At 42.6% G+C, this 111,313-nt stretch carries 128 protein-coding genes, 1 tRNA gene, 6 pseudogenes and 2 riboswitches (2 of these 137 running past the window's edge); of the genes and pseudogenes, 85 read left to right on the forward strand and 50 right to left on the reverse strand.

The genetic code is table 11. The features are described from left to right. Nucleotides 1–688, forward strand: the 3' portion of a protein-coding gene (locus tag NSQ16_RS06150; protein ID WP_003232918.1) for an NAD kinase. 113 nt of this gene lie to the left of the window's left edge; 688 of the gene's 801 nt are visible here — the last part of the coding sequence; the start codon falls outside the window, past its left edge; it ends in the stop codon at nt 686–688. A gap of 14 nt (nt 689–702) precedes the next feature. Then, the gene (locus NSQ16_RS06155; protein ID WP_033883581.1) at nt 703–1,602 is read left to right on the forward strand and encodes an RluA family pseudouridine synthase; all 900 of its coding nucleotides are present in this window, start codon (nt 703–705) and stop codon (nt 1,600–1,602) included. 12 nt (nt 1,603–1,614) lie between these two features. Here NSQ16_RS06155 and prpE read toward each other — a convergent pair whose 3' ends face one another. After that, complete coding sequence (gene prpE, locus NSQ16_RS06160; protein ID WP_021479541.1) at nt 1,615–2,349, reverse strand: bis(5'-nucleosyl)-tetraphosphatase PrpE; 735 nt, start codon at nt 2,347–2,349, stop codon at nt 1,615–1,617. Nucleotides 2,350–2,580: 231 nt separating this feature from the next. Here prpE and NSQ16_RS06165 point away from each other — a divergent pair, with 231 nt between their 5' ends. From NSQ16_RS06165 to cotO, 10 genes are all read left to right on the forward strand, one after another. Further along, nucleotides 2,581–4,425, forward strand: a complete 1,845-nt coding sequence (locus NSQ16_RS06165; protein WP_230488459.1) for a monovalent cation:proton antiporter family protein — start codon at nt 2,581–2,583, stop codon at nt 4,423–4,425. Between the two features lie 61 nt (nt 4,426–4,486). After that, a riboswitch (TPP riboswitch) is annotated at nt 4,487–4,595 on the forward strand. A gap of 78 nt (nt 4,596–4,673) precedes the next feature. Beyond that, the gene (gene tenA, locus NSQ16_RS06170) at nt 4,674–5,384 is read left to right on the forward strand and encodes a thiaminase II (RefSeq protein ID WP_003232909.1); all 711 of its coding nucleotides are present in this window, start codon (nt 4,674–4,676) and stop codon (nt 5,382–5,384) included. After that, nucleotides 5,359–5,976: a thiazole tautomerase TenI gene (gene tenI / locus NSQ16_RS06175; protein WP_038428793.1), complete on the forward strand. Its 618-nt coding sequence runs from the start codon at nt 5,359–5,361 to the stop codon at nt 5,974–5,976. The genes tenA and tenI overlap by 26 nt, the downstream gene beginning before the upstream one ends. Continuing rightward, complete coding sequence (thiO, locus tag NSQ16_RS06180; protein ID WP_038428794.1) at nt 5,960–7,069, forward strand: glycine oxidase ThiO; 1,110 nt, start codon at nt 5,960–5,962, stop codon at nt 7,067–7,069. Before tenI ends, thiO begins: the two co-directional genes overlap by 17 nt. Further along, nucleotides 7,069–7,269 (forward strand): sulfur carrier protein ThiS, encoded by a 201-nt coding sequence (gene thiS / locus NSQ16_RS06185; RefSeq protein ID WP_015252345.1) that lies wholly within the window; start codon nt 7,069–7,071, stop codon nt 7,267–7,269. The genes thiO and thiS overlap by 1 nt, the downstream gene beginning before the upstream one ends. After that, nucleotides 7,266–8,036 (forward strand): thiazole synthase, encoded by a 771-nt coding sequence (thiG, locus tag NSQ16_RS06190; RefSeq protein WP_010886483.1) that lies wholly within the window; start codon nt 7,266–7,268, stop codon nt 8,034–8,036. The genes thiS and thiG overlap by 4 nt, the downstream gene beginning before the upstream one ends. Beyond that, complete coding sequence (gene thiF, locus NSQ16_RS06195) at nt 8,033–9,043, forward strand: thiazole biosynthesis adenylyltransferase ThiF (protein ID WP_230488461.1); 1,011 nt, start codon at nt 8,033–8,035, stop codon at nt 9,041–9,043. The genes thiG and thiF overlap by 4 nt, the downstream gene beginning before the upstream one ends. 18 nt (nt 9,044–9,061) lie before the next feature. Then, nucleotides 9,062–9,877 (forward strand): bifunctional hydroxymethylpyrimidine kinase/phosphomethylpyrimidine kinase, encoded by an 816-nt coding sequence (gene thiD / locus NSQ16_RS06200; protein WP_024572871.1) that lies wholly within the window; start codon nt 9,062–9,064, stop codon nt 9,875–9,877. A gap of 135 nt (nt 9,878–10,012) precedes the next feature. Continuing rightward, complete coding sequence (gene fabI, locus NSQ16_RS06205) at nt 10,013–10,789, forward strand: enoyl-ACP reductase FabI (protein ID WP_003232896.1); 777 nt, start codon at nt 10,013–10,015, stop codon at nt 10,787–10,789. Between the two features lie 100 nt (nt 10,790–10,889). Beyond that, the gene (cotO, locus tag NSQ16_RS06210; protein WP_080265338.1) at nt 10,890–11,573 is read left to right on the forward strand and encodes a spore coat protein CotO; all 684 of its coding nucleotides are present in this window, start codon (nt 10,890–10,892) and stop codon (nt 11,571–11,573) included. A 92-nt stretch (nt 11,574–11,665) separates the two neighbouring features. On the opposite strand, the gene cotZ is transcribed toward cotO, so the two are convergent. The 5 genes from cotZ to NSQ16_RS06235 all read right to left on the reverse strand — a co-directional run bounded on the left by cotZ (nt 11,666) and on the right by NSQ16_RS06235 (nt 14,239). Continuing rightward, nucleotides 11,666–12,115, reverse strand: coding sequence for a spore coat protein CotZ (gene cotZ, locus NSQ16_RS06215; protein WP_014479464.1), 450 nt, complete (start codon nt 12,113–12,115; stop codon nt 11,666–11,668). 127 nt (nt 12,116–12,242) lie between these two features. Continuing rightward, the gene (gene cotY / locus NSQ16_RS06220) at nt 12,243–12,731 is read right to left on the reverse strand and encodes a spore coat protein CotY (protein ID WP_014479465.1); all 489 of its coding nucleotides are present in this window, start codon (nt 12,729–12,731) and stop codon (nt 12,243–12,245) included. Nucleotides 12,732–12,882: 151 nt separating this feature from the next. After that, nucleotides 12,883–13,395 (reverse strand): spore coat protein CotX, encoded by a 513-nt coding sequence (cotX, locus tag NSQ16_RS06225; protein WP_015252341.1) that lies wholly within the window; start codon nt 13,393–13,395, stop codon nt 12,883–12,885. Between the two features lie 94 nt (nt 13,396–13,489). Further along, nucleotides 13,490–13,813 carry a hypothetical protein gene (locus tag NSQ16_RS06230; RefSeq protein WP_015252340.1) on the reverse strand — a complete coding sequence of 108 codons (324 nt, stop codon included), beginning with the start codon at nt 13,811–13,813 and terminating at the stop codon, nt 13,490–13,492. A 39-nt stretch (nt 13,814–13,852) separates the two neighbouring features. After that, complete coding sequence (locus NSQ16_RS06235) at nt 13,853–14,239, reverse strand: spore coat protein (protein ID WP_021479535.1); 387 nt, start codon at nt 14,237–14,239, stop codon at nt 13,853–13,855. A gap of 159 nt (nt 14,240–14,398) precedes the next feature. Here NSQ16_RS06235 and yjcA point away from each other — a divergent pair, with 159 nt between their 5' ends. The 4 genes from yjcA to spoVIF all read left to right on the forward strand — a co-directional run bounded on the left by yjcA (nt 14,399) and on the right by spoVIF (nt 15,857). Further along, nucleotides 14,399–14,755, forward strand: a complete 357-nt coding sequence (gene yjcA / locus NSQ16_RS06240; protein ID WP_230488462.1) for a sporulation protein YjcA — start codon at nt 14,399–14,401, stop codon at nt 14,753–14,755. A 280-nt stretch (nt 14,756–15,035) separates the two neighbouring features. Next, on the forward strand, nt 15,036–15,242 hold the full coding sequence (locus NSQ16_RS06245; protein WP_017695696.1) for a hypothetical protein: 207 nt from the start codon (nt 15,036–15,038) through the stop codon (nt 15,240–15,242). Nucleotides 15,243–15,323: 81 nt separating this feature from the next. Beyond that, nucleotides 15,324–15,470, forward strand: coding sequence for a sporulation protein YjcZ (gene yjcZ, locus NSQ16_RS06250; RefSeq protein WP_015252337.1), 147 nt, complete (start codon nt 15,324–15,326; stop codon nt 15,468–15,470). A 132-nt stretch (nt 15,471–15,602) separates the two neighbouring features. Next, nucleotides 15,603–15,857 carry a sporulation-specific transcription regulator SopVIF gene (gene spoVIF, locus NSQ16_RS06255; RefSeq protein WP_003232870.1) on the forward strand — a complete coding sequence of 85 codons (255 nt, stop codon included), beginning with the start codon at nt 15,603–15,605 and terminating at the stop codon, nt 15,855–15,857. 73 nt (nt 15,858–15,930) lie between these two features. Here the strand turns inward: spoVIF and NSQ16_RS06260 are convergent, their stop codons facing one another. Further along, complete coding sequence (locus tag NSQ16_RS06260; RefSeq protein WP_014479472.1) at nt 15,931–18,210, reverse strand: ATP-dependent helicase; 2,280 nt, start codon at nt 18,208–18,210, stop codon at nt 15,931–15,933. A 116-nt stretch (nt 18,211–18,326) separates the two neighbouring features. Between NSQ16_RS06260 and NSQ16_RS06265 the strand changes: the two genes are divergently transcribed. Beyond that, a complete protein-coding gene (locus NSQ16_RS06265; protein ID WP_003232866.1) occupies nt 18,327–18,581 on the forward strand; it encodes a hypothetical protein in 255 nt (84 codons plus the stop codon). Nucleotides 18,582–18,652: 71 nt separating this feature from the next. On the opposite strand, the gene NSQ16_RS06270 is transcribed toward NSQ16_RS06265, so the two are convergent. From NSQ16_RS06270 to NSQ16_RS06280, 3 genes are read right to left on the reverse strand one after another with little or no spacing between them, the layout of a single operon-like run. Continuing rightward, the gene (locus NSQ16_RS06270; protein ID WP_185184232.1) at nt 18,653–19,075 is read right to left on the reverse strand and encodes a GNAT family N-acetyltransferase; all 423 of its coding nucleotides are present in this window, start codon (nt 19,073–19,075) and stop codon (nt 18,653–18,655) included. Between the two features lie 3 nt (nt 19,076–19,078). Beyond that, nucleotides 19,079–19,594, reverse strand: a complete 516-nt coding sequence (locus NSQ16_RS06275) for a YjcG family protein (protein ID WP_003232861.1) — start codon at nt 19,592–19,594, stop codon at nt 19,079–19,081. A gap of 36 nt (nt 19,595–19,630) precedes the next feature. After that, nucleotides 19,631–20,353 carry an esterase family protein gene (locus tag NSQ16_RS06280; RefSeq protein WP_029726266.1) on the reverse strand — a complete coding sequence of 241 codons (723 nt, stop codon included), beginning with the start codon at nt 20,351–20,353 and terminating at the stop codon, nt 19,631–19,633. A 167-nt stretch (nt 20,354–20,520) separates the two neighbouring features. Next, nucleotides 20,521–20,641, forward strand: a riboswitch (SAM riboswitch). Nucleotides 20,642–20,708: 67 nt separating this feature from the next. Between NSQ16_RS06280 and metI the strand changes: the two genes are divergently transcribed. Both metI and metC read left to right on the forward strand, forming a co-directional pair. After that, a complete protein-coding gene (gene metI / locus NSQ16_RS06285; RefSeq protein ID WP_026113650.1) occupies nt 20,709–21,830 on the forward strand; it encodes a cystathionine gamma-synthase/O-acetylhomoserine thiolyase in 1,122 nt (373 codons plus the stop codon). Beyond that, nucleotides 21,823–22,995 (forward strand): cystathionine beta-lyase, encoded by a 1,173-nt coding sequence (metC, locus tag NSQ16_RS06290; protein WP_021479530.1) that lies wholly within the window; start codon nt 21,823–21,825, stop codon nt 22,993–22,995. The genes metI and metC overlap by 8 nt, the downstream gene beginning before the upstream one ends. A gap of 32 nt (nt 22,996–23,027) precedes the next feature. Here metC and NSQ16_RS06295 read toward each other — a convergent pair whose 3' ends face one another. Both NSQ16_RS06295 and NSQ16_RS06300 read right to left on the reverse strand, forming a co-directional pair. Continuing rightward, the gene (locus tag NSQ16_RS06295; protein WP_003232852.1) at nt 23,028–23,573 is read right to left on the reverse strand and encodes a GNAT family protein; all 546 of its coding nucleotides are present in this window, start codon (nt 23,571–23,573) and stop codon (nt 23,028–23,030) included. Between the two features lie 69 nt (nt 23,574–23,642). Then, entirely contained in the window at nt 23,643–24,833 is a 1,191-nt protein-coding gene (locus NSQ16_RS06300; protein WP_009967022.1) for a DUF819 domain-containing protein, read from the reverse strand. A gap of 171 nt (nt 24,834–25,004) precedes the next feature. Here NSQ16_RS06300 and NSQ16_RS06305 point away from each other — a divergent pair. Beyond that, nucleotides 25,005–25,077, forward strand: a tRNA-Val gene (locus NSQ16_RS06305). Nucleotides 25,078–25,304: 227 nt separating this feature from the next. Here NSQ16_RS06305 and NSQ16_RS06310 read toward each other — a convergent pair. The 7 genes and pseudogenes from NSQ16_RS06310 to NSQ16_RS06340 form a co-directional block, all read right to left on the reverse strand. Then, on the reverse strand, nt 25,305–25,661 hold the full coding sequence (locus NSQ16_RS06310; protein WP_329956614.1) for a tyrosine-type recombinase/integrase: 357 nt from the start codon (nt 25,659–25,661) through the stop codon (nt 25,305–25,307). After that, on the reverse strand, nt 25,558–25,917 hold the full coding sequence (locus NSQ16_RS06315) for a hypothetical protein (protein WP_230488482.1): 360 nt from the start codon (nt 25,915–25,917) through the stop codon (nt 25,558–25,560). The genes NSQ16_RS06310 and NSQ16_RS06315 overlap by 104 nt, the downstream gene beginning before the upstream one ends. Nucleotides 25,918–25,980: 63 nt before the next feature. Beyond that, on the reverse strand, nt 25,981–26,277 hold the full coding sequence (locus NSQ16_RS06320; RefSeq protein ID WP_014479478.1) for a hypothetical protein: 297 nt from the start codon (nt 26,275–26,277) through the stop codon (nt 25,981–25,983). 21 nt (nt 26,278–26,298) lie between these two features. After that, nucleotides 26,299–26,799: pseudogene (locus NSQ16_RS06325) on the reverse strand (ImmA/IrrE family metallo-endopeptidase). Nucleotides 26,800–26,870: 71 nt separating this feature from the next. Beyond that, the gene (locus NSQ16_RS06330) at nt 26,871–27,218 is read right to left on the reverse strand and encodes a DUF4064 domain-containing protein (RefSeq protein WP_163117517.1); all 348 of its coding nucleotides are present in this window, start codon (nt 27,216–27,218) and stop codon (nt 26,871–26,873) included. 12 nt (nt 27,219–27,230) lie between these two features. Continuing rightward, nucleotides 27,231–27,752: a hypothetical protein gene (locus tag NSQ16_RS06335; protein WP_230488463.1), complete on the reverse strand. Its 522-nt coding sequence runs from the start codon at nt 27,750–27,752 to the stop codon at nt 27,231–27,233. A 362-nt stretch (nt 27,753–28,114) separates the two neighbouring features. Further along, on the reverse strand, nt 28,115–28,486 hold the full coding sequence (locus NSQ16_RS06340; protein ID WP_076457849.1) for a helix-turn-helix domain-containing protein: 372 nt from the start codon (nt 28,484–28,486) through the stop codon (nt 28,115–28,117). A gap of 221 nt (nt 28,487–28,707) precedes the next feature. Here NSQ16_RS06340 and NSQ16_RS06345 point away from each other — a divergent pair, with 221 nt between their 5' ends. The 7 genes and pseudogenes from NSQ16_RS06345 to NSQ16_RS06375 all read left to right on the forward strand — a co-directional run. After that, on the forward strand, nt 28,708–28,926 hold the full coding sequence (locus NSQ16_RS06345) for a helix-turn-helix transcriptional regulator (RefSeq protein ID WP_230488481.1): 219 nt from the start codon (nt 28,708–28,710) through the stop codon (nt 28,924–28,926). Further along, nucleotides 28,889–29,080, forward strand: a pseudogene (locus NSQ16_RS06350) (helix-turn-helix domain-containing protein). The gene NSQ16_RS06345 and the pseudogene NSQ16_RS06350 overlap by 38 nt, the downstream one beginning before the upstream one ends. A gap of 118 nt (nt 29,081–29,198) precedes the next feature. Further along, nucleotides 29,199–29,426 (forward strand): annotated as a pseudogene (locus NSQ16_RS06355) (Bro-N domain-containing protein); the annotation flags it as partial. Between the two features lie 120 nt (nt 29,427–29,546). Then, nucleotides 29,547–29,732 carry a hypothetical protein gene (locus NSQ16_RS06360; protein ID WP_224588919.1) on the forward strand — a complete coding sequence of 62 codons (186 nt, stop codon included), beginning with the start codon at nt 29,547–29,549 and terminating at the stop codon, nt 29,730–29,732. A gap of 3 nt (nt 29,733–29,735) precedes the next feature. Further along, nucleotides 29,736–29,822 (forward strand): annotated as a pseudogene (locus NSQ16_RS06365) (hypothetical protein); the annotation flags it as partial. A gap of 34 nt (nt 29,823–29,856) precedes the next feature. Next, nucleotides 29,857–31,026 carry a hypothetical protein gene (locus NSQ16_RS06370; RefSeq protein WP_230488464.1) on the forward strand — a complete coding sequence of 390 codons (1,170 nt, stop codon included), beginning with the start codon at nt 29,857–29,859 and terminating at the stop codon, nt 31,024–31,026. Between the two features lie 408 nt (nt 31,027–31,434). Then, nucleotides 31,435–32,582 (forward strand): annotated as a pseudogene (locus tag NSQ16_RS06375) (IS3 family transposase); the annotation flags it as partial. Between the two features lie 146 nt (nt 32,583–32,728). Here NSQ16_RS06375 and NSQ16_RS06380 read toward each other — a convergent pair. Beyond that, entirely contained in the window at nt 32,729–34,246 is a 1,518-nt protein-coding gene (locus NSQ16_RS06380; protein WP_082090369.1) for a glycosyltransferase, read from the reverse strand. A gap of 65 nt (nt 34,247–34,311) precedes the next feature. Then, nucleotides 34,312–34,527: a helix-turn-helix transcriptional regulator gene (locus NSQ16_RS06385; protein WP_014479487.1), complete on the reverse strand. Its 216-nt coding sequence runs from the start codon at nt 34,525–34,527 to the stop codon at nt 34,312–34,314. Between the two features lie 133 nt (nt 34,528–34,660). On the opposite strand from NSQ16_RS06385, the gene NSQ16_RS06390 reads away from it, so the two are divergent. From NSQ16_RS06390 to NSQ16_RS06415, 6 genes and pseudogenes are all read left to right on the forward strand, one after another. Further along, nucleotides 34,661–35,032, forward strand: a complete 372-nt coding sequence (locus NSQ16_RS06390; protein WP_230488465.1) for a helix-turn-helix domain-containing protein — start codon at nt 34,661–34,663, stop codon at nt 35,030–35,032. Nucleotides 35,033–35,187: 155 nt separating this feature from the next. Beyond that, nucleotides 35,188–35,415: a hypothetical protein gene (locus NSQ16_RS06395; protein WP_230488466.1), complete on the forward strand. Its 228-nt coding sequence runs from the start codon at nt 35,188–35,190 to the stop codon at nt 35,413–35,415. 404 nt (nt 35,416–35,819) lie between these two features. Continuing rightward, nucleotides 35,820–36,768: pseudogene (locus NSQ16_RS06400) on the forward strand (phage tail tape measure protein); the annotation flags it as partial. Nucleotides 36,769–37,089: 321 nt separating this feature from the next. Then, complete coding sequence (locus NSQ16_RS06405; protein WP_230488467.1) at nt 37,090–37,674, forward strand: hypothetical protein; 585 nt, start codon at nt 37,090–37,092, stop codon at nt 37,672–37,674. A gap of 240 nt (nt 37,675–37,914) precedes the next feature. Then, nucleotides 37,915–38,559, forward strand: coding sequence for a hypothetical protein (locus tag NSQ16_RS06410; protein ID WP_069837432.1), 645 nt, complete (start codon nt 37,915–37,917; stop codon nt 38,557–38,559). Between the two features lie 186 nt (nt 38,560–38,745). Then, nucleotides 38,746–39,546 carry a hypothetical protein gene (locus tag NSQ16_RS06415; protein ID WP_069837433.1) on the forward strand — a complete coding sequence of 267 codons (801 nt, stop codon included), beginning with the start codon at nt 38,746–38,748 and terminating at the stop codon, nt 39,544–39,546. A gap of 39 nt (nt 39,547–39,585) precedes the next feature. On the opposite strand, the gene NSQ16_RS06420 is transcribed toward NSQ16_RS06415, so the two are convergent. Further along, the gene (locus tag NSQ16_RS06420; RefSeq protein WP_069837434.1) at nt 39,586–39,951 is read right to left on the reverse strand and encodes a DUF1433 domain-containing protein; all 366 of its coding nucleotides are present in this window, start codon (nt 39,949–39,951) and stop codon (nt 39,586–39,588) included. Nucleotides 39,952–40,001: 50 nt separating this feature from the next. Here NSQ16_RS06420 and NSQ16_RS06425 point away from each other — a divergent pair, with 50 nt between their 5' ends. Both NSQ16_RS06425 and NSQ16_RS06430 read left to right on the forward strand, forming a co-directional pair. After that, nucleotides 40,002–41,417 (forward strand): lipase, encoded by a 1,416-nt coding sequence (locus tag NSQ16_RS06425; protein WP_230488468.1) that lies wholly within the window; start codon nt 40,002–40,004, stop codon nt 41,415–41,417. Between the two features lie 12 nt (nt 41,418–41,429). Continuing rightward, a complete protein-coding gene (locus NSQ16_RS06430; protein WP_076457838.1) occupies nt 41,430–41,735 on the forward strand; it encodes a hypothetical protein in 306 nt (101 codons plus the stop codon). Between the two features lie 933 nt (nt 41,736–42,668). Here NSQ16_RS06430 and NSQ16_RS06435 read toward each other — a convergent pair. Both NSQ16_RS06435 and NSQ16_RS06440 read right to left on the reverse strand, forming a co-directional pair. Further along, the gene (locus NSQ16_RS06435) at nt 42,669–42,956 is read right to left on the reverse strand and encodes a DUF5316 family protein (protein ID WP_069837436.1); all 288 of its coding nucleotides are present in this window, start codon (nt 42,954–42,956) and stop codon (nt 42,669–42,671) included. A 253-nt stretch (nt 42,957–43,209) separates the two neighbouring features. Further along, complete coding sequence (locus NSQ16_RS06440; protein WP_041351654.1) at nt 43,210–43,437, reverse strand: helix-turn-helix domain-containing protein; 228 nt, start codon at nt 43,435–43,437, stop codon at nt 43,210–43,212. Nucleotides 43,438–43,618: 181 nt separating this feature from the next. Here NSQ16_RS06440 and NSQ16_RS06445 point away from each other — a divergent pair, with 181 nt between their 5' ends. Beyond that, nucleotides 43,619–43,930 carry a hypothetical protein gene (locus NSQ16_RS06445; RefSeq protein ID WP_095010696.1) on the forward strand — a complete coding sequence of 104 codons (312 nt, stop codon included), beginning with the start codon at nt 43,619–43,621 and terminating at the stop codon, nt 43,928–43,930. A 14-nt stretch (nt 43,931–43,944) separates the two neighbouring features. Then, entirely contained in the window at nt 43,945–44,337 is a 393-nt protein-coding gene (locus tag NSQ16_RS06450) for a hypothetical protein (RefSeq protein ID WP_230488469.1), read from the forward strand. A gap of 138 nt (nt 44,338–44,475) precedes the next feature. Here the strand turns inward: NSQ16_RS06450 and NSQ16_RS06455 are convergent, their stop codons facing one another. Together NSQ16_RS06455 and NSQ16_RS06460 are read right to left on the reverse strand one after the other, a co-directional pair. Further along, nucleotides 44,476–44,691 carry a hypothetical protein gene (locus NSQ16_RS06455; RefSeq protein ID WP_069837439.1) on the reverse strand — a complete coding sequence of 72 codons (216 nt, stop codon included), beginning with the start codon at nt 44,689–44,691 and terminating at the stop codon, nt 44,476–44,478. A 604-nt stretch (nt 44,692–45,295) separates the two neighbouring features. Continuing rightward, nucleotides 45,296–45,781: a hypothetical protein gene (locus NSQ16_RS06460; RefSeq protein ID WP_046160290.1), complete on the reverse strand. Its 486-nt coding sequence runs from the start codon at nt 45,779–45,781 to the stop codon at nt 45,296–45,298. 391 nt (nt 45,782–46,172) lie between these two features. Between NSQ16_RS06460 and NSQ16_RS06465 the strand changes: the two genes are divergently transcribed. After that, complete coding sequence (locus NSQ16_RS06465) at nt 46,173–46,676, forward strand: hypothetical protein (RefSeq protein WP_085187945.1); 504 nt, start codon at nt 46,173–46,175, stop codon at nt 46,674–46,676. 18 nt (nt 46,677–46,694) lie between these two features. Continuing rightward, nucleotides 46,695–47,114, forward strand: a complete 420-nt coding sequence (locus NSQ16_RS06470) for a hypothetical protein (protein WP_046160292.1) — start codon at nt 46,695–46,697, stop codon at nt 47,112–47,114. Nucleotides 47,115–47,697: 583 nt separating this feature from the next. Here the strand turns inward: NSQ16_RS06470 and NSQ16_RS06475 are convergent. After that, nucleotides 47,698–48,861, reverse strand: coding sequence for a tetratricopeptide repeat protein (locus tag NSQ16_RS06475; RefSeq protein ID WP_230488470.1), 1,164 nt, complete (start codon nt 48,859–48,861; stop codon nt 47,698–47,700). A 247-nt stretch (nt 48,862–49,108) separates the two neighbouring features. Between NSQ16_RS06475 and NSQ16_RS06480 the strand changes: the two genes are divergently transcribed. Both NSQ16_RS06480 and NSQ16_RS06485 read left to right on the forward strand, forming a co-directional pair. Further along, nucleotides 49,109–49,426, forward strand: coding sequence for a putative quinol monooxygenase (locus tag NSQ16_RS06480; RefSeq protein ID WP_015252322.1), 318 nt, complete (start codon nt 49,109–49,111; stop codon nt 49,424–49,426). A gap of 236 nt (nt 49,427–49,662) precedes the next feature. Next, nucleotides 49,663–50,418 (forward strand): SDR family oxidoreductase, encoded by a 756-nt coding sequence (locus tag NSQ16_RS06485; protein WP_217011483.1) that lies wholly within the window; start codon nt 49,663–49,665, stop codon nt 50,416–50,418. A gap of 148 nt (nt 50,419–50,566) precedes the next feature. Here the strand turns inward: NSQ16_RS06485 and NSQ16_RS06490 are convergent, their stop codons facing one another. Continuing rightward, nucleotides 50,567–50,914 (reverse strand): Ig-like domain-containing protein, encoded by a 348-nt coding sequence (locus tag NSQ16_RS06490; RefSeq protein ID WP_041335706.1) that lies wholly within the window; start codon nt 50,912–50,914, stop codon nt 50,567–50,569. 559 nt (nt 50,915–51,473) lie between these two features. Here NSQ16_RS06490 and manR point away from each other — a divergent pair. The 4 genes from manR (at nt 51,474) to NSQ16_RS06510 (ending at nt 57,134) form a co-directional block, all read left to right on the forward strand. Then, nucleotides 51,474–53,420, forward strand: coding sequence for a mannose transport/utilization transcriptional regulator ManR (manR, locus tag NSQ16_RS06495; protein ID WP_230488471.1), 1,947 nt, complete (start codon nt 51,474–51,476; stop codon nt 53,418–53,420). Between the two features lie 147 nt (nt 53,421–53,567). Then, nucleotides 53,568–55,520, forward strand: coding sequence for a PTS mannose transporter subunit IIABC (gene manP / locus NSQ16_RS06500; protein ID WP_230488472.1), 1,953 nt, complete (start codon nt 53,568–53,570; stop codon nt 55,518–55,520). Nucleotides 55,521–55,534: 14 nt separating this feature from the next. Next, nucleotides 55,535–56,482 (forward strand): mannose-6-phosphate isomerase, class I, encoded by a 948-nt coding sequence (manA, locus tag NSQ16_RS06505; RefSeq protein ID WP_230488473.1) that lies wholly within the window; start codon nt 55,535–55,537, stop codon nt 56,480–56,482. Nucleotides 56,483–56,651: 169 nt separating this feature from the next. Then, nucleotides 56,652–57,134, forward strand: a complete 483-nt coding sequence (locus NSQ16_RS06510; RefSeq protein WP_015252318.1) for a YjdF family protein — start codon at nt 56,652–56,654, stop codon at nt 57,132–57,134. Nucleotides 57,135–57,179: 45 nt separating this feature from the next. Here NSQ16_RS06510 and NSQ16_RS06515 read toward each other — a convergent pair whose 3' ends face one another. Together NSQ16_RS06515 and NSQ16_RS06520 are read right to left on the reverse strand one after the other, a co-directional pair. Beyond that, nucleotides 57,180–57,686 carry a GNAT family N-acetyltransferase gene (locus tag NSQ16_RS06515; protein ID WP_033884371.1) on the reverse strand — a complete coding sequence of 169 codons (507 nt, stop codon included), beginning with the start codon at nt 57,684–57,686 and terminating at the stop codon, nt 57,180–57,182. Between the two features lie 218 nt (nt 57,687–57,904). Next, the gene (locus NSQ16_RS06520; protein ID WP_009967031.1) at nt 57,905–58,300 is read right to left on the reverse strand and encodes a hypothetical protein; all 396 of its coding nucleotides are present in this window, start codon (nt 58,298–58,300) and stop codon (nt 57,905–57,907) included. A 228-nt stretch (nt 58,301–58,528) separates the two neighbouring features. Here NSQ16_RS06520 and ybaK point away from each other — a divergent pair, with 228 nt between their 5' ends. After that, nucleotides 58,529–59,008 (forward strand): Cys-tRNA(Pro) deacylase, encoded by a 480-nt coding sequence (gene ybaK, locus NSQ16_RS06525; RefSeq protein ID WP_080529203.1) that lies wholly within the window; start codon nt 58,529–58,531, stop codon nt 59,006–59,008. 39 nt (nt 59,009–59,047) lie between these two features. Here ybaK and NSQ16_RS06530 read toward each other — a convergent pair whose 3' ends face one another. The 4 genes from NSQ16_RS06530 to cotT form a co-directional block, all read right to left on the reverse strand. Further along, nucleotides 59,048–59,242, reverse strand: coding sequence for a DUF4177 domain-containing protein (locus tag NSQ16_RS06530; RefSeq protein ID WP_003232825.1), 195 nt, complete (start codon nt 59,240–59,242; stop codon nt 59,048–59,050). 131 nt (nt 59,243–59,373) lie between these two features. After that, entirely contained in the window at nt 59,374–59,703 is a 330-nt protein-coding gene (locus tag NSQ16_RS06535; RefSeq protein ID WP_230488474.1) for a YjdJ family protein, read from the reverse strand. A 618-nt stretch (nt 59,704–60,321) separates the two neighbouring features. Next, nucleotides 60,322–61,311 carry a heme o synthase gene (gene cyoE, locus NSQ16_RS06540; RefSeq protein ID WP_230488475.1) on the reverse strand — a complete coding sequence of 330 codons (990 nt, stop codon included), beginning with the start codon at nt 61,309–61,311 and terminating at the stop codon, nt 60,322–60,324. Between the two features lie 122 nt (nt 61,312–61,433). After that, nucleotides 61,434–61,682 carry a spore coat protein CotT gene (gene cotT, locus NSQ16_RS06545; protein ID WP_015715704.1) on the reverse strand — a complete coding sequence of 83 codons (249 nt, stop codon included), beginning with the start codon at nt 61,680–61,682 and terminating at the stop codon, nt 61,434–61,436. 253 nt (nt 61,683–61,935) lie between these two features. On the opposite strand from cotT, the gene pdaC reads away from it, so the two are divergent. Further along, nucleotides 61,936–63,339, forward strand: a complete 1,404-nt coding sequence (pdaC, locus tag NSQ16_RS06550) for a peptidoglycan-N-acetylmuramic acid deacetylase PdaC (RefSeq protein ID WP_230488476.1) — start codon at nt 61,936–61,938, stop codon at nt 63,337–63,339. A gap of 134 nt (nt 63,340–63,473) precedes the next feature. Here pdaC and NSQ16_RS06555 read toward each other — a convergent pair whose 3' ends face one another. The 3 genes from NSQ16_RS06555 to NSQ16_RS06565 all read right to left on the reverse strand — a co-directional run bounded on the left by NSQ16_RS06555 (nt 63,474) and on the right by NSQ16_RS06565 (nt 65,704). After that, nucleotides 63,474–64,826: an IS1182 family transposase gene (locus NSQ16_RS06555; protein WP_230488785.1), complete on the reverse strand. Its 1,353-nt coding sequence runs from the start codon at nt 64,824–64,826 to the stop codon at nt 63,474–63,476. 108 nt (nt 64,827–64,934) lie between these two features. Next, nucleotides 64,935–65,408 (reverse strand): YjfA family protein, encoded by a 474-nt coding sequence (locus NSQ16_RS06560; RefSeq protein WP_032678796.1) that lies wholly within the window; start codon nt 65,406–65,408, stop codon nt 64,935–64,937. Nucleotides 65,409–65,536: 128 nt separating this feature from the next. Beyond that, entirely contained in the window at nt 65,537–65,704 is a 168-nt protein-coding gene (locus NSQ16_RS06565; protein ID WP_014476499.1) for a YjfB family protein, read from the reverse strand. A gap of 126 nt (nt 65,705–65,830) precedes the next feature. Between NSQ16_RS06565 and NSQ16_RS06570 the strand changes: the two genes are divergently transcribed. Then, nucleotides 65,831–66,730: a DUF2268 domain-containing protein gene (locus NSQ16_RS06570; protein ID WP_230488582.1), complete on the forward strand. Its 900-nt coding sequence runs from the start codon at nt 65,831–65,833 to the stop codon at nt 66,728–66,730. 9 nt (nt 66,731–66,739) lie between these two features. Here NSQ16_RS06570 and NSQ16_RS06575 read toward each other — a convergent pair whose 3' ends face one another. Further along, entirely contained in the window at nt 66,740–67,138 is a 399-nt protein-coding gene (locus NSQ16_RS06575) for a DUF2809 domain-containing protein (protein WP_230488581.1), read from the reverse strand. Nucleotides 67,139–67,238: 100 nt separating this feature from the next. Beyond that, the gene (locus NSQ16_RS06580; RefSeq protein ID WP_230488580.1) at nt 67,239–67,814 is read right to left on the reverse strand and encodes a YjgB family protein; all 576 of its coding nucleotides are present in this window, start codon (nt 67,812–67,814) and stop codon (nt 67,239–67,241) included. A gap of 145 nt (nt 67,815–67,959) precedes the next feature. Here NSQ16_RS06580 and fdhF point away from each other — a divergent pair, with 145 nt between their 5' ends. The 4 genes from fdhF to NSQ16_RS06600 all read left to right on the forward strand — a co-directional run bounded on the left by fdhF (nt 67,960) and on the right by NSQ16_RS06600 (nt 73,013). Next, nucleotides 67,960–70,917: a formate dehydrogenase subunit alpha gene (gene fdhF, locus NSQ16_RS06585; RefSeq protein ID WP_339232624.1), complete on the forward strand. Its 2,958-nt coding sequence runs from the start codon at nt 67,960–67,962 to the stop codon at nt 70,915–70,917. Then, a complete protein-coding gene (locus NSQ16_RS06590; protein ID WP_029726254.1) occupies nt 70,910–71,470 on the forward strand; it encodes a DUF1641 domain-containing protein in 561 nt (186 codons plus the stop codon). The genes fdhF and NSQ16_RS06590 overlap by 8 nt, the downstream gene beginning before the upstream one ends. A gap of 196 nt (nt 71,471–71,666) precedes the next feature. After that, a complete protein-coding gene (locus tag NSQ16_RS06595; RefSeq protein ID WP_003244850.1) occupies nt 71,667–72,308 on the forward strand; it encodes a DUF4352 domain-containing protein in 642 nt (213 codons plus the stop codon). 78 nt (nt 72,309–72,386) lie between these two features. After that, entirely contained in the window at nt 72,387–73,013 is a 627-nt protein-coding gene (locus tag NSQ16_RS06600) for an NUDIX hydrolase (protein WP_072692632.1), read from the forward strand. Nucleotides 73,014–73,043: 30 nt separating this feature from the next. Here NSQ16_RS06600 and NSQ16_RS06605 read toward each other — a convergent pair whose 3' ends face one another. Continuing rightward, on the reverse strand, nt 73,044–73,322 hold the full coding sequence (locus NSQ16_RS06605) for a hypothetical protein (RefSeq protein ID WP_003232791.1): 279 nt from the start codon (nt 73,320–73,322) through the stop codon (nt 73,044–73,046). Nucleotides 73,323–73,712: 390 nt separating this feature from the next. Between NSQ16_RS06605 and yjiB the strand changes: the two genes are divergently transcribed. Together yjiB and NSQ16_RS06615 are read left to right on the forward strand one after the other, a co-directional pair. Further along, nucleotides 73,713–74,903 carry a monooxygenase YjiB gene (gene yjiB, locus NSQ16_RS06610; RefSeq protein ID WP_015715711.1) on the forward strand — a complete coding sequence of 397 codons (1,191 nt, stop codon included), beginning with the start codon at nt 73,713–73,715 and terminating at the stop codon, nt 74,901–74,903. Nucleotides 74,904–74,925: 22 nt separating this feature from the next. Further along, nucleotides 74,926–76,104: a glycosyltransferase gene (locus tag NSQ16_RS06615; protein ID WP_015715712.1), complete on the forward strand. Its 1,179-nt coding sequence runs from the start codon at nt 74,926–74,928 to the stop codon at nt 76,102–76,104. A gap of 40 nt (nt 76,105–76,144) precedes the next feature. On the opposite strand, the gene NSQ16_RS06620 is transcribed toward NSQ16_RS06615, so the two are convergent. Then, nucleotides 76,145–76,333, reverse strand: a complete 189-nt coding sequence (locus NSQ16_RS06620) for a hypothetical protein (RefSeq protein WP_003232781.1) — start codon at nt 76,331–76,333, stop codon at nt 76,145–76,147. A gap of 173 nt (nt 76,334–76,506) precedes the next feature. On the opposite strand from NSQ16_RS06620, the gene NSQ16_RS06625 reads away from it, so the two are divergent. After that, the gene (locus tag NSQ16_RS06625; RefSeq protein WP_015715713.1) at nt 76,507–77,319 is read left to right on the forward strand and encodes a uroporphyrinogen-III synthase; all 813 of its coding nucleotides are present in this window, start codon (nt 76,507–76,509) and stop codon (nt 77,317–77,319) included. Between the two features lie 45 nt (nt 77,320–77,364). Here NSQ16_RS06625 and fetB read toward each other — a convergent pair whose 3' ends face one another. From fetB to NSQ16_RS06640, 3 genes are all read right to left on the reverse strand, one after another. Continuing rightward, nucleotides 77,365–78,117 (reverse strand): iron export ABC transporter permease subunit FetB, encoded by a 753-nt coding sequence (gene fetB / locus NSQ16_RS06630; RefSeq protein WP_003232776.1) that lies wholly within the window; start codon nt 78,115–78,117, stop codon nt 77,365–77,367. Further along, on the reverse strand, nt 78,117–78,869 hold the full coding sequence (locus NSQ16_RS06635; RefSeq protein ID WP_015715714.1) for an ATP-binding cassette domain-containing protein: 753 nt from the start codon (nt 78,867–78,869) through the stop codon (nt 78,117–78,119). The genes fetB and NSQ16_RS06635 overlap by 1 nt, the downstream gene beginning before the upstream one ends. A gap of 119 nt (nt 78,870–78,988) precedes the next feature. Continuing rightward, on the reverse strand, nt 78,989–79,963 hold the full coding sequence (locus NSQ16_RS06640; protein WP_029726246.1) for a multidrug resistance efflux transporter family protein: 975 nt from the start codon (nt 79,961–79,963) through the stop codon (nt 78,989–78,991). A 131-nt stretch (nt 79,964–80,094) separates the two neighbouring features. Here NSQ16_RS06640 and NSQ16_RS06645 point away from each other — a divergent pair, with 131 nt between their 5' ends. The 13 genes from NSQ16_RS06645 (at nt 80,095) to NSQ16_RS06705 (ending at nt 95,182) form a co-directional block, all read left to right on the forward strand. After that, nucleotides 80,095–80,592: a cupin domain-containing protein gene (locus NSQ16_RS06645; RefSeq protein ID WP_339232625.1), complete on the forward strand. Its 498-nt coding sequence runs from the start codon at nt 80,095–80,097 to the stop codon at nt 80,590–80,592. Between the two features lie 388 nt (nt 80,593–80,980). Then, nucleotides 80,981–81,403, forward strand: coding sequence for a DUF1641 domain-containing protein (locus NSQ16_RS06650; protein WP_003220510.1), 423 nt, complete (start codon nt 80,981–80,983; stop codon nt 81,401–81,403). Between the two features lie 39 nt (nt 81,404–81,442). Next, the gene (locus tag NSQ16_RS06655; protein ID WP_015383407.1) at nt 81,443–82,621 is read left to right on the forward strand and encodes an NAD(P)/FAD-dependent oxidoreductase; all 1,179 of its coding nucleotides are present in this window, start codon (nt 81,443–81,445) and stop codon (nt 82,619–82,621) included. 199 nt (nt 82,622–82,820) lie between these two features. Further along, nucleotides 82,821–84,242 (forward strand): glucuronate isomerase, encoded by a 1,422-nt coding sequence (uxaC, locus tag NSQ16_RS06660; protein ID WP_339232626.1) that lies wholly within the window; start codon nt 82,821–82,823, stop codon nt 84,240–84,242. 67 nt (nt 84,243–84,309) lie between these two features. Then, the gene (locus NSQ16_RS06665; protein WP_326149945.1) at nt 84,310–85,689 is read left to right on the forward strand and encodes an MFS transporter; all 1,380 of its coding nucleotides are present in this window, start codon (nt 84,310–84,312) and stop codon (nt 85,687–85,689) included. Between the two features lie 104 nt (nt 85,690–85,793). Continuing rightward, nucleotides 85,794–86,807, forward strand: a complete 1,014-nt coding sequence (allD, locus tag NSQ16_RS06670) for an ureidoglycolate dehydrogenase (RefSeq protein ID WP_029726241.1) — start codon at nt 85,794–85,796, stop codon at nt 86,805–86,807. Nucleotides 86,808–86,812: 5 nt separating this feature from the next. Further along, nucleotides 86,813–87,832 carry a zinc-binding alcohol dehydrogenase family protein gene (locus NSQ16_RS06675; protein WP_029726240.1) on the forward strand — a complete coding sequence of 340 codons (1,020 nt, stop codon included), beginning with the start codon at nt 86,813–86,815 and terminating at the stop codon, nt 87,830–87,832. Between the two features lie 25 nt (nt 87,833–87,857). Then, nucleotides 87,858–88,937, forward strand: a complete 1,080-nt coding sequence (gene uxuA, locus NSQ16_RS06680) for a mannonate dehydratase (protein ID WP_230488575.1) — start codon at nt 87,858–87,860, stop codon at nt 88,935–88,937. Further along, the gene (locus NSQ16_RS06685) at nt 88,934–89,770 is read left to right on the forward strand and encodes an SDR family oxidoreductase (RefSeq protein ID WP_227057392.1); all 837 of its coding nucleotides are present in this window, start codon (nt 88,934–88,936) and stop codon (nt 89,768–89,770) included. Before uxuA ends, NSQ16_RS06685 begins: the two co-directional genes overlap by 4 nt. Before the next feature lie 47 nt (nt 89,771–89,817). After that, nucleotides 89,818–91,086 (forward strand): MFS transporter, encoded by a 1,269-nt coding sequence (locus tag NSQ16_RS06690; RefSeq protein ID WP_230488574.1) that lies wholly within the window; start codon nt 89,818–89,820, stop codon nt 91,084–91,086. 87 nt (nt 91,087–91,173) lie between these two features. Further along, complete coding sequence (locus NSQ16_RS06695; RefSeq protein WP_198878889.1) at nt 91,174–92,175, forward strand: LacI family DNA-binding transcriptional regulator; 1,002 nt, start codon at nt 91,174–91,176, stop codon at nt 92,173–92,175. A 74-nt stretch (nt 92,176–92,249) separates the two neighbouring features. Beyond that, nucleotides 92,250–93,692 carry a tagaturonate reductase gene (locus NSQ16_RS06700; protein WP_198878890.1) on the forward strand — a complete coding sequence of 481 codons (1,443 nt, stop codon included), beginning with the start codon at nt 92,250–92,252 and terminating at the stop codon, nt 93,690–93,692. Next, nucleotides 93,689–95,182, forward strand: coding sequence for an altronate dehydratase family protein (locus NSQ16_RS06705; RefSeq protein ID WP_198878891.1), 1,494 nt, complete (start codon nt 93,689–93,691; stop codon nt 95,180–95,182). The genes NSQ16_RS06700 and NSQ16_RS06705 overlap by 4 nt, the downstream gene beginning before the upstream one ends. Nucleotides 95,183–95,220: 38 nt before the next feature. Here the strand turns inward: NSQ16_RS06705 and NSQ16_RS06710 are convergent, their stop codons facing one another. Together NSQ16_RS06710 and NSQ16_RS06715 are read right to left on the reverse strand one after the other, a co-directional pair. Beyond that, complete coding sequence (locus NSQ16_RS06710; RefSeq protein WP_003245643.1) at nt 95,221–95,985, reverse strand: sulfite exporter TauE/SafE family protein; 765 nt, start codon at nt 95,983–95,985, stop codon at nt 95,221–95,223. A gap of 224 nt (nt 95,986–96,209) precedes the next feature. Next, nucleotides 96,210–96,674 (reverse strand): DinB family protein, encoded by a 465-nt coding sequence (locus NSQ16_RS06715; protein WP_339232629.1) that lies wholly within the window; start codon nt 96,672–96,674, stop codon nt 96,210–96,212. Between the two features lie 148 nt (nt 96,675–96,822). On the opposite strand from NSQ16_RS06715, the gene yjoB reads away from it, so the two are divergent. The 3 genes from yjoB to phrA all read left to right on the forward strand — a co-directional run bounded on the left by yjoB (nt 96,823) and on the right by phrA (nt 99,499). Further along, nucleotides 96,823–98,094: an ATPase YjoB gene (yjoB, locus tag NSQ16_RS06720; RefSeq protein ID WP_327836590.1), complete on the forward strand. Its 1,272-nt coding sequence runs from the start codon at nt 96,823–96,825 to the stop codon at nt 98,092–98,094. A gap of 144 nt (nt 98,095–98,238) precedes the next feature. Further along, the gene (gene rapA / locus NSQ16_RS06725) at nt 98,239–99,375 is read left to right on the forward strand and encodes a response regulator aspartate phosphatase RapA (protein WP_015252291.1); all 1,137 of its coding nucleotides are present in this window, start codon (nt 98,239–98,241) and stop codon (nt 99,373–99,375) included. Then, nucleotides 99,365–99,499 carry a phosphatase RapA inhibitor PhrA gene (gene phrA, locus NSQ16_RS06730; RefSeq protein WP_003245487.1) on the forward strand — a complete coding sequence of 45 codons (135 nt, stop codon included), beginning with the start codon at nt 99,365–99,367 and terminating at the stop codon, nt 99,497–99,499. The genes rapA and phrA overlap by 11 nt, the downstream gene beginning before the upstream one ends. A gap of 29 nt (nt 99,500–99,528) precedes the next feature. Here the strand turns inward: phrA and NSQ16_RS06735 are convergent, their stop codons facing one another. Then, nucleotides 99,529–99,786: a YciI family protein gene (locus tag NSQ16_RS06735; protein ID WP_024572656.1), complete on the reverse strand. Its 258-nt coding sequence runs from the start codon at nt 99,784–99,786 to the stop codon at nt 99,529–99,531. Nucleotides 99,787–99,906: 120 nt separating this feature from the next. Between NSQ16_RS06735 and NSQ16_RS06740 the strand changes: the two genes are divergently transcribed. After that, complete coding sequence (locus tag NSQ16_RS06740; protein WP_173614032.1) at nt 99,907–100,860, forward strand: N-acetylmuramoyl-L-alanine amidase; 954 nt, start codon at nt 99,907–99,909, stop codon at nt 100,858–100,860. A 39-nt stretch (nt 100,861–100,899) separates the two neighbouring features. On the opposite strand, the gene NSQ16_RS06745 is transcribed toward NSQ16_RS06740, so the two are convergent. Then, the gene (locus NSQ16_RS06745; RefSeq protein WP_014479546.1) at nt 100,900–101,277 is read right to left on the reverse strand and encodes a PH domain-containing protein; all 378 of its coding nucleotides are present in this window, start codon (nt 101,275–101,277) and stop codon (nt 100,900–100,902) included. Between the two features lie 104 nt (nt 101,278–101,381). Here NSQ16_RS06745 and NSQ16_RS06750 point away from each other — a divergent pair, with 104 nt between their 5' ends. Then, nucleotides 101,382–101,984: a poly-gamma-glutamate hydrolase family protein gene (locus NSQ16_RS06750; RefSeq protein WP_015252289.1), complete on the forward strand. Its 603-nt coding sequence runs from the start codon at nt 101,382–101,384 to the stop codon at nt 101,982–101,984. A gap of 76 nt (nt 101,985–102,060) precedes the next feature. Next, nucleotides 102,061–102,897: a manganese catalase family protein gene (locus NSQ16_RS06755; RefSeq protein ID WP_131227335.1), complete on the forward strand. Its 837-nt coding sequence runs from the start codon at nt 102,061–102,063 to the stop codon at nt 102,895–102,897. Nucleotides 102,898–102,940: 43 nt separating this feature from the next. Here NSQ16_RS06755 and NSQ16_RS06760 read toward each other — a convergent pair whose 3' ends face one another. After that, a complete protein-coding gene (locus NSQ16_RS06760; protein ID WP_230488569.1) occupies nt 102,941–103,537 on the reverse strand; it encodes an ImmA/IrrE family metallo-endopeptidase in 597 nt (198 codons plus the stop codon). A 162-nt stretch (nt 103,538–103,699) separates the two neighbouring features. Next, complete coding sequence (xre, locus tag NSQ16_RS06765; RefSeq protein WP_003232719.1) at nt 103,700–104,041, reverse strand: HTH-type transcriptional regulator Xre; 342 nt, start codon at nt 104,039–104,041, stop codon at nt 103,700–103,702. A gap of 177 nt (nt 104,042–104,218) precedes the next feature. On the opposite strand from xre, the gene NSQ16_RS06770 reads away from it, so the two are divergent. The 11 genes from NSQ16_RS06770 to NSQ16_RS06820 form a co-directional block, all read left to right on the forward strand. After that, nucleotides 104,219–104,398 carry a hypothetical protein gene (locus NSQ16_RS06770; protein ID WP_003232712.1) on the forward strand — a complete coding sequence of 60 codons (180 nt, stop codon included), beginning with the start codon at nt 104,219–104,221 and terminating at the stop codon, nt 104,396–104,398. Then, nucleotides 104,385–105,221 carry a phage portal protein gene (locus tag NSQ16_RS06775; RefSeq protein WP_339232631.1) on the forward strand — a complete coding sequence of 279 codons (837 nt, stop codon included), beginning with the start codon at nt 104,385–104,387 and terminating at the stop codon, nt 105,219–105,221. Before NSQ16_RS06770 ends, NSQ16_RS06775 begins: the two co-directional genes overlap by 14 nt. Continuing rightward, on the forward strand, nt 105,121–105,921 hold the full coding sequence (locus NSQ16_RS06780; protein ID WP_339232632.1) for an ATP-binding protein: 801 nt from the start codon (nt 105,121–105,123) through the stop codon (nt 105,919–105,921). Before NSQ16_RS06775 ends, NSQ16_RS06780 begins: the two co-directional genes overlap by 101 nt. Then, the gene (locus NSQ16_RS06785) at nt 105,921–106,088 is read left to right on the forward strand and encodes a hypothetical protein (protein ID WP_003245588.1); all 168 of its coding nucleotides are present in this window, start codon (nt 105,921–105,923) and stop codon (nt 106,086–106,088) included. Before NSQ16_RS06780 ends, NSQ16_RS06785 begins: the two co-directional genes overlap by 1 nt. 84 nt (nt 106,089–106,172) lie before the next feature. After that, nucleotides 106,173–106,523: a phage-like element PBSX protein XkdD gene (gene xkdD / locus NSQ16_RS06790; RefSeq protein WP_015252286.1), complete on the forward strand. Its 351-nt coding sequence runs from the start codon at nt 106,173–106,175 to the stop codon at nt 106,521–106,523. Beyond that, complete coding sequence (xtrA, locus tag NSQ16_RS06795; RefSeq protein ID WP_003244900.1) at nt 106,520–106,726, forward strand: phage-like element PBSX protein XtrA; 207 nt, start codon at nt 106,520–106,522, stop codon at nt 106,724–106,726. The genes xkdD and xtrA overlap by 4 nt, the downstream gene beginning before the upstream one ends. 115 nt (nt 106,727–106,841) lie before the next feature. Next, nucleotides 106,842–107,351 carry a sigma-70 family RNA polymerase sigma factor gene (locus tag NSQ16_RS06800; protein WP_003245797.1) on the forward strand — a complete coding sequence of 170 codons (510 nt, stop codon included), beginning with the start codon at nt 106,842–106,844 and terminating at the stop codon, nt 107,349–107,351. A 115-nt stretch (nt 107,352–107,466) separates the two neighbouring features. Then, nucleotides 107,467–108,264, forward strand: a complete 798-nt coding sequence (gene xtmA, locus NSQ16_RS06805; RefSeq protein WP_129137601.1) for a phage terminase small subunit — start codon at nt 107,467–107,469, stop codon at nt 108,262–108,264. Then, nucleotides 108,261–109,562 (forward strand): PBSX family phage terminase large subunit, encoded by a 1,302-nt coding sequence (locus NSQ16_RS06810; RefSeq protein WP_069703739.1) that lies wholly within the window; start codon nt 108,261–108,263, stop codon nt 109,560–109,562. The genes xtmA and NSQ16_RS06810 overlap by 4 nt, the downstream gene beginning before the upstream one ends. A gap of 3 nt (nt 109,563–109,565) precedes the next feature. Then, nucleotides 109,566–111,053 carry a phage portal protein gene (locus NSQ16_RS06815; RefSeq protein ID WP_041351208.1) on the forward strand — a complete coding sequence of 496 codons (1,488 nt, stop codon included), beginning with the start codon at nt 109,566–109,568 and terminating at the stop codon, nt 111,051–111,053. Between the two features lie 19 nt (nt 111,054–111,072). Next, on the forward strand, nt 111,073–111,313 hold the 5' portion of the coding sequence (locus tag NSQ16_RS06820; RefSeq protein ID WP_003245836.1) for an XkdF-like putative serine protease domain-containing protein. 587 nt of this gene lie beyond the right edge of the window; 241 of the gene's 828 nt are visible here — the first part of the coding sequence; its start codon is at nt 111,073–111,075; its stop codon lies beyond the right edge, outside the window.

Here is a 111,313-nt window from a genome sequence, read left to right on the forward strand (position 1 = left end):
CGTTATTTCAGTCGGAGGCGACGGAACGCTTTTGTATGCTTTTCACAGATACAGCGACCGCTTGGACAAAACAGCATTTGTCGGCGTTCACACAGGTCATCTGGGTTTTTATGCCGACTGGGTTCCTCATGAAATTGAAAAACTTGTTCTTGCCATCGCGAAAACGCCGTATCATACAGTCGAATATCCGCTTCTCGAAGTCATTGTGACCTATCACGAAAACGAGCGGGAAGAAAGATACTTAGCTTTGAATGAATGTACGATTAAAAGCATCGAAGGAAGCCTTGTTGCTGATGTGGAAATCAAAGGGCAGCTCTTTGAAACCTTCCGGGGCGACGGCCTCTGCCTGTCAACTCCATCAGGCAGCACAGCCTACAATAAGGCGCTGGGCGGAGCGATTATCCATCCGTCTATCAGGGCGATCCAGCTCGCGGAAATGGCTTCTATTAATAACCGCGTGTTCCGTACGGTCGGGTCACCTCTGCTTCTCCCATCCCATCATGATTGCATGATTAAGCCGAGAAACGAAGTTGACTTTCAAGTGACGATTGACCATTTAACCCTTCTCCATAAGGATGTAAAGTCGATCCGCTGCCAAGTTGCATCCGAAAAAGTGCGGTTTGCGAGATTCCGTCCGTTTCCATTTTGGAAAAGAGTCCAAGATTCGTTTATTGGAAAAGGTGAATAGAAAGAGGACATATCGTGGAGCATTTTTTTATCAGAAAGAACATTACTTCCGCTGAGGACGGGATGACTGTAAAAGAATATGCCGGTGAAATGGGAATTTCGAAACGTCTGCTGACCGATATTAAGTTTGGCGGGGGAGACCTGCAGATTAACGGTGAGCATGTGACGGTCAAATACGTTTTGAAAGAGGGAGATCTTCTTATCGTGAAGTTTCCTGAGGAACAGGTGAGCGAGACGCTGCTGGCAGAGCCTGTTCCGCTCGATATCCTTTATGAGGATGAACATGTGCTTGTGATAAACAAGCAGCCGTATGTGTCATCAATCCCTTCGAGAGAGCACCCCTCCGGCAGCATTGCCAATGGAATTATTGATCATTATCAAACAACCGGAGTGAGGGCGACAGTACATCTTGTCACCCGGCTAGACCGGGATACATCAGGTGTCATGCTTGTTGCCAAGCATCGATTTGCCCACTCCATTTTATCGTCTGCGCAAAAAAACGGCCTTGTGAAGCGCCGGTATGCGGCAGTGGTTCACGGGCGGATGGCACAGATGGAGGGAACAGTCGATGCTCCGATTGGCAGACATCCTGACAGTATTATTGAACGGACGGTAACGCCAGACGGCCAGAAGGCTGTTACGCATTTTTACGTCACATGTGCAAATGACGACATGACCTCGGTGGCATTGCAGCTTGAGACTGGACGAACCCATCAAATTCGTGTTCATATGAGTTATCTCGGGCACCCGTTGTGCGGCGATACACTGTACGGCGGAACGAGACAGGAAATTGGCCGGCAGGCTCTGCACAGCGAGCATCTTTCGTTTATCCATCCGCTGACACAGGAGAACATGACGTTTCATGCTCCACTGCCTCAGGATATGAGAAAACTGATAAAAGGAGAGAATCATTGATTCTCTCCTTTTTTATATGGGGCGAAATCTTGATTCGTCGTAAGGCAGGGAGCTTGGAACAGAGACGGTTTCTATTTCTGGAAAGCGAAAGCCTGTCAGTTGATTTCCGAACACGCAGCCTGTATCAATGTTGATGGTGCGCTTGACCTTCCGAGGCTCTTTCACAGGTGTATGACCGTATACCACCCAAGCCTTTCCGTTATAGGCTGCCGCCCAATCACGTCTGACGGGTCTGCCGTCCGGATATGTTTCACCCGTCACGTCACCGTAAAGCACAAAGTCCTTCACTCTCCGGGTATATTTGCCGATATCGTCAGCTCTTATGCCAGCATGGGCGACAACTAATTCTCCATTATGTAAGATGTCGTAAAGCGGCGCTGTTTCGTACAGCTTCATAAACTGTTCGCTGACTGATTTTCTCTCATCTTTAGAAAGTTCCTCAAGCTCTGCCGCTGTTGTTTCGAGACCATGCATCACTTTTACCGGATTTCCTTTTAAGTAACGATATAATTTATTGCAATGGTTTCCCGGGACATAACGCACAGCGCCTTTTTCGTAAGCGCCGGCTACAAATCGGATGACCTCTATCGATTTGGGCCCTCTGTCAGTTAAATCTCCGGCAAAAACAAGCACCCTGCCTTCTTCATGGACAGGTACTCCATTTTTGATTGTATAGCCAAGCTTTTGGATTAATGCAGTCATTTCGTCATAGCAGCCATGAATATCGCTGATGATATCGTAAGCCATGCGGTATCCTCCTTACCGATTGTTTTATTTATTATGAAGCAAAGTGTTGTGAGTCATCACAAGCTTTTATGTGCAAATTATAGAAGAATCATTTTCTAAACAGGATTAAGACCTTATCACTTTATTTTTCATCATCACCCTTGTTAAAATCGCGTTATGTTTTTTAAAAATGAGGTTTTGTTCTCTGAGTGAGAACTAGCATAACCCTGACTTAAAAAGGAGGTTCTGATTATGGCGCATACATCTGTCGCATCTTTAGTTGTTGTACTTATCGTTGCATTTTTGACACCCATCCTTTTGCATCGGTTTAAACTCAGCATCCCGGTTGTTGTTGCTGAAATCATTATGGGGCTGATAATTGGGAAAAGCGGCCTTAATTTAGTTGTGGAGGGTGACACCTGGCTCCAAACACTCTCTATGCTCGGATTTATCTTTTTGATGTTTTTAAGCGGGCTTGAAATTGATTTTTCGTCGTTTGAGAAAGGAAAGAAAAAGCAGTTCCTGCCGAATGGCAAGGAAGCGCCGAATACGTTTGCTGCGGCATCTGTTATTTTCGTCGGTATTTTTATTTTATCATTGCTCTTGTCCTATGGGTTCGTCTTGGCCGGATTTATCCAAAATGCATTTTTAATGACCCTTATTATTTCAACGATATCGTTAGGCGTTGTCGTTCCAACATTAAAAGAAGAACGGATAATGAATTCGAATATCGGGCAGATTATTTTGCTTGTTGCTGTTATTGCTGATTTGGCTACGATGATTCTTCTTGCTGTTTTTTCTTCTTTATACGGAGAGGACAGCGGAAACATGTGGCTCCTGATGATTCTGTTTGCAGCCGGAGTGGTGCTTTACTTTTTCGGCCGGGTCTTTAAACATCGCTCTTTTGTGCAGTCCATGTCAAAAGGGACGATCCAGATCGGGACGCGTGCCATTTTTACGTTAATCATTGTACTCGTTGCCCTGTCTGAATCACTTGGGGCGGAAAATATTCTCGGCGCTTTCTTAGCGGGGGTTCTTGTTTCCCTGCTTTCGCCAAACAAAGAACTTGTTCAGCAGCTGGACTCATTCGGTTATGGGTTCTTAATACCGATTTTCTTCGTGATGGTCGGTGTGAAGCTTGATATTTGGACTCTTTTCCAGGATAAAACAATTTTAATCATGATTCCGCTCCTGCTGCTGGCGCTGTTAGTCAGCAAAATCATTCCTGTCATGTACCTAAAGAAGTGGTATGATAACCGAACCATTTTCGCGTCCGGTTTCCTGCTGACATCAACGCTTTCGCTCGTGATTGCCGCTGCAACAATCGGCCAGCAGCTTCACGTGATCAGCGCAAATATGTCAGGAGCGCTAATTTTAGTAGCCGTCATTGCAAGTATTTTTACGCCGATCTGTTTTAAAAAGTTATACAAACGGGAAGAGCAGCCGGAGGAGAAAAAGACGATTACGTTCATTGGCGCCAATCAAATGACTTTGCCTGTTACACTTGAATTGCCAGAGGAAGAGTATGACGTGCGTGTTATACACGTCTACCAAGAGAATGCGGAGGAAAAGCTGTCAGAATCAGTGTTTGCTGTTGAAACAATTTCTGACTATGAGCACGAGACGCTTGAATCACTCGGCATTTTTGAAACGGATATCCTCGTTGTGGCGACAGGAAATGAAGATATGAATGCAGACATTGCATTACTTGCAAAAGAAAAAGGCACAGAAAGAGTCATTGCAAGCGTAGGATCACCGGAGCATGAAGCAGCTCTGAAGGAGCAGGGAATCAGCATCTTTTCTATTCTGCTGTCGACAAAAACGCTGCTTCGCGCACTGATAGAAGCGCCTGGCGTCATGAAGCTGCTCACGAACCAAGAGTCTTCGCTGTATCAAATTAATATGGAGAACAGTAAATATGATGGTGTCATTTTACGGGAATTCCCTTTAACAGGTGACGTCATCTTTGTCAGGATCTTCAGAGGTGTGGACAGCATCGTTCCTCATGGGGATACGAGGCTGAAATTGGGAGACCGTTTAATTGTCACCGGATCTCGGGGGTACGTAACGGATCTTAAGAAAACATTGGAAGGATAAATCTTGACCAAATAAGGATTCGTGTTAATATAGAGATGCAGAACAATTCAATATGTATTCGTTTAACCACTAGGGGTGTCCTTCATAAGGGCTGAGATAAAAGTGTGACTTTTAGACCCTCATAACTTGAACAGGTTCAGACCTGCGTAGGGAAGTGGAGCGGTATTTGTGTTATTTTACTATGCCAATTCCAAACCACTTTTCCTTGCGGGAAAGTGGTTTTTTTATTTTCAGAGGGGGAATGATTTGTGAAGTTTTCAGAAGAATGCCGCAGTGCAGCCGCAGAATGGTGGGAGGGGAGCTTTGTCCATCCGTTCGTTCAAGGAATCGGTGACGGAACGCTTCCGATTGACCGTTTTAAATACTACGTACTTCAGGATTCCTATTATTTAACGCATTTTGCAAAGGTGCAGTCATTTGGCGCCGCTTATGCGAAGGACCTTTATACAACGGGGCGGATGGCAAGCCATGCCCAAGGTACATATGAGGCGGAAATGGCGCTTCATCGGGAGTTTGCCGAGCTGTTGGAAATCAGCGAGGAAGAGCGTAAGGCGTTTAAGCCGTCTCCTACTGCGTACTCTTATACATCCCATATGTACCGTTCGGTTTTGAGCGGGAATTTCGCTGAAATCTTAGCGGCCCTGCTGCCATGCTATTGGCTCTATTACGAGGTTGGTGAGAAATTGCTGCATTGTGATCCGGGGCATCCAATTTATCAGAAGTGGATTGGCACATATGGCGGTGATTGGTTTAGACAACAGGTCGAGGAGCAAATCAACCGCTTTGATGAGCTGGCGGAAAACAGCACGGAGGAAGTACGTGCCAAGATGAAAGAGAATTTTGTCATCTCCAGCTACTATGAATATCAATTTTGGGGAATGGCCTATCGAAAAGAAGGCTGGTCTGACAGCGCCATAAAAGAGGTGGAGGAATGTGGAGCTTCACGCCATAACGGATGACAGCAAGCCGGTAAAAGAGCTAGCGAGAATCATCATTACGATTCAGAATGAAGTTGATTTTATTCATATTCGGGAACGTTCAAAATCGGCGGCGGATATTTTGAAACTGCTCGATCTTATTTTTGAAGGCGGTATAGATAAACGAAAACTGGTGATGAACGGGCGCGTGGATATTGCACTTTTCTCTACTATTCACCGCGTGCAGCTGCCAAGCGGCAGCTTTTCACCGAAGCAGGTCAGAGCCAGATTTCCACACCTTCATATCGGGAGGTCGGTGCATTCACTGGAGGAAGCGGTTCAAGCAGAAAAGGAAGACGCGGACTACGTGCTGTTCGGCCATGTGTTTGAAACGGATTGCAAAAAGGGTCTTGAAGGCAGAGGAGTATCTTTGCTGTCAGATATCAAACAGCGGATTTCCATCCCGGTTATAGCCATCGGGGGGATGACGCCGGACAGGTTAAGAGACGTAAAACAAGCAGGGGCAGACGGCATTGCTGTTATGTCAGGAATTTTCTCTTCCGCTGAACCTTTGGAAGCAGCCAGACGATATTCCCGCAAGCTAAAGGAGATGCGCTATGAAAAGGCATTATGAAGCAGTGGTGATTGGAGGCGGAATTATCGGTTCCGCAATTGCTTATTATTTGGCAAAGGAAAACAAAAACACCGCATTGTTTGAAAGCAGAACAATGGGCGGCAGAACGACAAGTGCCGCTGCCGGAATGCTGGGCGCCCATGCCGAATGCGAGGAACGTGACGCGTTTTTTGATTTCGCCATGCACAGCCAGCGTCTGTACAAAGGTCTTGGAGAAGAGCTTTATGCATTATCCGGTGTGGATATCAGGCAGCATAACGGCGGTATGTTTAAGCTTGCATTTTCTGAAGAAGATGTGCTGCAGCTGAGACAGATGGACGATTTGGACTCTGTCAGCTGGTATTCAAAAGAAGAGGTGTTAGAAAAAGAGCCGTATGCGTCTGGTGACATCTTTGGTGCATCTTTTATTCAGGATGATGTGCATGTGGAGCCTTATTTTGTTTGCAAGGCATATGTGAAAGCAGCAAAAATGCTTGGGGCGGAGATTTTTGAGCATACGCCCGTCCTGTATGTCGAACGTGACGGTGAAGCCCTGTTCATCAAGACCCCTAGCGGAGACGTATGGGCTAATCATGTTGTCGTTGCCAGCGGGGTGTGGAGCGGAATGTTTTTTAAACAGCTTGGACTTAACAATGCTTTTCTCCCTGTAAAAGGGGAGTGCCTGTCCGTTTGGAATGATGATATCCCGCTGACAAAAACGCTTTACCATGATCACTGCTATATCGTACCGAGAAAAAGCGGAAGACTGGTTGTCGGCGCGACAATGAAGCCGGGGGACTGGAGTGAAACACCGGATCTTGGCGGATTGGAATCGGTTATGAAAAAAGCAAAAACGATGCTGCCGGCTATACAGAATATGAAGGTGGATCGTTTTTGGGCGGGACTCCGGCCGGGAACAAAGGATGGAAAACCGTACATCGGCAGACATCCTGAGGACAGCCGTATTTTATTTGCGGCGGGCCATTTCAGAAACGGGATCCTGCTTGCTCCCGCAACGGGCGCTTTGATCAGTGATCTCATCATGAATAAAGAGGTCAACCAAGACTGGCTGCACGCATTCCGAATTGATCGCAAGGAGGCGGTTCAGATATGATGCTACAGCTGAACGGTAAAGACGTGAAGTGGGAAAAAGACGCAGGTACAATTCAAGACCTGCTGGCGTCGTATCAGCTTGAAAATAAAATTGTTATCGTGGAAAGAAATAAAGAAATAATCGGTAAAGAACGCTATCACGAGGTTGAGCTTTGTGATCGTGATGTCATTGAAATTGTCCATTTTGTAGGAGGCGGATGAGCATGTTAACAATTGGCGGAAAATCATTTCAATCAAGATTGCTGCTGGGCACGGGGAAATACCCATCGTTTGACATTCAAAAGGAAGCAGTAGCTGTTTCCGAGTCTGATATTTTAACCTTTGCTGTGCGGAGAATGAACATCTTTGAAGCATCTCAGCCGAATTTTCTGGAACAGCTTGATTTATCCAAATATACGCTTTTGCCGAATACAGCGGGCGCCAGCACTGCTGAAGAAGCGGTTCGGATTGCAAGGCTGGCAAAAGCGTCAGGCCTTTGTGACATGATTAAAGTTGAAGTCATCGGATGCAGCCGTTCCTTGCTGCCTGACCCTGTTGAGACATTAAAAGCGTCTGAACAGCTTCTTGAAGAAGGCTTTATTGTGCTCCCGTACACGTCGGATGACGTTGTGCTGGCGAGAAAGCTGGAAGAGCTCGGCGTTCATGCCATCATGCCGGGTGCATCTCCGATTGGATCAGGACAAGGAATTTTAAATCCTTTGAATCTGTCATTTATTATTGAACAGGCGAAAGTGCCGGTCATCGTGGATGCGGGAATCGGCTCGCCTAAAGATGCGGCATACGCAATGGAGCTTGGAGCGGATGGCGTACTGCTCAATACGGCTGTATCGGGCGCTGACGATCCTGTGAAAATGGCTCGTGCCATGAAGCTCGCGGTGGAAGCAGGACGCCTTTCTTATGAGGCGGGCCGCATCCCGCTTAAGCAATACGGAACGGCAAGCAGTCCGGGAGAAGGTCTTCCTGTATGACAGGCAGGTATTCAAGGCAGGAGTTGTTTGCTCCGATCGGCCCATCCGGCCAGAAAAAATTGAAAGAAGCGCGCGCCGTGATTATCGGCGCCGGCGCGCTCGGAACAGCCAGTGCAGAAATGCTGGTGAGAGCGGGAGTCGGCTCTGTGAAAATTGCCGACAGAGATTATGTTGAATGGAGCAACCTCCAGCGCCAGCAGCTTTATACAGAAGATGATGTCAAAAAAGAAATGCCGAAAGCAGCCGCTGCGGAGCGCCGTCTCCGTTCGATTAACAGCGATGTTGATGTGACCGGCCTTGTCATGGATGTGACAGCAGAAAATATCTTCGAGCTGATTAGGGATGCATCAATTATAGTGGATGCGGCTGATAATTTTGAAACCCGCCTGATCGTAAATGATGCTGCGGTAAAGGAAGGGATTCCTTTTCTTTACGGTGCCTGTGTAGGGAGCTACGGCCTCACCTTTACCGTGGTGCCGGGTTCTACTCCTTGCCTGCATTGCTTGCTCGATGCACTTCCGATTGGCGGAGCAACATGTGACACAGCTGGCATCATCAGTCCGGCTGTTTTGCAGGTAGCAGTCTTTCAGGTAACAGATGCACTGAAGCTGCTGACGGGAGAGGAGTGTGAGCCAGTGCTGCGCTCCTTTGACTTGTGGAAAAACGAGCGGTCAGAAGTGAGAGCGGCCAGTCTCAAACATGACGCATGCCCAAGCTGCGGCACAAAAGATTTTCCGTTTTTGTCATATGAAAATCAAACAAAAGCGGCTGTATTGTGCGGCAGGAACACGGTGCAGATCAGATCATCTATTACGAAAGAAGCGGATCTTGAAGCGCTTGCCGGTCAGCTGAGGCAGGCCGGGTTTGAAGTAGCTGCGAACCCGTATTTAATTTCCTGCCGCTCGGATGATATGAAAATGGTGTTGTTCCGGGACGGCAGAGCTTTGATCCATGGAACAAATGATATTGCCCGGGCAAAATCCATTTATCATAAATGGATTGGGTAATAAAAGGAGTGTAGTGTAATGAGTATATATAAAGCATTGACAATCGCCGGATCAGATTCAGGCGGCGGCGCAGGGATACAGGCTGATATTAAAACCTTTCAAGAGCTTGATGTATTCGGAATGTCTGCGATTACGGCGGTAACCGCTCAAAATACGCTTGGCGTTCACGGTGTGCATCCGCTGACTGTAGAGACGTTGAGACAGCAAATTGACGCTGTTGCTGAGGATTTGAGACCGGATGCAGTTAAGACGGGAATGCTCTGGAATGCCGACATGATTGAAGAAGTGGCAAGAAAAATTGACGAGTACGGATTCAATCGTGTAATTGTTGATCCGGTTATGATCGCAAAGGGCGGGGCATCCTTGCTGCGTGATGAGTCAGTTGCCACCTTAAAGGAGTTGCTCATTCCAAGAAGCTACGCGATTACGCCGAATGTCCCGGAAGCAGAAACGCTGACAGGAATGACAATCAGCTCGCTGGATGACCGGAAAAAAGCAGCGGAGCAGCTCGTCAAGATGGGTGCGCAGCATGTCATTATCAAAGGCGGGCACCAGCCTGAAGACAATCACATTACTGACCTTCTTTTTGATGGCAGCATGTTTATGCAAATCACCCATCCTTATATCAATACGAAGCATACGCATGGCACAGGCTGCACCTTTGCTGCGGCTTTAACGGCCCAAACGGCTAAAGGAGACAGCATCCATCAGGCATTTGAGATTGCGGCCAACTTTGTCCGCGAAGCGGTGGAAAATACGCTCGGCATCGGATCAGGACACGGGCCGACAAACCATTTCGCTTTTAAACGAAACAGCTTAAATACAAGCCGATGAGATCACCAGCTGATGGTGATCTCTTTTGCGTTTGCTACGGTATGCGCTTTTCATCTGGACAAGGTTATGATATGATAGGAATTAAGATCAGGTACTAATACTATGTCTTTATTAAATATAGGAGGCTTTATACATATGAATTTTTCACTTGAAGGCCGCAACATTGTTGTGATGGGGGTAGCCAACAAACGCAGCATCGCCTGGGGCATTGCGCGTTCTTTACATGAAGCGGGTGCACGTTTGATTTTCACATACGCTGGTGAACGCCTGGAGAAATCCGTTCACGAGCTTGCTGGAACATTAGACCGCAACGATTCCATCATCCTCCCTTGCGATGTTACAAACGACGCAGAAATCGAAACTTGCTTCGCAAGCATTAAGGAGCAGGTCGGTGTAATCCACGGTATCGCGCATTGTATCGCGTTTGCCAACAAAGAAGAGCTTGTCGGCGAATACTTAAACACAAATCGTGACGGCTTCCTTTTGGCTCATAACATCAGCTCATATTCTCTGACTGCTGTTGTCAAAGCGGCACGTCCGATGATGACTGAAGGCGGAAGCATTGTCACTTTGACGTACCTTGGCGGAGAGCTTGTGATGCCAAACTACAACGTTATGGGTGTAGCAAAAGCTTCTCTTGATGCAAGTGTGAAATATTTAGCTGCTGACTTAGGAAAAGAAAATATCCGCGTCAACAGCATTTCTGCCGGCCCGATCAGAACATTATCTGCTAAAGGTATCAGCGATTTCAACTCTATCTTAAAAGACATCGAAGAGCGTGCACCGCTTCGCCGCACGACAACACCTGAAGAAGTGGGCGATACAGCTGCGTTCTTGTTCAGCGATATGTCCCGCGGGATTACAGGTGAAAATCTTCACGTTGATTCTGGTTTCCATATCACTGCCCGCTAAGCAGGATCTATATCAAGCAATCCCGAATAGGGATTGCTTTTTTATTTCTTCTGATTTTCAGCTTTCTGTCATATAGATAGAATATGACACAATCGGAGGGATGAAGATGTCTAATAAGAAAAGAAACGCGGATAAAAAACCGCTCATGTATATTGTTCAGCCGGATTATGCAGAAACTACAAGGTCATCCATGCAGGAGATTGTCATCAAAAGAAAGGCCGACAAACCCGCTCCGCCAAAAGCTGAGGAAAAGCCGGCTTACCATGAGAAGCAGCAGGAGGAAGCCGTGGCACAGGATGTCCTGCAAGAAGACCAAAAGCCTGCAGCCGAACCAGTGAGTCAGCAAATACAAGAGGTGAGAGAGCCAGAGAACATAAAAAGCCAAGAGGAACAGAAAGCAGAGCCGCAGGCCGTAGAAGAAACCGTCGAACACGAGCCCCCGAAAGCAGAAAAAAAGGAAGAGCCTGCACTTGAGGCCCGGAAGCCTGAGAAAGAACCGGAAGCTGTCCATAGTGCTGATAAAGCGGAGGAAAAAGCACCGCCGGCACGAAAAGTGAAAAAACCGATGAGCAAGATGACGATCCACGAAAAAATTGATTTTTTAACAAAGCTGCCTCATAACATGCCGAGAGCGCTTTGTTTGATTGAAGCCAATGGAAGAACGTACAGGGGCGTGATTGTCGGAAGAAGAAATGATTCCGTCCTGCTTCGAACAACCGGAAACGGAGCCCCAACCGAACTGGCAATCGATGATATTACCTCTTTGCACCCGCTCGGTTTTTAACGAAAAAGAAAAAAGCTGCCCGGCTGATGTTGCCGGACAGCTTTTTTACATAGAGAAAAGCCTGCAGGCTTGCAAGCTTTTCCAGCTTATGATTAATGCTGATGATGTGTACGATTGATTAATCGAGGATTTAAGCAGTTGATTGCGCAGAAGCAGTCTAAGTCAACTTCAATACAGTAGTTCGTTTTTTCGAGTCGGAACACTTCACACACCGTATCTTTATCGGTGAAGTCCAAAATGTGTTTGTGTTCGTCAAATGCGATTAATAATGACAGTGTTGCGCAGCTTCCATGCACTCTTTCGACCCTGAAAAATACTGTATTAAAGCAAGGGCCGTTATCGAGTTCGCCGACATTTCCGAAGGCGACTAATGGCGTTGATTTTGATGTAAATATTGCAAAAGGCACTGTGTCGCCTAACGAATGGCTTACAGATAAAAGCTTAGAGTGGCAGCCGGTCGGGCAGTCTTCTTCAACAGCGTTTTGCAGATCTTCAATATTTTCTACAGCTTCACGCACGCAGCTTGATGTTTTCTGGCTCATATTATCCCTCCTGCCTTATAAATTTGAGACTGGCGAAATGATGGAGAGTCAGCTGCCTCACTCTGGAAGCAGCTGAATGATTTGCACCTGTAATAGAGTTTGGAAGGGGATTCCTCTTTACAAGTGTTTATCCATTGTGATGATGCTTTTTATCTTTATGAGGCGATGTTCTGTCAACTAGCTCTGGTGACAGGCACTGAATCGCGCAGAAGCATCCGAGATCCACTTCAATGCAGAAATCTGTTTTTTCTAGCCCGAAGAAATCCGGGTCGCAAGGATGGCAAACACTTAAGGTATCGCCTTTAACATCGACAGGGCGTAAAATAGACAGTGTTGCGCAGCAATCACATAATTTTTCAACGCGGAAGAAAATGGATTCAAAGCATTGCATATCATCCACAAATCCCCCCACGTTTCCGAATGTGGAGAACAATCCGCCTTTTTTATCAAACAAGAGAAACGGAATTGTGTCTTTACCTGCAATTGTCGGATTCAAAAGGTTTGTATAGCAGCCAGTCGGACACTGTTCCTCAACTGCCTCCTGCTCTGCTAAAATCTTTTCCACTGCATCGCATACACAGTTCTCATGCCGGCCATGGGTTTTTCCGCAGCTCATTGATTTCAGCTCCTTCTTTATAGGGTATTTGACTTTAGTCCTTAACAACATATGTACCCGTGCCCCACTTGGTGTGGGTGAACGTCTATATATTCATCATATGCTTGGAAAATAAGAAAAAGCAGAGCGTTTTTAGCTCTGCTTTTAGGTTCTAGAGGACAAGAGTGATGACTAGGACAGCGATCAGAACGTTTGTAGCTGTAGAGACAAGGGTTGCGATATCGGCATCTACTGTTGTGACGTTTACGCCGCGGGAGCATTCGATAAGAAGTTTCTGGCGGTTTACTTGCTTGTTAGCTGTAAGCTGCAATAAATCTTGTGCGACTAATTCAGCAATAACGCCATCTGCAATGGAGGTGAGAGCTACTGTCAAGACAGCTGCATTAAGCGCTGTTACAATAGATGTTACGGCTTGAACGTCTGTAGATGAAACGTTGATGTCACAAGAGTCTCTAATAATAATCGTCTCATCTGAGACTTGTTTGTTGAGATTTGCCTGAGCTAGATCTTGGTCGATAAAGGCGTTGTTGTCATTGCCAAACCCATTGTTATTGCAGCAAATATCGCAATTGCATTTTCTTTCTTCTTTTTCTTTCTCTTTGTGCTCTAACGGATGGTCACAGTCAGGATCAAGTGCAACCCAAGAGTATGGTCTGCTTTCCATATCTATTCCTCCTTTTCTTTTACTGTTATTAAATGAGCGAGCCTCTTACTTTGACTGAGGCATTTATCTTGATGATGTGCCCTATTTTTTATGATTAATTTGAATTGTTATTGTTTTGCCGTCTTTGTCTGAGCTGTTCAATGAGCTGCTCTCTGCGGCTAAGCGGTTTATCGCTCTTTTGCTCTTGTACGGCTTCTTCTTCTTTTTTCTTCTTGTGTTTTTCAGCTAGCTCCGCTGATTTCGCTTGCAGGTCTTTTACCATATTCAAAAGCATTTCTTTTTCTTCATCTGATACTTTTTTCATTTTGTCTTTTGTGATGCCGTGTTTTACAAATATGTTTTGGACCAGCATTTTCATCATTGGATCAACTTCTGGGAGCTTTTCAAGCTCTTCTTTGATTTTATCGTTATCTGACATTTGTTCTCACCTCAACTTTTAGTTTGTGAAAAGAAAGGGTTAAAGGATGTCGAATTCAAGTAGCATACTGTTTAACACCTGAAGCAAGATTTGTACAAAGGTTATTATTTCGTCTGCAGACAAAGTAATCTTGATGTTTCGGCTGTTGATAATTTTAATGATGGTTCTTTTTTTGATTTGAGAGTTATCGAGAATGAGTATTTCGCTTGCTACTGTGTCGGCCAAGTCCTCGTCGGCAATAACGAGCTGTGTCAGCAGGATAATCAATGTTGTAACCAAGGCTTGTATAGAAAGGGCAGATGTTATATGTGACGTATCTATTGTGATATTTTCGCAATCAATCACTTCGATCTGCTGCTCGAATTCGCTTGATAATTGCTCAAATATGTCAGGATGCAGGGATTCAATTTTTGTTTCAAATGACATAACCTTCACTCCTTTCTTATCCATACTCTATATAATGCAAATGGGGTGCAGAGCGGAATAATAAAAATAACCAATTTTCTGCCGGACAAGATACAATTCATGAAGAATAGGGTTTTCGCATATATGTGAAGGGATCATGATTGGCAAAGGAGTGAACGAGTGGTTATAAATGGGCTGACAATTGTTCTTCTATCGCTTGCGGTCTTTCGGCTCGCCCGCCTGTTGGTGTTTGACACGATTATGGCGCCACTTCGCAGTCTGTTTCATGAAGAGAAGGAAGAAAAGGATGCGGACGGGAATATTCAAACCTATATCGTGATTAAAGGAAGCGGTGTCAGGGCGTTTATTGGTGAATTGCTGAGCTGCTATTGGTGCACAGGCGTGTGGTGCGCCGGCTTTTTGATTTTATGCCAAGCGTTGATCCCGCAAGCGGCGCAGTGGCTGATTTTACTTTTGGCGATCGCCGGCCTTGCCGGCATCATAGAAACGCTCGTATCAAAATGGCTGCAAGAATGAGGCGTTACCACCAGCAACTTTTCACTAGCATCAGCATAAAGTAGCATATATGACATAAGGAAAGGAAGGGGACAAAAATGAACCAACATCATAAACCTTCCCAAAAATCTCCATATACAGATTCATCGTATCAATCAAAAAAGATAAAAAAGAAAGGCTGCGGGTGCGGAAATAAAAAGAAAAAGCCTCAATAGTCTGGCAAAGAAACCGGAGAACTCCGGTTTTTTGTTTTTTAACGGAGCGGCCTCGCTCAGCATATATCATAAGCGGGGGGATAAAAGTGAATGAGTTTGAAAAATGGATAGAAGGAAGATACGAACCACACGAACAAAAGCAAAAAGAGTATGAAGACACGATGGGTCGCATCAGAAAAGACTTGGATGCATTTGATAAAGCCGGTCTGGAATTTGAAGATGAGATTGAAGAGCTGGCTGAAAAAACGGAGGCCTTACTTAAGAAACATCAAGCTCAATATGATCAATCATAAATCCGCAAACGCCCTATGCGAATATCCAAGCCGATCCAAGCAGCTCACATAGTGTATAGAGAGTAAAGGAGGTGCTTATCTATGGGCTTTGGATACGGATTCGGCGGCGGCTACGGCGGCTGTTATGGCGGTTATGCTGGCGGTTACGGCGGCGGCTATGGTTCAACATTTGTTTTGTTGGTCGTATTATTCATTCTCCTCATCATCGTAGGTGCATCTTTCTTTTAAGATGTATTGAGGAAGTACGGGTTATAACCCGTGCTTCCTTGCCTTGTGTTTATTTTTAAAAATGTTGGAAAAGCACATTGTATTATGTGCATTCATACAATACCGTATTACTCCGCCAAAAGGAGGCGCATTATGGATAATCAATTTTTTAAGAACATCGAAAAGAAAACAGGTGTGAAGATGCAGGATGTAATGAATCTTGCCGGATCACTCCAAAACGCTAATTTTAAAGATGAAAATACAGTGCGCAGTGTGATTAACCGCGTAGCGCAGATGGCAAACAGACGCGTGCCAAAAGAATTAGAAGATAAAATTGTGGAATCTATTACAAGCGGAAAAGAAAAGCTTGATTTTGGCACGATTTCTAAAATGATGGATAATAAATAAGTGGATGGCCTGGCTGACTCACTGCAGCGGGCCTTTTTTTACAGTAAAAACCCGGCAGTAATCTGCCGGGCTGTTAATGATGCAAGGGCTGTCTTGCTTTTTGTAGAAGGGGATACAAAAATCTTGAGCGGTTGGCTGTTTTGCCGCGCCTGTTAGCGGGGCAAGACAAATATAAATGCTGTTTCGCCCGGGTCATGGCTACATATAAAAGGCGTCTTTCCTCCTCAAGAGCGGCCTCGTCTCCTTTTCTTGCCGTTTCTAATGAGAAATCGTGCGGAATCGAGCCATCTACAGTGCCTAACACGTAGACTGTTTTGAATTCAAGGCCTTTTGACCGGTGAATGGTCATCAGCTGAACGCCATGTTCATCCGTTCTGTTTTTCTCAGCGGCCCTCATATGGTCTACGTGGGCAAGAAAGTCAGGAATCGTTTTGAACTTCTTGGCGACAACCTTGATGTCGCGCAGGTCATCAGAGCCTTTTTCCAGTTTGTTGCCCTCATTGCCCCGCTTTTTTAAATACTCGGAGAAGCCCATTTTTCCTTCTGCAAAGGTGATGGCTTCTACGGGCTTCATCGTGCGGAGGCTTGCAAAAAACGGTACGATTTTCTTGATTTTGTCCAGCTGGAATGGCTTCAGATCAGGCAATTTGGCCAGCGCTTTGATCATGGTACAGTCCTCTGTGATCGAGAGCGCCTTCAGCGTATTCAAAGCGGACTGTTTTAAAAACAAGGCGGGAAGCAAATGTTTAATCGCCTCGGTGTCATCCTCATTTTGGCTGGCGTACAAGTAGGCGAGAATCTGGCGGACGATCCGTCTGCTGTAAAACGATTGGACGCCGCGGTCAGCTGTATACGGAATTGATGATTGATGAAGCCTTTCATAAATAGCACGGCCTCCGCTGTTTGTGCGGTACAGAACCGCAAAGTCTTCTGGACTGGCTCCATTTTGAATTTTTTCTTTGATATCGGAAACGACCATTGTGGCTTCTTCCTCTTCATCATAAGGATAAAACAGCACAGGGACCTGAATGTCATCGCGGGCCGCTTCAAGCGTTTTGGCATATCTGTTTTTGTTCTTTTTCACAACGATATCAGCACTAGAGACGATCGGGTGCGTAGACCTGTAGTTCGCAGTTAAATAGATCGTCTTCGCTCCCGGATAATCCTTTTGAAAATCAAGAATGAAAGACGGATTGCTTCCGCGAAACGCGTAGATGGACTGGTCATCGTCTCCGACACAGCACAGGTTTTGCTCCGGGCTGGCGAGCATTTGCATGATTTTGTATTGAACCGGATTAATGTCCTGAAACTCATCAATTAAGATATACGTAAACCGAGATTGATATTGTTCCAGAAGGTCAGGCCGCTCGATAAACAATTCATAGCAGGCTGAAGCCATGTCATCAAAATCAAATTGACTGTGTTCTTTTTTCTGGCGTTCATAATGTTCATATAAACGATAAACTTGTTTTTCCCACTCATCTTTTAGAGGGATGCGTTCATTTGGGACATAAGTGTTTTTCCAAAAACCGATCTGCTGCAGAGCTTGGTCAACTGGGAATTCTTTCTCATCGATGCCTTCTTCATAGAGTGCTTTTTTGATATATTGTTCCCGCTGCCACTCCATTTTCAGCAGATGCTCACCGTTCCATTTAGCAGAATTAGAGTGATACAAGATCTTATAAAACAGACTGTGGAATGTTCCTGTCACAAGTCTTCTGACTTTTGCCGGCTGTAATCCGTACTGGTTGGCCATACGCTCTTTCATTTCAGCGACAGCTTTTGTTGTAAAGGTGACAAGCAGCATATTTTCAGGCGGTATGCCTAAGTGTTCGATCATGTGGGCGGCACGGGCTGTCAGCACCCGTGTTTTTCCGCTCCCCGCACCTGCAAGCACAAGCAGCGGGCCCTCTGTTTCCGTGACAGCTTTCAGTTGATCCGTGTTTAAACCGACAGACGGAAAAAGGCTCGTATCGGGTTCTATTGTTTTTGGCACAAATGGTGTTCCTGGTTTAATGCTTCTAGGACGGTGCCATTCCGTAACAGCTGGGGACGGGTCAGCGGCGATCGCTTTTCCCTTGGGTAAACGAATGACACCAGATTCCTGATCGTCTTCTTTTTTTTCCTCTTTAGAGGGCTTCGGTTCGCACGCCTCCTCACATGCCGGAAAATCGCCTGGCTGGCGATGGATAAACTCTGGCGGATCGGCGATGTTAAGCCGTAACAAAACGGGCTTTCCGCAATGAGAACAAAATAAATGTCCTTTTATTCCCTCTTCAAAGAGGAATTGATAATGTTCTCTCGAATATGTATGTAAATGTATGATTCTATCATTCAGTCGGGCGCATTTCAAAAAGGGGTCCTCCCAATCAAAAGGTGTTCATTACAGACAATGACTATCATATCAAAAGAAATGTGTTTCAAAAAGTAAGTTTAAGGGAAAAGAGACAGCAGAGGGGTGGGTATTGTATGATATATGCAGGTCAAATTCAGAACCAGCAATACGCTCAATATGCTAATAGAACGATTGGACATAAGCAGGATTATGCCGGAACCGAAAAAATCAGCTATGTCCCGTTTCAGCGGGTATACAAAGAACTGGAAAAGCAGCAGGAGAATCAAACGGCCGCTGAAAGAAAAGTAAACGAGATGAAACGTAAGCGCTCTCTTTATAAGAGATTGCGAGAAAAAGGAATGGGCACATATATTAATCGATATGTATAAAAAACCGTTCATACGAGAGAACGGTTTTTTATATGCGGAAAAAATCCGGATCTCAAAAGATCCGGATGCGTTCAGTCCTTCATCATTTGTAAGTGCGGAATGCCGGCATCGAGGAATTCTTTTTCAGAAAGCACGCGATACCCGTGTTTCTTGTAAAACGGCACAGCCTGTGTTTGCGCGTTTAAAATGAAACCGGAAGCGCCTCCGTCTGCCGCGGCTTTTTCGAGCGCTTTCATAATGATGCCGCCGACACCGGCTGAGCGGTGGCTTTTCAGTACGCAAATCCGCTCTAACTTGCCGTAGCCGTCCTTCATACGCCATCTTCCGGCACCGACAGGCTTTTCACCGTCATACACGACGATATGCTCTGACTCATTTTCAAGTTCGTCAATTTCTTCTTCAGCAGGCACGTTTTGTTCTTTGACAAAGACTTTTTCTCTTACATAGAATGCATCTTTCAGTTGTTCTTCATTTTTTGCGATAACTGCTTTCAAACATTATTCTCCTCTGCCTAGCAAGAAGGTTTCATATACTGTCCACGATCCGTTTTCCAGCTGGTAAAGCAAGTGGAAACGGTCAACGATTTCTTCATGCGACACTTCCTGCATTTTTAATTGTCCCAGCACATCTGAATGCTCATCGTCGGAAAGGTTTTGGCCGACCGTCACATGCGGAACAAAATTATATTCCTGTTCTCCTGCCAACACACCGGTGTATAGCTTTTCATTGAGTGTTTTTAACTCTTCCGTCGGTTCTGCTTTGATGTAAATGACATTATTGACAGGCGCAAATGAGCTGTATTTTGTCATTTTGAGAACGAGTGGGTGGGACTCTTTTGCGATGTTTCTTAAATGTGATACGAGCTGATCCGCTTTCTCCTCCGCGCATTCAAAGGATGCTCTCAGCGTCAAATGAGGCGGGATTAGAGAGTAGCTTGGGTCATAGCGCTTTCTGTAAGAGTTTGCAAGGTCTTGGAGCTTTTTTGATGGAAATAAAACGATTCCGTATTTCATATTATGTCCCTCCTGGAAATAAAGTATGATAGAGTGTTACAGCATTTTTTTCAGCGCCGGGGTGATGAGCGGCTGCCAGTATGTCCATTTGTGGTCTCCGTCAAATGGCTCAAAATCATAATCGGAAAGTTTCTTCTCCAGCAGCTGTTTCAGCTCCCGGTTCGGTTCTGTAAAGTCCAGAATGTTCCCGTCTGTCGTGTGGACGTCAGTTTCTTTTGTTCCGATTTGGTGATAAATAGAGAGGTGTTTGATATCGCCTGACTGTTTCACGGCTTCTAGTACGTGTTTGTCAACATAGGGAGACTGCATGATGATGTTGCCAAACATATTCGGATAATCAAGCGCTGTCATAAGTGACACGGTTGCTCCGAGCGAATCACCGATCAGCGTTCGGCCGTAACCGATCTGATAGGTTGGATACTCATCATCTGCAAAAGGAACGAGCTCATGGGCGATGAACCGTTTATAAGCCGAAAATTTTGAACCCTCCGGATGATAAGTGTTTCTGCGCTCTTTTACATCCTTATAAGGAACACCGATAATAATGCTCCGGTCTATTTCGCGTTTCGACAGCAATTCCTCAACCTGTCTGCCGATCCTCCCCAGCCTGAAATAATCGTGGCCGTCCTGCGCGATAATGACATGGTATTTATAAAGCGGGGAGTAGTTGGACGGCAGATAAACAAGCAAGGTCATTTCCTCGTTAAGCTCTTTTGAAAAGAATTTCTTTTCTTGCACTGTGCCGTTTTTCGGTGCCATAAAAACATTCCTCCAGGACATCACTATACTTTCTTGCATTTTCAATTATTGTACCATGAATTATTAGAAATTTCTCTCTTTAAACGGTTCGGCACACGAAGAAAAAAGTGTTGAAATAAACTGTGAATTGCGCTAATATAAAACAATCAGAAAATTGAAATCGATATTTCTTATCGTGAGAGGTGGAGGGACTGGCCCTTAGAAACCTCAGCAACCGGCTTGTTTTGCATGTGCAAAGCGCCAAGGTGCTAAATCCAGCAAGCGTTTTTTATGCTTGGAAGATAAGAAGAAGCGTTAAACCCCTTCTTCTTATGAAGAAGGGGTTTTTATTTTGAAAAGGGAAGGTGTCAGCTATATGTCACAGCACGTTGAAACGAAATTAGCCCAAATTGGGAACCGTAGCGATGAAGTCACGGGAACAGTGAGTGCTCCAATTTATTTATCAACAGCATACCGCCACAGAGGGATCGGAGAATCTACCGGATTTGATTATGTCCGCACAAAAAATCCGACACGCCAGCTTGTTGAAGACGCCATCGCTAACTTAGAAAACGGCGCGAGAGGGCTTGCCTTTAGTTCGGGAATGGCTGCTATCCAAACGATTATGGCGCTGTTTAAAAGCGGAGATGAACTGATCGTTTCATCGGACCTATATGGCGGCACGTACCGTTTATTTGAAAATGAATGGAAAAAATACGGATTGACTTTTCATTATGATGATTTCAGCGATGAGGACTGTTTACGCTCTAAGATTACGCCGAATACAAAAGCGGTGTTTGTGGAAACGCCGACAAACCCCCTTATGCAGGAGGCGGACATTGAACATATTGCCCGGATGACAAAGGAGCACGGTCTTCTGCTGATTGTAGATAATACATTTTATACACCGGTCTTGCAGCGGCCGCTTGAGCTGGGAGCTGACATTGTCATTCACAGCGCAACCAAGTATTTAGGCGGGCATAACGATCTGCTTGCTGGACTTGTCGTGGTGAAGGATGAGCGGCTCGGAGAGGAAATGTTTCAGCATCAAAATGCAATCGGCGCCGTCCTGCCGCCATTTGATTCGTGGCTTCTGATGAGAGGAATGAAGACGCTGAGCCTCAGAATGCGTCAGCATCAGGCAAACGCGCAGGAGCTTGCGGCGTTTTTAGAAGAGCAGGAAGAAATTTCGGATGTGCTGTATCCCGGAAAAGGCGGCATGCTGTCCTTCCGTCTGCAAAAAGAAGAATGGGTCAATCCGTTTTTAAAAGCACTGAAGACCATTTGTTTTGCAGAAAGTCTCGGCGGGGTGGAAAGCTTTATTACATACCCTGCGACCCAGACGCACATGGATATTCCTGAAGAGATCCGCATCGCAAACGGGGTCTGCAATCGGTTGCTGCGCTTTTCTGTCGGAATTGAACATGCGGAAGATTTAAAAGAGGATCTAAAACAGGCATTATGTCAGGTCAAAGAGGGAGCTGTTTCATTTGAGTAAACATAATTGGACGCTGGAAACCCAGCTCGTGCACAATCCATTTAAAACAGACGGCGGAACCGGGGCGGTCAGTGTACCGATTCAGCACGCCTCGACTTTTCACCAATCTTCATTTGAAGAGTTCGGGGCATATGATTACAGCCGCTCTGGCACGCCGACAAGAACAGCTCTTGAAGAAACAATTGCCGCACTGGAAGGCGGAACAAGAGGATTTGCTTTCAGTTCAGGCATGGCTGCCATCTCAACAGCATTTTTACTGCTGTCACAGGGTGATCACGTTCTTGTGACAGAAGATGTATACGGCGGAACCTTCCGTATGGTGACAGAGGTGCTGACCCGGTTTGGCATTGAGCATACGTTTGTCGACATGACGGATCGTAATGAAGTGGCGCGGAGCATCAAGCCGAACACAAAGGTCATTTATATGGAGACGCCATCAAATCCGACACTTGGGATTACGGATATTAAAGCAGTTGTTCAGCTTGCAAAAGAAAACGGCTGCCTGACCTTTCTGGACAATACATTCATGACACCGGCACTGCAGCGTCCGCTTGATCTCGGCGTGGATATTGTACTTCACAGCGCGACAAAATTCTTAAGCGGACACAGCGATGTACTCTCAGGTTTAGCTGCTGTCAAGGATGAAGAGCTTGGGAAGCAGCTGTATAAGCTGCAAAACGCGTTCGGCGCCGTCCTTGGCGTGCAGGATTGCTGGCTTGTCCTGCGCGGATTAAAAACATTGCAGGTCCGTTTAGAGAAAGCGAGTCAAACAGCCCAGCGGCTTGCGGAATTTTTCCAGAAGCATCCGGCGGTGAAGCGCGTGTATTATCCGGGACTGGCTGATCATCCCGGCGCTGAAACCCATAAAAGCCAGTCAACGGGAGCGGGCGCCGTGCTATCTTTTGAGCTTGAAAGCAAAGAGGCCGTTAAGAAGTTAGTCGAGAATGTGTCACTTCCAGTCTTCGCTGTCAGCCTTGGCGCCGTGGAATCGATTTTGTCCTATCCGGCAACGATGTCTCACGCGGCAATGCCTAAGGAAGAGCGTGAAAAACGCGGTATCACTGATGGCCTGCTCCGTCTGAGTGTGGGCGTCGAACATGCAGACGATTTAGAACACGATTTCGAACAAGCGCTGAAAGAAATTGCTCCAGTTGCGGTTCGTTAAAAAAGAAGCCGGGGATGGCCCGGCTTCTTTTATTATTGTTCGTCATCAGGATTCAGAATCGCGAGGACTTGATGATCCTCCCAAACGCCATTAATTTTTACATTTTTTCGGGCGATGCCTTCTTTATGAAATCCCGCTTTTTCTAAAACACGCATGGACCCGAGATTACGGGGCATCACACCGGCTTCAATCCGATGCAGTTTCAATTCGTGGAACGCATAATCAACAACCAATCTGACTGCCTCTGTCATAATGCCCTTTCCATTATGGGCTTTGTCTAAAAAATACCCGATGAACGCAGTTTGCAGCGCGCCACGGATGATTTGAAAGAGCGAAACCGTCCCGATTAATCTATCGTCTGACGCTGTAAAGATGCCAAAATGATATTCTTCATCTTTCTCAAGTCTTTCCTGATACTCGGTTATTCGTTTTCTTTGCCCCTCAACCGTATAGTAATCGTCTGCGCGTATCATAGAAAACTGTTCGAAAAAATCCCGATTTTCGCTTTGCAGCCGTAAATTTTCTTCGGCATCCGTTACTTCTAAAGGTCTAACATAAATGGTTTTTCCTTTTAACATACAGTGATCTCTCCGTTCTCAAGTCAGCATTCCTCTTACATTATTCTCAGGGAAATGCAAATATCCTTTTTATAAGAAGGAAGAAAACCAATTTCCCATAAAAGTGCCAACATAGTTGCCGATTAAGTAGCCGAGCGTACCGACAAGCATGATCGGGGCGACAAGCTCCCTCCATCCCTTGGCAATTGCCATCGCAGCCGCAGTCGTCGGTCCCCCGACAGTAGCGTTGACGGCGAGCAGAATTTCTTCAAGCCGTACGCGGAACAATTTTCCGGCAGCTAAGGAAACCGCTAAATTGCTGATCGCAATGATAAACACGAATAATAGAATAAGAGGCGCATTCGTGACGATTAAGCGGAGATCTGCAGGAATGCCGATCACCACAAAAAATAAATAAATCAAAAAGGTTCCAAGTTCCTGAGATCCATTGAGCCTTTCAAAAAAACGCGGGAAAAGAAAAATGATAAGAACAGTTAAAGACGTAAGCACCAGGTACTGATCACCAAGCGTACCGGTCAGCAGGGGATGAGAAAAAATGCTTTTAAAATAACCGGAAACCTTCATACTCACCGCAACAAGCGCGAAAGCAGCACCGGCATTAAATGCGATATCCTTTAAGGAAATATCCTTCCGTTTCCAATAGCTTTCAGCACTGTTTCCGCTGTTTCCATCGGCTTTTACCTTCTCTTCAAACGGCATGGCATAATGCCGCTGAAACCATTTGAGTGCAGGAATGCTGATTAAAATAAAAAACAAAAGCGCCATCATAAAATTATCAGCCACAACGGTAGCCGACACATATTCACCAGGCGTCTCAAATTTTGCCGCCATCGCCGCAAAGTTGACCCCGCCGCCGATATAAGAGGCGCTGATCATCCCGCCGATTTTATCGAGATAGGGAATATGCTGTTTGAGTAGAAAAAAAGCCAGGATACTGCCAAGCACTGTTCCAACGGAGCTAATCAGAAAAATAAACAGCAAACGCCTGCTTTCCTTAAAAATTTGCCTAACATTGATCTGAAACAATAAAAGTGGTATCGCCAGTGGTACCACATAAGACCACACAGTGTCATACACAGGCGACTCAACAGGAAGCACTCCTACATTTGTAAACACCATAGCACCTGCAAGGGCAATAATAGCGCCCGACACAGCAGAAGCCCACTTAAAGCGCTGCTCCAGCCCGATACTCACTGCCGCCCACACCGCAATAAACCCCCATAATACCCAAACATCATCGGAAGAGATCAAAGAATGCAAAACCCCATCACCTCTATTGTTAGAAAATTAAGACATATTATAATAGCCGGGGAACGGAACAGCAAGTCCAAAAAAGTTTTTCTAAAAAAGCAGTTGACGAATATAAGGGAAGGTTATATAATAGAACTTGTCAGAAAGACAACAACATACCCAGCAACACATACATATCATGATTCCGTAGCTCAGCTGGGAGAGCGCTACCTTGACAGGGTAGAGGTCGCTGGTTCGAGCCCAGTCGGAATCATAGCTTAAACCCTTGACTAGCAAGGGTTTTTTACTTTGCTTATTTATTGATTTGTCATCATTCATCGAGTTGGGACCGAATTGGGGGCGAAATTATTTTTTTGAGCTGATTTTGAAGAAGAATTTCAAAATCAACTCTGTTTTTGTGCTAGGTTTCTAGGATCGAACTGGTTAAATTGTTTTACTGTGCTATTTTCGAGTTTCTCGGTAACGTGGCCATAAATATCACTAGTTGTTCGAGCACTGGCATGTCCAGCTCTTCTTTGGATAGCAACTGAGACTTTCGCCAGCTTCCATGAGGAGAGCCACCATAGTATGCCGCAAGTCATGAAGACGAACATCTTTTAGGCCGTACTTCTTTTTTATTTTAGTCCATTTTGCGGTAGGGGTTGTATAATAGTAAGGTTTTCCTTTACCACTGTGAAATACATATTGATGTTCTCCGCCTTCCCAGGCATCGCTAAGCAACAATTTTTCTTTTTCATATGCGATAATATTTAGGCAACTCATCCATATAAAAATCAGGCATTTTAACGAATCGTTGAGAACTTTTTGACTTCGGAACTTTGACATGGGGTTCTCCATTAATTGTTTTAGAAATTGATCTATTTACGTATATTCTACCTTTGTCCCAATCTATATCCAAATTCCATTCGCAAGCAAGAGCTTCTCTTCTACGAAGCCCGCCGATCAGAGCTGCAAGATAATATAAACGACATTTAATATCTATTTCATACAACACTTTAATACATTCAGCTGCTTTTTCTGATTCAAGAAAGTTCATTTCCTTATTCTCAGCTTCAGGTGAACTCAATCCCTCCATAGGATCATCTTTTATCAATTTCCATTCCTTTGTTGCGGATTTAAACAATGCTTGCAGAATTTTAAATATATCTTTGATCTCCTAATCCGCCAGGCTTTCCATTTTTATTAAAGAGTTTCTTTTCGACCCATTTCTCTGCACTGCAAATGATTCGACAGTAGATTTTTCAGGAGCAATATACTCGCCGGCCTCTACTTCAATTCTGAAACGGTCCAGTTGATCTTCGAGATACTCCTGTAATTTCCGTTTAGACTTTAATATTTTTGGATCTTCGATACGAGTCGATTTCTTTTTTCTATCTCTTTTACCGTTTTCATCATATCCATTTTCGACTATTAATCTAAAAGATTTTTCACTGCGCCTTTCAATACTAACCATGTGGCTACCTCCTTGTTCAAATTAATTTGCTTGATAAAGCTTTTGATGCCAGAGAATAGAAAACAGTTTTCTTTTGTACATTTCAAGCCGTTTAGCTGTAAAAGGGTATGTGACGTTAAAGGTATCTCCAATTAACTTTATAGCCTCCGATTGCATGCGCGGCAACGAAATCTTTTCGAGCATGAATGTCGGTACACAAAAGTGATACATGAAACTATTGGCTTGATACTTTTGAAGCTGGCGGAACATACGATTCATATTGAATTGGTTCCCGCAGTGTTTAATCACATGATGCCCGAGCTCACGGACAAAGTCCTCCCATTGTTGTTGATGAGAAGTCCTTGAATTCAAAACCATGCTATAAAGACCATTTATACAAAACATGCTGCTGCCTTTTCGTAGTGTATCCAAATCTGAAAAGCAGCCGCAATCCGTTCCATGTCAACTTCTTCAGGAGTAAACATATTCAATTTTGTATAAATCTTTTTTTACTTCTTCTAGATGAGATAACTGAATTGTCATAATAGCACCACCTGATGGGAATGTATGTTCTGTTTTTAGTGTGAAAGAAAAGCCCTTTGAAGGGCTCTTCGTTACGCTGCTGTCGTCGTTGTTTTGTCTTTTCTTGCGAGTCCCATTATGCCTGAGATAATGAGAAGAACAGCAGGCAGTAAGTAGAATAAAGAAATACAAATCAGGCCACCGATACCAGATATAAGAAGTAAAATTCCACCCAATTTTGCTTTCTTTCTAATAATTACAGAAGCAACAATACCAAGAATGGAGAGGAAGATAGCGCCCCAACCTAAACCGATAATATCGCTTGTGCCAGATGAGTTAAAAGAGGCATCAAGACCACCAACAATTAATGCCAAAAAGGCTCCTATAAATCCAAAAATTCCACCAATTAGACCTAAAACAAATTCAGTTGTTCTTTTCATTTCAAAATCCCCTTACTTAACTGGTACTTTAATTGTTACTGCTTTAGTATTCATGAAGTCATCAGTTGTAACATCACCGAAGTTTAATTTGATTTCTTTAACGCTATTAACATCAATTTCTTTTCCATCAGGAGCTGAAAACTCAAGAACTCCTTCTTGTTTAACGCCGCCTTGAACTTCACCGCCAACTTCTCCATCAGTCAAGAACATGTTTGCTGATAATTGCATGCTGCCAATTACTGCATTTCCTTGGTCTGGATAGAAAGTCAGGACCTTGTCAGTAGTATTTTCAATGTTTATACCAACGTTTATCTTGTCTTTCATGATCTTTACATCGCCCAGGTTAACTTTCATTCCCAGAGCTTCAGCAGATTGTTTGCTTGCATCGACTTTTTTAGAGCCGTCATCTTTAGTCTCTTCAGTTTTTTTGTCTTTTGAATCACTACTCCCTGTAGAGACATCATCTGTAGAGCTACATGCTGCTAACGCAAGCGCTAGTCCCAAAGACATGAATAAAAAGAACCACTTTTTCAACCTAATTCCCCCAGTTCATAAATTAGAATACCTATTAATAATCGGCTAAAACTGCCAAAAATTCAAGAGGATTTCGCCAAAAATGTTAATAGATTCTTAAAATCAACGGGGATAAGATGGTGAATTTACTTAATGGATTACCTCAAAATTTGCGGTTGAAAGAGAATATAACCTCAAAGATTTGAGGTTGAAATGATTTCAACTGAATAGTTTACCTCAAATTTTGAGGCGAAGTGTTCAGAACTAATTAAACTAAACAAAATAAAACAATAATAATAAATAAAGAATAATGTGTTTGTTATGTAATTATTTTTTGCTTCAGTTGATAATAAAAAATAGCAATACTTTTGCTTAAAGGAATGTCAATCATTCTCCCCATTCGGAGATTTGCGACTTTTTTCTTTTTCTTTCAAATACTTAATAAAATCGATAGCTTGTCTTCGTGCTTCTTCTGAAAAATCAGATGCATCTTTAAAGGCGATTTGTAAATCAGGATCTTCGAATAAGTCACTATTAAAGCTGTTAGGTCTTTTACCTGTAAGAATATAATCAGTAGTTACGCCATATAAATTGGCAATTTTCACAAGCATTTCACCATCAGGCTTTCGCAAACCATATTCCCAGTTTGCATAAGTTGACATGGTTTTAAGACCTAATTTCTTTGCAACTAGAGATTTGCTCCAACCCTTTTTTTCTCGTAATTCGGTTAAGACTTTCCCTGTTATATTATCCATATTTATACACCTTTTTTCATTTGGTGTGTAAATTTTAACACGTTTTACACAAGATAAATAAATAGTTACACAAAAAGAATAAAAATATGTTGACTTACCCACCGTGTGTATATTATGATGAGATCAACAAATGTTACACATATAGAGTAAGGTGGTGGAAAGATATTATGCTTAGAAAACTTCGAGATACAAGACTCGCTCAAGGAAAAACTCAGTCTTACATGGCGAAACAACCTGGTTATAGATATGCTAGCGGCTATGCCAACATAGAAATGGGTCGCACAAAACCCAGCCTTGAGAAAGCCCAACAAATTTCTGAGCTCCTAGATGGTGATGTAAATGAACTTTTTTTGATGAAAAGTTACACGAAAAGAGTAAAACTGCAGCGTAGGAGGTGTAGAAATGTCTCGCAACACAATGACCGTGCAGGAAGCTGCTGAATACCTCGGTGTTCATCATGACACGATTTACACAATGGTTCGTGAAAAAGAAATTCCTCACTTCTGAGTGCGCACACGTATTTTCCCCACTAAGCACAACATAGATGCGTGGATTGAAGCGCAGGAACAAGCAAATATGAAACAAGCGCAATAGCAAGGAACCTACTGAACGAAAATTTTCGTTTAGTGAATGACAACTTTTCTAAGGAGGTTCATGAATGAACGAATTACAAAAAGTATTCAATTATCAAGATCAGTAGGTTCGGACAGTTGGAAAGGATGGACAACCTTGGTTTGTCGCAAAGGATGTCTGCAATGTACTAAGTCATTCAAATCACAAAGTAGCAGTGTCCCGGCTCGACGAAGACGAGGTAAGTAAAGTTTACCTCACCGATTCATTAGGCCGTAATCAAAAAACAACAGTTGTCAATGAAGCTGGTTTGTATTCACTTATTTTAACTAGTAACAAACCAGAGGCTAAACAATTCAAACACTCATGAACTCATCCCGCAATCAGAAAAACGGGCGGCTACGTTGCAAATGACGAGTTATTCATCCAAACATACTTGCCGCAAGCTGATGAAAATACAAAGCTGCTTTTCAAAACAACTCTTCACACTATGAAAGAGCAAAGCAAACAAAAGGTTAATGTCGAGCAAGTGCCTATGATCGTTGCTCAGGCTGATGATCTGAAAATGATAGGCAATGACGCAATTATTGCAAAAAGAGACAAGACAAACGGTTGGCTCAATGGGGCGATGGTTTTATTCTTTGTAATCGCAGTTTTTCCGGGGATAGGGGGGTAAGGTATGGCGACAACTGAGCAAATAAAACGCATGAACGATATTAATGGTCTGATAAAGCTAATCGCAAGCACAGACAGACGCACTTTCTACTGAAATACTAGACACAAACAAAAGGAGGGAAATAATGAGGGACCCCTTAGCTTATATAAACAGTGCAAAAATCCTTTGCTCTTTCCCAGTCAGATATAAGAAAGACATGAAGACGTGGATTCAAGGTGTTTCAATTAATGAAGAAAGACAAGAGATTTATGTAGCCAATCAAGAAAACACAGGAACAGTACTTCGTATTGATGTACGGGACCTTAATGGTAAACTTAAGAGTAGTAAAAATATCCCGATTGATAGTAGGTCTTTTACAGAATCTCTACCTTACTTCTATAATAAGAACGATCAACTAAGTTTTATCGTACGACCCAAAAATGAAGAATCTGCGGCTATATTCAACTATGAAACTGGTGTCTTAGGGAGCACCTTTCCTATTAAAGGAAAAGCAAAATCTGACGTTGATGGGGATTACTTTGTCACATCTGATGTATGGACTGACACTATTAAAAATATATACATTTACACTTGGGAGAGTGTAAAAGCAGGAAACCCTGTACTGGTTAATAGTATTAGGACAGAGAACTATGGCAGATTAACTGAAAAATCTCAGGGTATTGTTGTGAACAATGGTTATATCTTCATAACGCAAGGTGCTCAAAAAGGAAAACCTGCCATCACTGTATACAACACAGCAGGACAATTAGTAAATTCCTTCATCTATACTAAAAGTAGTCTTGCAAAAGCTGTCAATAGTAAATTCCCCGGACGGCTACCAGATGCAGTTAACTATGACTACGAAAACGAGGGCGGATGCAAGTACAAAGGGAGACTATCCTTAGCTCAGATCATTGACGGAGAATGCTTTATTTTTGTTCATAATTCCCCTAGAGGCGTTGCGTTAGAAACAGAAATCCCAATCTATAAAGTAGATACTGGCTACTTAAACGTAACTCTGTTAAACGGGTGTAAGACATATGGCGCTGACACTGTGCCAAGAATAAGAAGAATCGGCAATCTGGTAGAGCTAAATGGAGCACTAAAAAATGTATCCAACCTTAATACAGAATACCTTGAGTTTCCTAAGGAATTAGCTCCTGATCGTAACATACAGATGGTGCAGGTTACCAGTTCAGGATACCAGTGTAACTGGCAAGTTCAGCCAAATGGCAGAGTCAAAATTATTAATACCAGGAATCCTAATACAGGGTCAGGTACATGGTACCCATTCATGTTCCATTGGTCCATATAAAATATAGCATTTTATTAAGTGGTTCGGGACGGTGGGTTCCACGTTCAATTATGGGGATGCTCGGTTGCACTTTTATTGTTGAGTGTTATTTTGATCGTCACAATTATCGGCATCTTGCCTTGACTTGGCCTCGGCGCCATTAGCATATTTCTTCTTTTAGGAGCCTTCGTTGGTGGTAAGCGCTTAGAATGTCCGCAATGTGAATTTAAGAACAACTTTGTCATGTATGGAGAACATAACGTAACTTGCCGTAAGTGTAAGCAGAATATAGCGATAGATTGGATGCGGAAAAAATAAAAGCCCTAGCCTTATTGGGACTGACCCCATAAGATGAGACAAATAAAAACACCTTCAAGAATTGAATACGGATGATTGTTATCCGAAATTAGACTTGGAGGTGTTTTTTCTATGGGGACAAGAGTGAGTTATCCGGTAGAAGTGAAACAGAAGGCTGTAGAAATGAGATTGGCAGGTGTACCTATGAAGGAGATTATGCAGGAGTTGAATATTAAGAATAAGACACAGATTCAGACATGGGTTAGATGGCATAAGACTGGGGATACACATCGATTTGAACAGCCTGTTGGAAAGCAATACACTTATGGAAAAGGTCCGGAGTATTCTTCCGAATTAGAGAAACTGCAGGCAGAGATTCGTCACCTGAGACAACAGAATGAAGTTTTAAAAAAGTACAACGAATTGGAAAGGAAGTTGATAGCGAAACATCAGTCGAAATTGTAGAAATGTTGCACAGCACAATGACCGTGCAGGATATCTGTATTCATGTAGGTATCGCTCGAGCGTCTTATTATCGTTAGAAGAAGAATCTAATGAAGGATCATCCCAAGCGCTATTTGGAAAACAAATCGGCACGTTGTGTCGAGAGCCAAGTATCGATATGGATATCGAAAAATCACAGCCATACTAAAAAAGAGAATGTGTATTAACCATAAAACGGTTCAACGTATTATGCAGAAAAATCAGTGGCAGTGCCGGGTTAAGGTGAAAAAGCGTAAGAAGAATGGGCAGCCATATGCCGTGGTCGATAATATATTGGATCAGAACTTTAAGTCTGATCGCCTTCTTGAAAAACTAGTAACGGACATCACATATTTGCCTTATGAACAGAAACAATTGTACCTTTCCAGTATATTGTGAATTTATACAATGGAGAAGTGATTGCTTTTACGATTGGGGATAAGCAGGACACAGACTTTGTATTAGACACACTTGATCAGCTATCAACGCTGCCTGAGAACTGCGTGTTATATAGTGACCAAGGTTCTGTGTATACATCTTACGAGTATCAAAAAGCTGTTAAAACAAAAGGCATTACCATGAGCATGTCCCGCAAAGAGAAGCTCGCTGATAATGCCTCCATCGAATCGTTTCATTCCTCAGTAAAGTCTGAAACGTTCTATCTTAACAGCATTGATCGAACTACGACCGCCATCGTAGAACGCACTGTCATAGAGTACATTCATTATTATAACAATATTCGTATTCAAACCAAACTAAACAACCAATCACCGATAAGCTATCGGCAATTGGCTTTAAAAGGTGTTTTGATCCCTGTCTCAAAAACGGGGGTCAGTCCCTATTGGGTAGAGCTTTTTTCTTTTAATATACTTCATTCTCGCCGATCTTCTCAGCGGCTACATACACCATTTCATCTTTATGATGAAAACTCCCTTATGCGTTCTTATTTCGAAAGCTGTTTAAATAAGTCTAGCCAGTTCTTCTTATAGCGAGCATAACTAAATCGTTTGTATACATCTAACGAATTTTTGGCAAACTTTTTCTGCAGCTTACTGTCTTTCATTAATTCGATCACTTTTTCTGCAGCTTCTTCATAGTTATTATATTCTACTAAGTACCCATCTTTCCCATCTCTAATGAGTGTTTCCGGACCGTACTTCGTTCTGTAACTCACTACGGGCGTTTGATTGGCTAGACTTTCCATAATTACTAAGCAGAATCCTTCGAATCGAGATGTCATAATAGACAGCCCGTGTTTTTGAATTTCTCTATTAACGTTATGAGTAAACCCATGTATATGAACGTTATTTTCTAAATGCAGATCCTTTATCAACGCTTGTAAATTTTCCTTCTCTTTTCCATAACCAAAGATATGATACTCGGCGTCTTTAATTTCGTCGACCACAATACGGAAAGCACGAATTCCGTCCGCAATATTTTTACTGTCCTCCAAGCGAGCTAGTGTTATGGCCGATTTAGGGTTTCGTTCAATAGACTTATCTAATATCGCGCCTTTATCTAGAGTAACAGCATGAGGAATTACAACAAATCGCTCATCCGTTCCGTAATCTTCCTCAACATCTCTTTTTTGCTCTTCAGTTAAGAAAACAATCGCATCGAATTCGTCTTTGTGGTCAAATATCTCTTTGTACACGCGTCTGTATGGAGACCCTTTAACGTGCGGTTTATCAAGATGTGTATTATGTAGTGTTACAATTTTGTGACAATCGTTTCCTACCTTGCGGAAAACATCTAATAAACCTAATTCATCCAGCATTAAAAACGGATTCGTGTAATCCTTTAGGATAGACTCAACCCAATAGACGTGTGCATCAGTTATATGATTGAATGCCTTGTTAATTCCAGCATGAAGAACACACTTTGTTCGTTTCCCTGAAGAGTTTACCCAAACAGATAAATAACAATTTCCATTAATGTCATAGTATTTTTCAAACGCGGGCTTGTTGTTCTGAAGATTATATCTAATCTCACGTCTTTTTCTGCCATTAAGATCATATTCAACTCTATGAGTACGTTGAAGATTAAGGTCACGGTAATCAATGAACTTAAGTCTCATTTTTTCGTCGAACAGCTTGTACTTTACGTAGTTGCCTTCTTTATCATAGTATCTGTAGCCGTTTGTATTAGGACGATCGTCGTCTATATAGTGGGAGAAGCCATCCTCGAACAACTCAACCTCTGGAGAACTAACGTTATCGGAAAGGTGCCCAGGGAGGTTGTAGAAGTGCTCGTGAAAATTGTATACCTCAATATTCTCCGCAAGCCTCTGTCTTTTTTTCATCTTCGAGATTATATGCGCATGATTATTTTGAAAATTAAGAGTAAGAAATGATACAGCCCCTCTTTCAGTAGCGACCATATTGGCGCGTCTTTCAGTTGCAAGAGCCATTCCGGATCTAACTTCGTCTAAGAAATCAATAAGTATAAAATTGTGGTTCATAAAACTCTCCTTAATAATTTATTAATTCCATTATATATTAAATTCATAGGTAGGTGTTAGTCGCATTACCTAATATTCTCTATTTCGATAATTTCCCGAATATCATCGATCTCAAATGTATTTACAATTCGCTCTAAATGATCGATTGAAATACGGACCACGTGATTTCGAGAAAGTTGTGAAATCGCTGCAGGTCTGATACCGACTTTTTCGGCGAATTCCCCTTGGTTTAGTCCATATCGATCCATCAGCATGTCAATTCGAAGAACTACTCGTCTCACTACTACGCCTCCATTCGTTTTATTTAATTATAGTACAAATCTTCATTTTCGCAAAAGCGTAATTTGTTATTGACGATTAATTCGCGTATGAGTAAAAGACGTATTAACAAATATACGTAAAGGCAGAATTGTTATGCATTACTTAGCGGAACACCAAACGTTCGACTCGACGGATCAACTTAACGAATCTGTTTACGAACATATCAAACGCAATACATACGAGCTTAACGATACGGATCGCCGGGCGCTTAAGATGATCGCAAGGTACGCGGTTAAGTTTAACGGAGCGGCTCATCTTAAAGCGGAAACGTTGGCGGGCCTGATCGAGAAATCCGTTAAGACGGCGCGGCGGGCGCTGAATAAATTAGCGGGGCTCGGCATCGTAAAGAAGGTTGCTACTACGCGGAAGATTAACGGAGGAAAAGGCGCGAACATCATCGTGATCCTGCCGGTTAATAACGCTAGTGAAGCCGAGGATGACCAATCGACAATGTCCTATCGCTGACAAGCCGAGAAGCCTACGGAGCCAACAGTTGAAGCGCCGAAAACGAACCATCGGATTTAATTAAGCGTTCTAAAAACAAAAATAACGTATTAGATACGGCGACTGTACTGGCTGAAGCGTTAAAAGGCGCGCTGCCTAACGAAATCTATAACGCAATGGCTCGCTACTTTGACGCAGATAAAATTTATAAATATTACGGAATTCTTTTGCGCGCTAAAGCAAGTGTAGACAGAACGATCAGACTCGAAGATCATGCGGCGCCATTCGTAGAAGCGTGGCATGCAACGATTATGAAAGCGAAATCGCACGAAATTAGACGTTTCGACGACTACCTATACGCTGGGTTTAGGAAGGCGGCTTGGACAGTTAAGGTGCGCGCTTAAACCGTGGCGGATCGCTTATGGAACGTTTCAGAAAGGCGTTTGAATAATATTGCGGGTTACGGTACGTGGACTTGCGCGGTGGCGGTGCTATACGCTATAGTTCGTAATATCGAAATAAAAACCGTTTGACTTACCGATTGACTTATCGAATCACTTGCGGCTACCTTGACAGGGTAGAGGTCGCTAGTTCGAGCCCAGTCGGAATCATAGCTTAAACCCTTGCGTAGCAAGTTTTTTTTACTTTGCTTTAATAAAGGCGGTTTATCAAATTCGGAGTTGTTGGCAAACTTGATTTTTGGCTTCGAATTCATTAACCTGTATAGCATCAAAATTGTTGGGAAATTCAGCTGTCTTATCAGCTAATTTTATTGTTGCATGGCCATATCTATCGAATGTAGTTTGATTACTGGAAAGCGACACAAGATAAGATTGATGAAATCGACAAAGAAGATGCCGAAGCTAAGTATCGGAGGAATTAAAAGAGAAGAATCAAGCCATCCAGGAAACCAAAGATAAAATTAATAAGCTTTCAATGGATGATTCTGATGAAGCGAAAGCTCAAGTCAAAGACCTGGAGAAACAGCTTCAAGAACAGCAGGAAGCATTAGATGAATTCATTAAAGACCGCAGCAATACAAAATGGAAAGAAGCTCTACAAGATCAGCTTGAAAAAGATCAGGACGCCATAAATGATAAGTACGACATTTTAACGAAATGACGAAAGAGCATTTAAGAAGATTGAAGACAAACTTATGAATGGAAAGATAACTGATATCACCAAGCAATTTGAACGAGTTTTCAAAGTTTATTAACAGTAATATGGAGTCTATTTCAAACAACCTTATTGATAAGCTAAAAGAGGCTTCAAATGCACTCTCCGCAGTAGTAAGGGAACACAATCGTTAAAAAAGTATCGTCATTTGATACAGGTGGACACACAGGAACAGGCTTAGGTGCTGGCAAACTTGCATTCCTGCATGACAAAGAACTGATCTTAAATAAGACAGATACAGAGAACATGCTTCAAGCTGTAAAAGAAGTACGTAAGCTATCTAATAGTGATTTAGTAGCTGAGAAGCAAGTTAAACCCGACCTAAGCAAGTACAAAGATATTCTCAGTTCTGTATCGTTTGCAGCTGGGAAACTTGGATTGCCAAACCTAAATGCAAATGTAAAGACGAATGTTCCAAATTCCATAGTGAACAATAACACTGAAAACTCAACGGTTAATAATGATGTAAAACACCAATTTACAATCACTGAAGCCAACAATGCAAAAGAAACTGCAAGCTTAGTTTATAAAGAGTCACAAATGGGCTGAAAAACAAAGGGTTGAATTTTAATATGGTATAACAGGGTCGTATTTCTCATTCGTATATTGAGTGGGAAGTACGTCTTTTTTTGTTTATTTTTCCCTCGGAATGCACCATAATTTAAGAGGAGATGTTTGTGATTATTTAGAAAGGTAGTGGATTATTTGAAAAGTATATTTGATTTAGTTTCTTTTAGTGAAAGGATTGCAGATATACCAAAGTCAGTGGATAATATAATAAACCAATAGTGCAATTTAAAGAGATTCTAAGTAAATCTAGGTTAGTTGTTGATACTGAAACAATAATACATGAAGACTTAAAACCTGTTCTAAATCACACCGCAAATTTTGGTTGGACATATGTGGATCATTTGCCTGCAGATGAATTGTTTTCAAAAGAGTTACTAGATTTAAATAAGGATCAGATTGATGAACACTTTATGTCTTTATATAGTGAGGCAAATAAATATAAGGAAGATTTTCTAGGGACAGCAAAGCAATTTGTTTTTGAAAACGTTAATGAAATTCACCATGATCTACTTAAAGAAATGTACATGGCTTTTGAGAAAGGTTTGTATAAACTATGTATCCCATCTGCGATCTTGATAATCGAAGGGGAAATTAGTGATATTGCCCAAAGTTCAGATGTTGGAAAAAGGTTGATTACTAAATGGGAAACAAAACTGCGTAAGAAAAATAATTCTAAATTTGATAAAGAGAAAACAGATTTTATGGACATTGCAACATATTCCCTTATAAAGTACTTATCAGAGCGTTTATTTATTGGGCATGAATTTGAAGATGACAGGTTAGATTTATTAAATCGAAATTGGATTTTACATGGGAGAGACGATTCGTCTTTGTGGTCAAAAACAGATGTAGTAAGGTTGTTAAACACAATTTGTACGGTGGTAACAATTAAAGATCATAATCACCAAAACAAATAGATGGTTTGATTTGTTACTAAAAAAATCAATGGATTTAAGCTTACAAACAAGAGATAAGTAACCCCCTCACAGTAAAGTGAAGGGGTATTTTTATTGTTTATATTCTGAAGAATCCACGCACCCTGAAAAACCCTGATAGATCATAAGGGTATTTTAGGGTTGATCAGGGCGTAGGGATGTGCTATATTTATAATCATATCATCCCTCAGGGATGTGTGAGGGTCAAGGAGGGACGTAAGTATGTTCAATTATAATGTGAATATTTTTCAAATGAAATCAAAACCTCATGGAATTGAAAGACTGAATGAATTTATTAACACGAATGAAAATGGCCTTTCCTTCGTGGCTATTGGATGGCCAGGTATAGGTGATTTAACCAACAAGAGCAAAAAAGAGATAAGAGACCTTCTGATTGAGAAATATGAATATGAAGGACAACAACTAGCAAATTATTTGGGCGCAGTTAATGCATTTGTAAACACTGTGAAAAATGAAGACTTGGTTTTAATTTCTAATAATCTTGATCAAGTATTTGTATTTGAAGTTGGAAATTATAAGTATGTAAAGGAATATGATAATGATATCGATGGAATGTGTCATCAAAGAGAAGCGAATTTACTTGTAATCCTAAATAAGTCTGACTTGGTACCAGAACTTCAGGAATTGCTCAGGAATAGAGGTACAATTACTCAATTTAAATATCCTTTTGAGAAATCCGGATTGGATAAATGGTTAGAACCTGATAACTCAGAGCTTAATTTTAAATTGGATGATTTGATAAATAAATCCCTAAGCACATTGGAAAAGGAATTGCTGTCTGATGATGCAATGGTTCGAATAAATGCTGCTAAAGAGATATTGCGTTATGCTGCAAAAGAATCATAGTAGGATAACGCATATAGTTTCATTCAAGGCTGTCAATAATTTGACAGCTGATTTCTTTTTCACATTTGGAATTCTTAATCTCCCTATTCAAACATTTTCCGATTACATACGATAATTATTAGAGAATACTTTATATTTTCAATCCTGCATTTAATGGAAAAAATTTAATGATTAGAGGGAAATATGATGACAATTTACGAACAAATAAAAACCGTTTTACATAATAAAGTCAATAAGTTAGTTACACCTCAAGAAGTAAAGAAAACCCTTCAAGAGAAATATGGAACTAATCCGGATAGCGTTATTTTATCTGATTATTGTTATAACCGGTATAATAAGGGGATTTCTTTTAATAAGCACCTCTTTGAATATGTGAATAGAAGTTCGTACAAGTACTTAGGTGAAGATTCTCTATATACGGGACTTATTTTCCGAAAATCAAAAGGAGAAGAAAAGGAAGTTCTCGTAGGCGAATGGGTAAACGGTGTTAAATCACTCCAAGAAGCACCTATAACTAACCAAATAAATGATCAAGCTGAAATCATTAGTAAAGAACAACTTGTAAACCTTTATAATGAATATAACCAAATCTTGAGATATGAAATGAATATATTAAACTGTAAGCCTACAGAATTGAGACATTTAACTGGTAGGATTGGTGAATTCATTTGCGCAATTCAAACAAATGGCTCTTTAGCTCGCAAAACTAATCAACATGGTTTTGATGTTCTAAGTGATGGCAGACGTATTAGTGTAAAAACAACAGCTCAATCAAGTGGTGATATTCCTATTAATAAAAATACATTTGATAATTTTGACGACTTTTTTGTAGTTCAATACGAAAATGATGATTTTAAAGTTATTTATTTTGGCCCGAAGGAAGAAGTGAAAACAATTAGTAGAGTATCGGGGAGCAAATATGAAGTTAGTATTGGACAACTAAAGAAACTTAATAGGGAGTATCAATTAAATAAAACAATTGTTTGATAACAAATAACCCCTCACAATAATGTGAAGGGGTGTTTTTTAATACTCACATAATTTATCTTCGCATTCAGGTTTTCGGGTAGCATTTACTTTAAATACTCCAACTTCATCATTTGCCTTATCGTATATTCCCCAGATTTTTTTGTCTTTGTTTCCGTTTAAATAGCCATTAATTGAAATACCACCCATTGGATTTACTTCATAATCATTGGTGTATTCAATTGACTGTATATCTTTATAGTTTGTTTCAATAAAATCATTCATTCTTTTTTTAGCCAAAGAGTACAACTCTTCCTTTTGCTGAGTTTCTTGGGCTTCCATTTTTTTGTCGTGTTGTTCCTTCATAAATATCCCTCCAAGTGTTATAATAACCAGAGCTATAAGGATAATTATGTATTTTTTCATAAAACCATCCTTTCTGTCTTACATTTTACATGAGGGAAGGGGTATTGTACATGAATATAAAGACTGACATACCTAATTTAACAGATAAGGAATACTATTTCCTGAGTCAATATACGTATGATGATAAGAGTCTAAAAGAGAGTTATGTGAATAAAGATCCTATTGAGACCACATCTAATAAAGCTTTTTATGTAGATAAAATCAAAAAAGATCCAGATACAGGGCTAGATGTTTACGTATTTGTTCAAGCCAAGAAAAAAGAAGGTAAATGGGTAAAACCAAAAGAACCAGAAAATGTCGTTGTAGGTTTTCAAGGAACAAACCAGGAACAAATTAAAGCTGATGTTATAAGTGCAGATGGCGGCAACGTAGTAATGGGTAAAGACCCGAAAAAGAAAGTCCAATACATAATGAAAAAAGATGCATCTGAAAACTCTAAAGCTATTGCCAAGTATAACGGTAGTATGGAACAAGCAATGATGATTAAGAGTGGAGAATACAAAATTGTCACTAAGACATCTCAATTTGATCAAGGTGATAAGCTCGTTGCCAATGAAGTGAAAAAGTATGCTGGCACTAACACAGTGATTTCCACAACAGGTCACTCACTTGGAGGAGCAGATGCCGAATATGCTGGTGTAAACAATAACGTTTACAGTGTCGCTTTTAACAACCCTTCCATTGTTAAGCTGCATGATGAAGAAACACAGAAGAAAATCAGAAATGGCGAATTTGATCTGTATCACAAAGCAATCATTAATCCTGATGATATGGTGGGTTCAGGTTGGTTTTTAGAATACGACCGACACAACGGAACAACGATATACACGAAAGACCCTAGCATCGCACGTCAAGATCGTGCAAACCGGCTTAATACGTCTCTAGGTATTCCTGGTGTTTTAGGGAGTCTTATTACTTCCTTCTATGGCCAAGCATTTGCAAAAAATCCTGATACTCATAGTTTAAATGATTCGAACTTTAAATTTGATAAGAATGGTAATATCCAGAGTGTTGATGGCAGCAACGGTGTTTATAACCAGAATATCGAATCATTCTCATCTTTCTCAGGCATGAATGGCCAGACAATTAAAGTGGATGCAAAGTATGCAAAAGAATTAGCTAAACGATTACAGGCAGCTATCGAAGACTTAAAAACAAAGAAACAAGCAATTGAACGATTTCCTCATGATCACAGCAAAATGGTTTACGACGTAAAATCTATTTGTGGGAAGAGATTAGGAGAGTTCAAGGATCTAGATCCAAGTGATGTTGATAAAGCTGTATTGTTTCACGCACTTTATGTGAAAGATGGGGCAGCATTTTATGACTCAGAAGAACAGTATCAAACTGAGGCTTCTCTTCATTATTTGATTAGAGATTTAGAGGATATTAGTGAGTTTATTGTTAAAATGGCTGAGGATTTAAAAGATAAGGATAATGAATTAGCAAGCTGGTTACGGTTATAAGGGGGATTTAAATTGCCATATGGAGTTAATATGGATGCAGATGAGTTTTACAGACGGTTGCAACAAAATGAGGAATTAAAAAAAATTGTGGGTTCAAGTTTAAAAACTCATTGCCAGAATCTAAAAGAAGACACAAAAAACGCATCAGACTTTTCTTCAGCTCAACAGGTTATAGCTGAAGTGTATGTTGCTTTACTCTCTTCATTTGAAGGGAAAGCTAAAGAAGCATTAGTGCAAAGGCTTAATGAAAATGCGACAATGCTTACAAATGCCACTGAGAACAGAAGTGTTTTTCTGAGAAGTATTAAAACTAAATAAATTAAAATTTGAAGGAGGATATGTTTTTCGGTAAAAATATTTTTTTTGAAAAAATAAATCTTTTTTCAAAAAAAAATTATTTATTCACTATATATTCATGTTATAATGGTCTTTAGAAGATTACTTTTTAATTCTTTTGAATGTTCTTTTGACTGTTCTTTTTATTTTTCTTGAAAGGACGGTCAAAAGACACTTAATCTTAATTTTCTTACCGATTCTTCCTTCTAAGAATGTCAGTAAACCCATGATAAATAAACCAACATTCAGTAACAAGGACAAAAAGGTAACTATTAAAGAAGATAGATTGATAATAATTGTTAAATATTCTTTGATATTTGGATCATCCTTTCTATGTAGTAGAGGATTATTTTCTCATGTTTAATTATACCATATAAAATTTAAAATAATAGATGTAATTCTAAATATTTAGATAAAAAAGAATCCCCTCACAACAATGTGAAGGGTTTTTTATTTATCGTTTTAAGTATTCTTCTTCCATAAACGTCAATACTTCGCTTTCTAATTCTGCAGGGAAATGGCTATGAGGCGTACCAAGTGTGCCATTATACCTTTTCTTACTTTCCCCAGGTGACTATGACAATACTTTACATACACGTTGAATCGTGGGAATCCCTCATCCGATGGCAATACCTCTTTATCTACAAACTTTAATCTAATACTTTCAAGGAATTACATGCTTCCCTACGTGATCTAAAGCTTTTGGAACGTCTAAATTCATTCCCCACAGAAACAGAAATTTCATGAGAAGTTGTCAATTGAAAGCCCCCTTTATTTGGTATGTAAAAAGCATAGCACATATCAAATAAAAAATGTGGGAGCTCGGTCAGTGTAGATTATTCGAACAAACTTCTCATAATTTTACTCAGTTGTTCAATCTAGCTTCAAGTTCTAACAAACGTTTATTAAGATTTTTTATTTTGTGCTGAGTAAGAAAATAAGAACAACAATAGAGGGTATTGCTGTGATAATGAGGTTTAAAGTATTTTTGATTCTAAACTGTCTGTGTTCTTTTGTTTCAGAATGATGATTTGCTCGCTGACGGTCTCCACTTACCGCTAAACCTGAAATTAGAACGGATATACCTATTAAAATGATTGATACTGTTCCAAATACTGTTTCATAAGATACACTTCCTCTGAAAAAGTATCCAATAAGTCCTTCAATTATTGCTAGAATTAGTCCTAAACCTAGAAATTTCATTACAATCGTCCTTTTCACACCAGTCTTCTTATCTACATTCTACAGAGGCTGATTTTCCTCAAGTCTGTCTAATTTAACGTTAATCTGATTAAATTCCTTCTTTGTTTCTTCTCTAAATGACTTTAATTCAGATGACACACCGTCAATTTTGTTATCAATTTTCTTTATCTCATCCAATATTGCTTGAAGCATATTTGTTTTTCCATCCCGTTCACCTCTCCGTACAGTATAACAGCTATTGCAATACTTTTGTTTAAGCCTGTTCAGATTTATCTTCTACAAACTCTACAACCTCTTGAATAGAACACTCTAGATATTCACATATCTTATGTATTACTGAGAGTGCAACATACTCATCTTTGTTTAATTTTGCCATTGTAGCTGGAGCTAATTTCAAATCGGCTTTTAAATCCTGATTAGTTTTATCTTTCATAATCAAAGTGAGTTTTAATGGTTTATAACTCAATTTTAGTGGTTTCATTCTTTAATATCACCTACGAGAAATTCATTTTGTTGAATATATTATAACACAACATGTATCAGAATAATGCTAATGAATAAAAAAAGTTCATAAAAGTTATTGACTGTTATTTCATTTGGGTATATTATTAATTCATGAAAACGAATCGTAATACGTGAAAGTGAAAAAAGGGGATGTTAAATTGAAACACATAATCATCCACAGAAAAGACTTAGGTAATTTACCCGCAATACTCTTTTATAAGCAGTTCGCAATAGCTGGTGAAGATGGTCAAGTTCATCTTTATCAGGTCTTAAAAAGAGGAGATGGGCTGTATGATAGGCTTCATTCAGATTTCTTGGCCGAAGATATCCAATACAAAAGCCTTGTCACTCTGACTAATGCAGTAGTTGATAAACTGCTTCACACAACCTTATGGGACGCACTCATTGATAATCGGGAGCTAATTTCATTAGAAGGCTTTCAGTTGTTAGACAAAAACAAAACATACTAAAGGGGATAACGACAATGCAAATTAACAGACACACTGTAGGAACTAACGTAGCGAGCTTAGGGACAATCATTAACGAGGAACGCTTTGATGATATAGCTAATCACTTTCACCATTTCATCCTGAACAACAAATCAGAAGAAGTTAATTTCATGGAAACAAGTAATAATGGAGCGCCTACAAAGCGCTTCAACATACATACTGAAATCACTATTCCTGTTTCCTTCAATATAGATGGTGAAAGTAAAGAGGATGCTAGAGACAATTTAGAGGCAATGTTGCAAATGGCAATTAATCATATACATGTGATGTTTGAAATGGGCGGAGGACAAACAGTTATCCCTAGAGTTAGCGACAATTTATGTGAGATGGGTGAATATGACGTAGAGGAAGTTGACGCTGGTGAATAAAACTGAGGTACATAACGAGTGGTTCTGCAAGGTGACTTTTGGAGTATTGTTAGTAGCTGTACCGGCTATATGTATACAGTTTGTAGCTTGGTTTGGATGATTTGGGAGTGCGGGCACACTCCCCATTTAAGAATGCAGCTACTTATTACCTATTTTTATAGTTAAACACTGTGTTATTTTATCTATTTTACTACCAATTGCAGTTCCTTTTTTTCCGAATAGTTTTCCAATTTTTGTTGCCACGTTGTTAATTTTTAAATTCCTGTATTCAATATTAAAATTATTTTTTGAAGAGTCATGTAATGTCTTTATAGTTGCATCGCAAATATATTCTGCAAATTCTTTTTTGTTCATGAAATCACTCCTATTAATTAGGGATATTATACCACATTATAATTTGGAAAATAAAACTTAAATAAAGTCAGTCTATGCTCCTGAATTAAGGTGTTGTCTTTAGTGATGCCTATTTTAAGGATCAGACTACCGTGGAATGCGCTAACACACGTAAAACTTGACAGGGTAGTGACTCAGTCGACGCAAAAAATGAGGATAGGATGCCTTCTGTGTTTCCCTATTTACACATGCATCTGAAAGGCGAAAGCTTCCATTAAGTGCTGACGAAGGATGGGTGTATCGTTTCTGACGATGCAGGACAAGCCATAAGTATCAGGGCTCAGATTTGAGTTTTGAGAAACTGTTAGGGACACCTGGCACAGTAGGCTTGTTTGGGGAATAACCAACGGCAAATAGGGTGAACACACGGATACCACAAGTGGATATACAATCAAGTTTCAGTCGCCTGCCTGAGTTTGTTTATTTTTTTTACAAGCAAATTCAGGCAGATAACTTGTCCAGCCGTTGTCCACAGTCTCAACCAATCAAGCAAAAGATCAAAAGAAAAGTCAAGACAAATAACAAAGAAATTTGTGAGGTTCATTGTGAACCTGGCAAGGTGTAGTTAAGACCACAGCATTTTAAATAAACCTCCAATATTTGCTATAGCACCAGACACCTGACCAATTAGAATGATTACTCGAAAAATAAGTTTCGGTTGTTCAGAAGGACTTTTCTCTTTGAAAAACAAGCGTGTAAAAGAGCTTAAGATAAAAATCAGCGCAAAACCGAAAACAAGTAACACTAAGAGGTTCGGTATATTGTTGAAAAGGTCTTTAAGAATGAAAATAGTTAATGTAATACCAAGGCCAATACACATCTCTAAAGCACCATCATTTTTAGTGAAATTAGACAGTTCAACACCTAAACCACATATTCCCATAATTAAAAAAACTATAGCCAACAATTTCATGGGAGTTTCACCACCGAAGGTACTCCAGGAAAAAAATAGTACGCCGCCTATAATTAAGAAGACAGCAGCTAAACCAAAGCCAAAATATTTATTCTCACCTTTTGGCGAGTTATTAGATTGTGCTTTAATCTCAGACATAAGACTCACCTCCTATGTAAAGTATATCAAAATTTGGAGGGTGAGTTAATATATCTCTCATTTGGTTGCCGTTGATTTAGCTGCAGTCGTATTTCACGACGTCAGAAGTCTGGGTGCACGAATCGTTCAGTCTGCAAAAATGCAGAGTGAGACTATTACCAATTGTAATAGTGGAGAGGTCGTCACCAAAATAGACGACCACCATGAAGTCGTACCCAAAACATATACGACCTCTGTATGCTCGTTGGTGAAATAACAACGACCTGACAAAGAACATGGGCATAAAAGAGGGGAACAAAAAGGTGAGAAAAACACTATCCTTAATTTTACAAATTTTTGATAATATTGATAATAGTTTCAAAAAAATAAAGAGAAAGAAGGATTGTGAAGTATGTTCAAAAAAAGTATATTGGCTTTATCCTCAGTAGCCCTTTCAGTTTCACTTTTTGCACCATTTGCGAGCGCAAAAGAAATTAAAAAAGAAGAGTCAGTGAAGCAAAATGTAATTATTGCTAATGCATATGCTTATACAACTCCACTACAAGAAAATGTTAAGGTGAAAAATCAAGAGGTTAGTGGAGAATTCACTACTCAAGGTATTAAAGGTAAAATTGTCTCTGCGGCAGTAAGAGCCTTAGCTCAAGGAATTCGTAGTGGCTCATGGGTAGTTTCAAAGATTATTGGTTGGTTAGATGAAGGTGCTGCAAAAGCATTTAGAAAGCATGCCGATGATATTGCGGACGAGCTTGATTACATTGCGAAAATACCTGATTTAGCTGTTGATACCGTAAGAAAGAAACTCTATAACTATCTAGTAAATGATTTAGAATTAGATTCAGGAGATGCGTTAGTGATAGCTGAAGCTGTTGAAGGGGTACTTTGGATACTTCTATAATTCACAGGAGGGCTATAAATGACTAATCAATTAGAAGAAAAAGTTGAACTACTTGAGCAAGAAATTGAAGAGCTTAAATGGCAAATCTTAAAGCTCAGTCATGCAAAACTGGATGATCCAAGATACCCTTATTCCAATTGGTTAATTCAGCATAATATTTATAGTGAGAAAAGAAGAGAATTGGAATATGTTTTATCAGTTTTAAATGATCGTATTCTAAATAGTCCTCAGCCACCAGAACAATATCGAAAAGAGATTGAAGGCATTTCAAGTCAGGAATTACATAATGAGAAAGCTCCTGATTTTGCAGAAGTGCGTGATATCTTATCTAAAGTTCTTGGAATTAAAGAAAAGAAAGTGATTGCGCTCCTTAATGCTCTGAAAGATGAAGGTAAATTTAAGGATTTAAGTGAGAAACTTTTAGATGAGATTTATTAAGAATAAGACTCCCTTTTGGGGGTCTTTTTTATTGAGCTAGGCGAGGTAATAGATGGAGTCCTGTTTTGTTACTTGCTAACTAACCCTCAAATTGAGGACTTGTGAAGCTAGCTTTTTGTGTCACCATGGAGTCACAAAAACTTTAAAAACCACTTAGTAACAACAAATATCAATCAGGAAACTAAATCCCATGACCCCTTATGTGACAAGGGTTTAGTCGATTTTTTAGGATTGTTAAAGATTAGTCAGAATACGTGTCTCGTCCTTGACAGGGTAGAGGTAGCTGGTTCGATCCCAGTCGGAATCATAGCTTAAACCCTTGCTGCGCAAGGGTTTTTTACTTTTTATAGGGGCTGTCGGTTTATTAATGCAGTATATGATTTAAATGAAAACTCAGGAATAATATTGAGTTGAGAAGATAAAATAAAAACCCCATTTCTAAAGTCCAAAATGGGGTTATTTCTTAATATCATATTAAGTTGCTGCTCTATCTGCGACCTTATAAGTGGACTGCTCAGAAAGAGCGTATGAAGCGCTGGATACTCCAACAATGCCAAGCAAGAGCGCTAAACAAATTGCAATTTTACATTTTTTCATTTAAATGTTTCCCCCTTTGAATTTGTTTACGTGCTTCAATTGCCATTTGATAAAAATCGACCGCATCATGTCTGTCTTCTTTGTTGGTCAAAAAATCAGCAACAGCAACAGCGTATTCTTCCATATCACCATAAAGGTTTTTCTTTTTGAAGAACTTGAACACTTCTCTAAGTGTTTGTAAGTCAAATGATAAATAAAGACCTTTAACCAGTTTTAATTTCTCGGTTACTTCCTGGTTGTTGTGTCGGGCAGCAACCTTCTGACCTTCCTGGTATAATTCAAACGCAGCCTTTAAATCATTCTTCTTTGCTTTGACATACGCCAGATTAAAAATCGCTTTGGACTCATAAATGTGCTTTCGATTCTTATGAATTTCATAGGCGATTTGAAAATGTTTCTCAGCATTGTCAAGTTCTTCAAGATTATTATAACATAATCCCACATTAAAATGAGCTGAACCAATTAAATGTTGTTCCCCTATTTTTATAGCATCATTTAAGGCTTTTTCAGCTGTTTCTAAAGCGTCCTCATAACACATTTTATCTAGCCAGTTCCCAAAGATAACAAACTGACATTGGACCATTTCTTTGCCATATGTAAGGTTCCCCTGAGCATCTTTTTGCTCTTTAAATATAGAGTATGCTCGCTGGGCATAGTTCATTGAAAAATGAGTCTCTTTCATATAGTAATAGACTTCTGACATTTTGAAATAGAACTCTGCCTTATCTGTATTTGCGTTTTTATCTAATAAATCAAGATATTTTTCGGCTTCGCGATAATATGTTAAAGCAATAACTAAATCTCTCGTTCTAAAATGATACATGCCGGTAAAAAAATGATAAAAGAACTCTATTGTATTGGTGAGGGATTCAGGGGCCATATTTTCCCTTGTCTTTTTGAGATCAGCATAAACACCATCTATATTTTTAACAGAGTCAGGTTCGAGATACGAAAGCATTATTTCGTGCCGCAGCTTTAATAGCTGGAGATAGACTGCTACTTTTTCATTTTTCTCCATCATATCGAATTCTTTTTCAACTTTTTGTTTCATTTCTTTTGCTTTCTCAACTCGACCCTGTTTTATGACAACATACCAATGATTAATGTCTGTAGTTACGTAATGATATGGGATTAAATCCGAAATAGACAATCAAATACCTCCTTTTATTTACATATATTTAATATTATACCACTAAGGACACCCTCTAAAAGAATTATTTTTTGAAAAGTCCATCTATTTAGACTAAAAAAAGGTCAGAATAAACATAAATAAGGACTGTATCATCTGATATGAACTCTTTAGCTTGCTTTAGAATTTAAGAAAGCTGATCTAAAAGGCACTCGAAGTCGTCTAATGATTTATAAATGGCATCTATCTTTTTCAAGAAAATGTTATAATGAAAAGCCATAAAATGATAGGAGGGGGAATTTCGATGCATTACATAACGGCATGTTTAAAAATCATCAGTGATAAAGACCTTAATGAGATAATGAAGGAATTCAAAAAACTTGAGGAAGAAACGAACAAAGAAGAGGGTTGTATTACATTCCATGCTTATCCGCTTGAGCCATCAGAACGTAAAATAATGCTTTGGGAGATTTGGGAAAACGAAGAAGCTGTGAAAACCCATTTCACGAAAAAACACACAATAGACGTTCAAAAACAAGAATTAACGGAAGTAGAATGGTTAATGAAAAGCAATGTGAATGATTGAAAGGCTCTTTAAAAAGAGACATTCAATGACTTAGTATCAGCCACTTGTGACTAAGTAGTAAATTGTTGTCCAACTCTTATTTTTTCTATTTAATATTTTTTGAGACGAAAATGTTTTTTTAAGCTGATTTTAAAATGTATTCAAAGTCAGCTCTGTTTGATTTCATGGATTATATTCTTTGGATAGCTTGTTACCATCATAATGGAGATACTCCGTATAAATTGGAGGTTAAAATAATGAGTCATTCTCAAGAAAAAATTGCACTAATTACAGGAGCAAGCAGTCAAGGGGATATTGGTACGGCTATTTGTCGTAAGTTAGCCTCACAGGGTATACATATCTTCTTTACTCACTGGAACTCTGATGCGGTTTGGATAGAAGAATTTCAACAAGAAATTTTACGTATGGGTGTGCGCTGTGAGGCAATGAAAATTGATTTATCAGATGCACATGCTGCATTCACAATACATGAAAAAATTTCAGATAAATTAGGATATCCTTCCATCCTTATTAATAATGCAGCTCATTCCGCAAGTGATAATTATGTATCGTTAGATGCGAAATCACTTGATGATCATTATGCGGTTAATATGAGATCAAATTTTCTTCTTTGTGTTGAATTTGCCCGTCGGTTTAAAAAGTCTAATTTAATATCAGGAAGAATCATCAATATGACATCAGGGCAGGATTTAGGTCCTTTGCCTGGGGAGTTAGCGTATGCAGCTACTAAAGGAGCTATTTCTGCCTTTACTAGGTCGTTATCACAAGAACTTGCACCATTGGGCATCACTGTTAACGCCGTAAACCCAGGTCCAACAGATTCTACATGGATGACAGATGAAATAAGAAATTTTCTTTCACCTAAATTTCCAATGGGGCGTATTGGCACACCAGATGATGCGGCACGAATGATTGCCTTTCTTGCAAGTGATGAGGCTGAATGGATAACTGGACAAATTATTCATTCAGAAGGTGGATTTATTCGGGGCTAAGCTAATGAAACACGATATACACCAATGTATGATGTATTCCCAAAACTAAATCTAAACTTGAAGCGAAAATAAGGTCCCTTCTCTTTTTAGAGGGGGACCTTATTTTATTCATGCATGTTTTGCATCCAGAAAATCTGGCGGATAAAGATTAATAAACCGTTACATATACTTTTCCGAATACTGCAGTACCTTTAAACAAAGTAATCGTGGCTTTTCCTTTTGATTTAGCCGTCACTAAACCATTTTGATCGACTTCAGCAACTTTTTGGTTATCAGTCCAATAACGAGTAGCTGAATTATTTTTAACAGAATAGGTTTCTCCAACTTTTAGAGGTAAATCATAGTCTTGAATTTTGATAACATGTGTAGGTGAAATAGAAATGTTCTTTACCTCAGTAGGTGTGGAGTTTATTTCATGAGCTGAAGCTACCCCGCTGACCGACAGAGCTAACGCAGAAATCGATAAAGCAGAAACAACAGTTTTTTTGAAATTCATTTTGAAACACTCCTTTAAAGTTTTTTGTCTTGCACTATAACAATTCAATAAAAGTAATTATTTTCCTTGTAAATAAATGTTAATAATATGTGAACGATCAATTTATTTGAGCTAAGAATATTGTGTGCCCTGCACAGAGTTTGTATTTATGATGGAAAATTGCTGAGAGAGAATGGCCATCCTTAAAATGTTAATAGCACACATTTGGGTTATTAGTTTGTTGAGCGTGTGGGAATTTTGTTACCTGCACTTTATCCCCGAAGATACCAAATCACTTTTCTTCATCATGTTCTTACTTTCGTACTCATACATTAGAAAATCTTCGTTCTAAATAGGTGAAGAATTGGAGTATTTTTATGAATTTCTGCTGAATAACGATAAAAAATACATGACATAGCAAACTCAAAGAATATAAAAATCGCATTTTTCCGGAAGCTTCGGTAAAAAACGAAACTTTTGTCTCTATGATTTTATTTTATAATGTAAACGGTTTCTTATATAGTATACTTATACTATCAATTTGCTCAAGTAGATACTGACAGGAAGGATAGAAAAACAGATGGAATACATAAATACAAGACAAAAAGAGATTTTGTATCTGTTGTTATCTGAACCTGATGACTATTTAGTTGTGCAAGATTTCGCAGATAGGGTACAGTGTTCTGAAAAAACAATCCGGAATGATTTGAAAGTGATCGAGGATTATCTCAATGAGCATTCTCATGCACAGCTTATTCGAAAACCAGGGTTGGGCGTTTATTTACATATAGAAGAACAGGAAAGGACCTGGCTAAGCCAACAATTATATACTGAACATTTTTCTTCTAGGCAGCGGAGCGATGAAGAAAGAATGCTGCACATTGCTTATGACTTATTAATGAATCCGAAGCCTGTTTCCGCAAAAGACATTGCCGCTCGGCATTTTGTCAATCGATCTTCCATTAAAAAGGATTTATACGCAGTAGAAGAGTGGCTGAAGCGTTTTGATCTCACACTGGTTTCTAGGCAGCGGCTTGGATTAAAGGTTGAAGGGAACGAAAGAAATAAAAGAAAGGCATTGGCAAGAATATCTGATTTGATCCACAATACAGCGTTTACCAGCCAATTTATTAAAAGTAAGTTTTTACATTATGAAGTAGACTTTGTGACGAAAGAAATCAAATCATTGCAAAAAAAGCATTCCCTCTATTTCACAGACGAAACGTTTGAAAGTTTGTTGCTGCATACATTGTTAATGGTCCGCCGCATCAAAATGAAGCAGCCGATTTCATTGTCCCCAAAAGAAATGGCGGCAGTAAAAAAGAAGAAAGAATATCAATGGACATTTGCTTGTTTACAGCGGCTTGAACCGGTTTTTGCAATTCGCTTCCCTGAAGAAGAAGCCGTGTACTTAACATTACATATATTGGGCGGTAAGGTTCGTTATCCATTGCAGACAGAAGAGAACCTTGAAAATGCTGTGCTTCCTAAGGTTGTAGGGCATTTAATCAATCGTGTTTCAGAGCTGAAAATGATGGATTTTCACAAGGATCAGGATTTGATCAATGGTTTGAACATTCATCTCAATACTGTGCTACAACGGCTGAGCTACGATCTTTCTGTAGCAAATCCTATGCTCAATGACATCAAAAAGATGTACCCTTATTTGTTCCACCTCATCATTGATGTTTTGGAAGATATCAATCAAACTTTTGATCTTCATATTCCTGAGGAAGAGGCAGCATATTTGACATTGCATTTTCAGGCAGCGATCGAACGGATGCAGGGCAGCAGCGAGACACATAAAAAGGCGGTTATCGTCTGCCACATGGGGATTGGGATGTCACAATTGCTGCGGACAAAAATTGAACGGAAATATCACCAAATCGCTGTAATGGCTTGTATTGCAAAGGCCGATTTAAAGGATTATATCAAAAAGCATGAGGATATTGATCTTGTCATATCCACCATTGCGCTGGAGAATATAACGGTTCCCCATATTGTTGTATCTCCGCTTTTAGAGCCTGGCGAAGAGAAGAAATTAAGTGCGTTTATACTTCAGCTGGGCGAATCACACCGCCAAAAACAAAAAACGTTTCAGATGCTGAACAATACGACTCCTTTTTTGGTTTTTTTGCAGCAGGAGGCGGAGCATCGCTACAAGTTAATCGAACAGCTGGCGACAGCTTTGTTTGAGAAAGGCTATGTTGATAAGGACTATGCGGTTCATGCGGTGATGAGGGAAAAAATGTCGGCGACAAATATTGGATCAGGCATTGCCATTCCTCATGCAAACGCTAAATTTATTAAACAATCAGCAATCGCGATTGCCACATTAAAGGAGCCGCTTGAATGGGGAAATGAAAAAGTTTCGCTCGTTTTTATGCTGGCTGTCAAACACGAGGATCAAACCATGACAAAGCAGCTGTTTAGCGAGCTTTCATATCTTAGCGAGCAGCCGGCCTTCGTCCAGAAGCTGACGAAAGAAACCAATGTCATGACATTTTTATCTCATTTGGATTATTAAAAGCAGGGATTATTCCTTGCTTTTTTTGTTATAGGGAAAAATGCCTTTATTACCGGAACCTATGGTAAAAAAAACGATTTTAATGAGCTGATTTCGGTATACAGTTGAGACAAGATCTTATTATTCACACTTTAAAGGAGGTTTCCTATGAAACTGTTAGCGATTACATCTTGTCCGAATGGAATCGCCCATACGTATATGGCAGCAGAAAATCTGCAAAAAGCTGCTGACAGACTGGGCGTTAGCATCAAAGTTGAGACCCAGGGAGGGATTGGTGTTGAAAATAAGCTAACCGAAGAGGAAATTCGCGAAGCGGACGCAATCATTATTGCTGCAGACCGTTCGGTAAACAAAGACCGGTTTATAGGCAAAAAACTGCTGTCTGTGGGGGTACAGGACGGTATCCGCAAACCGGAAGAATTGATTCAAAAAGCTCTTAACGGGGATATACCGGTCTATCGTTCCGCTACAAAATCGGAATCCGGTAATCATCAGGAGAAGAAACAAAATCCAATTTACCGTCATTTAATGAACGGCGTTTCATTTATGGTTCCTTTCATTGTTGTCGGCGGATTATTGATAGCGGTTGCATTAACGCTTGGAGGGGAGAAAACACCTAAAGGCTTAGTTATTCCGGATGATTCCTTCTGGAAAACGATTGAACAGATCGGCAGTGCTTCATTTTCATTTATGATTCCGATTTTAGCCGGCTATATCGCCTATAGCATCGCTGATAAACCGGGGCTTGTGCCAGGTATGATCGGCGGTTATATTGCGGCGACTGGAAGTTTTTATGACAGCGCAAGCGGCGCCGGATTCCTCGGGGGGATTATTGCCGGGTTTTTGGCCGGATACGCTGCACTTTGGATCAAAAAATTAAAAGTTCCAAAAGCCATCCAGCCGATTATGCCGATTATTATTATTCCGGTGTTTGCATCACTGATTGTAGGTTTAGCGTTTGTATTTTTGATAGGCGCGCCTGTAGCTCAAATTTTCGCCTCTTTAACAGTTTGGCTGGCGGGGATGAAAGGGTCGAGCTCGATCCTTCTGGCATTGATTTTAGGGGCGATGATCTCATTTGATATGGGCGGTCCTGTAAATAAGGTGGCGTTTCTGTTTGGATCGGCAATGATTGGAGAAGGAAATTATGAAATTATGGGACCAATTGCTGTCGCCATTTGTATCCCCCCGATTGGTCTTGGCATTGCGACGTTTTTAGGAAAAAGAAAATTCGAGGCATCTCAAAGAGAAATGGGGAAAGCGGCATTTACGATGGGGCTCTTCGGCATTACTGAAGGAGCGATTCCATTTGCGGCGCAGGACCCTCTGCGTGTTATTCCAAGTATTATGGCAGGCTCAATGACAGGTTCTGTGATAGCCATGATTGGCAATGTGGGAGACAGAGTGGCGCACGGCGGACCTATCGTTGCAGTGCTTGGCGCAGTTGATCATGTCTTGATGTTTTTTATTGCTGTGATTGCAGGATCTCTTGTCACTGCTCTGTTCGTCAATGTACTAAAAAAGGATATTACGGCGTCTCCTGTGCTCAGTGAAACTGCACCGCCCTCCGTGCCAAGTGAAGCTGCGGCATCAAATGAAATAAAGCAGCCAATTCAAAGCCAAAAAGCTGAGATGTCGGAATTTAAAAAACTGACAGACATTATCAGCCCGGAATTAATTGAACCAAATTTATCGGGGGAAACGAGGGATGACATCATAGATGAATTGATTCAGAAATTGTCACGAAGAGGTGCGCTGCTTTCAGAGAGCGGGTTTAAACAAGCCATTTTGAATCGTGAACAACAGGGAACAACGGCGATTGGCATGAATATCGCGATTCCGCACGGAAAGTCTGAGGCGGTCAGGGAGCCGAGTGTTGCCTTTGGGATCAAACGATCAGGCGTTGATTGGAATAGCCTGGATGGATCAGAAGCTAAATTAATCTTTATGATTGCTGTACCGAAAGAGAGCGGGGGAAACCAGCATCTCAAAATACTGCAGATGCTATCTCGTAAGCTAATGGATGACAATTATAGGGAGCGGCTGCTCTCTGTGCAAACAACAGAAGAAGCCTACAAGCTGCTAGAAGAAATCGAATAAAGCGGGGGATTTTCATGACGACTGAACCGTTATTTTTCAAGCCTGTTTTCAAAGAAAGAATTTGGGGCGGGACCGCTTTAGCTGATTTTGGCTATACCATTCCGTCACAACGAACAGGAGAGTGCTGGGCTTTTGCCGCGCATCAAAATGGTCAAAGCGTTGTTCAAAACGGAATGTATAAGGGGTTCACGCTCAGCGAATTATGGGAACATCACAGACATTTATTCGGACAGCTTGAAGGGGATCGTTTCCCTCTGCTTACAAAAATATTAGATGCTGACCAGGACTTATCTGTACAGGTGCATCCGAATGATGAATATGCCAACATACATGAAAACGGTGAGCTTGGAAAAACAGAATGCTGGTACATTATTGATTGCCAAAAAGATGCCGAGATTATTTATGGCCACAATGCAACAACAAAGGAAGAACTAACTACCATGATAGAGCGTGGAGAATGGGATGAGCTCTTGCGCCGTGTAAAGGTAAAGCCGGGGGATTTTTTCTATGTGCCAAGCGGTACTGTTCATGCGATTGGAAAAGGAATTCTTGCTTTGGAGACGCAGCAGAACTCTGACACAACCTACAGATTATATGATTATGACCGAAAAGATGCAGAAGGCAAGCTGCGCGAGCTTCATCTGAAAAAGAGCATCGAAGTGATAGAGGTCCCGTCTATTCCAGAACGGCATACAGTTCACCATGAACAAATTGAGGATTTGCTTACAACGACATTGGTTGAATGCGCTTACTTTTTGGTGGGGAAATGGAACTTATCAGGATCAGCAAGCTTAAAGCAGCAAAAACCATTCCTTCTTATCAGTGTGATTGAAGGGGAGGGCCGTATGATCTCTGGTGAGTATGTCTATCCTTTCAAAAAAGGAGATCATATGTTGCTGCCTTACGGTCTTGGAGAATTTAAACTCGAAGGATATGCAGAATGTATCGTCTCCCATCTGTAACATGGCAGGGCTTGAGAAATAAATTTGCGAGTGAAGACGCCTATTCTCCAGCAATGATCTAAATAAAATAAGAGTTTAATAGTTGGAGAAGAAATGTTACACTCTTTTCTGTATATGGTAAAGAATGAAAAAACACGATTCGGTTGGTAGTCCGGATGCATGATTGAGAATGTCAGTAACCTTCCCCTCCTCGGGATGTCCATCATTCTTTAATATCTTTTATGAGGAGGGAATCGTTATGAAATTAACGATTTACTACGATGGTCAGTTTTGGGTAGGCGTTGTTGAAGTTGTGGACAATGGAAAGCTAAGAGCCTTTCGTCATCTTTTTGGCAAAGAGCCGAGGGATTCTGAAGTATTAGAGTTTGTTCATAACCAACTCCTGAATATGTTGGCCCAAGCTGAGCAGGAAGGAGTTCGTTTACAAGGCAGACGTCAAAAAAAGATCAATCCAAAAAGATTGCAGCGCCAGGTTTCAAAAGAGTTGAAAAACGCCGGAGTAGCTTCTAAAGCTCAAGAGGCGATAAAGCTAGAGCTTGAAGCAAGAAAGCAAAAGAAAAAACAAATAATGAAAGAACAACGAGAACATGTAAAAGAGCAAAGGTATATGCTCAAAAAGCAAAAAGCGAAAAAGAAGCACAGAGGTAAATAATCCAAACAAAAGCAGGCGCAGTGCCTGCTTTTGTAATTAAGGACTCTACTTCGTAACATATAGCCAATGTTTATACTCCGCTGATTTATGATTCAATATAAACCCTAACTTCTCCAAGGTTTTTTGTGAGCCTAGATTATCATGTTCACATCTTGCGGTGATCCGGTTTACTGTTTCTTGGCTTAATGCCCAGTTTATTAGTTTTTGGGCGGCTTCCACACAATAACCTTTGCGGCGATGACTTTTATTTGTTGCAAAACCGATTTCAATCATGCCATTCTCGTCTGGATCACCTAAAAATCCAGTTCCCCCAACAATTTCATAATTGTCCTTCTTTACAATAATCCATGAATCAAATCCTTTTGTTCCATTGTTTTTGACTAAAATCTCGCGGAAATAAGGTATCGCTTCAAAAAAATCAGAATTTGGCCATTCACCATTTGTTTCATAGCCTAATTCTTTGATAGCCTGATGATCTAGTTTAGACGCGGCGTCAAGAAGGGGAATATCAATGGTTTTTAATCGTAATCGATTCGTCTCAAGGAGAACCATATATCTAATCCTCTTTTCTTTTTACTGGTAATAATAGTAACATATAACAATTTTCTCTGATACCTTGGCAGTAGAGAAAGATGAAAAAATTGAGGGGAATTGAAAGAGTGACAGGTAAGAGTTTGCCCAGCCCAAAAACGGGTAGGAAAATGCCGATGTTAATGTGTCCCTACCCGTTTTTCTGTTCCTGAAAGCAGGATTTCTGATAACATGTTGTGCTACCTTTTCGCAATCAAATAAAGCGATATGGCTCTTTGGGTTTGAACAGGATTATGAATGATAATGACCCATTGGTTTCTTCGTCTTGGAAAGCTTGCTACCGCATACAATGGAGCAGTATCGCGCGGAGTGAATCCACCATTTATCACGTTGATATCTCTTCCTTCAAGATGACAAACTAAGTATTCACCTGGATTGATGACCTGTTGGTTCGTCCATGCGTAAGAATAAAAGCCGTCTCCAAGATCTTCGGTGGAAGATGGGGGGACAAAGCCATCTACAGTCAATGTGATTTCTCTTCTTCGCTGTCTTTCTGAAAAGTCTGGACTTCTTTGAGGGTTATGAGTATGTGAAAAGTAAGGAATTAACGCAGGGCCATAAAAGTAATGATACAAAGCAACCACTCCTTTATTTTCCATTCATACAAATTGTATGTGGGAGTTATTTGTTCATTCCTGTTTTGTTCCATGTAGACTAATAATGGGCTATAGGCGTCCAAGGAAATCAATTTGTCCTTTCGTTGATTCAATGCTAGTAACCTTGAAAATGCAGGTTAGGATGATAGAATTTACATATTACTGCAAGAAGTTAGACATACATCATTTTGATAGCGGGTGAAAACAATGGCGAAAAAAATGGCAAAAACAAATGCGGTTCGTCTGATAGAACAGCAGAACATCTCTTATGAGGTATTAGGGTATAAAACAGACGGCCAGCCGGTAGATGGCATCTCTGTTGCGGAAAAAATCGGTTATCCTTTGAAATATGTATATAAAACGTTGGTTGCAGCAACAGGAACAAATCATTATTATGTCTTTGTTGTACCCGTTGCAGAAGAGTTAGATGTAAAAAAGGCAGCAAAGGTGACAGGGGAAAAGAAAATAGAAATGATTGCAATGAAGGAGCTGTTAGCGGTAACTGGCTATCTTCGCGGCGGCTGCTCGCCAATTGGCATGAAAAAATTGTTCCCGACCTATATTGATGCATCTGCAGAAACGCTTGATTTTATTATTGTCAGTGCAGGGAAAATCGGTATGCAGCTAAAGTTGGCGCCACAAGATTTAGCCAGATCATGTGATGCCGCATTTGCAGAAATTGTATAGATGCAGATATAGGGGAACGAAAAAGCTTAGTCATATCGATTAAGCTTTTTCCGCATCCCTTTCAAATATGATTTCAAAATAAGCAGCTGCCCCATACCCATCTATACTGGGAGCGAAAATCTGAACGAATCTCCAGCCTCTTTTCGCATAATCATGGATGATTTGCTGGTAGTCTTCTTTAGGCCTTCTTCTCATCGTGCTCAGCTCAACTCTTACGAATTCATATTCTTTCATCGTTTGATCCCTCCTATTAAGGTATACGTAAAATGGAGCGAGAAGTTCCGAAAACCTAGGTTAAGGTCTGCCTCACTAAACACAGGAACATCTTGAAGAGTTAAGGGGCTATAAAAACGAATTTCACCGGGTCAGCAGTCCAAATGAATCTCTTGCTTATTGCATTTGACTGAGTATATAAGTAAAAAAAGAGCGGCCAGAACATATAAGAAGGAGATGATCATTAACGCACTCATAACAGGGTAGTGTTTAGCGGAGTAGATGAAAAAATCAAGCTGTGAAATTTGTTTGGGGCAGCTGACGGCATCAATTCCATTAAGCAGTTTTGAGAGTTTAGCAGTATAGTTCCAATCAAATCGATCTGAAACAAGCTCGCTTCCTTGATACCAATTAACAGCAGCTAAAAACAGAAATATCATAATAGAAAATCCAAGCTGAACAACTAAAAATATTCCCTTCACTTTTGTATGACCTCCAAATCTATGAATATGGGAAAATCAAACAATATATTACCACCGTATGGGTTATTCTTGCAATTTCACTTCCTACAACTCAAACGCAAGTCTATTTTTTTGTTTGGTTTTGGCTTATAATACCTGATGATGGAAAAAGAGTGCGGGTTTATAGATTAGAGAAACAAATGTATTTCTTAGCATTTTTTATTTGTGGAGAGAGTATAGAAGCATTCGATTAGATCTGCTTTTTCACAGAAACGGTTTTCATCTGTTTGCCTGAGCTTTACAATTGGCTGGCAAAAAAACAATGATTTCTTTCAATCGAAACATGCAACGATGCGACACATTTTATATCTTGATGACTTATCTCATTGCCTTTAAGTCATCCTATCGAGAAAGCGATGGTATTTTATGAACAAAGAAACCCTAAAAAACATACTCATGATTTTTTCAATATGCGCAACCCTCCGAGAAACCGATGGTATGCGCATAGCTGATAGCTGGATTTTGAGTGAGATTATACGATTTTTGATTTGCATGGCTGTGTTTTTTGCCGTGACATTTCTATTAGATGCTGTTTTTCCAAACAAAAAAGAGTCACATTAATGTGTGGCTCTTTTTGCATCATCTGATTAGAAACATCATAAATGAATCGATCATCATGATGAAGAATAGCAAGCAAAAATAAATAAGCGAGTAGACAAACATATCCTTTGCCCACTTCACGTCATCGTCTGTTTTGAATCCTTTGATGCTTTTTTTGATCCATATGCCTCCGAGAACCAAGGCGGCTAAGAAATAAAATGGGCTTATATGGCCGGTGCCGAGAGAGAAAGGAAATAATAGCGTGACCGGCACCAGGACGGCAATATATTGCATCATTTTTATTTTAGTTACATGGTTGCCTTTGACTACTGGCAAGAGCGGAACGCCAGCGGCACGATATTCCTCTTTGCGTCTTATCCCAATCGCCCAAAAATGCGGCGGCTGCCACAGAAACATAATCGTGTACAACAGCACTGCTGTCATACTGAAGTCACCGGTTACGGCACAATACCCCATCAATGGCGGCGCAGCTCCTGGGAAGCTCCCGACAAATGTGCTCCACACAGACGTTCGTTTCACCCATACCGTATAGATGATCGCATAAAAAATAAAGGCGGCCAGTCCGAGATAGGCCGTTAATGGATTGAGGGAATAAAGCATGGTAAGGCCTGCGATCCCTAAAACAGAGCCATATGTTAAGATCATGGCTGGCGGCATTTTCCCTGTGACCGAGGCCCTGCTGCGAGTGCGTGCCATTTTTGCGTCCATATGCCGATCAAAATAGTTGTTATAGACAGTGCCGGAAGCCATCACAAACGCGGTTCCCAACATTGCTGTTACCATTGTCATCAAAAAAGCCAAGCCGGTTAACGTTTTTTCTGCGCTTGCAAACGCGATCCAAAACCCGCCGAAGGCTGCTATCGAGTTTGATATGATAATGCCCGGCTTTGCAAGTTTGATAAAATCGTAAATGGTTACCCGGTTCGAAGCTTTTATGTATTTTGTTTCAGATATGGCTGCAGAATCTCTTGTATTCTCCAAAAATAGACGCCTCCCCCAAAACTGCATGCTTTTGTTATCGTAACAAGAGGGGGACAGAATCACAATTATTTCCCATATTTGTCATGATATTGTCATTTTTAAAACAAAAAAATGGGGAGCTGGACTGCCCCCATTTTGATATGCGGCGACTAGTAACCGTAACCTCCGCCATATCCTCCGCCATAACCGCCGCCGTAACCGTGCCAAGGGTAGTAAGGCGGTCGCGGGCGCGGGTAGTAATAAGGCGGGCGCGGATAAAACGGGTAGAACGGATAATACGGTCTTGGATAATAATAAGGCGGATAAAATGGCGGTCTCGGACGCGGATAATAATAAGGCTGTCTTTCATCATAAGGGGTAATTTGTTCAAATGACTGTTCATTCAAAGGGTAATCCAAGAGGAAAACCTCCCTAGCTTTTTTTATTCCTTTTACCATATTCCTGATGCTTAAGTTGGGTGTATGTACATTCATGAAATTCGGTTTTTTTTATGATGAAATTCCTTAAAAAGGATTGACATGAACTTCTAAATCTCATAGTATTACAAATGTGAAATAAATGTTACTGCAATGTTACAAAAACATTTCTAAATAGATACAGTTCCAACTGATGAAGAGTAAATCGAAATGGCTACGAAAGAAGGAGTTTTTGTTGTTGGCAAAAAGAATCAAATGGTTTCATGTATTAATAGCAGTTGTATGTGTGGTGGGCCTTATCGGCTTTTTCCATAATCATTCATTGAAAAAAGAAACGGTCATGAATAAAGTAAGAACTGATTCTCAATATGGGAATGTTGAGATCGCAACGCTTGTGAATGACGGGAAAACTTTTAATTACGCGGTTAACTATCCCGTTTTCAAAAATGAAAAAATGGATTCGGCATTAAAAAGATTCGCAGAAAAAGAGGTTCGTCAATTTCAAAAGGAAACAAAGGACGTTGACCAAGAGCATACGACAAAACGCAACGAATTAAATGTTGATTATAAAATTGTCCATTATGCCAAACAGACAGTGGCGATTGTATTTAATGAATATAAATACATCGGCGGGGCACACGGGCAAACCGTGAAAAAAACGTTTAACTATGATTTTAGTAAACAAGCGTTTCTTTCCATTGATGATATTTTCAAAGAGGACGCTGACTACTTACATAAGCTTTCGTTAATCGCTTATCACGAGTTGAAAAAGAATAAGGACATTGCCGCGGACGATGCACTGTTAAAGGAAGGGACGGCTCCGAAAAAAGAAAATTTCAGCCGCTTTGCCATCAAGGAGGATTATATCGAACTTTACTTTGACATATATCAGGTTGCAGCAGGCTATCTTGGAGAGCAATCGATTGCCATTAAGAAAAGTCTTTTGTCAGACATTCTGAAAGAACAATATATTGATAAAGCAAAAAATAAAAATAAAATCAAAGAACAAAAGCCGAAGCATGAAGTGATTTCTTTACCCAAAGAGGAAACGGTTGATCCAAATCAAAAAGTCATTGCGCTTACTTTCGACGACGGCCCGAATCCTGCGACAACAAATCAGATTCTAGACTCCTTGAAGAAATATAAGGGTCATGCCACGTTTTTTGTTTTGGGGAGCAGGGTTCAATATTATCCGGAAACGCTAATAAGAATGCTGAAAGAAGGAAATGAGGTGGGGAACCATTCATGGAGCCATCCGCTTCTCACAAGGCTTTCAGTGAAAGAAGCGTTAAAGCAGATCAATGATACGCAAGACATCATTGAAAAAATAAGCGGATATCGTCCGACGCTTGTAAGACCCCCATACGGCGGCATTAATGATGAACTGCGGAGTCAAATGAAAATGGATGTTGCGTTATGGGATGTTGACCCGGAAGATTGGAAAGACCGTAACAAAAAAACAATTGTTGACCGTGTCATGAATCAGGCGGGAGATGGAAGAACCATTTTGATTCACGATATTTACCGCACCTCTGCTGATGCGGCCGATGAAATTATAAAAAAGCTCACCGATCAAGGCTATCAATTGGTGACAGTTTCTCAGCTTGAAGAGGTTAAAAAACAAAGAGAAGCGAAATAAATTAAAAAAGGCTGTCCGTACGGACAGCCTCAGCTTGTAGAGAAAACGATGTTTTTTCTACAAGCTTTTTTGTTTTATACTGTTTCTTTAGATATTCATCAGGTTTCAGATGCAGAAAAAGCGCTCCCACATGCCTAGCCTTGCTTGGCTAGGTATGTGGCAATCTTCTTCATGTTCTGGCATGCGGCTGTGAGGAGAACTTGTTCACTCACATTTCGTTTTCCCCTCAACCTGCAATAGCGAAGCCCATGCAGTTGTTTTGAATCTGCAAAGCTTCGCTCTATTTTTTCTTTTCTTTTTTTGTAGAGGTTTTTTCCTGAAACAGACAAGCGATTTTGTCTGACCTTTTCTTTATGATCTTCCCATACATGTCGAGTAATCACTTTCTGCCGATTCTTTGATTTTGTACAGTTTTCAAGCAGCGGGCATGAGGAACATATTTCAGGATTTGATTTGAATGACCGGTAGCCTTTTCGGTCAGTTGTTGAGTATGTAAGTGTTTGGTGATTTGAACAAATGTATCTGTCTTGTTCACTGTCATAATGAAATTTCCATTTTGGAAACAATCCTCGGATAGGATGATAACGTCTATGTGCGATGACACCAAAGATTTGTCGGTCAGATAATCCTTTACAGATCGGAGTAGTTAAATATCCAGAATCAAGGGCGACAGCTTCTACTTGAAAACCAAATCGTGCGATTTGGTGGTCTAATCGGTCAAGATAAGGCACAGAATCATGGACATTTCCGGATGTGACGTAGGCATCGGTGATAATGTTGTATTTCATATCTGTTGTGCGGTGATCTAAATAGAAAAAACCTTCTGGTTTGTTTTCACGATACAGATAGCCACTTTCCGGATCGGTTGTACTGTGGCGGATCTCTTTTTCAGCTTTCACCTCCTCCTTGGCTGTTAGTGGCTTTTTTCCGTGTTCCTCCCGATCCTCTTGAATGGCTTCATTTAAATCCTTGATATAGTTTTGGGTATCCTGCGCAATTGTTTTTCTTGTGTATTTATGCTTGTTGGCATTGGCTTTAAGGTGTGTGGAGTCGGTGAATAGGACTCGTCCGCCCACCATGTCATGATTGATGGCCTGGAGAACGATCTCATCAAAGATGTCTTGGAAGATGGTAGTATCTTTAAAGCGTGTGCGTCTGTTCCAGCTGATGGTGGAGTGGTGCGGAACTGGATCGTTTATATTCAATCCGAGAAACCATCTGTATGCCATATTGTAGTAAATTTCTTTTTCAAGCTGTCTTTCTGAACGGATACCATAGAGGTATCCGATAAACATCATTTTAAATAAAATAAGCGGATCAAGTGAGGGGCGGCCTTTATTTTCACTGTAGTAAGGTTTAACCTTTTCAATGATGAAAGAGAAGTCTATGTACTGATCAATTTTCCGAAGCAGGTGATCCTCTTCAATGAGTTGGTCAAGCAGAACAAATTCGGCTGCGTTTTGAGAAGAATTTCTTGTGTGGAACATGAGAAAGACACCGTCCTTTTAAGTCTTTCTTTTATTTTATTACAGGAGAATGGATATTTTAAGGAAAATTAAAGGCTGTCGAGATTTTCTCGACAGCCTTTTTTCTATTTAATAAGAGCCTGTGGTGGCCCAAACATTTAAGTTTGGTCCTGAATACTTGCCGAAAGCGTAAGAAGTCCTTGGATCTAAATCATATACCATCGGTGTATAGCAAGACTTTTGGCCGGCCACCGCTTTTCCATTGCCGCCTGCAGAATCACAATTATATCTCTTTCCGTCCGTGTTTCGGGTAATCTCCGCATTTGCTTCAAAGCCAGACGTCAATGTATTATTCATCGTGATTTTTGCCCAAGCTGTTTTACATGTACTGCTGAATTTAAGCTCGACTACTCCGATGACTTGATTGCTGGCATTCACTAAGTTTGAGGATTTTTTTGTAGAGCCGGTGGACGCACAATCATTGTAATAAGGGCTTTTACCATCGTAGGCATGGGTTTCCGCATTGGCGGGTACACCTTTGGCGGCAAAAACAAATACTACTGCGAATAACACCAATGAAGCCTTCGTAAACAGTCTTTTCATATTCTTTATGACCCCCTTAATATAGCAAACAATAAATCATACGGAGGAACAATCAAAACATGCATGATTTTTTGTGAACAATAAAGGCGGCCGGGAGGATGGAGTTATTGGCCGCCTTTGGTGTGAGGTTAAGCTTTTACATCAATGGTTTGTCCGAGAGTCGGATGCTGAATCATCTTTAAGGTTTGATCGGCATTTTGCTGGGCGGTGTCCAGCATTTTTTTCGTTAAAGCGATATTAACATTCTGGGCAAGGGATGCTTGATGCATCGCAACTGATAAAGCAGGAATATCCATCGTTCCACCTCCTATGCCTTACCTATCGGCGGGTTTGTATGATTTTACAGTGAAAAATGGCTTAATTTCTCCTGTTGACCTTTACGCTGCGGCATATCGTATGTTTTTGACAAGGAGGGAATCAGGATGAATCTTGTAATGGAAAAGACCTTTGAGCAATACGAAAAGCTGTTTTCAATGGAAGAACAGAAAAGAGAAGATGAATTTCGGTATACGATGATGAGGCCGTTTGAAAAGATGTGGACCGCCATCCAAGTTCCGCTGAAAGCGAAGGAGCCAAACGGCTATGATGTGATCATGGCTGCGAAAATGCTGGGCTATTTGGATGTCCGTGATACTGAAAGCGGCCAGAAAGCACTGCAAATACTGAAAGAATCACATGTTTCAGAGACAGCTGAATCTGCACTTCGGCAATGCATATTTTTTGCTGAGCGCGAACAGCTGCGGGTGAATGCAGAGGAGATCAAATTCGGCCTTTATATCGCTGATCCAAATAAACTTCAGCTGCAAAAAGGCTACTGCGGGTTTGGCGGGATACCGGGCTTTATTCATGTATGGATTGATCCGAACCGTTATAACCTGCCAAGGATTCCTTCAATTATTGCTCATGAGTTTCATCATAATGTGCGGTTTTCGTATATAGATTTTCATCATGGCTCTGTAAGTGTCGGGGATTATCTTGTGATTGAAGGATTGGCGGAATCATTCGCCAGAGAGCTGTTTGGCACGGAACGATTGGGCCCTTGGGTAACTCGTTTTGATCATGAGGATTTGCAATATTCCATTGATGTGATTAATGAGGTGCTGGATGTGAAAGGATTTTCGGAAGTCAGCCGTTATATGTTTGGTGATCCAATTGCTAACGATCAAGGCTTTAAGCCTGCTGGTTTATCGGCTTTTGCAGGTTATGCGGTTGGATATCATGCCGTTCAGTCATTTATGAATCAACATCACATGACGATAAGCGAGGCCACGCGTTTGGATGCGAAGGCCATTCTTTCTCAGTGCGGATTGTTTTCCAAATGAAAAAAAGCGTCACATACAGCGGCGCTTTTTGATTCCCAAAACTAGCAGTTCTATGGCGGCACAGGCGGCAATTCCGATTGTATATGCTTCGATATCGCTCCATAAAAAACCGTACCCTAGTACAAGCCCGCCAAGAGAAGCATCCCTAATCTGGTCGATCCATTCGGCATGATAGAGCTGGCTGAATTCAATGACAAAACAGAAAGAAAGACTGATAATGCCCGTTATCATTGTCTTCAGCTTCCGAAATAGAAATCCGCATCCCGTAAAGATCATAGCGGCCCACAACGAGTCTCCCAGATAAGTATTGAGGGTATCAGGAAGAACACTGGAGAATGCTCTGGATCCAAGCCCCAGCCCAATGATCAGTACGGTGAAAACTGCATATATCCAACCATTTCGCTTCATTGCGAATTGATACCCCGTCTCTTTTTCATCTCCCTGTATTGTAAGGAATATATCTTTTATTTGTCCACTAAAAAAGCGGCTGAATAGCCGCATAGGGTGTTTATTTTGCTTTTAGGTTTACATGGTCGGCTGTCTGATCTGTGCCTATTACAAAATGGAGTTCATAGCGGCCTGTATCATATACATAATCGATTTCATCGGTAAACGGGACGGTTAACACCCGATTTGCTGGCCCTAATTGCTTCTGCAGCACTTCCGGCGTAACTCCGCCTAAATTCAGCTGCCGTTCCACACCGGTTCCAAAGTAGCGGATTTCTGAAATTGTCATGTCTTTATGATAGGAAAATCCGTAGCCCGGCTGTCCCATATTCCAGTGATATAAATCAAATCGATTGTCTCCCCCGACTGGTCTTTCCGGTTCCCCAAACGCAGCGTGGACATCCCCTTTTGTGCTTTTGTTAATGGTAAGGCCTTGCGCCTGCTGAGGCATTTCCCCTTTATAGGCGGTGTTATAGAGGTTTTTGACAAGCTCAGCGGCTGATTGATTCGTGTTTTCTGAGAGTGTGTTTGTTTGAGCTGCGGCCTTTGTCGGTGCTGAAAAGGACGCAGCCCCAAAGCCGGTAAAACAGCTTGTTACTGCTGCCGCAGCGGTAATAGCAGACATTGTCTTTTTCATGTTGATCCCTCCTTATTGATCTACCATCCCGTTTCCCGGTGTTAGTGCAATAAAACATGTGAGTGCGCTTTGTATGTTTTATTGAGTTGTTGTAAGGGAACTGAAATAGGTAATTCGGTATATAAAGCAAGAAAGGGGAATGGAGATGCCTGGCAAGAAAAAAATCACAATAAACGGCGTTGAAATGGAAGCGTCCGAGGAACAGACGGTGCTGCAGCTTTTGAATAACAGCTCGATTGAAGTGCCGCAAGTTTGCTATCATCCAAGCTTAGGGCCGATTGAGACATGTGATACGTGCATCGTCAGCATCAATGGTGAGCTGAAGAGGTCGTGCTCCGCTGAATTAAAGGATGGGGATATCATTGATACGCTCTCACCTGACGTGAAAAAAGCGCAGGTCATCGGGATGGACAAGATTTTATATAATCATGAGCTTTATTGTACAGTTTGCGATTACAACAATGGGGGATGCGAAATACATAATACGGTGAAGGAAATGAAAATCAATCACCAAAGCATTCCGTTTGATCACAAGCCATACCATAAGGATGAATCCCATCCGTTTTATCGGTATGATCCAGATCAATGTATTTTGTGCGGACGCTGTGTTGAAGCATGCCAGGACGTTCAGGTAACTGAAACGCTGACCATTGACTGGGAGCGGAAACGCCCGCGCGTCATTTGGGATAACGACGTGCCGATCAATGAGTCGTCATGTGTGTCATGCGGCCATTGTTCAACGGTCTGTCCGTGCAACGCGATGATGGAAAAAGGAATGGAAGGGGAAGCCGGATATTTAACAGGCATCAATAACGAAACGCTGCGACCGATGATCGAGATCACGAAAGGCGTAGAGACAGGCTACGGCTCGATTCTCGCCATTTCTGATATGGAATCGGCCATGCGTGATGAACGAATCAAAAAAACGAAAACCGTCTGCACGTATTGCGGCGTCGGCTGCAGCTTTGATGTCTGGACAAAGGGCAGAGACATTCTGAAAGTAGAGCCGCAGGAGGAAGCGCCAGCCAACGGCATTTCTACTTGTGTGAAAGGCAAGTTCGGTTGGGATTTCGTCAACAGCGAAGAACGCCTGACAAAGCCGCTGATCCGGGAAGGCGATCATTTCCGTGAAGCAGAGTGGGAGGAGGCGTTATCGCTGATCGCCAGCAAGTTCACTGAATTAAAAGAGGCGTTTGGCCCGGATTCTCTCGCTTTTATTACATCTTCTAAATGTACAAATGAAGAATCCTATCTTATGCAAAAGCTGGCCAGAGGTGTCATTGGCACAAATAATGTGGACAACTGCTCTCGCTATTGCCAATCTCCTGCGACTGCCGGCCTGTTCCGGACAGTCGGCTATGGCGGTGATTCAGGATCAATTACAGATATCGCGCAAGCGGACCTTGTTTTGATTATCGGTTCGAACACGTCTGAGTCGCATCCAGTCTTATCCACTCGCATTAAACGGGCTCATAAGCTAAGAGGGCAGAAAGTGATCGTCGCGGATATCAGAAAACACGAAATGGCAGAACGCTCCGATTTATTTGTCCAGCCGCGTGCCGGATCGGATATCGTCTGGCTGAATGCGATCGCCAAATATTTAATAGAAAACGGCAAGGCCGATGAACGATTTTTGAGAGAAAGAGTGAACGGACGAAATGAATATGTAAAAAGCCTCGCGCCGTACACACTTGAATATGCTGAGGAGAAAACCGGGATTGATCGAGAAACCCTTATCCAAATGGCAGAGATGATCGGGCAAGCTGACAGTGTGTGCGCATTGTGGGCGATGGGCGTGACACAGCACATTGGAGGAAGCGACACGAGCACGGCGATCTCTAACCTGCTGCTTGTGACAGGAAACTACGGAAAACCGGGAGCAGGTTCTTACCCATTGCGCGGCCATAATAACGTGCAGGGAGCAAGTGACTTCGGGAGTATGCCTGACAGAATGCCAGGCTATGAAAAAGTGACGGATGAACAAGTCCGCCAAAAATACGAGCGTGTGTGGGGTGTGCCGCTGCCGAAGGAGCCGGGTATGACCAACCACGAAATGATTGAAAAAATCCATTCCGGAAAGTTGAAAGCGATGTATGTAAAAGGTGAAGAAATGGGCCTGGTGGATTCCAATATCAATCATGTACACGCCGCATATGAAAAGCTTGATTTCTTTGTGGTGCAGGACATTTTCCTTTCACGTACAGCGGAGTTTGCTGATGTGGTTCTTCCTGCGAGCCCAAGCCTTGAAAAAGAAGGAACTTTTACAAACACAGAACGCCGGATTCAGCGTTTGTATCAGGTGTTTGAACCGCTGGGCGAATCAAAGCCGGATTGGCAGATTATTATGGAGGTTGCCAATAAGCTTGGCGCCGGCTGGCACTATAAGCATCCTGCAGACATTATGGAGGAAGCAGCCAAGCTGTCGCCGATTTATGCCGGTGTCACCTATGAACGTCTTGAGGGCTATAATTCCCTGCAATGGCCTGTAAACGCTGATGGAAAGGATTCGCCTTTACTCTTTACAGAGCGCTTCCCTTTCCCGGACGGCAAGGCCATTCTCTACCCTGTCCAGTGGACAGAGCCTGAGGAATTCGGTGAGGAATATGATATCCATGTCAACAATGGGCGGCTCTTGGAGCACTTCCACGAAGGGAACCTGACTTACAAATCAAAAGGGATTTCGGAGAAAACACCGGAAGTGTTCCTAGAAATTTCTCCTGAGCTTGCGGCAGAACGAGGGATTCAGGACGGAACCCTCGTCAGACTCACATCGCCTTTCGGAAATGTCAAAGTGAAGTGCCTGATTACTGATCGAGTCAAAGGGAAGGAAGTATATCTGCCAATGAACGATTCAGGGGAAGCGGCGATCAACCTGTTAACAGGCAGCCATGCCGATAAGGATACCGATACGCCTGCTTACAAAGAAACATCGGCCAAGATGGAAATTTTGAAGCACGACGGAATCAGCCCGCTGCCTAAGATCAACCACCGCAACGGCAATCCGCAGCCGCAAATCGGTGTGCAGGTTCAAAAGAAATGGGCGCGGAAGGATTATATTTTCCCTGGTGACGCTGTGAAAAGGGGGATGGGCCATAATGGCTAAAGCGATTAAACGAATTCAAAAAATCGAGGTAACAGAAGAAGATCAGCGAAAGCGTGATTTGCGGGAAATTGAAGATGCTCTAGTTGATCACAAAGAAGCGATTCTCGAAACATTGCATATGCTGGGCCATATGAACGAGCGCGGGGTCCTGCCGTTGCTCCGCGGCCTTTTTGGCCAAGGGGATAAAGTTCTTGATATTCTGGTGAAAAAAGCAGATACAGAGGAAACGGCCAACACGCTGAAAAATCTGCTTCTTCTGTTTGGAACACTCGGCATGCTGGACGTGAAGCAGCTGGAGCCTCTCATTTTGAAAGTGAATGCGGGTGTGGCAAGCGCTGTAGAGCAGAAAAACAGCGAAGAAAAGACAGGTTATTTTGATATTATCCGCTCGCTAAAAGACCCGGAAATCAACAAATCAATTACACTGCTCTTTTCCTTTTTAAAAGGAATGGGACAAGATACAAAGGAGCTGGAACGCACGACGCAGCCTCCCGAGCACCAAAAACATCATCAGGAACCTCGAGAGAAAAGGGGAATGAATAAGCGAGATTGACCTCCCACCCGAGCGGCTTCAGCCAGCTCGGGTTTTTTGATGAAAAGGTCTAATGGACTAGTAAAAAATATTCAAATACTAGGAAGAAGTAAGATTGTGATGAATGAGATAGAAATAATCGTTACTTTCTTACCTGTTAAGAAAAGGAAAAATCTGATTATAATAGAAATCGATTACTTTAGATGGGGGAACAATCATGAAAAAAGTCTTATTACTATTATTTGTCTTGACGATCGGGTTAGCGCTTTCAGCGTGCAGCCAATCGAGCGATGCGTCAGAGAAGGAAAAACCGAAAGAGAAAAAATCGCAAGAAGAGCTTGAAAAGGAACTTGATAAGGAATTGAAAAAAGGCGGTGAGCCGAAGACCAAAAAAGATGATCAAATACATAAAATAGGAGAAACATTTAAAGCAGGACATACGAATTTTACAGTGAATAAAGTTGATAGAGTGCAAAAAGGTGAATATATGAATGTTGGCGGAGCTGTAAATGAGGAGACAAAAACAATAAAAGATGATGAGGAACGGCTTATTATAGAAGTTACGATGGAAAATATAGGGGAAGATTCAATAAGCTACAATTTTATCGGGTTTGATTTAAGAGATAAGAATGATCAATCAGTGCGGCCTGTTTTTTCTATAGAAGAGAAGGGCAGAATCCTTATGGGAGGAACACTAGTATCGGGGAAAAAGGTTACAGGTGTACTCAGTTATGTCATCCCTAAAGGAGAACAGAAACATTACACACTGGTATATAATCCTTTTTTAGCTGATACAAATAGCAGTAATACAGAAGAGAGAGTAAAGGACGATATTGATTACTTGGTGAAGTTAGATTAGAAGCTAATTTACAGTTGCACGTTTTTCATCTGTGGAAAACGTGCATTTTTTATAGCGAAACTTGACTTGAAAGGATGAGTGATAAAAGTGCAAACCAAATGGCTGGAACGGGCACAGCGGATTCAAGCGATTGCACAGGCTGGGCTTGCTTTTTCCAAGGATGTGTACGACAGGGAGAGGTACGAAGAGCTAATGAAGCTCAGTGCAGAAATGATGGCGGATTACTCACAGACGGACATTGAAGTTATCACTGATTTATGGAGTGGGGAGAGCGGCTATCCAACACCGAAAGCGGATGTGCGTGGCGCAGTATTCCGAGAGAATCAGATTTTGCTTGTCCGGGAGAAGCATGATGAGCTGTGGTCGCTGCCGGGCGGATTTTGCGAGATTGGTTTATCGCCGGCTGAAAACGTCGTCAAGGAAATCAAAGAAGAGTCGGGGTACGATACAGAGCCGTCTCGATTGCTGGCCGTGCTAGACAGCCATAAGCACTCTCATCCCCCTCAGCCTTATCACTATTATAAAATCTTCATTGCATGCAGCATGACGGGTGGGCTGGGGGAAACAGGGATCGAGACGAATCATGCCGCTTTTTTTCCGGAAGACAGACTCCCGCCGCTCTCTCCAAAACGAAACACACCCTCACAGCTTAGCATGCTGTTTGACTTTTTGCGCCATCCGGACAAGAAAACGATATTTGACTAAAAAAGAAAGAGCCTATGGGCTCTTTCTTTTTTATAATGTAATGTGTTTTTCGTTGGCGAGTTTCAGAAGGGTCAAAATAGAATCGGCTTGTTTATGGCCGAGTTTTTGCTTTAATTTGTTTTCTTCAACTAATCTGCTGCCATAAATTTTAACAGAGGCTTTGTCGACGACAGTATGCCAGTTTTCCTGTTTTTTTCCCTCAACAAGCGGTTTTTCATGTCTCTCAGAAAAAGAGAACACAAAGAGTACGAATGCAAGTGAAAGTAGGATTCCGACAACTTGTTTTTTGTAATCAGTCTGTGCTGCCACGTTGTTCTCTCCTTCATCTTTTACCTTCTATTTAATCATAGAACCAAATTATTTTACATAATGGGAAAGTCATTTTTGGAGTTAGTGCATTTGGTTGAAAACAGAGACGTTTTTTGAGCGGAGCGGTGCAATTGAATCCATATTGGATTTGCGTGCTTATGCCTAAGGTCACGTTGTGAGCCAAAACAGCAGTGCAGAATAGAAAAAAATTGAAAGATTATGGTAAGATGAACGAAATTCGAGGGGGAATATATGATGCCTGCATCGAACATCGTGATCGCCTGCCTGCTGTTATCAATTTAATTATTTGTGGTAGTCCCTCTCTTTTTCGAAAGCGGGAGGTGAAGTGGAACATTAATTGCTGAATTCTTTCAAGGGGAGTGACCGTACATGAATGTGTTAAACCGCCGGCAAGCCTTGCAGCGAGCGCTGCTCAATGGGAAAAACAAACAGGATGCGTATCATCCGTTTCCATGGTACGAATCGATGAGAAAGGATGCGCCTGTTTCCTTTGATGAAGAAAATCAAGTGTGGAGCGTTTTTCTTTATGATGATGTCAAAAAAGTTGTTGGGGATAAAGAGCTGTTTTCCAGTTACATGCCGCAGCAGACAAGCTCTATTGGAAATTCCATCATTAACATGGACCCGCCGAAGCATACAAAAATCCGTTCAGTCGTGAATAAAGCCTTTACTCCGCGCGTGATGAAGCAATGGGAACCGAGAATTCAAGAAATCACAGATGAACTGATTCAAAAATGTCAGGGGCGCAGTGAGTTTGACCTTGTTCACGATTTTTCATACCCGCTTCCGGTTATTGTGATATCTGAGCTGCTAGGAGTGCCTTCAGCGCATATGGATCAGTTTAAAGCATGGTCTGATCTTCTGGTCAGTACACCGAAGGATAAAAGTGAAGAAGCTGAAAAAGCCTTTTTGGAAGAACGAGATAAGTGTGAGGAAGAACTGGCTGCGTTTTTTGCCGGCATCATAGAAGAAAAGCGAAACAAACCGGCACAGGATATTATTTCTATTTTAGTGAAAGCGGAAGAAACAGGCGAGAAGCTGTCCGGTGAAGAGCTGATTCCGTTTTGCACGCTGCTGCTGGTGGCCGGAAATGAAACCACTACAAACCTGATTTCAAATGCGATGTACAGCATATTAGAAACGCCAGGCGTTTACGAGGAACTGCGCAGCCATCCTGAACTGATGCCTCAGGCAGTCGAGGAAGCCTTACGTTTCAGAGCGCCCGCCCCGGTTTTGAGACGCATTGCCAAGCGGGATACGGAAATCGGGGGGCACCTGATTAAAGAAGGTGATATGGTTTTGGCGTTTGTGGCATCGGCAAATCGTGATGAAGTGAAGTTTGACAGGCCGCACATGTTTGATATCCGCCGCCATCCCAATCCGCATATTGCGTTTGGCCATGGCATCCATTTTTGCCTTGGGGCTCCGCTTGCCCGTCTTGAAGCAAATATCGCGTTAACGTCTTTGATTTCTGCTTTTCCTCAAATGGAGTGCGTCAGTATCACTCCGATTGAAAACAGTGTGATATACGGATTAAAGAGCTTCCGTGTGAAAATGTAATAGATAAGGAGACTGGAGATTCATGAAAAAGTACCATATTTCGATGATCAATATCCCGGCGTACGGACATGTCAATCCTACGCTTGCTTTAGTAGAGAAGCTTTGTGAGAAAGGGCACCGTGTCACGTACGCGACGACTGAGGAGTTTGCGCCCGCTGTTCAGCAAGCCGGTGGAGAAGCATTGATCTATCATACATCCTTGAATATTGATCCTAAGCAAATCAGGGAGATGATGGAAAAGAATGACGCGCCCCTCAGCCTTTTGAAAGAATCACTCAGCATTCTGCCGCAGCTTGAGGAGTTATATAAGGGTGATCAGCCTGATCTGATCATCTATGACTTTGTTGCGCTGGCTGGTAAATTGTTTGCTGAAAAGCTTAATGTTCCGGTCATTAAGCTCTGTTCGTCATATGCCCAAAATGAATCCTTTCAGTTAGGAAATGAAGACATGCTGAAGAAAATAAAAGAAGCAGAGGCTGAATTTAAAGCCTACTTGGAGCAAGAGAAGTTGCCGGCTGTTTCATTTGAACAGTTAGCTGTGCCGGAAGCATTAAATATTGTCTTTATGCCGAAGTCTTTTCAGATTCAGCATGAGACGTTCGATGACCGTTTCTGTTTTGTCGGCCCCTCTCTCGGAGAACGAAAGGAACAAGAAGGCCTGTTGATTGACAAGGATGATCGCCCGCTTATGCTGATTTCTTTGGGTACGGCGTTTAACGCATGGCCGGAATTTTACAAGATGTGCATCAAGGCATTTCGGGATTCTTCATGGCAAGTGATCATGTCGGTTGGGAAAACGATTGATCCAGCAAGCTTGGAGGATATTCCTGCTAACTTTACCATTCGCCAAAGTGTGCCGCAGCTTGAGGTGTTAGAGAAAGCTGATTTGTTCATCTCTCATGGCGGGATGAACAGTACGATGGAAGCGATGAACGCAGGTGTGCCGCTTGTCGTCATTCCGCAAATGTATGAGCAAGAGCTCACTGCAAATCGGGTTGATGAATTAGGCCTTGGCGTTTATTTGCCGAAAGAGGAAGTGACTGTTTCCAGCCTGCAGGAAGCGGTTCAGGCTGTATCCAGTGATCAAGAGCTGCTCAGCCGCGTCAAGAATATGCAAAAGGATGTAAAAGAAGCTGGCGGAGCGGAGCGTGCGGCAGCTGAGATTGAAGCGTTTATGAAAAAATCCGCTGTCCCGCAGTAAAAACATAAAAACCGAAATCAATTTGATTTCGGTTTTCTGTTTAAATATTTTTTTTCATCCCGCATCTCCGGCATTCTCTAAGAAATTTTCCGCCTTTTACAGAGCTTTTGAACAGTGTGTAATCACAGTTGTCGCAGCGCCCGCTGCGGGCGTCCGGATATTCATTGAATTCGTAAACGATCGATGTATCGTAGCCTTTTGTTTCATATTCTTCTTTTTTTGTTTCCATGTCGTCCCTCCGTTACAAGACGTGTCTGCTGTTTATCTTACAGCAAGCTTCCGGCGTATTCAATGGATTTTAGAGGTTTGGGTTTATCTTGATTTCTCCCTTGGTTTGCGCCAAAATAGCTTTAATAAGCTTGTATACATAAAAAGCCTATGCAAAGAGGAGAGGAAACGGGTATGGGAAAAGGGTTACTTGGAAAACGTGTGGCAATCGGTGGCTCACGAAAAACGGAAGAAATCAGTACAATCATTGAAAAACAGGGCGGAATACCTGTCATCCGGCCTCTCCAAGGTACAGTTTACTTAGCAGAGAAGCAGGTGGAGCCGGATTTGCGGACGTTTGCGGAAGAAAAAGCTGACTGGGTCATTTTCACGACAGGCATCGGGTTGGAGACTCTTGTCGATATGGCAGAGAAAATTGGACTGAAAGATGAGTTTCTGCAGGCCATTCGCCAAGCGAAAGCGGCATGCCGGGGATACAAAACGCTGTCTGCGTTGAAAAAGCTTGGGATCACACCGGAAGCTTCGGATGAAGACGGGACAACAAGAGGCTTAATCCGTTCTTTGGAGCCTCACGACTTTTCAGGAAAAACAGTCATGGTGCAGCTTCATGGCGAAAAAGCGCCGGCTCTCATGGCATTTCTTGAAGAAAAAGGCGCGTCTGTCCTGCCGATTCTGCCTTATCAGCACATCCCGCCGGAGGAGGAAACGGTGGAGCGGTTATGCCGAGAGCTGATGAACGATGAGATCGATGCCGTTTGTTTTACAACGGCCATTCAGGTTCGTTCCCTGTTTGATTTTGCCAAGGGGCGAGGTTATATCAATGAAGTGAAGAAGGTATTCGAAGAACGCGCCATCGCAGCTGCTGTCGGAAAAGTGACTGCTGAAGCACTGCGGGAAGAGGGCATTACGAGACTGCTTGCGCCAGAGATTGAGCGGATGGGTGCGATGATTGTTGAGCTGGCCAAGTATTATGAAGAAAAGGAATAACAAGTACAAAAAGCCGCTTTTCCCTCGGAAAGCGGCTTTTGTCTGTCATTCATTCTGCTTCAGCTGCTGATGAACGGTGAATAATGATGGGTATGTCAGCACGCTTAAGATTACACAAGTCAGCGCGGCTGAGGCCATCGTTGTAAACACGATTAAGAGTTGAAAGCGTACTGCCTGAATCGGGTCCGCGCCGGCTAGAATCTGGCCTGTCATCATGCCGGGAAGCTGGACAAGACCCAGTGTTTTCTGGCTTTCGAGCGTCGGGATCATACTCATTTTCATCGCTGAAGTAAGAATGCGCTGTATGGATTGCTTCGGTGTGCCGCCAAGTGACAATATTAATTGAATTTCTTCTTTGCGAACGCCGACTTCTGAGTTAAGCCGGTTTAGAAACAAACTCGAGAGCACCATCGAATTTCCGATGACCATCCCGCTGATCGGAATGACATATCGTGCCGTAAGCGGAATGATATGAAGAGACAGCAGAATTCCCTGCGTCACAATTTCTACGATTGCTAACGCGGCAAACACCCTCCAAAACGAACCGATAGTATTTTTCTTTCGCTTGATGACATTTTGCGCCGCCACCGCGAGCATTAACAGCACCATCAGCAGGATAAAAACAGGGTGGTCTCCGCGAAAAATCAGCGACAAAACATAACCGATGATAAGCAGCTGCACCGCGGCCCGGATGGTGGCGATGATCATGTCTTTTTCTACACCGGCTTTAAAGGATTTTGATAAAAACAAGGCGATCAAAACAAAGATCATCGTTAAAGAGAGAGAAAGGTAATCCATTACCGAGTGCCTCCCTTCAAAAATTCTTTCGCTGCTTCATGCTGCGGAGCGGAGAAAAATGTTTCGGTTTCTGCGATTTCAAGCAGCCGGCCATCTGCCATAAACCAAATGGTATCGGCTACTCGTTTTGCCTGCTCCATATTATGAGTGACCCACATGACTGTCCATTTTTTCTCTTGATGCTGACGTTTGATCAGTTCTTCAATCTCAAGAGCAGAAACCGGGTCCAATGCCGACGTGATTTCGTCCAACAATAGAATGGAGGAAGGATTTGAGAGCGTTCTGGCCAGTGACAGTCTTTGCCGCTGCCCGCCCGATAAGTCTCTGGCGCTTCTGTCTAACAGCTCTGACGGCAGCCCTGTAAGAGAAGCCAGCTTTTCAGGAGAGTACAGCTGGGATTGATGCAGCCTTTGTACAAGACTTAAATTGTCACGCACTGTCCCGTCGAGCACGGGAGCCGATTGAAACGCGAGGGCTGCCGTTCTCCTCAGCTCATTGACATTCCATTCTCTTACTTCCTTTCCATATATTTTGATTTCGCCGCTGTCAGGCGTTCTCATTAAATTACACATAGAAAGGAGGGTGCTTTTGCCTGAGCCGGAAGGGCCTAAAACGGCTACGATTGCACCCTGTTGAATGTCTCCGGTGACATCCTGCAGCACATCATAGGTTTGTCCATCTTGTTTATAGCTTTTTCTGACTGATCTGAAGGAGATGGCTGGTATGTTTTGTGTTTGATCGTTTGCTTCCATTACAATAATCACCTTTCAATATAAGTAGGCTGACATTATATTTAACTATAACGTGAAACAGATTCCTTTTGGTAGCACAAATAAAGGAGAACAGGCTTTCACCCATTCTCCTGCAGATGCTACGCAGTCAGATTTGACTGTGCTTTCTTTTTCGGTTTTCTCGGCTGTGAAGCGAAGGTATGTAACATCATCCCCGCTATTATAATGAACAAACCGGCAAATGATAATAGAGATGGGAAAACGCCTGACAGCAGAACAATTTCACCAAGCAGCGCGAAAATCACTTCACCGGATTGAGTGGCTTCAACAGCTGCGAGTTTTTGCGGATTGTCTCTTACCATATCAGTGGCCCAGAAAAATAAAACCGTCGCAATGATGCCTGAGCTGACGGCAACGATAAAGGATTGAACGGTTTGACTTGCTGTTGGAAGGCCATCTGACCACCAGCCGTAAGCTGCTAATATAAGCCAGAATGGAAGGCTTGCCAATGTCATTCCAAGCACGCGCTGAAATGTATCAAGCCGGCCTCCGTATTCTTCGAGCATTCTCCTGTTTCCTAACGGATAGGCAAAAGCCGCAATGACAACCGGCAGCACACTGAAAAGCAGCATCCTCCCAGAAAGCGATTCTGCATGCTGAAGCTGAATCAGAGCCGCTCCAATCAGGATGATCACAGAAGTGCCAAGTGAAACCAGGGGAATCTTTTGGCGAACGAGCTGCGGAGCGCCCGGCATATCTTGTTTGACATAAAACAAAGGAGATAAGAGCACCCCGGCTACAATTGTAATTTGCCAGGTTCCGGCTATGAGCCACCCCGGACCGTATGCAGCCGCAAATGTAATCGGCGCGTAAAAAAGCACGAAGCCGACGAAGCTCCATTTGATCCAATAAAACGGCTTTTTCCTCATCTCTAGTAAGAGAGGCGTGAATGTCCCTCTCATGATGACAATCAAACATAAAAACGGCACCATAAAAATAAAGCGCAGCGAAGAGCTCCAAAGCCAGCTGCCTCCTGATAACTCCATCGCTCTGTTTAATATAAAGGTAACGGCGAAAAAGAGTGAAGCCAATATTCCGATAACGATAGCTTTCATGATATCCCTCATTCTGGCATTATTTTTTTATACTATACTATTCGGTATCATGCAGATCAATGGAATCATGAGAAAAACATCATGTTTGGCGAACCGCTATGTGTGGAAGACAAAAAAGGGAGGTGAAATTGATGGAAAAAGAGACACAGACATACTTCTTTCCGGCTGACGGCAGGATTCCGAATCACCCTGATTTTCCGCTCGTGGTGTATCAAAACGCGCTTAAGGACACCGGACTGGCAGAGCGGATCGTCATCCGGCATGGCTGGTCAAACAGCTGGTCAGGGAGTGTTTTTCCATACCATCATTATCACAGCAATACGCATGAAGTCCTGTTTGCCCTTAGGGGAGAGGCTGTGATTCAGTTTGGGGGTGAAAAAGGGGCTGCCATCCCTTTCAAATCAGGCGACGCAGTCGTGATTCCAGCCGGAGTCGGACATAAAAAGCTCAGCTCAAGCCCCGATTTTACTGTCCTTGGCGCCTATCCCGGAGGCGTTCAGTATGATATGAAGACGGGGAAGCCCAATGAGCGGGAGGAAGCGCTCAAACAGATTAAGCAGGCGGCGTTGCCGGCGAATGATCCGATCACAGGAAAAAGAGAGCCTCTATTGGAAATATGGGTAAAGTGAAGGGGAGAAATTGCTGGATTGTCAATAACTAGTGCCGCAGAAACGATATGACATGAGCTCCATATAAATTAATTTCATAATCGAAGCAATTCACGTTCAAATTTTGTTCAAAAAGTGTTATCATATAGAAGGTAATCGAATTGGAGTTTTTTGTGTTTGCTATTTTCAGAGAGAGTAAAGGATTTTGACTTATTCAATTGTTTATTTTTAGTTAAAAATAATACTGAATATGGCAAGATGAAAAACTGGGTAGTAAACATTTATTTTTGTAAATGATTGTGCACGAATTCACAATCCTTATTCTTATGCCTTAAAAGCGTGAGACAGGGAGAGGCACTACCCTTTCCAAAAAAATCAGCAAACTGCTTATAGTAAAGGAGAATTGGATATGCCAGAAACAATCGATCAAACAAATGCGTCTGTCAGCCAAAGCCAGCAAGATCTTATTGATCAGCTATTAAAGCCAGAAGTTCAAGAATCATTGACTGTTTTAGTTGACCAGCTTCCGAAGCTGACTGAGTTAGTGAATATTTTAACGAAGTCTTATGATTTCGCTCAGTCTGTAGCGACTGACGAAGTGTTAAAGAGCGACACAGTCGGTGCGATCACTGAAATTCTCGAGCCTGTAAAAGAAACAGCGAAAGAAGTAGCTGCGACTGCGATTGAAGCAAAAGACCGCGCGGAAGCAAGCAACGAAACAATTGGACTTTTCGGCCTTCTTCGCATGCTGAAAGATCCTCAAGCTCAAAAGCTGTTCCGTTTTGCTAACAGCTACCTTGAAGTCATGAACGAACGCGAAAACCAAAAATAATCTCAGATTCAAATTGATATAAAGGACGGAGGATATACGATGTCAAAACATATTGTCATTCTAGGCGCTGGTTATGGCGGAGTTCTTTCTGCTCTAACAGTTCGCAAACATTACACAAAAGAACAAGCACGCGTGACAGTGGTAAACAAATACCCTACTCACCAAATCATTACGGAATTACACCGCCTTGCTGCAGGCAACGTGTCTGAAAAAGCGGTTGCAATGCCATTAGAAAAACTTTTCAAAGGCAAAGACATTGATCTTAAAATTGCGGAAGTAAGCTCTTTCTCTGTTGATAAAAAAGAAGTTGCGCTTGCTGACGGTTCTACATTAACTTACGATGCGCTTGTTGTAGGTCTTGGTTCTGTAACGGCTTACTTCGGCATCCCAGGTCTTGAAGAAAACAGCATGGTATTGAAATCTGCTGCCGATGCGAACAAAGTCTTTCAACATGTTGAAGATCGTGTGCGCGAGTACTCTAAAACGAAAAACGAAGCAGATGCAACAATCCTTATCGGCGGCGGCGGCTTAACAGGTGTTGAGCTTGTTGGTGAGCTTGCTGACATCATGCCGAACCTTGCGAAAAAATACGGCGTAGACCATAAAGAAATCAAATTAAAACTTGTTGAAGCAGGTCCGAAGATCCTTCCTGTTCTTCCGGATGATCTTATCGAGCGTGCGACTGCAAGCCTTGAAAAACGCGGCGTTGAGTTCTTAACAGGTCTTCCTGTTACAAATGTAGAAGGAAACGTAATTGATCTGAAAGACGGATCTAAAGTTGTTGCCAACACATTTGTTTGGACTGGCGGCGTACAAGGTAACCCATTAGTCGGTGAATCAGGTCTAGAAGTGAACCGCGGACGCGCGACTGTAAATGACTTCCTGCAATCTACATCTCATGAAGATGTATTCGTTGCTGGAGACAGCGCAGTTTACTTCGGTGCAGACGGCCGTCCATACCCGCCAACTGCACAAATCGCATGGCAAATGGGTGAGCTGATCGGTTACAACCTATTCGCTTACTTGGAAGGCAAAACGCTTGAAACATTCAAGCCAGTAAACTCTGGTACACTTGCAAGCCTTGGACGCAAAGACGCGGTTGCCATCATTGGTGCAAATTCTACACCGCTTAAAGGTCTTCCTGCTTCCTTGATGAAAGAAGCAAGTAACGTACGCTACTTAACACACATTAAAGGACTTTTCAGCCTGGCTTACTAATCCTTTCTATGAATCTGACATTGCCAAAAGCATTCCTTTCCGAGTGCTTTCTGGCAATGTCTTTTTTTTTGTTTATATGCTAACGTTAACATTTCATTTTCAAAAAAGAGATTGATCTCAGAGGAATATAAAGGTAAAATAGATACAAATCAAAATGTTAACGTTAACATTTTGAAATAGAATGAAAGACGGTGAGGACATGGACCCCTTCATGGGCGAAAACTTTTTATTGAAAAATGAAACCGCTGTCAGCCTCTATCACAATTATGCGAAAGACATGCCAATTATTGATTACCACTGCCACTTAAGTCCGAAAGAAATCTATGAAAATAAGACATTTCAAAACATCACGGAAGCCTGGCTGTATGGTGACCATTATAAATGGCGCATCATGAGAGCCAATGGAATTGAGGAGACATACATTACCGGAGATGCGCCTGATGAGGAGAAATTTATGGCTTGGGCGAAAACCGTGCCGATGGCGATTGGCAATCCACTCTACAACTGGACTCACTTAGAATTGCAGCGTTTTTTTGGCATTTACGAGATTTTAAACGAGAAGTCCGGGCCGGCTATATGGAAACGGACAAATGAACTGCTCAAAGGGGAAGGCTTCGGGGCAAGGGATTTAATCGTGAAATCAAATGTAAAGGTTGTGTGCACCACAGATGACCCTGTTGATTCTCTTGAATACCATCTATTATTAAGAGAAGACAAAGACTTTCCTGTCAGTGTGCTGCCTGGATTTCGGCCGGATAAAGGACTTGAGATCAATCGTGAAGGCTTTACTGAGTGGGTGCAGGCGCTTGAAGATGCCGCTGCCATATCGATTACAACCTATGATGAGTTTTTAAAGGCGTTGGAAAAACGAGTGCGATTCTTCCACTCAGCCGGCGGCAGAGTTTCTGATCACGCGATAGATTCAATGGTATTTGCCGAAACAACAAAAGAAGAAGCTGGACGGATTTTTTCTGACAGATTACAAGGAACAGAGGTTTCTTGTGAAGATGAGAAGAAATTTAAGACATATACGCTTCAGTTTCTTTGCGGTTTGTATGCGGAGCTCGATTGGGCGATGCAGTTTCATATCAACGCTTTAAGAAACACGAATACAAAAATGATGAAAAGGCTCGGACCTGATACAGGGTATGATTCAATGAACGATGAAGAAATTGCTAAGCCTTTATACAAGCTGTTGAACTCAGTTGAGATGAAGAACCAGCTGCCGAAAACGATTTTATATTCACTGAATCCAAATGATAACTATGTCATCGCCAGCATGATCAACAGTTTTCAGGACGGTATTACCCCGGGAAAAATACAATTCGGCACAGCCTGGTGGTTTAACGATACTAAAGACGGAATGCTCGACCAAATGAAAGCGTTATCAAATGTTGGCCTTTTCAGCCGTTTTATCGGCATGCTCACCGATTCCAGAAGCTTTCTTTCGTATACGCGCCACGAATATTTCAGGCGGATCGTCTGCAATTTGATTGGAGAATGGGTGGAAAACGGCGAAGTGCCGCGCGATACGGAGCTTCTGGGAAGCATCGTTCAGGGGATTTGCTATGACAATGCGAAACACTACTTTCAATTTCAAGAAGAGAAAGCAAACGTGTAACAAAGTGTCCGCTCAGTATCGCTGAGCGGATCACTATCCGAAAATTCTTAAGACACAGAGGTGGAACATGCGAACTGAACTGGCAAATAAGGTTGTGTCGGTCGAAACGGAAAAAAGGCTTTCATTGAAAGAGAAAATGTCCTATGGTTTTGGTGATTTTGGCAATGGTTTTATGTTTGATCTCGGCCAGATTTATTTATTGAAGTATTTCACTGATGTAGCGGGAATCCCCGCTGCGATGGCCGGCGGCATTTTTTTAGTCAGTAAGCTGTTTGCGGCGATAACAGATCCAATTGTCGGCTCATCAATCGATTATCGCAAAAACATCGGCAAACGGGGGAAATTCAGGCCTTATCTATTAATCGGCAGCCTCGTGCTTGCGGTGCTTACTGTTCTTATTTTTCTGTCTCCCAGTGTATCAACGACCGGAAAACTGATTTATGCATATGCATCCTATATGATTTGGGGCATCGGCTATTCGTTTGTGAATATTCCGTACGGCTCATTAGGGGCAGCGATGACTCAAAATTCTGAGGACCGGACCTCCATTTCGACGTTCCGCCAAATCGGATCACTTGGCGCCTTGTTTATCACGAGTGTGGCCGTGATGCCGCTGCTCGTCAAGTTTGATAATCCGAAGGTCGGCTACCCGGTGGTCATGGGCTTGTTCGCCGCGCTCGGTGTGTTTTGGTTTTATATTTGCTACCGCAACTGCAAAGAGCGCATTGTCATATCGGAAGCACCCAAAGAAAAATTAACACTCTCATCTGTCGTCAAAACATTTATTACAAATAAACCGCTGTTAACCCTTGTCCTGATGACGATTTTTTCAATTTCCGCATACAACATTAAATCCGCCATGCTCGTCTATTTCGCACAATATAACTTGGGCAATGTTGAATTAATGGCTTATATGAACTTCATCATTATCGGTTCTTCCTTTTTGGGCGTCGTATTCCTTCCAAAGCTCGTCAAGATGTTTGGAAAGAAACGAACGGCAATGATCGGCTTTGGCATCAGTGTGGCCGCGGATCTGATCAACTTTATGCTTCCATCTAACGTTTATGTGTTTACAATTCTCGCCAGTATCGCCTTTATCGGAATCAGTATCCCAAATGGCATCACGTGGGCTCTTGTATCCGATATTATCGACTATGGCGAATGGAAATCCGGTGAACGGAAGGAAGCAACGACATATTCACTTTTCAATTTCTCAAGAAAGCTTGCTCAATCTTTGTCTGGCTTTCTCTCGGGGATCGGTTTGGGGATTATCGGCTATGTGCCGAATGCAGTCCAGACAGCACAGGCGCTGATTGGCATCAAAGCGCTGCTTCTTCTGTATCCGGCCATTGCTTTGGCATTAGCGATGATCATTATCGGCTTTCTATATAAACTCACAGACCAGCAGCATGCTCAGATTGTTCAGGATCTTCATCAAAAGAGCTGACAATATAATATAGAGAATATTTAAAATAATTTGTAAATAAAATGTGTTTGTAGGGGTTTCGCTAGGAGAGTGCCCAAAAAACTGAAAAGGAAGGAGGCACTTGCTTGAAAACGATAACAATTGCAGCTGAAGAAGCAAAGGAACTCGTTCGGCAAAAGCTGGCCGGTGCCGGTTTGAATGAACGAGATGCTGAAAAAGTAGCAGATGTTCTCGTGCACGCTGATTTGCGCAATGTACATTCGCATGGCGTGCTGCGCACAGAACACTATGTGAACAGGCTTTTAGCGGGAGGGATCAATCCTGGGGCACAGCCTGTTTTTAAAGAAACGGGGCCTGTGACCGGGGTGCTTGACGGAGACGATGGTTTCGGTCATGTGAATTGCGACATGGCGATGGACCATGCAATTGACATGGCGAAGAAAAAAGGAGTCGGCATGGTCACGGCCGTAAACAGCAGCCATTGCGGAGCGCTAAGCTATTTTGTGCAAAAAGCGGCTGACGAAAAGCTGATCGGAATAGCAATGACGCATACAGACAGTATCGTTGTCCCGTTTGGGGGGAGGACTCCTTTTTTAGGGACAAATCCGATTGCTTACGGTGTTCCGGCTAAGCATAAAAAACCGTTTATCCTAGATATGGCGACATCCAAAGTGGCTTTTGGGAAGATTCTGCAGGCCCGTGAAGAGGGCAAAGAAATTCCTGAAGGATGGGGAGTCGATGAAAACGGAGAAGCAGTAACTGATCCTGACAAGGTCGTCTCACTTTCAACATTCGGGGGCCCGAAAGGCTATGGACTATCGATTGTGGTGGATGTATTTTCAGGATTGCTGGCGGGCGCGGCTTTTGGCCCTCATATTGCCAAAATGTACAGCGGCCTTGATCAAAAAAGAAAGCTGGGGCATTACGTTTGCGCGATCAATCCAGCCTTTTTTACTGACTGGGATACGTTTTTAGAGCAGATGGATGCCATGATCGATGAACTGCAGCAATCACCGCCGGCTGTTGGATTCGAAAGAGTGTATGTGCCCGGCGAGATCGAGCAGCTGCATGAAGAAAGAAATAAGAAAAACGGAATTTCTATCGTCCGGAGCGTGTATGAATTCTTAAAAAGCAGGTGAGAAAAATGAAAGCGGTTCAAGTGCGAAAAGCGTATGATCTGGTGACAGCGGAGGTGAAGAAGCCAGTTCTTTCAAAGGATGATGAAGTGCTCGTGAAAGTCAAGCGAGTCGGCATTTGCGGTTCAGACATGCACATTTATCATGGAACGAATCCGCTTGCTACCCTCCCGAGAGTCATCGGACACGAGGTAACGGGACAAGTGGAGGAAGTTGGTGCGAAAGTACAGAGCCTAAAACCCGGTGATCATGTGGTAATTGAGCCGATTTCTTATTGCGGATCGTGCTATGCCTGCCGCAAAGGGCGCCCGAATGTTTGCGCCAAGCTTTCTGTATTTGGCGTACATGAGGACGGAGGCATGCGGGAATATATTGTGCTTCCGGAAAGGCAGCTTCACGCGGTCTTAAAGGACTTGCCTTGGGAGGAAGCAGTCATGGCCGAGCCTTATACGATAGGCGCCCAGGCAGTGTGGAGAGGCCAGGTGGAAAAAGGTGATACCGTCCTGATCCAGGGAGCGGGACCCATCGGGATCTGTGTGTTAAAAATGGCAAAACTGGCGGGCGCTGCTGTCATGATGACTGACTTGAACAACGAGCGGCTGGCATTTGCGAAAGAAAACGGCGCCGATGCTGTTGTAAATGTCCAAGCAGAAAATGTTGCCGAGCGGGTCCATGAATGGACTGGGAATGAAGGAGCAAACGTGGTCATTGATGCTGTTTGCCTGCCGGAGACTTTTGCACTTTCAATTGAGGCTGTGTCACCGGCGGGACATGTGGTTGTGCTTGGATTTGATGAAAGAGCGGCTCAGATTTCTCAGCTGCCGATTACAAAAAAAGAAGTCACGATAACCGGATCGCGATTGCAGACCAATCAGTTTCCAAAAGTGGTAGAGCTTTTGAATGGAGGCCGGTTAGTGCATAACGGGCTGGTGACCCATACATTTTCAGTTGATGACGTTCATCATGCATTTCAGTTTATTAAGGAGCATCCAGATCAGGTGCGGAAAGCCGTCATCACGTTTGATTAAAATGACTGAATCCGGAGGTGCGAGCATGAATATGACATTCCGATGGTATGGACGAGGCAACGATACAGTCACACTTGAACACGTGAAGCAAATTCCCGGTGTCAAAGGCATCGTTTGGGCTCTCCATCAAAAGCCTGTCGGCGACGTGTGGGAAAAAGAAGAAATCCGAGCCGAGACCGAATATATTCAATCCTATGGTTTTCATGCTGAAGTTGTAGAAAGCGTGAATGTTCACGAAGCAATTAAACTTGGGAACGAAGAACGCGGCCGGTATATTGAAAACTACAAGCAAACGATCCGCAACCTTGCCGGATTTGGCGTGAAAGTGATCTGCTATAATTTTATGCCGGTTTTTGACTGGACACGCACGGACATGTTCCGGCCGCTAGAAGATGGATCGACCGCTCTGTTTTTTGAAAAGGCCAAGGTGGAAAGCCTTGATCCTCAAGAGCTGATTCGGACGGTGGAGGATGCATCTGACATGACACTGCCGGGGTGGGAGCCCAAAAAATTGGCTCGGATCAAAGAGCTTTTTGCTGCCTACAGAACGGTCGATGAAGAAAAGTTATGGGACAATTTATCATTCTTTTTGCAGGAAATTCTTCCTGTTGCTGAGGCCTATGGTGTTCAAATGGCCATTCATCCGGATGACCCGCCGTGGCCGATTTTCGGACTGCCGCGCATTATCACAGGAGAGGCAAGCTATAAGAAACTGCGGGCGATATCAGATTCACCGTCTAATTGTATCACCCTTTGTACAGGTTCAATGGGAGCCAATCCCGCTAACGACATGGTGGAGATCGCTAAAACGTATGCTGGCATCGCTCCATTTTCACATATTCGCAATGTGAAAATTTATGAGAATGGCGATTTTATTGAAACATCTCATTTAACAAAGGATGGTTCGATCAACATTCAAGGCGTGATGGAAGAACTGCATAAGCAGGATTACGAAGGATATGTCAGACCGGATCATGGGCGCCATCTTTGGGGCGAGCAATGCCGCCCGGGATATGGCTTATACGATCGGGCACTTGGCATCATGTATTTGAACGGGCTGTGGGACGCCTATGAAGCAATGGCAAAAAAAGAGGTGGACGTATGATCCCGCTGCATGAGAACCTGGCTGGTAAAACGGCTGTCATCACTGGCGGCAGCGGCGTGCTTTGCTCTGCGATGGCCCGGGAGCTAGCCCGTCATGGCATGAAGGTGGCGATTTTGAATCGGACGGCTGAAAAAGGCCAAGCGGTCGAGAAGGAGATAACGGTGGCTGGCGGCACAGCGTGCGCTGTTGCTGCGGATGTGCTGGACAGGATGTCACTGGAGCGGGCAAAGGAAGACATCCTTGGCCAATTTGGCGCTGTTGATCTGTTAATTAACGGGGCTGGCGGCAATCATCCTGACGCGATAACCGATGTGGAGACATATGAAGAAGCGGGAGAAGGCCAATCCTTTTTTGATATGGATGAGAGGGGCTTTCTAACTGTATTCTCCACCAATTTCACCGGTGCGTTTCTGGCCTCGCAAGTGTTTGGAAAAGAGCTGCTGAAAGCCGATTCACCGGCGATTATCAATCTTTCTTCGATGAGTGCTTATTCACCTATGACGAAGGTTCCGGCATACAGTGCCGCCAAAGCATCGATCAATAATTTTACGATGTGGATGGCTGTTCATTTTGCCGAAACCGGGCTGCGGGTCAATGCGATTGCCCCAGGCTTCTTTCTGACAAAACAAAATCATGATCTGCTGATCAACCAAGACGGAACGTTCACCAGCCGATCTCACAAAATTATTGCGGGAACACCGATGAAGCGCTTCGGAAAACCCGAGGATTTGCTCGGTACGCTTCTTTGGCTGGCGGATGAATCCTATTCCGGTTTTGTCACTGGGATCACCGTTCCTGTCGATGGAGGATTTATGGCTTATTCAGGTGTGTAACGAAAGCGATGCAACAGAAACTGAACCAACATAGGGGTGAGGTTGAGATGTTTTCAAAAGATAAGCTTCCCGTTATCCTTTTTTTGTTCCTGGCAGGGGTGATTAATTACCTGGATCGCTCGGCGCTTTCCATTGCAGCTCCTTTTATTCAGGATGATCTCACATTGTCTGCCACGCAAATGGGCTTGATTTTCAGCAGTTTTTCGATTGGTTATGCGATTTTTAACTTTCTTGGGGGCGTGGCATCCGACCGCTATGGGGCAAAGCTGACCTTGTTTGTCGCGATGGTTGTTTGGTCGCTGTTTAGCGGAGCAGTCGCCCTCGCTTTTGGCTTTGTCAGCCTGCTGATTATACGCATTCTCTTCGGAATGGGAGAAGGCCCGCTTTCGGCGACCATCAACAAGATGGTGAACAACTGGTTCCCGCCGACCCAGCGGGCGTCTGTTATCGGTGTAACCAACAGCGGCACGCCGCTCGGGGGAGCCATTTCCGGCCCGATAGTCGGCATGATCGCAGTGGCGTTCAGCTGGAAGGTATCCTTCGTTCTCATTATGATTATTGGATTGATATGGGCAGTGCTCTGGTTCAAGTTTGTCAAAGAAAAGCCGCAAGAGACGATCAAGGAAGCATCGGCAATAAAAGCAGAAACGTCTCCCGGAGAAAAAATTCCGCTCACCTTTTACCTGAAGCAAAAAACGGTCCTGTTCACGGCGTTCGCTTTTTTCGCTTACAACTACATCCTCTTCTTCTTTTTGACGTGGTTTCCGAGCTATCTTGTCGACGAGCGGGGATTAAGTGTTGAATCGATGAGTGTCATCACGGTCATACCGTGGATTTTAGGATTTATCGGGCTGGCTGCAGGGGGATTTGTTTCTGACTATGTGTACAAAAAAACGGCCCGAAAAGGTGTGCTGTTCTCGCGCAAGGTTGTGCTTGTCACGTGTTTGTTTTCATCAGCTGTCCTGATTGGTTTTGCCGGGCTTGTGGCAACGACTGCGGGGGCTGTCACTCTTGTCGCTCTGTCAGTGTTCTTTCTTTATTTGACCGGTGCTATCTATTGGGCTGTCATTCAAGATGTGGTTGATCAAAACAATGTCGGTTCTGTTGGCGGCTTCATGCATTTCCTCGCCAACACGGCAGGAATTATCGGCCCGGCTTTAACCGGATTTATTGTTGACCAAACAGGCACGTTTTCTGGAGCATTTTTGCTTGCCGGAGGGCTGGCTGTCTTCGCTTCACTTGCTGTGATTCGTTTTGTCCGTCCAATCATCGGCAAGACAGCGGGAACAGAAGCGGAAAACCCTGTGTCTTATTAATCTGGAAATACAGTGGGAGAGGCGGTATGTTTGATGATACAATATACAGTAAATAATCGCAGCCGGTATGATAAGGAAGGGAATTAGATGGTAACCATAAAAGATATCGCAAAACTCGCAAACGTATCCCACACAACCGTTTCCAGAGCACTCAACAACAGCCCTTACATCAAAGAACATACGAAGAAAAAAATATTAGAGCTAGCAGAGCAGCTCAACTATACACCAAATGTAAATGCGAAAAGTCTGGCGATGCAAAAGTCGCATACGATCGGGCTTTTCTTTACAAGCATTACAAACGGAACCTCACACAGCTTCTTTGCAGACACAATCAAAGGCGTCAATCAAGCCATATGTGAGGATTACAATCTGTATGTGCGCGGCATTGATGATCTGAAAAACTATGACTCCGTTACACCGATGAGATATGACGGCATCATTTTAATGAGCCAAAGTGACATTGATAATTCTTTTATTTACCATATTCGCGAAAAAAACATTCCGCTTGTCGTGCTGAATCGTGATATTGATGATCGTACCATCACGAATATTTTGTCCAATGACAAGGAAGGCTCTCAAGAAGCTGTAGAATACTTCATTCAGTCCGGACATCAAGACATCGCCATCATCGAGGGGATCGAAGGCTTTAAATCCTCCCAGCAGCGAAAGGAAGGCTACTTATCTGCACTGATTCAACATCATATTCCGATCAAGCATGAATACAGTGTCAAAGGACAGTACGATATGGAAAGCGGCTTTCAAGCGATGGAGCGGCTGCTGGCACTGCCGAATCCTCCAACCGCTGTTTTTTGTTCGAATGATGACATGGCAATCGGAGCGATGAATGCGATATTCGCAAAGGGCCTGCGCGTTCCTGATGATATTTCGGTGATCGGGTTTGATGATATTGGGTTTTCACAGTACATCACGCCAAGGCTTTCAACAGTAAAGCGCCCAGTGGAGAAAATCAGCGTGCTCGGTGCGCAAAAACTCTTGTCGCTGATCAGCGAGCCCGAAACAAAAGCAGAAAAAATCTTGGAAAACACAGAATTTATGGTGCGTGATTCAGTCAGACGATTGACGACGTGATGTCCCGTTTTTCAGCGGGCATTCTTTATACAGAAAAATGTTAACGTGTGCATAAAAAGAGGGAGGCAATAAGGGTGCAGAAGCTGAATAAAAATGTGTACGATCACTATACTCAGTATCCAGAAAAAATTCTCCAATTCGGAGAAGGAAACTTTCTTCGGGGATTTATCGATTGGCAGATTGATCAATTGAATCAACACACTGATTTTAATGGGAGTGTGGCGGTTGTTCAGCCAAGGGGTTCAGAAAAAATCAAACGATTAAATGAGCAAGATGGATTATATACGCTTTTTTTACAAGGAATGAAAGATGGAGAAGCGGTAAACGAGCATATGATTATCAACTCAATCAGCCGGGGAATTGACCTGTTTTCTGATTATGAAGCATACAAAGAATTGGCATCAAGCGAAAGGCTTCGGTTTATCATCTCCAACACCACTGAGGCCGGGATTGTATGTGATGAAAAAGATCGTTTAGAGGATAGGCCGCAAAGAACATTCCCTGGGAAATTAACTGCATTTCTCTACTTCCGCTATCAGGCTTTTAAAGGAGATCAGACAAAAGGGTGTGTCCTACTCCCATGTGAACTGATCGAGAAGAACGGTGAAAAGCTGAAGGAAACGGTTCTTCATTATGCACATCTGTGGAAGCTGGAGGAAGGTTTTACACAGTGGGTTCATGAGGCCAATACGTTTTGTAATAGTTTAGTAGATCGGATTGTCCCGGGTTTTCCTGTAGACAGCATCGAGGAGATCACGGCAGATCTTGGCTATCAGGATGATTTGATAGTTGTGGGAGAGCAATATTATTTATGGGTTATCGAGGGGCCTGATTGGATTGGAAAAGAACTTCCCTTCGCGGCTGCAGGGCTGCATACAAAGATCGTCAGCGACCTCACCCCATACCGGACTAAAAAAGTAAGAATTTTAAATGGCGCTCATACAGCAATGACGCCAGTGGCTTTATTATACGGCTTAAAAACTGTTAGGGGTGCTGTCGAGCATCCGGTAGTGGGGCAATTTATAAGAGAGCTGATTGATGACGAAATTCTTCCTGTTTTAAAAATGGAAGGTCTTTCTCAGTATGCTGACGATGTGCTGAACCGTTTTAAAAACCCGTATATTAAGCATTACCTGGAAAGCATTGCATTGAACGCCATTTCCAAATTCAAAACGAGAAACCTGCCGACTCTTAAGGAATATGCTGAACAAAGGGGACAGCTTCCTGAACGCTTGGTGTTTTCTTTCAGCGCTCTTCTGTATTTTTATCATGATAACGAGACATTGCAGGATGATCCGGCAGTTCTTCAATTTTTCAAAGAGGTTTGGTGTCAGGAGGATGGCGACATGCTTCGGATTGCCTCAAGAGTGTTAGGCGAACAGTGGCTGTGGGGGGCAGATCTCAATGAGATACCGAAGCTGACTGATAGAGTCGCTGTTTACTTGAATCATATTCATGAGCTGGGCATGCAGAGGGCTCTTGAACAATACTGCATACAAGGGGGAGAGGTACGTTGAAGTCGTTTATAAAGATTCATAAGCAAGATAATGTCCTTCTTGCTCTGCGGGATATCCAAAAGGGAGAGAGGCTGCATGCGGACGGCGTGTCGATTGAAGTAAAGGATGATATAAAAAGAGGCCATAAGATTGCATTGCAGTCTATCAAAGAAAACGACAGCATCATCAAGTACGGGTCTCCAATCGGTCATGCATCACAAGATATCTCGATCGGAGAGCATATTCATGTCCATAATACGAAAACAAACCTGTCTGATATCCAATTATACAGCTATACACCGAGATTTGATGAAAATCCGTATTCTAATGAGAACCGGATGTTTAAAGGTTTTAGAAGAGAAAACGGAGATGCGGGTGTACGGAATGAATTGTGGATTGTCCCAACTGTCGGCTGTGTCAATGGAATAGCAGAAAAAATGCTGCAGCGTTTTGTCAGAGAAACAGGGGATATCGCTCCATTTGATAACGTACTGGTGTTAAAGCATCAATACGGATGCTCGCAGCTTGGCGACGATCATGAAAATACGAAGCAGATCCTGCTGAATGCCATTCGCCATCCAAATGCCGGCGGCGTCTTGGTGTTAGGGCTTGGCTGTGAAAACAATGAGCTGGCAAGAATGAAGGAAGCACTGCAAGATGTGAACCTGGAGCGGGTGAAGTTTCTGGAATCCCAGTCGGTGACCGACGAAATGGAGGCAGGTGTTGCTTTGCTGAAGGAAATTCATGAAGCGGCCAAAGGAGATAAGAGAGAAGACATCCCGCTGTCTGAACTGAAGATCGGGCTGAAATGCGGAGGTTCGGACGGTTTTTCCGGCATAACCGCAAACCCGCTGCTTGGACGTTTTTCAGATTATCTCATTGCACAGGGAGGGAGTACTGTGCTGACGGAAGTACCGGAAATGTTCGGCGCAGAAACCATCCTGATGCAGCGGGCTGCCAATGAAGAAGTGTTTCATAAGATAGTCGATTTAATCAATGATTTCAAACAATACTTTATTAAACATGATCAGCCGGTGTACGAAAATCCTTCACCGGGCAACAAAGCGGGCGGCATTTCTACACTTGAGGATAAATCGCTGGGCTGTACGCAAAAAGCGGGGATTTCTCCTGTCACGGATGTCTTGAAATACGGTGAAGTACTCAAGACAAAAGGGCTGACGCTTTTGAGCGCACCGGGCAATGATTTGATCGCCTCCTCCGCATTGGCGGCGGCCGGCTGCCAAATTGTCCTCTTTACAACGGGGAGAGGCACGCCGTTTGGCACCTTTGTCCCGACGGTGAAAGTAGCGACAAACACCGAGCTGTATGAAGCGAAGCCGCATTGGATTGATTTTAACGCAGGCCTTTTAGCAGAGGATGATGTTCATGAGGAATATGTGCTGCGTGAGTTTATCCACTATATGATTGAGGTGGCAAGCGGCCAGCTTGTGAACCATGAAAAAAATGATTTCAGAGAACTCGCCATTTTTAAATCGGGTGTGACGTTATAATAAGAAAAGGCTATCCTTCAAGCGGATAGCCTTCTTCATTAAATCAATTTTAAACCGCTGACTAAAATAATGGACGCCATAATAAATTGCAGCGGACGCGGGGAGAATCGAGGCGAAAGATGGCTCCCGATCAGTACGCCGGGAATTGAACCGAGGAGCAGATTAGCTGCCAGCATGTAATCCACGCTTCCGAAGCTTGCGTTCAAAATGCCTGCTGCCGTAACAAGAAGAAAAGCATGCGCGATATCGGTTCCGACAATCTGTGACGCTTTCATGTTAAATAAGTAAATCATAGCGATTGCAAATAATGAGCCGGACCCGATTGATGTTAATCCGACGATAAACCCAAACACAACACCAATAAGAATTGTCAGCGCCCGCTTATTTTCAAGCGGCATCAGCTGCCAGCGGTTGGGACGAAGTTTTCTATCCAAAAACAAACGAACGATGATTGAAATGGCAACCAGCGTTAACACATATCCTAGAGCGTGCTTAATAATTTCTTCCTGATGCTGGTGAAAGGCGGGGAACAAATGCAATATGCCAATGGCTAGCGAAGCACTCGGAATACTGCCGATGGCTAAGTATTTTACCAATTTAAAGTTAATCGTTTTCTGCCGCCAATGGGAGGCAACGCCAAACAGCTTTGTGATCGAGTTATATACAAGATCTGTACCGACCGCGATGGAAGGATTAATTCCAAGCACAATTAAAAGGGGAGTTAATAAGGCCGCTCCACCCACTCCCGTCAATCCGACTAAGGCTCCGACAAACAAACCCATCAATATGATGCTTACACTCATGATAAAGGCCTCCTGAAAACCCGACTATTTTTATCAGATTATATATGATTAGGACGCGTTAATCAATTAAATTTTTTGAATTTTTGCACGTTAGTTGCTTGAAATTTTGGTATGCTCAATATCTCTATTCATTTGCCCTATAATGAGTGTCTGGACGAAATCGAGAAGTACTAAAGGCGCAAAAAAAAGATACCTCTTAACAGGTATCTTTTTTCTTGTTTACGCTACATGCGCTGCTGATAGAAAGGAAGCTCAGTGTGGCCCATTTCCCGCACATACACGAACAGGTTGCCTTTATGGTGAATTTCATGCTCCATTGCAAGCTGAAGCAGCGCGCGGCCTGTGACTTTTCTGCCGAAAGCGGATGTCAGATCAATTTCTCTGTCCAGCTGCTCTTCAGTCAGCTGTTCAAGGATAGCGGCCGTTTTTTCTGTATATGTTTTTGCCAGAACATTGAGATCTGTTTCTGTTTCCTCCTGCTTGTTTTGAAATGATGAGGCATTGCCTTCCTTAATGACATTTGCGAACAAGTGGAAAGACGTAAGAATGTGTTTGACCAGTTCTTCTGCTGACATTGATGTTTCTGCCGGTTTGTAGCTGTAATGGTCTTTGCTGATTTTTTCGGCAAGCTCATTGGTCACGTTTCGATGGGATAAAAAATGGCTGACAATTTGATTGGATTGGCTCATTATGATCTCCTCCATATGTAAAAATAAATGGTGCAATGAAATCCTATATCAACGGTTATGAATTCACAAGTAATATGCTGTGGGATGAAACAAAATGCTATGTCAATCGTATATATAACGTTCACAAAACATGAAATGGAGTATAAACATGACTAACATACCTTTCATTTATCAGTACGCAGAAAAAGAGAATGAAAGAGCTGCGGCGGGCTACGGCACTTTCGGTTACCTTATCACACGGATTGAAGAAACGCTTTATAATCAATACGGTGTATTCTATGAGCTCTATGCCAGTGATGATCCAAATACGGAATACTGGGAGCTTCTTGTAGAAGATGTCCGCAGCGGTTCATTGGAGCCTGAGCATGTGGCATATATATTTGAAAAGCTTGAAAAGAAAACCTTTGCTTACGATGAAGATGAGAAAGAACCGGATTATACCGTCCATAAGTCTATAAGAAACAGTGTATACGCGTATCCCGAAAAGGGAGTTGCTTTTGCCAGAATTCCATATTTTCAAGATGGGAGCATTATGAGTTTTGATTGTCTGTTTGCGGTTAACGATGAAAAGATGCGTGCATTTCTGGAGGGAGTCAGACCGCGTCTTTGGGAAAAAAGCAAGCGGAAAGTGACCGTGTTTACGGATGGAGATGGAGGGACTTCAAGAGAGCAGGAAGCTATTGTAAGAGAGGTTCAGCGGAGTCATGTCATCATGAATCCGCTATTGAAAAAAGAGATATACAGATCAATTGATCAGTTTTTTCATAGTGATAAATCGTTTTATCAAACATATGACATCCCTTATAAGCGCGGCATTCTGTTATATGGACCTCCTGGAAACGGAAAGACGACGTTAGTGAAGTCGATCGCAGGCAGTATCGATGCACCTGTTGCTTATTGGCAAATTACTGAATTTACGTCGAGCGAGACAATAGAAGAAGTCTTTCAGGCAGCGAGACGCCTCGCTCCTGCAGTTCTGGTCATCGAGGATATAGATTCGATGCCGGAAGATGTGCGGTCCTTTTTTCTCAATACGCTGGACGGCGCGACATCAAAAGAGGGGCTATTTCTCATCGGTACGACAAACTATCCCGAAGAGATCGATCCAGGTTTGATGAATCGTGCAGGGCGATTTGACCGTGCCTATGAAATCGGGCTTCCGGATGAAGAGCTGCGGCTGGAATATATGAAAATGAGAGGCTTTGGCATCTTTTTGAGTGAAGGAGAAATAAAAAACGCCGCAAAACTTACAGAAGGCTTTTCCTTTGCACAGCTGGGAGAATTATATGTATCTTCAGCCCTTCAATGGCACCAAGAAGGGAATCACCATATTGAAACCATGGTGAAAGACATGACAGGAGAGCAAAGAAAAAGCCAGCGGGGAAGCTGGATGGAAAGAAACAAAGTCGGTTTTCACTAAAAGAAAGCACGGGTGTTTGAAAACCCCGTGCTTTTTTGTTGCGGTTAGCCGAAATTCGACAATTGCGGTTATTTTGCGTTCTTCTTTTTCTTGTAAATATGATAAAATATGACATATCTCGGGTAATTCAAAAGGGGGGATTAATTGAGGATGAAGCAGACGATTCCGTCCTCATATGTCGGGCTTAAAATTAATGAATGGTATACTCATATCCGGCAGTTCCACGTCGCTGAAGCCGAACGGGTCAAGCTCGAAGTAGAAAGAGAAATTGAGGATATGGAAGAAGACCAAGATTTGCTGCTGTATTATTCTTTAATGGAGTTCAGGCATCGTGTCATGCTGGATTACATTAAGCCTTTTGGAGAGGACACGTCGCAGCTGGAGTTTTCAGAATTATTAGAAGACATCGAAGGGAATCAGTACAAGCTGACAGGGCTTCTCGAATATTACTTTAACTTTTTTCGAGGAATGTATGAATTTAAGCAGAAGATGTTTGTCAGTGCCATGATGTACTATAAACGGGCAGAAAAGAATCTTGCCCTCGTCTCGGATGATATTGAGAAAGCCGAGTTTGCTTTTAAAATGGCTGAGATTTTTTACAATTTAAAACAAACCTATGTTTCGATGAGCTACGCCGTTCAGGCATTAGAAACATACCAAATGTATGAAACGTACACCGTCCGCAGAATCCAATGTGAATTCGTTATTGCAGGTAATTATGATGATATGCAGTATCCAGAAAGAGCATTGCCCCACTTAGAACTGGCTTTAGATCTTGCAAAGAAAGAAGGCAATCCCCGCCTGATCAGTTCCGCCCTATATAATCTCGGAAACTGCTATGAGAAAATGGGTGAACTGCAAAAGGCAGCCGAATACTTTGAGAAATCTGTTTCTATTTGCAAGTCGGAAAAGTTCGATAATCTTCCGCATTCTATCTACTCTTTAACACAAGTTCTGTATAAACAAAAAAATGACGCCGAAGCGCAAAAAAAGTATCGTGAAGGATTGGAAATCGCCCGTCAATACAGTGATGAATTATTTGTGGAGCTTTTTCAATTTTTACATGCGTTATACGGAAAAAACATAGACACAGAATCAGTCTCACACACCTTTCAATTTCTTGAAGAACATATGCTGTATCCTTATATTGAAGAGCTGGCGCATGATGCTGCCCAATTCTATATAGAAAACGGACAGCCCGAAAAAGCACTTTCATTTTATGAGAAAATGGTGCACGCACAAAAACAAATCCAGAGAGGAGATTGTTTATATGAAATCTAAATGGATGTCAGGTTTGTTGCTCGTTGCGGTCGGGTTCAGCTTTACTCAGGTGATGGTTCATGCAGGTGAAACAGCAAACACAGAAGGGAAAACATTTCATATTGCGGCACGCAATCAAACATGATGCATAAAAAAGACCCTTAGGGGTCTTTTTTATTTCTTCAGCTTCCATTCTTTTATCGTCAGCTCAGAAGATCCACTTGCCACCAGCGGATCCGCATGCCCGATTTCCGCTGCCTCTTCCAGTGAACCTGCTTCGATGACATACGCTCCGCCTGTGGCGTCGCTGAATGGCCCAAACATTTTTAAACGCTTTTCTGCCTGTAAACGATCCAGAAATTCATAGTGCCCAGCAACATGCTCCTGATTAAATTTCTCCGTTCTCATTGTCAGCATTAAATATGTATACATATTCAGACCCTCCATGAACTTCAGTTTAACACATTTATCCATATTACGGTGATAGATGATATGAGCTTTTCGTCCTACGAATGCCACCTATTTATGAAAAAAGAAAAGGAGAGATGATAGGTGAGCATTCCAGTAAAGAAAAATTTGGTTTCTGAGGCGAAATACGCGTTGAAGTGTCCTAATGCAATGTCCGCTGAATACATTACCATTCACAACACGGCAAACGATGCGTCAGCGGCCAATGAAATCAGCTATATGATCGGGAACACAAGCTCGACAAGCTTTCATTTTGCAGTCGATGATAAAGAGGTGATTCAAGGTCTGCCACTTAACCGAAACGCCTGGCACACAGGTGACGGCACAAACGGTCCGGGAAACCGCAAATCAATTGGCGTTGAGATTTGCTACAGCAAATCGGGAGGCCCGAAGTATGAGGCAGCTGAAGCCTTGGCGATTTCATTTGTTGCACAGCTGTTGAAGGAGCGCGGCTGGAGCATCGATCGGGTGAGAAAGCATCAGGACTGGAACGGAAAGTATTGCCCGCACCGCATTTTATCAGAGGGGCGCTGGGATCAAGTGAAGGCGGCAATTGAAAAGGAATTAAACGGGGGCGTATCAGCTAAAAAAGCAGCAGTCTCTTCTTCAGCGTCTGTATATCATGTGAAAAAAGGCGACACATTGTCAGGGATTGCCGCATCACACGGAGTCAGTGTGAAAACGCTGCAAAGCATCAATCATATTACTGACCCGAATTACATTAAAGTCGGACAAGTGATCAAACTGCCTCAGACGGCATCTGCTTCTAAAAGCCATGCCGCATCCTCATATCCGCTCCCATCCGGCGTGATCAAAGTGACAAGCCCGCTGACGAAAGGGACAAAAGTAAAGCAGGTGCAGACCGCTTTAGCCGCTCTTTATTTTTATCCTGATAAAGGAGCGGAAAATCACGGCGTTGACGGCGTTTATGGCCCGAAAACAGCAAATGCAGTGAAACGTTTTCAGTCTGTCAGCGGTTTAACGGCTGATGGGATTTACGGTCCGAAAACGAAAGCGAAGCTGGAGGAAAAGCTGTAAATGAAAAGACGGAAGCTGTGAAGCTTCCGTCTTTTTGCCTTACATACAAACTGCGGCAAGCACCTTTTGAATATCATAAATGCTCTCATCTTTTTTAAACTGCTTTGAGACGGCAGGGAGCTCTGCGCCGGAAATCCAAATTTTCAGCTCTGAATCGAGGTCAAAGCGGCCGGCCGTTTCCACGCTGAATCTGGAAATGCTTTTGTACGGAATCGATTGAAACTCCGTTTTCTTGCCTGTGATCCCCTGCTTGTCCACAAGAATAAGCCGCTTGTCAGTGAAGACAATCAAATCGCGAACCAGCTTAAACGCGGCTTCAACCTTCTCACCCTCAAGTAAAATATGAGCAAGCTCTTCTTTTACAGCAGCCGTTGACAGTGTTGACGCATTGCCGAGTAATCCATCAATAAACCCCATCATATACCTCCTCTGCGTATTCTATCAAATCATACTATAAAAAAGGTTTTCATTCATAGATGAGTAGAGTAAACTGGTGCTGACTGGTAAAGGGGGCGTTCAAAATGGAAGATATGTATGACAGCTTTGCAGCCCTTTCTGCTTCTGAGTCGGAGTACCGGATTATTTATGAGGAGAAAAACGGAAGTGAGCTTATCGTCCTCGGTCCTCACGGCGGCAGAATTGAGCCTGGCGTCAGTGAACTGGTACGGGCATTTTCGGATCGATGTTCCATCTATTTGTTTGAGGGTCTAAAGCAGCGAAACAACCGTTCCTTGCATCTCACTAGCATTCGTTTTGATGAGCCGCTGGCTTTAGAAAAAGTGAATGACCACCATTACGCATTAGCGTTTCACGGGTATTATGATCCGAAAATCCCGCATACATTGGTCGGGGGGGCGGATCGTAAAAAAGCCAAGCTCATTTGTGAGCGTCTGAATGAAGCGGGTTTTAGCGCCGAGCTCACCAATGAGAAAGACCGCCTGGCAGGTGTACACCCAAACAATATTGTCAATCGGACGAAAAGAGAAATGGGACTGCAATTGGAGGTAAGCACGGCACAGCGAAATGCGCTATTCCGCAATTTTGGGTGCCGTGATAAAAGCTACATACAAAACGATTTGTTTGATCGATATGTGGAAGCCGTCAAGCTTGGCTTTTATAAATAAAACTAGACGGGACCTGCACGGTCGGCCTATTCCTTCATACGCTGGGGTTGTGCGAAAGTGTGGGGAGGAATGATTCATGTTTTATCATATAAAAGAGCTTCAATATCAAGCAAAGCCAGCTCATCCTGATCCGGTTTATGCGAAAAAACTTCAAGAGGTGCTCGGCGGCCAATTCGGTGAAATTAGCGTCATGATGCAGTATTTGTTTCAAGGGTTTAACTGCAGGGCGGATACTAAGTATAGAGATTTGTTATATGATGTGGGGACCGAAGAGATTGGGCACGTAGAAATGCTGGCAACGATGATTTCCAGACTTCTGGACAATGCACCCGCGGATGTACAGGAGGATGCTTATAAAAGCAATCCCGCTATTGCAGCAGTCATGTCAGGGATGAATCCTCAGCACGCGATTGTGTCCGGATTGGGGGCGATGGCATCAGATAGTGAGGGCTATCCGTGGAATGCAAAATACATTATCTCAAGCGGAAACCTGCTGGCTGATTTTCGCGCTAACTTAAATGCGGAGGCCCAAGGACGCCTTCAGGTGACACGGCTTTATGCCATGACCGATGATCCAGGGGTAAGAGATATGCTGTCATTTTTGATTGCAAGGGATACCTATCATCAAAATATGTGGTACGCGGCCATTAAAGAGCTGGAGGAGAGAGAACGGGATATTGTCGTCCCGACGACGTTTCCGCGTGAGCTCGAAAAGCAGGAAGTCTCCTATGACCTGTTTAACTTTTCCAGGGGGGATGAAAGCTCACAAGGAAGATGGGCACATGGGGAAGCCTTTGACGGCCGGGGTGAATTCAGGTATATCCCGGCTCCGATTGCGTTCGCATCTGCGCCTCATCTTAAACCGGCGCCCATGTGGCTGCATAATACAGTTCCCCCAATGTCGAAATGTTAGGTTCTCTTCTGGGCTGAGGAATATATCCTTAGCCCGTATTTGATCAGATGTTTTTGCCAATATGATATAACGCTTTTTCCTCAGCGACCTGCAAGTGCTGCTGATCGCCTTCCTCGTACGCATTTGGCCGCTTGTGAGATAATAAATAAGCGAGCCGCTTCTGAAATTGAATACCTGCTTTACGCCGTTCAAACATGTCAAGCCTTTTATCAGCAAATTCCTTTGTTACCCGGAATACCGCCGCAATTGTGGCGAGTGCCTGGCTTCTCCATTGCGGCAGTTCCATCTGCAACAGCATAAAGGTTGGCACACAGAAGTGGTACATAAATTGATTTGCCTGGAATTCTTGAAGCTCTCTGAAGAGCTTGTGCATCTGAAAATGATTGCCTGCATGCTTTAACACGTGGCACAGCTCATGGCCAAAATCCTCCCATTGCTCTTCCCGTGACTTTTTTTGGTTCAATACGATACTGTACATGCCGTCGTATTTCACCATCATGCTCCCCATATCCTCAAAATGCACCCAAATATCCAGATCCTTTGCGATTTTCAGCATGTCAATGTGATGAGGGGATGTGATGCCCAGCCGGCCGTATAAATTTTTAACGTATTCCTCCAGATGTGATAAGTAATCGCCCAATTGAATACTCCCTTTCGAACATTTGTTCTGTTTTTAGCGAGAAAGAAAAGCCCGTATAGGACTGGAAAGTAGTGTAGAAATCTTTCCCTTTTCTTTAAAAAATAAACACTTTTTTCTTTATATCGGTCTACTTTTTATATGTTTTAGAGAACAGAGAACGATTTATTTATTTTTCGGTTTGCGGTTTTTCTCTTTTTCTTTTAAATAGTTGATAAATTCGATGGCCTGCTGTTTGCTTTCTGGGGAAAAATCCTGCATATCGCGGTATGCAAGCTGCAGGTCCGGATCTGAGAACATATCGTCATCGGATTTTTTGTCTTTTCCCGTTAATAAGTAATCAGTCGTTACTTGAAAGTAATCAGCCAGCTTTTGGAGTGTGTCGTAATCAGGTTCGCTTCGCCCATTTTCATAGTGGGAATATCGTGCCCGTGACACACCGATGTGTGATGCGATCTCTTCCTGTGTCCTTTTCCCTCTGAGACTCTTCAATCTGCCGCCTATCATACTATGACCTCTCTTTTTTAAACTCCCTACGTTACTTATGATTATAGATACAAAATGTATCAAAATAAAGTTATGATAAAAAAAGTATCAAAAATAACTTGATGATACAGATTGTATCGTTTATACTTGGTAACATCCGATACAAAATGTATCAAAAAAGATCAGGAGAGTGATCACATGTATCCGATCCAAATCGTTTTTAGTGAAAATCCCATAGATCAGCGCCATCTCGGACAATCCGGCGGCACCATTTCGTTTACCGCATGCGGCCTTCCGGTGTTTCACTTTGAAACGCAGGAACAGTTTCAAGCATACATGATGTTAAAAGGAGAAGCGGCGTACAATGAAAAACGATAAAAGCTATCCTTTTCCGACGTATTCAGGGTTATTGAATTCAGAACATTATGACAAAATTGGCCCGGCGTTATGGCTGTTTCTCTGGTTTATCAGCTCAACAACAAGAGAAATCGAAAAAGACGGCGTAAGCTGGGGCATCGTACTCGGCCATAAGCCGTTAAAAGCGAGAGAAATGGCGGCAGTCTTCGGCGTAAGTGAAAAAACCGTCAGAAGATGGCTGGAGCTTCTCGAAAACCATGATTACATAAAGGCCGTCCGTGCGCCATACGGACTGATGATTTCGGTCAAGCATTCCAAAAAATTCAGCTTCAGATCGGACAATACTGTACACGGGAGTCTAAAAGAACGGCCATTTTCGCCGCAGACACCGGACACAAACGACCGTACAGATATAGATAAAACAAACAAATATACTGCTGCTGATGATGCAGTGGATCACATTGCGAAGCGGTTTACACAATTACGGTCGGCTCAAGAAGGACGCACCGTGTATCCTTCCTCAAGAGATTATCAAGCCATCGCCCGCATTGTTGCCATCGGCGTTCCTGTCACGCAAACAATCAAATGGCTTGAAGAATGCTTTCAGGCTTTTGAAAACCGGCGGACCGCCGCTTCTGAAACAATCAAGGCTTTTCGCTACTGCTCGAAATTCATTGAAGATCGATTTTTCGCGCAGCAAGCCAAAAAGACTGCTGCAATTCAGCATGAGAGGATGAAAAAACATGACAAAACGAACAATCGAACAGATTTTGGACGAGCTGAGAAGAGGGAGACGTCCATTACTGGCGGACAAACCGTCCGAATCAGACGCAAGCAGGTATGATTGCCTGCGCTGCAAGGATCAGGGAGGTTATCTCGTCAGGCAGAATGGCCTGGAAGTCTGGACGATGTGCAGCTGCATAGCAGAACGGAAAGTGAAGAGGCTGCTGGGTGCAAGTGAGATTACCCACGCTTTCAGACAGCTCGGCTTCAAGGAATTCCGCACGGAGGGAAAGCCGCAGGCCATAAAAGACGCATTTGAGTGTACAAAAGAGTATGTTGCCGATTATGAACAAATCAAGGATTGCCGAAAAAACAGCATTGCTCTTTTAGGACAGCCTGGATCAGGGAAAACACACCTTTTGACTGCCGCTGCCAACGAATTAATGAGAACATGCTATGTGCCTGTCATTTATTTTCCGTTTGTGGAGGGCTTTACTGATCTGAAAAATGATTTTGCCCTATTAGAAGCGAAGCTGAACCGGATGAAGCAGGCGGATGTGCTGTTCATAGATGACCTGTTTAAACCGGTTAACGGCAAACCCCGCGCTACAGATTGGCAATTAGAGCAAATGTATTCGGTACTCAACTATCGCTACTTAAATCATAAACCGATTTTGCTTTCGAGCGAGCTGACAATTGAAGCACTTGTACGGGTCGATGAAGCGCTCGGCACGAGAATCTATGAGATGTGCAGTGACTATTTAGTGATTATCAAAGGAGCAGCCTACGAGCTTAACCATAGATTGGAGGGCGTCAGATAATGTGCAAGCTTTGTCAAACAAAGAAAGTCATTGTGGAACATACCGGTATTGGAGTCGTTTTTCATCCATGTCCGAACTGCCGGTCCGGCACTGACTTAACGCCTGTCATTCAAAAGCTGGAGCAAATGCTGACAGCGGGAAAAGCGAGGCTGAATATCTATGATTAAACAGCTGACTGCACTAATCGCTTTGCTGTTTCGGGCAAAGCGAACAGAAAAAAACATTGAACAATGGTATAAGGACGACGGGAAGTGAAAGTGTTGGCAAAAACAAAACAGGCAGAGAAAAGCCCTGCGCCGTGGCGTGCTGTCCCGTGCGGGGATACGAAACCGATCTATATTTATTCAGCTTACAGTGAAGAAGAAAAAGAAAGATTCCCATATTCAAATGGACGGCTGATTGCAGCTGTATTTGACCTCAGCTCGTATTCGCAAAAAAGCAATGCCGCTTTGATGGCAGCAGCGCCTGAATTGCTGGAAGCGTCTAAAGCAGCACTTGATTTTCTGAAAGGGAATTCTATTCATTCAAAGGAGCGCATCATTCAGCTATTAGAAAAAGCTGAAGCAAGCGCTGCACCGAAAAGGGGAGGAAATAAAACATGATTCATCCGAAAAAACTGCTGCATATCGATTCCGTCACGCTTAAGAGCCAGCTGGAGGACGGGAAAATCCGTGTCATTATTGTGGACGGCATCAAGCAAGAAGCATGGATCACAGAAGCGCCAGAGCATGGAAAAACGCTCGTCGAAACAAGAAAGGGCGATCTTGCCCGTGTGGAATTTGAAATCGGCTACAAATTAAATTAAAGCGAAAACAGAATACGTCCAAGACGGAAAGCCTGCGGACACTGATCAACTGCACAGCATTTGTGCGTTGATTGGTGTCCGTTTTTTATTTGCCAAAAATGAGGAGGATCATAGAATGCAAGACTTACTATTTGAATATAAACGCACGCTCAAACAAACAAGAATACAATATAAACCGCTCGCTGAGGCAGATGAATCCGTGCTCTCAGCTGAAGAGCTGAAGGATAAAAAAATCATCAGAAATATGATTACTGATCTTGAATATGTAACAGAATGGCTTGAAAAAGGAAGGCAGCCCGGCATCAGACGGGCGATTGACCGGCGTGATGTTTACCAGCGGCTGATGATCAAGGACCCGAGAATCATCGAATCATTTTCCAGCGCTATGATGTTTGAGCCGGACGGACAGGTATCAGAAGAAGACAGAGATAGAATTCGAGAAGCATTAGCCCTGTTAACGGACAGAGAAAAGGAAATGTTTTTGCTGCATAAGGTAGAATGTTTTTCTTATGAACGGATCGCCGATCTTCTCGGCGTAAAAAAATCGACAGTGCAAACGACGATTAAACGGGCGAGTTTAAAGATGCAAAGACAGCAGGAAGAAATGAATCGATCACTTGCCTGAAAGCTTGTCATACGTTTGCCACCTATAAGTGAATAGAGCATGACACTAAGCGGCTGGCTGATCAGCCACTTTTATGAATAAACAACCATGCTGGAGGTGGCGGTGATGCAGTAGCATGAAAACACAACAGCGCGAACAAGCATTAGCAATCTATCAACAACATCAAGGAAAGATCACAAATCGGGCGATTGCGGACACAATCGGTGTTTCCGCGAAAACAATCGGCATCTGGAAAAAACAAGACAAATGGAAAGAGGCGCTGTTTTCTGCGTCCAAAAACGAACAAAAACAGCGCCCTATAAACAACGATGAATTAAATGAACGCCAGCGGCTGTTTTGCCTGTATTACGTCAAAAGCTTCAATGCCACACAGTCAGCAATCAAAGCGGGCTATTCTCCGGACAGCGCTCATGTGACGGGCAGCCGACTCTTAAAAAACGAAAAGGTCGCTGCTGAAATTAGACGCATTAAAAAAGAAATGGTCAATGAAATGTTTATTGAAGCGATGGATGTGCTGCAGGTTTATATCAAGATCGCGTTTGCGGATATTACGGACTATGTGACCTTTGGAAAAAAAGAGGTCCAGGCTGTCGGGAAATCGGGTCCGCTGTTTGATGAAGATGATAATCCGATTATGAAGGAAATCAGCTTTGTCGATGTCAAAGACTCCGGGCTCGTTGATGGCACCATTGTAACGGAAGCAAAGCTTGGGAAAGAAGGCATTGCCATCAAGCTTGCAGATAAAATGAAGGCGCTTGAGAAGCTATCCTTATATTTTGATTTGTTTCCAGATCAATTTAAACAAAAAATTGAAAATGAGAAGTTGAAGCTTGCCAAACAAAAAGCGGAGAAAACAGATGACAGCCAAGAGCCGATTGAAATTATGATCAAACGAAAAGAGGGCAAGTCATGATTGTAAAAGAAATCAACCCTCATTTCGAAGATTACGTGTTCAATTGGGAGCAGACGTACCAATTTCTCGTCGGCGGCTACGGCTCATCCAAAAGCTATCATACCGCATTGAAAATCGTGCTAAAGCTGCTGAAGGAAAAACGGACGGCCCTTGTGATCCGGGAGGTGTTCGATACCCATCGGGATTCGACCTTCGCCTTGTTTCAAGAGGTGATCGAAGAGCTCGGTCTCACAAAGGCCGTGGCATCTCTTTCTTCCCCGCTGCAGCTGCGATTTCACAATGGCAGCCGGATCATGTTCAAAGGAATGGACAATCCGGCAAAATTAAAATCGGTTCATAACATTTCATTAATATGGATTGAAGAGTGCTCAGAGGTGAAGTATGAGGGGTTCAAGGAGTTAATCGGACGTCTTCGCCATCCTGAGCTAAAGCTTCATATGATCTGTACCACCAATCCCGTCGGCACCTCCAATTGGACGTATAGGCATTTTTTTCGGGATGAACGCAAGAAACGGTTTGTGCTGGATGACAGCGAACTTTACGAAAAGCGGACGATTGTAAAGGGAGATACGTATTACCATCATTCCACCGCTAACGACAATCTTTTTCTCCCGGAAAGCTATGTGAAACAGCTTGACGGACTCAAAGAGTATGATCCCGACCTGTACCGGATTGCCCGCAAAGGACGATTCGGCGTCAACGGGATCAGGGTGCTGCCGCAGTTCGAGGTACTCCCGCATGATCAAGTGAAAAAATGTATCGCAGCCATCAGCAAGCCAATCTTTCGTACAGGTATGGATTTTGGATTCGAGGAATCCTATAATGCCGTCGTCCGGCTTGCTGTAGATCCTGAAAAAAAATACCTCTACATTTATTGGGAGTATTATCAAAATAAAATGACAGATGATAGGACGGCTGAGGAGCTGCGTGAGTTTATTGAGACACAGGAATTGATCAAAGCCGACTCGGCTGAGCCGAAAAGCATCCAATATTTCCGCCAGCAGGGCTTTCGGATGGTTGGAGCCAGAAAGTTTCCCGGCTCCAGGCTTCAATATACCAAAAAGGTAAAACGGTTCAAAAAAATCTTCTGTTCGGACCGCTGTGAAAATGTCATCTATGAGCTCAAGACACTTACGTATGCCAAAGATAAAAACGGAGCTCTGATTGAGGATGAATTCACGATTGACCCGCATACGCTTTCTGCCATTTGGTATGCGCTTGATGATTATGAGGTTGCTGATATGAAAGAGACAGCACACAAACGAATCCGGCCGAACCGAGAAAGGAGGAGGTCATAAATCATGCACAATCAAACAGTCAGAGCAACTGTATTTAAAGCCAATGCCGCGGCTCCTCAGACAAAGCAAATCTATGAAGATGACTTTTCTGAGCTGTACGGAGAGGACATTATCGCTCCGCCCTACAATATCATCGAGCTCAAAACCATTGCCGAATACTCGACTATTCTTCAGCAATGCATTGATGCGTACAGAGTGAATATTACAGGCTTTGGATTCGATGTTGAGTACACATTTGATGTCAACGCAAGTGATGTCGATCAGGCAAAAAAGAAAAGAGCGGAAAAAGACTGGGCCAGACTCGAAGCCTTTTATAAATGTCTTCACTTTGATGAATCAGCTGAAATGATTTTAGGCTATGCCATCGAAGACAGAGAAAAAACAGGCAACGGATTTATGGAAGTGCTTCGCGACGGGGCGGGAAAACCTGCCGGCATCGAATATTTAGATGTGAAATATATGCGTGTATGCGGAGCAGGCGAGCCTGTAGAGGTTTCATTTGTATATGAAGAAAACGGGAAAATGAAAAGGATCAAAAGGCAAAAACGCTTCCGAAAATATGTGCAGATGATCAATGGGAAGAAAGTATTTTTTAAAGAATACGGCGATCCGCGAAAAATGGATATGCGCACAGGTGAATATGTAAACACATTGGCAGAGAAGTATCAAGCAAATGAAGCCATTCACCTCAAAATCGGAAGCGGCGTATACGGTGTACCCCGCTGGATCGGCAATATTGTCAATTTATACGGGGCCCGAAAAGCAGAAGAGCTCAATTTTATGTATTTTAAGCAGGGGCGTCACGTCCCCGCTGCGATTACAGTGGAAAACGGGATGCTGTCTGAAGCTTCTTACCGGGAGCTGCAGGAATACATGAATGATCTTGAAGGCGTGGAAAACGCCCATAAATTTCTCCTGATCGAAGCGGAAGGAATCGCAAAAGAAAAGGATCTCCACGGAGGCGAGGATATTACGCCGGTTTCCGTGGAAATCAAATCCTTGGCGGAAATTCTCCAAAACGACGCCTTGTTTCTTGAATACGATGAAAAAAGCAGAAATAAGCTGCGTTCCGCGTTCCGTCTCCCGCCGCTGTATACAGGCGAGGCCCAGGAATACAACCGGGCGACAGCTGATACTGCTAGAAAAATTACGGAGGAGCAGGTTTTTCAGCCGGAGCGAAAAACGCTCGTGAATAAACTGAACACGCTGCTTTTGCCGGAGCTGAATATCCATGACGTCAGGCTGACATTAAAAGGACCGGACTTTCGTGATCCGCTTGAGATTGCGAAGGTGCTCGGTCCTTTTATTACAGCAGGAGCGGTCTCGCCGAATGATTTACGCGACCTTGCCGGACGGGTGCTTGGCAAAACACTTGAGGAGTGGCCTGAGGACATTTATAAACGGCCTGCAGGACAGGATGCGGAAAAGACAAACCTGGCTGCGCTCATGCAGGAGCTGAAAGAAAGCATCGAAGATATCAAAACGTCCTGAAGGGAGGTGAATCAAGCAGGTGGCGCGAGAATTAAGAAATGCCAAAATCAGCTTTGTCAGTTATGTGGACAAGGCGGCTAACCAGACAGAATTTTTCTTTACGAAGTCAGCTGAACCTCCGTCATTTGAAAAAAAGGTTCGGCTGTTTACAAAAAGTGAGCAGGATGAACAAAAGCTCGTGTACGGAATCGTGTATGAGCCTGATGTTCCTGATGCCCACGGCGATTTTATGACCGCCGAGGAAATTGAAAAAGCGGCGC

The organism is Bacillus sp. PS108, from assembly GCF_037963335.1.
Classification (GTDB): Bacteria; Bacillota; Bacilli; order Bacillales; family Bacillaceae; genus Bacillus; species Bacillus subtilis.

Excerpts from the sequence above, each read along its gene's own strand:
- NSQ16_RS06810 (WP_069703739.1), top strand. The coding sequence starts at position 108,261 with ATGATTGTAAAAGAAATCAACCCTCATTTCGAAGATTACGTGTTCAAT.
- NSQ16_RS06340 (WP_076457849.1), bottom strand. The coding sequence starts at position 28,486 with ATGGATAATATAACAGGGAAAGTCTTAACCGAATTACGAGAAAAAAAG.
- NSQ16_RS06480 (WP_015252322.1), top strand. The coding sequence starts at position 49,109 with ATGAAAAGCCATAAAATGATAGGAGGGGGAATTTCGATGCATTACATA.
- yjcZ (WP_015252337.1), top strand. The coding sequence starts at position 15,324 with ATGGGCTTTGGATACGGATTCGGCGGCGGCTACGGCGGCTGTTATGGC.
- NSQ16_RS06345 (WP_230488481.1), top strand. The coding sequence starts at position 28,708 with ATGGCGAAACAACCTGGTTATAGATATGCTAGCGGCTATGCCAACATA.
- yjoB (WP_327836590.1), top strand. The coding sequence starts at position 96,823 with ATGACTAACATACCTTTCATTTATCAGTACGCAGAAAAAGAGAATGAA.
- thiO (WP_038428794.1), top strand. The coding sequence starts at position 5,960 with ATGAAAAGGCATTATGAAGCAGTGGTGATTGGAGGCGGAATTATCGGT.
- NSQ16_RS06455 (WP_069837439.1), bottom strand. The coding sequence starts at position 44,691 with ATGAACAAAAAAGAATTTGCAGAATATATTTGCGATGCAACTATAAAG.
- NSQ16_RS06575 (WP_230488581.1), bottom strand. The coding sequence starts at position 67,138 with ATGAAGCGAAATGGTTGGATATATGCAGTTTTCACCGTACTGATCATT.
- spoVIF (WP_003232870.1), top strand. The coding sequence starts at position 15,603 with ATGGATAATCAATTTTTTAAGAACATCGAAAAGAAAACAGGTGTGAAG.
- NSQ16_RS06715 (WP_339232629.1), bottom strand. The coding sequence starts at position 96,674 with ATGAGCCAATCCAATCAAATTGTCAGCCATTTTTTATCCCATCGAAAC.
- fabI (WP_003232896.1), top strand. The coding sequence starts at position 10,013 with ATGAATTTTTCACTTGAAGGCCGCAACATTGTTGTGATGGGGGTAGCC.
- thiG (WP_010886483.1), top strand. The coding sequence starts at position 7,266 with ATGAGCATGTTAACAATTGGCGGAAAATCATTTCAATCAAGATTGCTG.
- NSQ16_RS06390 (WP_230488465.1), top strand. The coding sequence starts at position 34,661 with ATGCATTACTTAGCGGAACACCAAACGTTCGACTCGACGGATCAACTT.
- NSQ16_RS06580 (WP_230488580.1), bottom strand. The coding sequence starts at position 67,814 with ATGAAAAAGACAATGTCTGCTATTACCGCTGCGGCAGCAGTAACAAGC.
- NSQ16_RS06675 (WP_029726240.1), top strand. The coding sequence starts at position 86,813 with ATGAAAGCGGTTCAAGTGCGAAAAGCGTATGATCTGGTGACAGCGGAG.
- NSQ16_RS06780 (WP_339232632.1), top strand. The coding sequence starts at position 105,121 with ATGACAAAACGAACAATCGAACAGATTTTGGACGAGCTGAGAAGAGGG.
- NSQ16_RS06590 (WP_029726254.1), top strand. The coding sequence starts at position 70,910 with ATGGCTAAAGCGATTAAACGAATTCAAAAAATCGAGGTAACAGAAGAA.
- metI (WP_026113650.1), top strand. The coding sequence starts at position 20,709 with ATGTCACAGCACGTTGAAACGAAATTAGCCCAAATTGGGAACCGTAGC.
- xtrA (WP_003244900.1), top strand. The coding sequence starts at position 106,520 with ATGATTCATCCGAAAAAACTGCTGCATATCGATTCCGTCACGCTTAAG.
- NSQ16_RS06380 (WP_082090369.1), bottom strand. The coding sequence starts at position 34,246 with ATGAACCACAATTTTATACTTATTGATTTCTTAGACGAAGTTAGATCC.
- xtmA (WP_129137601.1), top strand. The coding sequence starts at position 107,467 with ATGAAAACACAACAGCGCGAACAAGCATTAGCAATCTATCAACAACAT.
- NSQ16_RS06685 (WP_227057392.1), top strand. The coding sequence starts at position 88,934 with ATGATCCCGCTGCATGAGAACCTGGCTGGTAAAACGGCTGTCATCACT.
- NSQ16_RS06645 (WP_339232625.1), top strand. The coding sequence starts at position 80,095 with ATGGAAAAAGAGACACAGACATACTTCTTTCCGGCTGACGGCAGGATT.
- NSQ16_RS06440 (WP_041351654.1), bottom strand. The coding sequence starts at position 43,437 with ATGAAACCACTAAAATTGAGTTATAAACCATTAAAACTCACTTTGATT.
- NSQ16_RS06360 (WP_224588919.1), top strand. The coding sequence starts at position 29,547 with ATGAAAGAGCAAAGCAAACAAAAGGTTAATGTCGAGCAAGTGCCTATG.
- thiF (WP_230488461.1), top strand. The coding sequence starts at position 8,033 with ATGACAGGCAGGTATTCAAGGCAGGAGTTGTTTGCTCCGATCGGCCCA.
- NSQ16_RS06625 (WP_015715713.1), top strand. The coding sequence starts at position 76,507 with ATGGGAAAAGGGTTACTTGGAAAACGTGTGGCAATCGGTGGCTCACGA.
- NSQ16_RS06755 (WP_131227335.1), top strand. The coding sequence starts at position 102,061 with ATGTTTTATCATATAAAAGAGCTTCAATATCAAGCAAAGCCAGCTCAT.
- NSQ16_RS06710 (WP_003245643.1), bottom strand. The coding sequence starts at position 95,985 with ATGAGTGTAAGCATCATATTGATGGGTTTGTTTGTCGGAGCCTTAGTC.
- manA (WP_230488473.1), top strand. The coding sequence starts at position 55,535 with ATGACGACTGAACCGTTATTTTTCAAGCCTGTTTTCAAAGAAAGAATT.
- cotY (WP_014479465.1), bottom strand. The coding sequence starts at position 12,731 with ATGAGCTGCGGAAAAACCCATGGCCGGCATGAGAACTGTGTATGCGAT.
- NSQ16_RS06435 (WP_069837436.1), bottom strand. The coding sequence starts at position 42,956 with ATGAAATTTCTAGGTTTAGGACTAATTCTAGCAATAATTGAAGGACTT.
- NSQ16_RS06420 (WP_069837434.1), bottom strand. The coding sequence starts at position 39,951 with ATGAAAAAATACATAATTATCCTTATAGCTCTGGTTATTATAACACTT.
- NSQ16_RS06395 (WP_230488466.1), top strand. The coding sequence starts at position 35,188 with ATGGCTCGCTACTTTGACGCAGATAAAATTTATAAATATTACGGAATT.
- NSQ16_RS06165 (WP_230488459.1), top strand. The coding sequence starts at position 2,581 with ATGGCGCATACATCTGTCGCATCTTTAGTTGTTGTACTTATCGTTGCA.
- NSQ16_RS06650 (WP_003220510.1), top strand. The coding sequence starts at position 80,981 with ATGCCAGAAACAATCGATCAAACAAATGCGTCTGTCAGCCAAAGCCAG.
- fetB (WP_003232776.1), bottom strand. The coding sequence starts at position 78,117 with ATGGATTACCTTTCTCTCTCTTTAACGATGATCTTTGTTTTGATCGCC.
- NSQ16_RS06425 (WP_230488468.1), top strand. The coding sequence starts at position 40,002 with ATGAATATAAAGACTGACATACCTAATTTAACAGATAAGGAATACTAT.
- NSQ16_RS06330 (WP_163117517.1), bottom strand. The coding sequence starts at position 27,218 with ATGAAAAGAACAACTGAATTTGTTTTAGGTCTAATTGGTGGAATTTTT.
- NSQ16_RS06560 (WP_032678796.1), bottom strand. The coding sequence starts at position 65,408 with ATGAAAAGACTGTTTACGAAGGCTTCATTGGTGTTATTCGCAGTAGTA.
- cotX (WP_015252341.1), bottom strand. The coding sequence starts at position 13,395 with ATGGAAAGCAGACCATACTCTTGGGTTGCACTTGATCCTGACTGTGAC.
- NSQ16_RS06230 (WP_015252340.1), bottom strand. The coding sequence starts at position 13,813 with ATGTCAGATAACGATAAAATCAAAGAAGAGCTTGAAAAGCTCCCAGAA.
- NSQ16_RS06510 (WP_015252318.1), top strand. The coding sequence starts at position 56,652 with ATGTCAGTAACCTTCCCCTCCTCGGGATGTCCATCATTCTTTAATATC.
- NSQ16_RS06655 (WP_015383407.1), top strand. The coding sequence starts at position 81,443 with ATGTCAAAACATATTGTCATTCTAGGCGCTGGTTATGGCGGAGTTCTT.
- NSQ16_RS06565 (WP_014476499.1), bottom strand. The coding sequence starts at position 65,704 with ATGGATATTCCTGCTTTATCAGTTGCGATGCATCAAGCATCCCTTGCC.
- NSQ16_RS06665 (WP_326149945.1), top strand. The coding sequence starts at position 84,310 with ATGCGAACTGAACTGGCAAATAAGGTTGTGTCGGTCGAAACGGAAAAA.
- NSQ16_RS06690 (WP_230488574.1), top strand. The coding sequence starts at position 89,818 with ATGTTTTCAAAAGATAAGCTTCCCGTTATCCTTTTTTTGTTCCTGGCA.
- NSQ16_RS06470 (WP_046160292.1), top strand. The coding sequence starts at position 46,695 with ATGACTAATCAATTAGAAGAAAAAGTTGAACTACTTGAGCAAGAAATT.
- NSQ16_RS06280 (WP_029726266.1), bottom strand. The coding sequence starts at position 20,353 with ATGGCACCGAAAAACGGCACAGTGCAAGAAAAGAAATTCTTTTCAAAA.
- manP (WP_230488472.1), top strand. The coding sequence starts at position 53,568 with ATGAAACTGTTAGCGATTACATCTTGTCCGAATGGAATCGCCCATACG.
- NSQ16_RS06320 (WP_014479478.1), bottom strand. The coding sequence starts at position 26,277 with ATGGTTAGTATTGAAAGGCGCAGTGAAAAATCTTTTAGATTAATAGTC.
- NSQ16_RS06410 (WP_069837432.1), top strand. The coding sequence starts at position 37,915 with ATGTTCAATTATAATGTGAATATTTTTCAAATGAAATCAAAACCTCAT.
- fdhF (WP_339232624.1), top strand. The coding sequence starts at position 67,960 with ATGCCTGGCAAGAAAAAAATCACAATAAACGGCGTTGAAATGGAAGCG.
- NSQ16_RS06770 (WP_003232712.1), top strand. The coding sequence starts at position 104,219 with ATGTATCCGATCCAAATCGTTTTTAGTGAAAATCCCATAGATCAGCGC.
- NSQ16_RS06460 (WP_046160290.1), bottom strand. The coding sequence starts at position 45,781 with ATGTCTGAGATTAAAGCACAATCTAATAACTCGCCAAAAGGTGAGAAT.
- NSQ16_RS06265 (WP_003232866.1), top strand. The coding sequence starts at position 18,327 with ATGATATATGCAGGTCAAATTCAGAACCAGCAATACGCTCAATATGCT.
- NSQ16_RS06490 (WP_041335706.1), bottom strand. The coding sequence starts at position 50,914 with ATGAATTTCAAAAAAACTGTTGTTTCTGCTTTATCGATTTCTGCGTTA.
- xre (WP_003232719.1), bottom strand. The coding sequence starts at position 104,041 with ATGATAGGCGGCAGATTGAAGAGTCTCAGAGGGAAAAGGACACAGGAA.
- phrA (WP_003245487.1), top strand. The coding sequence starts at position 99,365 with ATGAAATCTAAATGGATGTCAGGTTTGTTGCTCGTTGCGGTCGGGTTC.
- NSQ16_RS06555 (WP_230488785.1), bottom strand. The coding sequence starts at position 64,826 with ATGTTCCACACAAGAAATTCTTCTCAAAACGCAGCCGAATTTGTTCTG.
- NSQ16_RS06235 (WP_021479535.1), bottom strand. The coding sequence starts at position 14,239 with ATGTCATTTGAAACAAAAATTGAATCCCTGCATCCTGACATATTTGAG.
- NSQ16_RS06635 (WP_015715714.1), bottom strand. The coding sequence starts at position 78,869 with ATGGAAGCAAACGATCAAACACAAAACATACCAGCCATCTCCTTCAGA.
- ybaK (WP_080529203.1), top strand. The coding sequence starts at position 58,529 with ATGGCGAAAAAAATGGCAAAAACAAATGCGGTTCGTCTGATAGAACAG.
- NSQ16_RS06465 (WP_085187945.1), top strand. The coding sequence starts at position 46,173 with ATGTTCAAAAAAAGTATATTGGCTTTATCCTCAGTAGCCCTTTCAGTT.
- NSQ16_RS06310 (WP_329956614.1), bottom strand. The coding sequence starts at position 25,661 with ATGGAGAACCCCATGTCAAAGTTCCGAAGTCAAAAAGTTCTCAACGAT.
- uxaC (WP_339232626.1), top strand. The coding sequence starts at position 82,821 with ATGGACCCCTTCATGGGCGAAAACTTTTTATTGAAAAATGAAACCGCT.
- prpE (WP_021479541.1), bottom strand. The coding sequence starts at position 2,349 with ATGGCTTACGATATCATCAGCGATATTCATGGCTGCTATGACGAAATG.
- NSQ16_RS06485 (WP_217011483.1), top strand. The coding sequence starts at position 49,663 with ATGAGTCATTCTCAAGAAAAAATTGCACTAATTACAGGAGCAAGCAGT.
- NSQ16_RS06750 (WP_015252289.1), top strand. The coding sequence starts at position 101,382 with ATGGAAGATATGTATGACAGCTTTGCAGCCCTTTCTGCTTCTGAGTCG.
- NSQ16_RS06785 (WP_003245588.1), top strand. The coding sequence starts at position 105,921 with ATGTGCAAGCTTTGTCAAACAAAGAAAGTCATTGTGGAACATACCGGT.
- NSQ16_RS06275 (WP_003232861.1), bottom strand. The coding sequence starts at position 19,594 with ATGAAATACGGAATCGTTTTATTTCCATCAAAAAAGCTCCAAGACCTT.
- NSQ16_RS06530 (WP_003232825.1), bottom strand. The coding sequence starts at position 59,242 with ATGAAAGAATATGAATTCGTAAGAGTTGAGCTGAGCACGATGAGAAGA.
- NSQ16_RS06570 (WP_230488582.1), top strand. The coding sequence starts at position 65,831 with ATGAATCTTGTAATGGAAAAGACCTTTGAGCAATACGAAAAGCTGTTT.
- cotO (WP_080265338.1), top strand. The coding sequence starts at position 10,890 with ATGAAGATGTCTAATAAGAAAAGAAACGCGGATAAAAAACCGCTCATG.
- manR (WP_230488471.1), top strand. The coding sequence starts at position 51,474 with ATGGAATACATAAATACAAGACAAAAAGAGATTTTGTATCTGTTGTTA.
- NSQ16_RS06415 (WP_069837433.1), top strand. The coding sequence starts at position 38,746 with ATGACAATTTACGAACAAATAAAAACCGTTTTACATAATAAAGTCAAT.
- NSQ16_RS06450 (WP_230488469.1), top strand. The coding sequence starts at position 43,945 with ATGCAAATTAACAGACACACTGTAGGAACTAACGTAGCGAGCTTAGGG.
- cotZ (WP_014479464.1), bottom strand. The coding sequence starts at position 12,115 with ATGAGCCAGAAAACATCAAGCTGCGTGCGTGAAGCTGTAGAAAATATT.
- NSQ16_RS06775 (WP_339232631.1), top strand. The coding sequence starts at position 104,385 with ATGAAAAACGATAAAAGCTATCCTTTTCCGACGTATTCAGGGTTATTG.
- cyoE (WP_230488475.1), bottom strand. The coding sequence starts at position 61,311 with ATGCAGTTTTGGGGGAGGCGTCTATTTTTGGAGAATACAAGAGATTCT.
- NSQ16_RS06615 (WP_015715712.1), top strand. The coding sequence starts at position 74,926 with ATGAAAAAGTACCATATTTCGATGATCAATATCCCGGCGTACGGACAT.
- NSQ16_RS06800 (WP_003245797.1), top strand. The coding sequence starts at position 106,842 with ATGCAAGACTTACTATTTGAATATAAACGCACGCTCAAACAAACAAGA.
- NSQ16_RS06815 (WP_041351208.1), top strand. The coding sequence starts at position 109,566 with ATGCACAATCAAACAGTCAGAGCAACTGTATTTAAAGCCAATGCCGCG.
- NSQ16_RS06370 (WP_230488464.1), top strand. The coding sequence starts at position 29,857 with ATGAGGGACCCCTTAGCTTATATAAACAGTGCAAAAATCCTTTGCTCT.
- thiD (WP_024572871.1), top strand. The coding sequence starts at position 9,062 with ATGAGTATATATAAAGCATTGACAATCGCCGGATCAGATTCAGGCGGC.
- NSQ16_RS06620 (WP_003232781.1), bottom strand. The coding sequence starts at position 76,333 with ATGGAAACAAAAAAAGAAGAATATGAAACAAAAGGCTACGATACATCG.
- NSQ16_RS06695 (WP_198878889.1), top strand. The coding sequence starts at position 91,174 with ATGGTAACCATAAAAGATATCGCAAAACTCGCAAACGTATCCCACACA.
- yjiB (WP_015715711.1), top strand. The coding sequence starts at position 73,713 with ATGAATGTGTTAAACCGCCGGCAAGCCTTGCAGCGAGCGCTGCTCAAT.
- NSQ16_RS06515 (WP_033884371.1), bottom strand. The coding sequence starts at position 57,686 with ATGGTTCTCCTTGAGACGAATCGATTACGATTAAAAACCATTGATATT.
- NSQ16_RS06595 (WP_003244850.1), top strand. The coding sequence starts at position 71,667 with ATGAAAAAAGTCTTATTACTATTATTTGTCTTGACGATCGGGTTAGCG.
- NSQ16_RS06295 (WP_003232852.1), bottom strand. The coding sequence starts at position 23,573 with ATGTTAAAAGGAAAAACCATTTATGTTAGACCTTTAGAAGTAACGGAT.
- NSQ16_RS06745 (WP_014479546.1), bottom strand. The coding sequence starts at position 101,277 with ATGGGGTTTATTGATGGATTACTCGGCAATGCGTCAACACTGTCAACG.
- uxuA (WP_230488575.1), top strand. The coding sequence starts at position 87,858 with ATGAATATGACATTCCGATGGTATGGACGAGGCAACGATACAGTCACA.
- thiS (WP_015252345.1), top strand. The coding sequence starts at position 7,069 with ATGCTACAGCTGAACGGTAAAGACGTGAAGTGGGAAAAAGACGCAGGT.
- NSQ16_RS06640 (WP_029726246.1), bottom strand. The coding sequence starts at position 79,963 with ATGAAAGCTATCGTTATCGGAATATTGGCTTCACTCTTTTTCGCCGTT.
- NSQ16_RS06735 (WP_024572656.1), bottom strand. The coding sequence starts at position 99,786 with ATGTATACATATTTAATGCTGACAATGAGAACGGAGAAATTTAATCAG.